We start from the raw sequence: 115343 nt of genomic DNA on the forward strand, positions 1-115343 counted from the left end.
GTTATCGATCTGGTCGAATGCACGAGCAGCACCGCCGTAGGTTTTAGCCAGTACGGTGGTGATTGCAGCGGTCAGAGTAGTTTTACCGTGGTCAACGTGGCCGATAGTACCAACGTTAACGTGCGGTTTTGTACGTTCAAATTTTTCTTTAGACACGGCTATATTCCTTACTATAGTGCTCTCCCCTTCAGGAGAGAGCACGGGACTTTGGTATTAACCCTTAGGCTTATTTACCACGGGCTTCAATTACGGCCTGAGCAACGTTACTCGGCGCTTCATCATACTTCAGGAATTCCATGGTGTATGATGCACGACCTTTGGTCAGAGAACGCAGCTGAGTTGCGTATCCGAACATTTCAGACAGCGGTACTTCAGCGTGGATCTTAACGCCAGTAACTTCAGATTCCTGACCTTTGAGCATACCACGACGACGGCTCAAGTCACCGATAACGTCACCGGTGTTCTCTTCTGGAGTTTCTACTTCAACCTTCATGATCGGCTCAAGCAGAACTGGTTTCGCTTTCTTAAAGCCTTCTTTAAAGGCGATAGAAGCAGCCAGTTTAAACGCCAGTTCAGAGGAGTCAACGTCATGGTAAGAACCGAAGTGCAGACGAACACCCATGTCTACTACCGGGTAGCCTGCCAGCGGACCTGCTTTCAGCTGTTCCTGGATACCTTTATCAACGGCCGGGATGTATTCGCCAGGGATTACACCACCTTTAATGTCGTTGATGAACTCGTAGCCTTTCGGGTTTGAACCCGGCTCCAGCGGGTACATGTCGATAACAACATGACCATACTGACCACGACCACCAGACTGTTTCGCGTGTTTACCTTCAACATCGGTAACTTTCTGGCGGATAGTTTCACGGTAAGCAACCTGCGGTTTACCTACGTTCGCTTCAACGTTGAATTCACGCTTCATACGGTCAACGATGATGTCGAGGTGCAGTTCGCCCATACCCGCGATGATGGTCTGGTTAGATTCTTCGTCAGTCCATACACGGAAAGACGGGTCTTCTTTAGCCAGACGGCCCAGAGCCAGACCCATTTTTTCCTGGTCAGCTTTGGTTTTCGGTTCAACTGCGATGGAGATTACCGGCTCAGGGAATTCCATACGTTCCAGAATGATCGGCGCATCCGGGTCACACAGGGTGTCACCAGTGGTTACGTCTTTCAGACCGATTGCAGCAGCGATGTCGCCCGCGCGAACTTCTTTGATCTCTTCACGTTTGTTAGCGTGCATCTGAACGATACGACCGAAACGCTCACGTGCAGCTTTCACGGAGTTCAGTACGGTATCACCAGAGTTAACCACACCGGAGTAAACACGGAAGAAGGTCAGGTTACCAACAAACGGGTCGGTAGCGATTTTGAACGCCAGTGCAGAGAACGGCTCGTCATCACTTGCGTGACGTTCAGCCGGAGTGTCTTTACCGTCGTCCAGGATACCGTTGATCGCAGGTACGTCAACCGGGGATGGCAGGTAATCAATTACCGCATCCAGCATCGCCTGAACACCTTTGTTCTTGAACGCAGAACCACAGGTTACCAGGATGATTTCGTTGTTCAGAACGCGCTGACGCAGAGCACCTTTGATTTCTGCTTCAGTCAGTTCTTCACCACCCAGGTATTTTTCCATCAGCTCTTCAGAAGCTTCAGCTGCGGATTCGATCAGGTACTGGTGCCATTCGTTAGCCAGTTCAACCATGTCTGCCGGGATATCTTCGTATTCGAAGGTTACGCCCTGGTCAGCGTCGTTCCAGTTGATAGCTTTCATTTTCACCAGGTCAACAACACCGGTGAAATGTTCTTCAGCACCAATCGCCAGCTGCAGCGGAACCGGGTTCGCGCCCAGACGGGTTTTGATCTGGTTAACAACTTTCAGGAAGTTCGCACCCATGCGGTCCATTTTGTTAACGAACGCAATGCGCGGAACTTTATATTTGTTTGCCTGACGCCATACGGTTTCAGACTGCGGCTGAACACCACCAACTGCGCAGTAAACCATTACCGCACCATCGAGAACACGCATGGAACGTTCTACTTCGATTGTGAAGTCAACGTGCCCCGGGGTGTCGATGATGTTGATGCGATGCGGCTCATACTGCTTAGCCATACCGGACCAGAATGCAGTAGTTGCAGCGGAAGTGATGGTAATACCACGTTCCTGCTCCTGCTCCATCCAGTCCATGGTTGCAGCGCCGTCATGAACTTCACCGATTTTATGGTTTACACCGGTGTAGAACAGAATACGTTCGGTAGTAGTGGTTTTACCGGCGTCGATGTGCGCACTGATACCGATGTTACGGTAACGTGCGATGGGTGTTGTACGAGCCATTTGTTTCCTCGTTTATCTTTTAGGCGTTCAATTTAAGTAGCCCAAAGCGGGCTGCTTACTGGAAGCGCCCGCCTGGTGACTAAAACTCCGAAGGGATTACCAACGGTAGTGTGCGAACGCCTTGTTGGCTTCGGCCATACGGTGAACGTCTTCACGTTTCTTAACTGCAGTACCTTTGTTTTCTGCAGCATCGGAAAGTTCGTTCGCCAGGCGCAGAGCCATGGATTTATCACCGCGTTTACGAGCAGCTTCAACGATCCAACGCATTGCCAGAGCATTACGACGAACCGGACGGACTTCAACTGGTACCTGATAAGTAGAACCACCAACGCGGCGAGACTTAACTTCTACAGTCGGGCGCACGTTTTCGAGAGCTACTTCGAATGCTTCCAGTTCAGATTTACCAGAGCGCTGAGCCAGGGTCTCCAGCGCGCTGTATACGATAGATTCAGCAGTAGATTTTTTACCATCTACCATCAGGATATTTACAAATTTAGCCAGCAGTTCTGATCCGAACTTCGGATCCGGCAGAATTTTACGCTGACCAATGACGCGACGACGTGGCATGGAAATACTCCGTTGTTAATTCAGGATTGTCCAAAACTCTACGAGTTTAGTTTGACATTTAAGTTAAAACGTTTGGCCTTACTTAACGGAGAACCATTAAGCCTTAGGACGCTTCACGCCATACTTGGAACGAGCCTGCTTACGGTCTTTAACGCCGGAGCAGTCAAGCGCACCACGTACGGTGTGGTAACGAACACCCGGGAGGTCTTTAACACGACCGCCACGGATCAGGATCACGGAGTGCTCCTGCAGGTTGTGACCTTCACCACCGATGTAGGAAGTCACTTCGAAACCGTTAGTCAGACGAACACGGCATACTTTACGCAGTGCGGAGTTCGGTTTTTTAGGGGTGGTAGTATATACACGGGTACATACGCCACGTTTTTGCGGGCATGCTTCCAGCGCAGGCACGTTGCTTTTCGCAACTTTGCGAGCACGTGGTTTGCGTACCAGCTGGTTAACTGTTGCCATTAAATAGCTCCTGGTTTTAGCTTTTGCTTCGTAAACACGTAATAAAACGTCCTCACACAATATGAGGACGCCGAATTTTAGGGCGGTGTCGAAAAGGTGTCAAGAAATATACAACGATCCCGCCGTCACCAGGCCATCTGGCTGGTGTGCTTAACCGTAAGTCTGACGAAATCAGTATAGTCAATTGGGATGATATCGTTCGAAATTTGAGCACTCAAACCGCGGGCAATGAGGTCTTCGTTCAGGGCATAAACCTTAATGGGGGCATTACGCAGACTTTCAAGGTAGCGGTTGCCGTCAACTGCGGCAGTTACGCCATCCTGCAATAACAGCAGTTCGTCGCCCTCACTGAGCAGACGCAGCAGCGCAGGAAAATCTGTCAGCCAGGGTGAGCGATGTAATGTGTGCAGCATGTACGCCTCAAACTCTCAAAATAACATCGTAGTTGCCGAGTTCGCTGCGTAAGGCTTCTGCTTCAAGCGGCGTGGCTTCGACAACAAATGGTGTCTGCGGATCTAACCCGCGCTCGCGCAGAGAAGCCGCACAAACCCAGCACTGTTCAATGTCGTACAGATCCAACAATTTAAAAGTGGCAATGTAATCACGCGCCAGCACCGCATCGGGCTTTTGTCCTGGCAGAAGCTGAAAAACGCCATCGGCGATAAAGAAGACGGCGAGATCGTCAGTTAAAGCGGAAGTTGCCAGTAAAGCATCTAATCCCTCACGACCAGCCGCGGTGCCATGAGGCGCAGTAGAAAAGACAAACGCTATTCGTTTCATCAGAACTGTACCACCCTGTCACAGGTTAGCGAGGCTTCTGCCAGAGCGCCAAGTCCGCTTAAGGTAAATCCCGGCTGAAGGTTCGACGAGGCCAGCCCCAGTCTTCCTGCTTCAGTTTCATCGACGATACCGCGGCGTAACGCTGCCGCTACGCAGATATTCAGCGCCACACCATGTTGCGCGTTCAACTGTTGCCAGCCGCGCACAAAGTCAAATTCGTCACTTGCCGGAGAAGTTAACTGGTTAGCGTTATAGACCCCTTCCCGGTAGAAAAAGACACTACTCAACTCATGGCCTTCTGCTATCAGCGCCTGTGCAAACTGAAAAGCACTACTCGCCTGTTGCGTTCCATATGCAGGCCCGGTCACCACGATGGCAAAACGCATTACTTATCTTGCCCCTGGAAATCACCGCTCTTGAACTGACGGATATAGAGATAAACAGTATGTTTGGAGATGTTGAGACGATCAGCAACCTGGTTGATCGCATCTTTGATATCGAAAATGCCTTTCTCGTAAAGATTCAACACGATTTGACGATTTTTGGCGTTATTAGAAACATTACGATCGGCGTTCACTTCTTCAATGGTGAACTCCAGTGTTTGGGTAACCAGATCTTCAACCGAAGACGCAAAGTTGACACTTGAACCGACGTCCGGGGTTTCTGGCGGCACAAAAGTGCTCATAATCTGCGAGAAGGGAACATCAAGATTCATATTGATGCACAGCAGACCAATTACACGCTGTTCGCGGTTACGAATCGCGATGGTCAGGGACTTCATTAATACGCCGCTTTTGGCGCGAGTAAAGTAGCATTTAGAAACGCTGCTATCCGCTCCCGTCATGTCGTGCAGCATACGCAGTGCCAGATCGGTAATTGGCGAGCCAATCTTCCGGCCTGTATGTTCGCCGTTGGCAATACGAATGGCTGAACATTTTAAATCCTGCAAAGAGTGCAAAACGATTTCACAGTGGGAACCAATGAGCATCGCTAACCCGTCCACCACCGCTTCGTAGGATTTCAGAATATCAAAATCGGTCTGGTCGAAAGGACGTTGATCCAGTAAATCCAACTCACTGGTTTCGTTGGTTAAAAGCGACCTGGACATGAAAAAAAACACTCCTTTTCAGGAGCCTGTCGTTAACTTTTCAGGGCAGGCTCATTAATGATGCGGGTAATTAAATTAATACAGCGGAGGTTCCGCTTTCCAGCACTAATTATATCCGGCCTGCAATAAAAAAACCGCCGCCTGGTCAGGCGGCGGTTTTTAATGCTTATTTTTTAGCAGAATCTGCTGCTTTAGCATCTGCTTCTGGCTTCGTATCAGCCTTCGGTGCTGGTTTCACGTCCAGCAGTTCTACGTCAAATACCAGAGTAGAGTTCGGTGGGATCCCCGGAACGCCCGCTTTGCCGTAAGCCAGCTCTGGTGGAATAACCAGTTTGATCTTACCGCCTTTCTTGATGTTCTTCAGACCTTCAGTCCAGCCAGGGATCACGCCGTCCAGACGAAACGAGAGCGGTTCACCACGGGTGTATGAGTTATCGAACTCTTTACCGTCGATCAGCGTACCTTTGTAGTTCACCACTACAGTATCGCTGTCTTTCGGTGCTTCGCCTTTACCGGCTTCTACTACCTGATAAACCAGGCCAGTTGAAGAGGTTTTTACACCTTTCTCTTTGGCAAATTTCTCGCGGTACTCTTTACCTTTCGCTTCGTTATCAGCAGCATCTTTTTCCATCTTCGCCTGAGCGGAGGACTTCACGCGTGCTTCAAACGCTTGCAGAGTCTGTTCGATCTCTTGATCGGAGAGTTTGCTTTTATCAGCAAATGCATCCTGAACACCCGCGATTAGCTGATCTTTATCCAGTTTGATGCCCAGCTTTTCTTGTTCTTTCAGAGAATTGTCCATGTAACGACCGAGCGAAGCACCCAGCGCGTAAGCTGATTTCTGATCGTCATTTTTGAACGCTGCTTTGCTGTCAGCAGTTGCAGTTGGTTTCGCCGCTTCGGCAGCAAAAGTGATTGGTGCATGCAGGGCAACGGCCATTGTGGTCGCCAGCAGCGTTACTTTAAACAGTGATTTCATCCATATCTCCAGGATCGGGGCATCTCACCCCTGGGTTAACTATTATCAGAAAGGTACTATAAAACGTTGTCGAACAAATCTACATACAGATACGCCCTATTATCATCTATTTTCAGACTCTTTTTGTTTAAATTAGTTTCGATGACTGCGAAATGAGTGCTGTCTCGGGCAGCAAAGTTAAGTAGAATCCGCGGCGACCATTCGACAAAAGAGGTGAATCATGCAGGATTTAACTTTGGAAGCACGCCTGGCAGAACTGGAGAGCCGGCTGGCTTTTCAGGAAATCACCATTGAAGAACTGAACGTCACGGTGACCGCTCATGAAATGGAGATGGCGAAACTGCGCGATCATCTGCGTCTGCTGACCGAGAAGTTAAAAGCCAGCCAGCCGTCGAACATCGCGTCGCAGGCTGAAGAAACGCCACCGCCGCATTATTGAGGCGTAAAAAAAAGCGGGGATTCCCCGCTTTTTTGTCACTTTTTCGGTATTAGTGGCAACCGCAACCGCCGTTACCTTTACCGCCACAGCAGCCTTCGCCACCGTGTTCATGACCGTGATCGTGGCCATGACCGCCGCAGCAACCGTCGTGGTCGTGATCGTGGTGATGATCGTGCGCACCGTGAACGTGACCATGAGCCAGTTCTTCTTCAGTCGCTTCGCGAATCGCCACAACTTCAACGTTGAATTTCAGATTCTGACCAGCCAGCATGTGGTTACCGTCAACCACAACGTGATCGTCTTCAACCGCAGTGATTTCAACCGGTACTGGACCCTGGTCGGTTTCAGCCAGGAAACGCATACCTACCTGCAGTTCATCAACGCCCATAAATACGTCTTTAGGAACGCGCTGCACCAGGTTTTCGTCGTACTGACCGTAAGCGTCGTTCGCGCCAACAGCGACATCAAATTTGTCGCCAACTTCATGACCTTCCAGCGCTGTTTCCAGGCCAGAGATCAGGGAACCGTGACCATGCAGATAGTCCAGCGGCGCACTCACCGGAGACTCATCAACCAACACACCGTCTTCTGTACGTACCTGATAGGCCAGGCTGACCACCAGGTCTTTTGCTACTTTCATGATATCTCCTGAGCATGGGAAGAATAGTGGCGCAGATTGTAGCGGAATTCTGCAGCCGTGTACTCACTAGCTTAAAAAAACTCGGCGCATATCGCTAGTCCGGATGAAAAATCCCGATCACTTGTTCATCTTTGCGAACGTGATCGCGGGCTTCTTTATCGACTTCACGCATCTGGTGTCCACACTTAACACATTCAACAATATCAATATTATTTTCGCGCCACATCGCCATGGAATCTTGCGCCTGACAGGCCGGGCATTTTGCGCCCGCGATAAAACGTTTTCGGATTGCCATCTTTACCCTCTACTCAAATTCATCCCAGCCGTCCAGCTGGCGTCGTTCTTGTTGCATCTCACGCTGGAAAATCTCTTCCAGTTCGCGTCGGGCTTCCCTGGCGCGAGAAATTTGTACGGTATCAGCATGCATCGGGATTAACTCCCGCAGCATTCGCATATCCAGGCGGCGAAAATGCAGTTGCGCCCGCTGCGCCTGATGCGGATGCATGCCAAGCGTGACCAGAGTTTTGCGCCCCAGCTCTAACGCACTGGAGAATGTCTCACGGGAAAACTGCGTCACCCCTGCCTGTAATAACTCATGCGCTTCCACACGTCCGCGTGCTCGCGCAAGAATATGCAAATGCGGGAAGTGTTGCTGGCAAATCTCCACCAGCTTCATGGTGTCTTCCGGCTCGTTACAGGTAATGACAATAGACTCTGCGGCCTCTGCACCCGCAGAACGTAAAAGATCTACCTGCGTGGCGTCGCCGTAATAAACTTTGTAGCCATATTTACGCATCAGGTTAACAGCGCTGATATCCCGCTCCAGCACAGTAATGCGCATTTTATTTGCCATCAGCAAACGACCAATCACCTGACCAAAACGCCCAAAGCCCACGACAATGACCTGCGGTTTATCATCGTTGACCCACGGTTTTTCGTCTTCTTCTTCCGGTCCGTTAAACTGGCGGGATAGCCATTTATCCACCAGCTTCATCAGCAGCGGCGTGGTCATCATGGAAAGCGTCACCGTCACCAGCAACAGCGCCATCTGGTCGCCCTGGAATAAGCGTTGTGAAGAAGCGGTAGAAAAGAGTACAAAGGCAAACTCACCACCCTGACTCAATACACCAGCAAACTGCATTCGCTCTGAGCTACGCACGCCGTACAGTCGCGCCAGTAGATACAGCACGAGAATTTTCACCGCCACCAGCACAACCACGCTTATCACTACCCACAACAGATGGGTATAAAGCACCCCGAGGTTGAGCGACATCCCGACCGAGATAAAAAATAGCCCGAGCAGCAACCCCTTAAACGGATCGATTGCCGTTTCCAGTTCGTGGCGATATTCGCTTTCTGCCAGCAACACGCCAGCAATAAACGTACCGAGCGCCATCGACAGCCCCAGCGCATCCATAAATAACGCAGACCCCAGCACCAGCAGTAACGTCGCGGCGGTGAACACTTCTCGCACACCAGAAGCCGCAATAAAGCGAAATACCGGACGCAGCAAATAGCGTCCACCAATCAACATGCCGACAAACGCCAGCACCTTCATACCGACTTTCATCCAGTCGAAATGTTCGTCAGCCGATCCCGCCAACAACGGCACTAACGCCAGTGCCGGGATCACCGCCAGATCCTGAAACAGTAACACCGAGAAGCCTAACTGGCCGGATTCGCTGCGATTCATCCCTTTTTCGCGCATCAATTGCAACGCCATTGCAGTTGAAGACATCGCAAGGCCAATGCCACCGACCACTGCCGCCTGCCAGGCGAAATCCGTCAGCATCAATAATCCCGCCAGCAACGCCGCGCTTAACAGCACCTGTGCCGCGCCTACGCCAAAAATCGAACGCCGCAGTTGCCAAAGCTTGGAGGGATTCAACTCCAGGCCGATGATAAACATCAGGAATACCACGCCGAGCTCTGAAAAATGGAGGATCTCATCGACGTCGCTAATAAACCCCAGTCCCCACGGGCCAATTGCAATCCCTGCCAGCAAATATCCCAACACAGCACCAATACCCAGCCGCGATGCCAACGGCACCGCAGCCACCGCCGCGAAGAGAAACAGCACTCCTGCGAGTAAAAAATCGGAACCTTCCATCAGCGGCCTCCTGGAGACAGTGGATTTGCCAGCCAGTCACCGTAGGCTCTGGCGTGGCTCGCCAGCTCCTGTGCGCTTTGCCGTCTCGCCCAGTAAATAATGATGGGGCTTAACCAATGCATCCGGCACATGCCCGCCGCCAGTTCAAAGGGGCGCAGAACATCGCTCATCGGGTAGCGATTCAATGCGTCATAACGGTAAGCACTTTCCGGCTCGCCGGTGGTAATCACGCTACGCCAGTACTTTCCCGCCAGTTGGTTTCCCCCCGGCCCGCTGGCAAAACCACGACTTAATACACGGTCCAGCCACTCTTTCAGTAGCGCCGGGCAGCTATAGGTATAAAGAGGATGCTGAAAGACAATCACCTCGTGCTCGCGCAGTAATGCCTGCTCACGGGGGATATCAATAAAAAAATCGGGATAGTGCGCGTAAAGGTCGTGCACGGTAACATTGCTGAGCTGCGTGGCCGGTTTAAGCAGTACCCGGTTTGCCACCGAGTCCTGAGATTCCGGATGGGCATACAGCAGCAAAACTTTCGCTGGCTGAGACATCATCCCCCTCCCGGTATGGTTTTTGTGTATAGTCGCTGTTTTGGGCTACCATTGCGCCCGGTGCGGCAGCTCGCCCATACATTACATTATCATAATGATAAGTTAACATAGTCTGAACATACGGCGCCTTATGATTGTTTTCTCCTCGTTACAAATTCGTCGCGGCGTGCGCGTCCTGCTGGATAATGCCACCGCCACCATCAACCCCGGGCAGAAAGTCGGCCTGGTGGGTAAAAACGGCTGTGGTAAATCTACCCTGCTGGCATTGCTGAAAAATGAAATCAGCGCCGACGGCGGCAGCTACACCTTTCCGGGAAGCTGGCAACTGGCGTGGGTGAATCAGGAAACACCAGCGCTACCGCAAGCGGCGCTGGAATATGTCATTGACGGCGACCGTGAATATCGTCAACTGGAAGCGCAGCTACACGACGCCAACGAACGTAACGACGGGCACGCCATTGCGACCATTCATGGCAAGCTGGATGCTATTGACGCATGGAGTATTCGTTCCCGTGCCGCCAGCCTGCTGCACGGCCTCGGTTTCAGCAATGAACAACTGGAGCGCCCGGTAAGTGATTTCTCCGGTGGCTGGCGTATGCGTCTTAACCTTGCCCAGGCGCTGATTTGCCGTTCAGACTTGCTGCTGCTCGACGAACCGACTAACCACCTCGATCTCGATGCCGTTATCTGGCTGGAAAAATGGTTGAAGAGCTATCAGGGCACGCTGATCCTGATCTCTCACGACCGCGATTTCCTCGATCCGATCGTTGATAAAATTATTCATATCGAACAACAAAGCATGTTCGAGTACACCGGCAACTACAGTTCGTTTGAAGTACAGCGCGCCACCCGTCTGGCGCAGCAACAAGCGATGTATGAAAGCCAGCAGGAACGCGTAGCGCATCTGCAAAGTTATATCGACCGTTTCCGTGCCAAAGCCACCAAAGCGAAGCAGGCCCAGAGCCGCATTAAGATGCTCGAGCGTATGGAGCTGATTGCCCCCGCGCACGTCGACAACCCGTTCCGCTTTAGCTTCCGCGCGCCGGAAAGTCTGCCAAATCCGTTACTGAAGATGGAAAAAGTCAGTGCGGGCTATGGCGATCGCATTATTCTCGACTCGATTAAACTGAATCTGGTCCCCGGCTCGCGCATTGGTCTGTTAGGCCGCAACGGCGCGGGTAAATCGACATTAATCAAACTGTTAGCCGGTGAACTTGCGCCAGTCAGTGGTGAAATTGGTCTGGCGAAAGGGATCAAGCTCGGTTACTTCGCCCAGCATCAACTGGAATACCTGCGCGCCGACGAATCGCCTATTCAACATCTGGCACGTTTAGCGCCGCAGGAGCTGGAGCAAAAACTGCGTGACTACCTGGGCGGTTTTGGTTTCCAGGGCGATAAAGTGACGGAAGAGACGCGCCGTTTCTCCGGTGGTGAAAAAGCCCGCCTGGTGCTGGCATTAATTGTCTGGCAGCGCCCGAATCTGCTGCTGCTCGACGAACCGACCAACCACCTTGACCTCGACATGCGTCAGGCACTGACTGAAGCGTTGATCGAGTTTGAAGGCGCGCTGGTTGTCGTCTCGCACGACCGTCATTTGCTGCGTTCCACCACTGACGATCTCTATCTGGTTCACGATCGTAAAGTCGAACCGTTCGACGGCGATCTGGAAGATTATCAACAGTGGTTGAGCGACGTACAAAAGCAGGAAAACCAGGCCGACGAAGCGCCAAAAGAGAACGCGAACAGCGCCCAGGCGCGTAAAGATCAGAAGCGTCGGGAAGCGGAGCTGCGTGCGCAAACCCAGCCGCTACGTAAAGAGATCGCCCGTCTGGAAAAAGAGATGGAGAAGCTGAACGCGCAACTGGCGCAGGCGGAAGAAAAATTGGGCGACAGCGAACTGTACGACCAGAACCGTAAAGCGGAACTGACCGCCTGCCTGCAACAACAAGCGAGCGCTAAATCCGGGCTGGAAGAGTGCGAAATGGCATGGCTGGAGGCCCAGGAGCAGCTTGAGCAGATGCTGCAGGAAGGCCAAAGCAACTGATGGCGCAGATAACGACGACCGATGCCAATGAATTCAGCAGCAGTGCTGAATTCATCCCTATGCGCGGTTTCAGCAATTGCCATCTACAAACCATGCTGCCGCGTCTGTTTCGTCGTCAGGTGAAATTCACTCCGCACTGGCAGCGGCTGGAGTTGCCCGACGGCGATTTTGTTGATCTCGCGTGGAGTGAAGATCCCACACAAGCGCAGCATAAACCGCGTCTGGTGGTGTTTCATGGTCTGGAAGGCAGTCTCAATAGCCCTTACGCCCACGGCTTGGTTGATGCGGCGAAAAAGCGCGGCTGGCTGGGTGTGGTGATGCATTTTCGCGGATGCAGCGGTGAACCTAATCGCATGCACCGCATTTACCATTCGGGCGAAACCGAAGACGCCAGTTGGTTTTTACGCTGGCTGCAACGTGAGTTTGGTCATGCGCCAACGGCGGCCGTCGGCTATTCGCTCGGCGGTAATATGCTGGCTTGCCTGCTGGCCAAAGAAGGTAATGATGTCCCGATTGATGCGGCGGTGATTGTCTCCGCGCCGTTTGTGCTGGAAGCCTGTAGTTACCATATGGAAAAGGGCTTTTCCCGCGTTTATCAGCGTTATTTGCTGAACCTGCTAAAAGCCAATGCGGCGCGCAAGCTGGCGGCCTACCCCGGTACGCTACCGATTAATCTCGCGCAGTTAAAATCGGTACGTCGCATCCGTGAATTTGACGATCTGATCACCGCCAGAATTCACGGCTACGCCGACGCTATCGACTATTATCGTCAGTGTAGCGCCATGCCGATGCTGAACCGGATCGCCAAACCGACGCTGATTATTCACGCCAAAGACGATCCGTTTATGGATCACCAGGTGATCCCGAAACCGGAAAATCTTCCTCCGCAAGTAGAGTATCAACTGACCGAACATGGGGGTCATGTTGGTTTTATTGGCGGTACATTACTTCACCCGCAAATGTGGCTGGAGTCACGCATTCCTGACTGGTTAACAACGTATCTGGAGGCGAAATCATGTTGATTCCCTGGCAAGACATCTCCCCTGAAACGCTGGAAAATTTAATTGAAAGCTTTGTGTTACGTGAAGGCACCGATTATGGTGAACAAGAGCGTACGCTTGAACAGAAAGTCGCCGACGTCAAACGCCAGCTACAGTGCGGAGAAGCGGTACTGGTCTGGTCGGAACTGCACGAGACGGTCAATATCATGCCGCGCAGTCAGTTTCGCGAATAACCTGCAACCGTCGGCGGACGAAATAATAATGATAGCCAAGTCATGGAGTTACTATGTCTGCCAAACATCCGGTCATTGCGGTAACAGGATCCAGCGGCGCGGGGACTACCACCACCAGCCTCGCGTTTCGTAAAATATTCGCCCAGTTAAATCTGCAAGCCGCCGAGGTGGAAGGCGACAGTTTTCACCGCTACACCCGCCCGGAAATGGACATGGCGATCCGCAAAGCGCGCGACGCCGGGCGGCATATCAGCTACTTCGGTCCCGAAGCCAACGACTTCGGCCTGCTGGAACAGACCTTTATTGAATACGGCCAGAGCGGCAAAGGGAAATCTCGCAAATATCTACATACCTACGACGAAGCCGTACCGTGGAATCAGGTGCCAGGCACATTCACCCCATGGCAACCTTTACCGGAACCGACCGATGTACTGTTTTATGAAGGTTTACACGGCGGCGTGGTCACACCACAACATAACGTCGCGCAGCATGTGGATTTACTGGTTGGCGTAGTGCCTATCGTTAACCTGGAGTGGATTCAAAAACTCATCCGCGACACCAGCGAGCGCGGGCACTCACGAGAAGCAGTGATGGACTCTGTAGTGCGTTCAATGGAAGACTATATCAACTACATCACGCCGCAGTTTTCCCGCACCCATCTTAACTTCCAGCGCGTTCCTACCGTCGACACTTCAAACCCGTTCGCGGCAAAAGGCATTCCATCGCTGGATGAAAGCTTTGTGGTGATCCATTTTCGTAATCTGGAAGGAATCGATTTCCCCTGGCTGCTGGCGATGCTACAAGGCTCATTCATTTCCCACATCAATACATTAGTGGTGCCGGGTGGCAAAATGGGTCTGGCAATGGAGTTAATTATGCTGCCGCTGGTGCAACGACTGATGGAAGGGAAGAAAATCGAGTAGCGCCGCTAATAAGCCGGATAAAATACTATCCGGCGTCACAACGGGGTAGTTAAATCACGCGGCAACCACTTCATACGAGTGGGTAATATTCACGGCTTTTTCCAGCATCAGCGCCACTGAACAATATTTCTCAGCAGAGAGATCCACCGCACGCGCAACCGCTGCGTCCTTCAGGTCGCGACCGGTGACGATAAAATGCAAATTGATATGGGTAAACAGGCGCGGAGCCTCTTCGCGGCGTTCAGAGGTTAGTTTTACTTCACAATCAACCACATCCTGACGCCCTTTTTGCAGGATAGAAACCACATCAATGGCGCTACAGCCACCCGCCGCCATCAGCACCATTTCCATCGGACTTGGCGCTTTATCGCCAGAGTTGCCATCCATTAAAATCTGGTGACCAGAGGCGGATTCACCCAAAAAAGTTAACCCTTCAACCCACTTCACACGCGCTTGCATAATCGGAACTCCATTGCGTCAATTTTCCTGACAGAGTACGCGTACTGACCAAATCGCGCAACGGAAGGCGACCTGGGTCATGCTGAAGCGAGACACCAGGAGACACAGAGCGAAAGCTATGCTAAAACAGTCAGGATGCTACAGTAATACATTGATGTACTGCATGTATGTAAAGGACGTCACATTACCGTGCAGTTCAGTTGATAGCCCCTTCCCAGGTAGCGGGAAGCACATTTCGGCAACCCAGAGACAGCGGCGTTTTCTGGCTCTGGAGAAAGCTTATAACAGAGGATAACCGCGCATGGTGCTTGGCAAACCGCAAACAGACCCGACTCTCGAATGGTTCTTGTCTCATTGCCACATTCATAAGTATCCATCCAAGAGCACGCTTATTCACCAGGGTGAAAAAGCGGAAACGCTGTACTACATCGTTAAAGGCTCTGTGGCAGTGCTGATCAAAGACGAGGAGGGTAAAGAAATGATCCTCTCCTATCTGAATCAGGGTGATTTTATTGGCGAATTGGGCCTGTTTGAAGAAGGCCAGGAACGTAGCGCATGGGTACGTGCAAAAACCGCCTGTGAAGTAGCTGAAATTTCCTACAAAAAATTTCGTCAATTAATTCAGGTTAACCCGGATATTCTGATGCGCCTCTCCGCGCAGATGGCGCGTCGTCTGCAAGTCACTTCAGAGAAAGTAGGCAACCTCGCTTTCCTCGACGTTACAGGTCGCATCGCGCAGACGCTGCTGAATCTGGCGAAACAACCCGATGCCATGACTCACCCGGACGGTATGCAAATTAAAATTACCCGTCAGGAAATCGGTCAGATTGTCGGCTGTTCTCGTGAAACCGTGGGGCGCATTCTGAAGATGCTGGAAGATCAGAACCTGATCTCCGCACACGGGAAAACCATCGTCGTTTACGGCACCCGTTAACCCCATCGGAGTGGCGCGTTACCTGGTAGCGCGCCATTTTGTTTAAACCGATGTGGCGCAGACTGATTTATCATCCTGATATCAACTATGCACTACGACAAACACTGGTGCTATGTTTGCCCGTGGCCGTTGGTCTGTTGTTTGGCGAATTAAGACTCGGCCTGCTGTTTTCACTCGTCCCTGCCTGTTGCAACATTGCGGGGCTTGATACCCCCCATAAACGTTTTTTCAAACGCTTGATTATTGGCGCGTCGCTGTTTGCTACCTGTAGCTTACTGACACAGCTGCTGTTGGAAAAAGATATCCCCCTACCCTTTCTGCTGACCGGGTTAACGCTGGTACTTGGCGTCACTGCCGAGCTTGGGCCATTACACGCAAAATTGCTTCCTGCATCGCTGCTGGCTGCCATTTTTACCCTCAGTCTGGCGGGATATATGCCGGTATGGGAGCCATTGCTCATTTATGCGTTAGGCACACTCTGGTACGGGCTGTTTAACTGGTTTTGGTTCTGGATCTGGCGCGAACAACCCCTACGCGAATCACTTAGTCTGCTCTACCGTGAACTGGCTGATTACTGTGAAATCAAATACAGTCTGCTCACTCAGCATACCGATCCCGAAAAAGCGCTCCCGCCACTACTGGTACGCCAGCAAAAAGCGGTCGATTTAATTACCCAGTGCTATCAGCAAATGCACATGCTTTCCGCGCAAAATAATACTGACTACAAGCGGATGTTGCGCATTTTCCAGGAAGCTCTGGATTTACAGGAACATATTTCGGTCAGTTTGCATCAACCTGAAGAGGTGCAAAAGTTGGTCGAGCGTAGCCATGCGGAGGAAGTTATCCGCTGGAATGCGCAAACCATCGCTGCTCGCCTGCGCGTGCTGGCTGATGACATTCTTTACCATCGCCTGCCGACGCGTTTTACGATGGAGAAGCAAATTGGTGCACTGGAGAAAATCGCCCGCCAACACCCGGATAACCCCGTGGGGCAATTCTGCTACTGGCACTTCAGCCGCATCGCTCGTGTGCTGCGTACCCAGAAACCACTCTATGCCCGCGATCTGCTGGCGGATAAACAGCGGCGGATGCCATTACTTCCGGCGTTAAAAAGTTATCTTTCATTGAAATCTCCGGCACTGCGCAATGCCGGGCGACTCAGTGTGATGTTGAGCGTCGCCAGTTTGATGGGTACCGCGCTGCATCTGCCGAAGTCGTACTGGATCCTGATGACGGTGTTGCTGGTGACACAAAATGGTTACGGCGCGACCCGTCTGAGGATTGTGAATCGCTCCGTGGGAACCGTGGTCGGGTTAATCATTGCGGGCGTGGCGCTGCACTTTAAAATTCCCGAAGGTTACACCCTGACGCTGATGCTGTTTACCACCCTCGCCAGCTACCTGATATTGCGCAAAAACTACGGCTGGGCAACGGTCGGCTTTACCATTACTGCGGTGTATACCCTGCAACTGTTGTGGCTGAACGGCGAGCAATACATCATTCCGCGTCTTATCGATACCATTATTGGTTGTTTGATAGCCTTCGGTGGCACGGTATGGCTGTGGCCGCAGTGGCAGAGCGGGTTATTGCGTAAGAACGCCCATGATGCTTTAGAAACCTACCAGGAAGCGATTCGTCTGATCCTGAGTAAAGATCCGCAACCAACACCACTGGCCTGGCAGCGAATGCGGGTGAATCAGGCACATAACACTCTGTATAACTCATTGAATCAGGCGATGCAGGAACCCGCGTTTAACAGCCATTATCTGGCTGACATGAAACTGTGGGTAACACATAGTCAGTTTATTGTTGAACATATTAATGCCATGACCACGCTGGCACGAGAACACCGGACATTACCACAGGAGCTGGCGCAAGAGTATTTGCAGTCTTGTGAAATCGCTATTCAACGCTGTCAACAGCGGCTGGAATATGACGAGCCGGGCGGGTCTGGTGACGCCAATATCATAGACGCGCCAGAGATGCTGCCGCACGAAGGCGCGGCTGGTACCCTGGAACAGCATTTACAACGGGTTATTGGCCATCTGAACACCATGCACACCATATCGTCGATGGCATGGCGTCAGCGACCGCATCACGGGATTTGGTTGAGTCGCAAGTTGCGGGATTCGAAGGCGTAATCAATTCATTGCCAGAAGCGACACCCTTTGCCTGATACGACGCTGACGCGTCTTATTTACGCCCCGACCACCTTCGCCACCGCGTGGGCGAAACGTTGCATCCCTTCATCGATATCCGCATCATCCACCACCAGCGATGGCGCAAAACGCATCACATCCGGCCCAGCGTTCAGCACCATTACGCCAGCCTCGGCACCCGCATAAAGAAAATCACGCGCCTGACCTTTGTACTGAGGTTTCAGCTCCGCGCCAATTAACAACCCCATGCCGCGAATATCGCTAAACACATCAAACTGCTGATCGATCTTCTGCAAATGGTCAACAAAACGCTGGCGTTTCGCCTGAATGCCTTCCAGCACTTCAGGGGTATTGATGATATCAAATGCCGCACCCGCGACTGCACAGGCCAGTGGATTACCGCCGTAGGTGGAACCGTGAGAACCAGGATGAAACGCTGAAGCAATCTCCGCCGTGGTCAGCATGGCGCTAATCGGGAAGCCGCCGCCCAGGGCTTTCGCAGAGGTCAAAATATCTGGCGTCACGCCGTAGTGCATATAGGCAAACAAATCGCCAGTCCGCCCCATTCCACACTGCACTTCATCAAACACCAGCAATGCATGATGCTGATCGCACAACTCACGCAAGCCCTGCAAAAACGCTGGCGTCGCCGCCGTCACGCCGCCCTCGCCCTGAATCGGCTCAACCACCACCGCGCAGGTATGGTCATCCATCACCGCTTTCACTGCGTGAAGATCATTAAAAGGCACGTGGATAATATCTGCCGGTTTCGGCCCAAAGCCGTCGGAATATTTTGGCTGCCCGCCCACAGAAACGGTAAACAACGAGCGACCATGAAAGGCGTTATGGAAGGCGATGATTTTGGTTTTGAACGGACTATGACGCACGCAGGCGTAGTGACGCGCCAGTTTAAAAGCGGTTTCGTTGGCTTCCGTACCGGAGTTCATAAACACCACGCGTTCGGCAAACGTCGCCTCAATCAGTTTACGCCCAAGACGCAGCGCCGGTTCATTGGTGAAAACGTTGCTGATATGCCACAGAGTTTCCCCCTGGGTTTTTAACGCTTCCACCAGCGCCGGATGGCAATGGCCTAACGCCGTTACCGCAATCCCGCCCGCGAAATCGACATACTCTTTGCCTTGCTGATCCCAGACTCGGCTGCCCTGACCTTTTACCGGAATAAACTCTGCCGGAGCATAAATCGGCAGAATCACTTCATCGAAAGTCGCGCGTGTAATTGCTATTTGTTCAATTGCCATCTCATGATCACCCTGTTACGCATAAATCAATATGAAATTATAATCACAAAATATGCATAAAAAATCACTTGATAGCAATCAGAAATCAGCGATGCAGGAAATTAGCCAGCAGTTGATGTCCTTGTTCGCTAAGAATACTTTCTGGATGGAACTGCACACCTTCCAGATCCCACTGGCGATGGCGAATCCCCATAATCTCGCGGGTTTCGCTCCAGGCCGTCACGTCAAAGCACGCTGGTAATGAGTCAGGTTCCACCACCAGCGAATGGTAGCGCGTCACAGTGAGTGGATTCGCTAGCCCCTGGAATACGCCCTCACCGTTATGTGTAATCGGTGAGGTTTTACCGTGCATGACCTTTGCGGCGCGCACAACTTTACCACCAAAAGCCTGCGCCATCGCCTGATGACCGAGGCAGACGCCAAGAATCGGCAAGCGCCCGGCATAGTGACGAATAACGTCAAGGGAGATCCCGGCTTCATCTGGCGTACAGGGGCCGGGTGATATGACAATTTTTTGTGGTTTAAGGGCGTCGATATCCACCAGTGTCAACGCATCGTTGCGCTTAACCAGCACATCGGCCCCCAGTTCACAAAAGTACTGGTAGAGGTTCCAGGTGAAAGAATCGTAGTTATCAATAAGCAGGATCATGGCGGCTCCGGTACGAAAGAACCGCGCTATTTTACTCAGATTCCCCGGCTTCGCTTACCACTTTGCTAAATATCATCTGCAGCGCGGTAAGATCACCCATTGCCCCACTCTGATTCGCCTGATTCCAGGCCTCTTCACCAATACCTTGCCAGTTCAGTTGATATCCGGCATGAATCGCCAGTTGTTCGAAGAAGATCCGCTGCGCCAGACCGCTTCCCGCACGGAATGGATGCAGGACGTTGATTTCACAATAGTAGTGCGCCAGCCGCTCGACGAACTTCGCTTTCTCCAGGCCAACCAGATAACCTTCTTCCTCCAGATCCTGCATCAGGGCATTGCCCTCTTTTTCGATATAGGCAAAGTGGCAGAACGGCGTATCGCCCTGATAAATATCGACTTCGCGTAGTTGCCCCGCCCAGTCGAAAATATCCTGATAAAGCTGGCGATGAATAGCGCGCAAATGCGGTAAACCGCGCACCAGCGGACCAAGCTCAATGGCCGCAGCACGCAGCGCCGTCATTTCGTAAGCAGCCTGTTCCAGCCGCTGCTGCTGGCGGATATTCAACCGATTACGCATGATATCAAGGCCAGGATAAAGATACGGATCGCGCCCTTCGCCGAATTTATCGCTCATAGTGCCTCCTCAGCTCTTCAAGGCGTGCTAAAGCCTCTGCGGCAGTAAGAGTGACTAATGGCATCTCGACGCCTTCAAGGCGGCGGCTGGCCTGGAAATTACGATTACGCTGAAGCTCCCAGAGACGGGACTTTTGCTTATCGGTGAGTTTCTTCACTTGATGCCTCCCTGAACGTGTCCGTTTGCCACAAGTATAAGCGGCAAATCCAGGTTACGCCGGGAGAGCAGAGGCGCGGGCAAGATTACCCGCGCGAGAAATCATTACGGCAGGACTTTAGCGGAAAGGATAACTACCGGTTTTGACGGCACATTCTGGTACGGGCCAACATCATGGGTTGGGACCTGGGAAATCTTGTCAGCAACATCCATGCCTTTCACCACTTTGCCAAATACCGCGTAACCGAAATCACGCTGACCGTGGTCGAGGAAGGCGTTATCGGCAACGTTGATAAAGAACTGGCTGGTGGCGCTGTCTTTGTCGGCGGTACGCGCCATCGCGATGGTGCCACGGGTGTTACGCAGACCGTTATCAGCCTCATTTTTGATCGGCGGATTCGGTTTTTTCTGCTGCATCTGCTCGGTAAATCCACCACCCTGAATCATAAAGCCCGGGATCACCCGGTGAAAAGTGGTGTTGTTATAAAAGCCGCTGTTCACATAATCGACGAAATTTTGCACTGATACTGGCGCTTTCTGGCTATCCAGCTCCAGTTCGATATTACCAGCAGAGGTTGTTAACAATACGTGCGGATCCCCTTTCGCTGCCATTGCTTCAGGTGAGAGAGCAGAAAGAGCGAAAACAGCTACAACAGCTGCCAGGGTCGATTTGAACATGAGATTTCCTTAACAGAGCAGAAAAAAAGCAAGTGGAGAGATTCTAAATAGCCTTCAATGACAAGGCCATTCCTTTACCTAATTTTACGCACTTGAAATATATGTAACCTGATGATCACGTATATTTCGTGATGAGAATCACCTTAAATATTGCAAATTAGCAACCGTTTGCAATTAAATATTTAATCAGATCACAAAATCACCTAAAATCGCCCGCTCGCAGCATATCCACTATGCCATTTTATCTTTTAACGCAGGCCAATCATGACTAACAGCAATCGCATCAAGCTCACATGGATTAGCTTTCTCTCCTACGCACTGACCGGTGCGTTGGTTATTGTCACCGGGATGGTGATGGGAAACATCGCCGATTATTTCAATCTGCCTGTTTCCAGTATGAGTAATACCTTCACCTTCCTCAATGCCGGCATTTTAATCTCTATCTTCCTCAACGCCTGGCTGATGGAAATCGTCCCGTTGAAAACGCAGTTACGTTTTGGCTTTCTCCTGATGGTGCTGGCGGTTGCCGGTTTGATGTTCAGCCACAGCCTGGCGCTGTTCTCGGCGGCGATGTTCATTCTCGGGGTGGTTAGCGGCATCACCATGTCGATTGGTACGTTCCTGATAACGCAAATGTATGAAGGGCGTCAGCGCGGTTCCCGCCTGTTATTTACCGACTCCTTCTTCAGCATGGCCGGGATGATTTTCCCGATGATTGCCGCGTATCTGCTGGCACGCAGTATTGAGTGGTACTGGGTTTATGCCTGCATCGGGCTGGTGTACGTCGCTATCTTTATTCTGACCTTCGGCTGTGAGTTCCCGGCACTGGGTAAACATGCGCCAAAAACTGACGCTCCGGTAGCGAAAGAAAAATGGGGGATCGGCGTGCTGTTTCTCTCCATTGCGGCACTGTGCTACATCCTCGGCCAGTTAGGTTTTATCTCCTGGGTGCCGGAATATGCCAAAGGTCTGGGCATGAGCCTGAACGATGCGGGTACGCTGGTAAGCAACTTCTGGATGTCTTACATGGTTGGCATGTGGGCATTCAGCTTTATTCTTCGCTTCTTTGATCTGCAACGCATTCTGACCGTACTGGCTGGTCTGGCTGCGATTCTGATGTATGTCTTTAACACCGGAACACCGGCACATATGGTGTGGTCAATTCTCGCCCTGGGCTTCTTCTCCAGCGCGATCTATACCACCATCATCACCCTGGGTTCACAGCAGACCAAAGTACCATCGCCAAAACTGGTTAACTTTGTCCTGACCTGCGGGACCATCGGCACCATGTTGACCTTTGTGGTTACCGGACCGATTGTTGAACATAGCGGTCCGCAGGCGGCACTGCTTACAGCAAACGGTCTGTACGCTGTCGTCTTTGTGATGTGCTTCCTGTTAGGTTTCGTCAGCCGCCACCGTCAGCACAACACCCTGACCTCTCATTAATTGCTCATGCCGGGCGGCGCTATCGTCGTCCGGCCTTTTCTTCTCTTCCCCCGCAACGTGCCTTCATCTCTATAAAACCTTTCATTTTGTGTGTTTTTTACACAAACATGAAATATCAGACAATTCCGTGACTTAAGAAAATTTATACAAATCAGCAATATACCACTTAAGGAGTATATAAAGGTGAATTTGATTTACATCAATAAGCGGGGTTGCTGAATCGTTAAGGTAGGCGGTAATAAAAAAGAAATCGAGGCAAAAATGAGCAAAGTCAGACTCGCAATTATCGGTAACGGTATGGTCGGCCATCGCTTTATCGAAGATCTTCTTGATAAATCTGATGCGGCCAACTTTGATATTACCGTTTTCTGTGAAGAACCGCGCATCGCTTATGACCGCGTACACCTCTCGTCTTACTTCTCTCACCACACCGCCGAAGAGCTGTCGCTGGTGCGCGAAGGCTTCTACGAGAAACACGGCATCAAAGTTCTGGTCGGCGAACGCGCTATCACCATCAACCGTCAGGAGAAGGTGATCCACTCCAGCGCCGGGCGTACCGTTTTTTATGACAAGCTGATCATGGCGACCGGTTCCTATCCGTGGATCCCGCCAATCAAAGGTTCTGATACTCAGGACTGCTTTGTCTATCGCACCATTGAAGACCTCAACGCCATTGAATCCTGCGCCCGTCGCAGCAAGCGCGGTGCCGTTGTTGGTGGCGGCCTGTTAGGTCTGGAAGCCGCTGGCGCGCTGAAAAACTTAGGTATTGAAACCCACGTTATTGAATTTGCCCCTATGCTGATGGCGGAACAGCTTGATCAGATGGGCGGCGAGCAGCTGCGTCGCAAAATCGAGAGCATGGGTGTACGCGTTCACACCAGCAAAAACACCCTTGAGATTGTGCAGGAAGGTGTTGAAGCGCGTAAAACCATGCGTTTTGCCGACGGCAGTGAGCTGGAAGTTGACTTTATCGTCTTCTCTACCGGTATCCGTCCGCGCGATAAGCTGGCAACCCAGTGTGGTCTGGACGTAGCTCCGCGTGGGGGTATTGTCATTAATGATTCCTGCCAGACTTCCGATCCGGATATCTACGCCATCGGTGAATGCGCAAGCTGGAACAACCGTGTATTTGGTCTGGTAGCACCTGGCTACAAAATGGCGCAGGTCGCCGTTGACCACATTCTTGGCAACGAAAACGCCTTTGAAGGTGCTGACCTTAGCGCCAAGTTGAAACTGCTGGGCGTAGACGTAGGCGGTATTGGTGATGCACACGGTCGCACGCCTGGCGCACGTAGCTACGTTTACCTCGACGAAAGCAAAGAGATCTACAAACGCCTGATTGTCAGCGAAGACAACAAAACCCTGCTCGGCGCGGTACTGGTGGGCGATACCAGCGACTACGGTAATCTGCTGCAACTGGTGCTGAACGCTATCGAGCTGCCGGAAAACCCGGATTCCCTGATCCTGCCAGCGCACTCTGGTAGCGGTAAGCCGTCTATCGGTGTTGATAAACTGCCGGACAGCGCGCAAATCTGCTCCTGCTTCGACGTCACCAAAGGCGATCTGATTGCTGCCATCAACAAAGGCTGCCACACCGTTGCGGCGCTGAAAGCCGAAACCAAAGCGGGTACTGGCTGCGGTGGCTGTATCCCGCTGGTCACTCAGGTACTGAACGCGGAACTGGCGAAACAGGGCATCGAAGTTAACAACAACCTGTGCGAACACTTTGCTTATTCGCGTCAGGAACTGTTCCATTTGATCCGCGTTGAAGGCATTAAAACCTTCGAAGAACTGCTGGCGAAACACGGCAAAGGCTACGGTTGTGAAGTTTGTAAACCGACCGTCGGTTCGCTGCTGGCCTCCTGCTGGAACGAATACATTCTGAAGCCGGAACATACTCCGCTGCAGGATTCTAACGACAACTTCCTCGCTAACATCCAGAAAGACGGCACCTACTCGGTGATCCCGCGTTCTCCGGGCGGTGAAATCACCCCGGAAGGGCTGATGGCAGTGGGTCGTATCGCGCGTGAATTTAATCTCTACACCAAAATCACCGGCTCCCAGCGCCTGGCGATGTTTGGCGCACAAAAAGACGATCTGCCGGAGATCTGGCGTCAGCTGATTGAAGCAGGCTTCGAAACCGGTCATGCCTATGCGAAAGCACTGCGTATGGCGAAAACCTGCGTGGGTAGCACCTGGTGCCGCTACGGCGTTGGCGACAGCGTCGGCCTCGGCGTGGAACTGGAAAACCGCTACAAAGGCATCCGTACTCCGCACAAAATGAAGTTCGGTGTCTCCGGCTGTACCCGTGAATGTTCAGAAGCTCAGGGTAAAGACGTGGGTATTATCGCCACTGAAAAAGGCTGGAATCTATACGTTTGCGGTAACGGCGGCATGAAACCGCGTCATGCGGATCTGCTGGCGGCGGATATCGATCGCGAAACGCTGATCAAATACCTCGACCGCTTCATGATGTTCTACATCCGTACCGCCGACAAACTGACGCGTACCGCACCGTGGTTAGAAAACCTCGAAGGCGGCATTGATTACCTGAAAGCGGTGATCATTGACGACAAACTGGGGCTGAACGCACATCTGGAAGAAGAGATGGCGCGCCTGCGTGAAGCGGTAGTGTGTGAGTGGACTGAAACGGTCAACACGCCGTCTGCGCAGACTCGCTTCAAACACTTCATCAACAGCGACAAGCGTGACCCGAACGTGCAGATGGTGCCAGAGCGCGAACAGCACCGTCCGGCAACGCCGTATGAACGTATCCCGGTAACTCTGGTGGAGGACAACGCATGAGCCAGTGGAAAGACATCTGCAAAATCGATGACATCCTGCCTGAAACCGGCGTCTGCGCGCTGTTAGGTGACGAGCAGGTCGCGATTTTCCGCCCGTATCACAGCGATCAGGTGTTTGCGATCAGCAACATCGATCCGTTCTTCGAATCCAGCGTGCTGTCACGCGGGCTGATTGCGGAACACCAGGGCGAGCTGTGGGTCGCCAGCCCGCTGAAAAAACAGCGTTTTCGCTTAAGCGACGGCTTGTGCATGGAAGACGAGCAGTTTTCCGTCAAGCATTACGAAGCACGAGTGAAAGACGGCGTGGTACAGCTACGCGGTTAATGTTTTAACGGGAGGCGCAATGCCTCCCCTTTTTGCATTGTCCTGTAATGACCTTCGGTATATTGCAGGACATTTTTTAAACTTTTTGTTTTACTTTTTGTTTTTATTTTTTTAAAGGATAATCAAATGTTTACAGACACTATTAATAAGTGTGCGGCTAATGCTGCGCGCATTGCTCGCCTGTCGGCAAATAACCCGCTCGGCTTTTGGGTCAGCTCCGCCATGGCGGGCGCGTATGTGGGTCTTGGGATCATCCTGATTTTCACGCTCGGTAATTTGCTCGATCCGTCCATACGTCCTCTGGTGATGGGCGCGACTTTTGGTATCGCCTTAACGCTGGTGATTATCGCCGGTTCTGAACTGTTCACCGGACACACAATGTTCCTCACCTTTGGGGTGAAAGCGGGCACCATCAGCCACGGGCAAATGTGGGCAATCCTGCCGCAAACCTGGCTGGGTAATCTGGTCGGTTCCGTCTTTGTTGCCATGCTCTATAGCTGGGGCGGTGGTAGCCTGCTGCCGGTAGATACCAGCATCGTTCACTCCGTCGCGCTGGCTAAAACCACCGCACCGGCAATGGTACTGTTCTTCAAAGGTGCATTGTGTAACTGGCTGGTTTGCCTGGCAATCTGGATGGCGTTGCGCACTGAAGGGGCGGCGAAGTTTATCGCTATCTGGTGGTGTCTGCTGGCATTTATCGCGTCCGGCTATGAGCACTCCATCGCTAACATGACGCTGTTCGCGCTCTCCTGGTTCGGCAACCACAGCGAGGCCTACACGCTGGCGGGTATCGGTCATAACCTGCTGTGGGTGACGCTGGGTAATACTTTATCGAGCGCCGTATTCATGGGATTGGGTTATTGGTATGCTACGCCGAAAGCGAATCGTCCGATTGCGGACAAATTTAATCAAACTGAAACGGCTGCTGGTTAATTACTAAGGGGTTTTTACGTGGATCATTTGCCTATATTTTGCCAATTACGCGATCGCGACTGTCTGATTGTCGGCGGTGGTGATGTCGCGGAACGCAAAGCAAGGTTGCTGTTAGACGCAGGCGCTCGCTTAACGGTGAATGCATTAGCGTTTATTCCACAGTTCACCGCATGGGCAGATGCAGGCATGTTAACCCTCGTCGAAGGGCCATTTGATGAAAGCCTTCTCGACACCTGCTGGCTGGCGATTGCAGCGACGGATGATGACGCGCTTAACCAGCGTGTCAGCGAAGCTGCTGAATCTCGTCGTATCTTCTGTAACGTGGTCGATGCGCCGAAAGCCGCCAGCTTTATTATGCCGTCGATTATTGACCGCTCACCGCTAATGGTAGCGGTCTCCTCTGGCGGGACCTCTCCGGTTCTGGCGCGACTGTTGCGCGAAAAACTTGAATCACTGCTGCCGCTGCATCTGGGCCAGGTGGCGAAATATGCCGGGCAGTTACGCGGTCGGGTCAAACAACAGTTCGCCACGATGGGTGAACGTCGCCGTTTCTGGGAAAAATTGTTCGTTAACGACCGCCTGGCGCAGTCGCTGGCAAACAACGATCAGAAAGCCATTACTGAAACCACCGAACAGTTAATCAACGAACCGCTCGATCATCGTGGTGAAGTGGTGCTGGTTGGCGCAGGTCCGGGCGATGCCGGGCTGCTGACTCTGAAAGGTCTGCAACAAATTCAGCAGGCTGATGTGGTGGTCTACGACCGTCTGGTTTCTGACGATATTATGAATCTGGTACGTCGAGATGCGGATCGTGTCTTCGTCGGTAAACGCGCGGGATATCACTGCGTACCGCAGGAAGAGATTAACCAGATCCTGCTGCGGGAAGCGCAAAAAGGCAAACGCGTAGTGCGTCTGAAAGGCGGCGATCCGTTTATTTTCGGCCGTGGTGGCGAAGAGCTGGAAACACTGTGCAACGCGGGTATTCCGTTCTCGGTGGTTCCGGGTATTACCGCAGCTTCTGGTTGCTCTGCCTATTCGGGTATTCCACTTACGCATCGCGATTATGCTCAGAGCGTACGCTTAATTACCGGACACTTAAAAACCGGTGGCGAGCTGGACTGGGAAAATCTGGCGGCAGAAAAACAGACGCTGGTATTCTATATGGGGCTGAATCAGGCCGCGACCATTCAGCAAAAACTGATTGAACACGGAATGCCTGGTGAAATACCAGTGGCGATTGTTGAAAACGGCACGGCAGTCACGCAGCGCGTGATTGACGGTACGCTCGCGCAGCTAGGTGAACTGGCTCAACAAATGAACAGCCCATCATTAATTATTATTGGTCGGGTCGTTGGCCTGCGCAATAAATTAAATTGGTTCTCTAACCATTAATTTAAAAAAAATTAACTAAGGCCGGATATTTCTGGCCTTTTTTTATTTACAAACATACTTATATTAATGTTTATTTTCAGCATACATAAAACAAACTTTTAACTATACTCTAAATAAGTCGAGTTGCAGGAAGGCGACAAGCGAGTGAATCCCCAGGAGCTTACATGAGTAAGTGACTGGGGTGAGCGAACGCAGACGCAGCACATGCAACTTGAAGTATGACGAGTATAATTTATTTTAATAACGCCCTGCAGTTACAGCGGCTTACAAATATAAGCATAATATTCATAGTCCGTTCACTGACGCACAATAGATATTCCTGTATCGTCTTTAGCGAGCTGTTTGCTTATATTCACATAATCAATGAATATTACTCGATATATTTTACATAGGGAATGAAAATGAACAAGTTTATTAAAGTGGCACTGGTTGGTGCAGTCCTGGCAACATTAACTGCATGTACTGGTCATATTGAAAACCGTGAAAAGAACTGCTCTTACGACTACCTGCTGCACCCGGCAATTTCTATTTCTAAAATCATTGGCGGCTGCGGTCCTACTGCACAGTAAGTCTCTGACTGAAATTAGCTAACGCTGATTTAATTACCTGACGCCCTCGGGATTACCTGAGGGCGTATTTGTTTTTGTATTAACTCCGAAAACGTCATTCACAACGATTAAACGCTGGCAATACTCTCACGCAAAATCCGCAGCACCGTCTCTTCACCACTACGATTCGGATTAATGCGAATCGCACAATGTTCTAATTGTGGATTCGCCTGGCGAAACGTTCCGGAAAGGCGGTAAAAGAGCGGCGGGATTTCATATTTCGACTCCGCACCCACCGGGTAAGGCAACGCGCCGCGCTTTTGCGCCTCTTCCAGCACCCTGGCGGCAATCGGCTGATGAAACTCCACAATTAATACTTTCGACTGCGCATTAGCAATGACGGCGTTTTTAACTTCCGGCACCGCACCACCGTTAAGTAAAGCCAGCAACCGTTCAGAAACGCCCGCCTGCACCGCATGCATTACAGGCGCGAACACCAGCCCACGCAACACTTCCAGCGCCTGAGCACCCTGAATCTGGCTGCCGCCGGAGTAAAGCGTGGCGCGAATCCGACTAATAACATCGGCATCACCTACCACCGCGCCAACACCCTCTGGCCCAAACAGCTTGAAGCAGGAGAATGTCGAAACATTCGCCCCGCATTCGCAGCCGATTCGCGCTACCTTCATCACCGCATAGTTGTCATCGGTTAACGCTGGAACGCCAGACGAGCGCAACGTTGCCAGCACATCTGCCAGCATGTAGCTGTCCTGTGGCTGCTGGCGCGTATGCTGTACTAGCGCCGCATCCGGTTGTTGCTCTTCGACGACCTGCTTAAGTGCCGCCAGGTCATTGAAATCAGCAGTGATAAGCGTCAGCCCCATCTGCTCAACAATGACCTGCGTCGTCGGATAAACAGGCGCGTCATGCACCAGAAGACGCTGCCCCGGTTTGAGCAAAGCCGCCAGCCCGGCGCGAATTGCTCCAGTCCCCGCGCCCTGCACCAGCGCCGCGGCCTGTGCGTGAAATGCATCAGCCAGCACCTGCTCCACCCGTTGGGTAATACGCGGTTGATTCAGACCTGGAGTTAACCCTAAATCACCGCCAGTAAGAAACTCGCTGCCGGGGAAATGGCGGCAAATGCTATCCACCAGCGCAAACTGCTTTTGCTGCGCCTCAATAATCGTCAGGCTTTGCAGAGGAAACGTCTTCATCGATGCCTTCCTTAAGCCGGAACGAACAGGCCAAGCCAGTAAAGAACATTCAGCAGGATGCCGGTGATCATTACTGCCACGACTGGTGCCGCCATTTTCTGTACCGGACGGCCCAGGGATTCGTTGAGGAAGTAAATGGCAACCGCGATAGAGAATCCGGTATAACCCGCCATCTTAATTGCTGCGAAAATCGAACCGACCAGCAGCGCCACTTCCATCAGCATATTCATGGCGTTACGGATGTTATCCGACGCATTACGCACCGACGGGTAGCGCCCCAGCCATTTGCCGATCGAACGAAGCAGCAAGACTTCTGCCGAAATAACCACTGCGCCTAATACCGCTGCAACCATCGGATTCGGCGAGAGATAGCCCACCGCATAAACAAAGGTAAAGCCCGCAACTGCATATACGCCGGTGGCTAACGCGGTGGTGGCAATCAACGGCACAAACCCCAGCCCACGCATAAATTCCGCCAGTGCCGCCTGATTGATCAGCGTTTGCGATTGTTCCGGCGTTACGCCTGCGGAATATGCTTTCTCCAGTGTGAAGATCGACACTTCGCTACCAGCAAAAATCTTCATGCTGGCAACGGCAGCAATCAATGCCCCCACGATGGCGATATAGGGTAAATTTTTGATAATCCGCGACGTACGCTCTTCAAAGACGGAAAGTCCGCTTGTATCAAGATCATTTTCATCACGATGACGCAGGTCGTGAGTTATCGCGATCCCCAGCAGCATCACCATGCCAATAAAGATTTCGATGGATTCCGGATTGAGATGCGGGAAATAGCGCACTACCACCACACGGGTCATCAGCACAACCACGGCAGCGATCAGACTTTGCTTCCAGCCAAACTGGTAGAAAATCGCTACCAGCGGGAACAGTGCAAACGCTGAAACCACCGGTGAGCTTAATTCCCCCAGGCTACCTAATACATCCACCGGTAGCGCGGTCAGCAGCTGGTTTACCGGCAACAGGCATGTGAGGATCAATATCCCCCAGATAGCGCCAAGACCAAACGCCATCAGGCTGTTTATCGCCAGTACGCCGAGGATATCGGTAGGAAGAAAGAGTAACCATGCGTTGAGTAGCCCGGTTTTCAGGGTAAAAGAGATCCCCACCGAGGCCACAAAACCAATGCTCAGACCAAAAGCGATACTCCCCGCCTCGCGACGGTTCATATAGCCTTCAATCAGCTGCGGCAGGATCGGGCGGATACCGTCATGAAAAACAGCCGCCGAGCGATGCGCCAGAAGCGATGTCATACCCGTCAGGCACGCCACCACGATAATCTGAATATACAGATCCATAGTCGTGCCTTTTATTTCAGATGGTTAATCAACATCGGAATCGCGTGTTCGACGTGCTCAACGGAAAGCCCAAACGCCACTTTCCCTTCGGCGATCATTTCGGCGATATGCTCGTCTTTCGCTTTAATGCCCGGCTTGGCAATGGTGCAACTTTTGTTATAGCCAATCACCGCGATGGCAATCGACAATGCCGCGCCCGCACCGGTATTACACGCGCCGATGTAGTAATCCAGTTGCCCGGATTTCACCTTCATCGCTGCTTCCATGTCGTTATAAATGAAAACTTCAAAACAGCCTGGAGCCGTCGCTTCAATGGTTTTTTTAATCTGCTCACGCTGTAAGCCTGCAACGCCAATCTTTTTCATTAGTCTGTCCTTATTGGAAAAATTGAGAGGGATTTTCACGTAACATCACATCCACATCGGCCTGACTGAATCCTGACTGGCGCAATTGCGGAATAAAGGTGGTCAATAAATAGTCATAGCCATAACCACCGTTGGCTTTTAAATGAGAGCGGCGCGTAATATCCATCGACAGCATGACGCGGTTCAGCAACCCACGGTCGCGTAGCGCATGAAGCATCGCAATACGCTTTTCGTCCGGGTAGTAACTGTTCTTACCAATGGTGTCGAACTGCACGTACGCGCCGAGATCGATCATCTTCAAAATGTTGTCGAGGTTGTCTTTCAGATCGCAGTGACCAACGGTGACACGCGAAAGATCAACTCCGTGGGCGTGCAGTAGCGCCAGTTGTTCCAGCCCCATGGTGCTAAAAGAGGTATGTGTGGAGATCGGGCGTCCGGTCTGGTTATGTGCCAGCGCGGCGGCAATAAATACCTTCTCTTCCAGCGGCGTAATCTTTCCTTCGCTGGAACCAATCTCCGCGATAATCCCGGCTTTCAGGTCGGTGCCATCGATACCCTGTTCAATTTCATCGACCATCTCCTGCGCCAGTTCCTGCACGCTGCGGGTCGCCACATGTTCCGGGAAAAACGCGTCCTGGTAATAACCGGTACAGGCCACCACGTTGATCCCCGTCTCACGCATTACATCGAGCATAAATTGCGCATTGCGCCCCATGTAACGGTTGGTCATCTCAATCACATTACGCACGCCCTGGGCCATCAGGTCGTTCATCTCCTGGCAAATGAACGCATACTGATCAAGGCGGCAGTCCACGTTGTTTTTAAAGCCGGAGAGATCAATATGCAGATGCTCATGGGCCAGGGTGTAACCCGTCGGATCAAAACTCATAGGGTGTCTCCTGCAAACCGGAGGGAGGAAAGAAAAGAGCGACCATTTTGTGGCGGTGGCGCACGGAAAAATTCACACACGGTAGCCCCCACATCAGAAAGCGTGGTGCGCACACCGAGTTGCGTATGGATCAGCCCTTGCTGATAAACCAGCACAGGCACGACTTCGCGGGTATGGTGGCTGTGACCGATTGTCGGGTCGTTGCCGTGATCCGCCATGACAATCAGGCAGTCATCTGGCTGCATCGCCTCAACCAGGAGAGCAAGATTACGGTCAACGACCTGCAAACGTTCGGCATAACGTGCGACGTCTTCTGCGTGACCAGCGAGGTCGGTTTCCTGAATGTTGGTGCAAATAAACGCTGTCTGATGGGTGATAAATTCGTCGAGGGTGATATCCATAATCCGCTGGCTATCCACCAGGTTTTGCCAGCTCACGCCATAAGGATTGCTGACGATATCTGCCACCTTACCCACCAGCACGGTTGGCACGCCCGCTTCATACAGTTTTTGCGGCACCTGCACTTTTTCATCGACGCCATAGCCCATATGCACGACCTGGAAGCCGTTGTCATAAGCGCCAGAACGCGGCGCGTTGATGCCAATAAAGCGCCCTTCTTTGCTTTCTGCGGCATCGAGAATACGCTGACTGTCGGTTAACAAGCCGCCAAATGTAATGACCCGACCGACCTGTACCTGGTCACGCACGATACGACCAATTTTGATTGCGTCGTCAAAAGAGATCACAGAGAGATTGGCGGTGATGTTATAGACCTGGCCTAAATCCGCCTCGAGATTATCGCCAATCGCAACCGCCTGATTGACCCACAGAAATTGCAGATCATCGCCACGGCGCTCCACCTGCCAGCCAGCGTTAAGTAATGCTTGCTCAACACGGTCAAGCACATCGCGAAAGGGCATCCGTAGCGGCGGTAACGGGCGCGTGCCTAAAATTTCCTGATGCCCCATAAAGGTATCGCCACCTTCATGTTGCAGCTCTGCCACGCCCCAGGTTGCAGAATCTGACGGCTGCATATCTCCAGGCGCATAACCTAATGCGTTGATTAGCCCCATTTTCTCCAGCGTTGGCAGCTGCAAATGCGGCAGCTGGCTCAGAATGTGACCACAGGTATTCGCTCCCGCATCCTGCGGACGCACCAGCGTGACATCTTTCATTGCGCCTACGCCAAAGCTATCAATCACTAACACCACGAATCGCGCCATTACGCCCCCAGAGAGTTTCCAAGACTGTCATAACGACCGACGATCTCCGGTTCGCCACGCTGAATACCCGATACCAGCACGACATCACTGCGGGTAACAAAAATCTGCGTACGAAAACAGAGCACCACCGCGCTGCTCACCGGAAACTCACCTGCTAACGGCAGGGTGTAGTCGATACTGCTGTCATCTACAGTTTTGAGGTTAGTTTCAGTAATCTTTTGATTTTCTTTAGTAAAAACCAGAGCGCGGTGAGCATGACCACGCCGGTAGTAACCGCCGCCGTAGCAGTAGCTGTCGCCACGGAAATGATGGGAGATTTCACTTAACCAGAGCATGGCGATACGTTCAGGCTGATCGCCCTGCTGGTTTGCCGGAATAGTGCCCGTCAGTGCATGACCGGGTTCGGCATGAGTCACACCGTATTCCGCCAATAATGGCAGCGAAGTGCAGCTGGTCGCTGAAGGCGCGTTCAGTTGCTCAATCGCAATACCAGATTTCGCCAGTTGATCCCGTGCTTGTACCAGCGTGTGAAGATTCGGTGTCGGCAAAACTTTCCCGCTTGTTTCATCCCAAAGCAGGCAAGGGAAATGGGTAAGTCCCGCTAAATGTAGTCCCGGCAGTTTCTGGATTTCAGCGACAATGTCATGCAGCGTGTTTTGGGGAAAACCGCTCTCCTGGCCCGGATAAAGAAAATCATCATCGCTATAAACTTTGAGCAGCACAGACTGCACACGTCCAGCATTCACCGCTGCCGCAGAGACTTCCCGCGCTTTATCGAGAGTAAACACGGTGATGACGTCAGTTCCCTGTGCAACGGCGTCAGAAACCTGGTGACAAGGGATTTGCACCAGATGTCCCTGATGCGCCACCGGCAGACCGGCGCGGCGCATGACCCGCGCCTCTTTGTAATCCACCGCCACAATGCCGCTGTAGCCCAGTGCCAGAAGTTTTTCCGCCAGCCATGGATTACGGCCAAACTGCTTGGTCATCAGATACAGCTCAATGCCGTAAAGCCGCGCCGTCTCAATCAGCCTCTTACCGTTTTCCAGTAACTGATCCACGTCGACAACCCAACTGTCCGGGGCGATCTTGCCCTGTTGCCACAAGCTTAGTGCGGCGGAAATCAGCGCTGGGTTCTGGCGTTTCAATGCTTCTACAAACATCTTGTTGCCTCGTTTCTATTCCTTGAATTAAACATTCATTTTTTTGAATATTTAAGTTATGTGACGCGGATTTGCCGTATAACTCAGACACCTTCGTTGGCGGCCATCCATAATCCATAGAGATTGGCCAGCAAATACCCTTCTTCACACGGGTTAATTTCCAGCGCGAATTCCTTCAATAGCACCTGATGCAATTGCACAATCGCTGGCCAGTATGTGGATTGCGCCAGTTCCGCCAGTAATTCGTCATCCAGCGGCAGTATGTGTTCGCCCCGACGACTGCGCATCAGCGCACTCGCCATATGCGTCATCGCCATCGTTCCCTGCTCGCTGCGTATGGGAAGATGGCATTCTGTTTCCAGTACTTTGACGACCTGCATCATGCCTTTGCAGATGTCCTTATCAATGACGCCTGCCTCGCAAAGCAGGTTGAGTCTGTTTTCCATTTAAGACGCCTTTCGCTTAATAACTGGGTTCAAGTTCCCCACTGACGACTCGCTGTTGATGAGCAAGCAGGGCATGTTTATCAACAACCGCACGTAGCAATTGTTGCATCGGGTAATCATCGGCTCGCGTTAGCACCACGGCTTCAGTGGCCTGTAAAAATCGTGGATCGTTCGTCAGCGGCGTCGCTTCTAATCCCAGCATGGCCAGTTCGCTTTCCGCCACCACGTTCCAGATAACCGCATCGACATCGCCTTTTACAATGCGTTGTAAACTCTCGTGATATGAGAGGTCGACGCGCTCCACATCGCTATTGCCAAAAAAGACATCGGTCATGATTTTCTGATCCGCCGAGCGGTTATCCAGCCCCACGCGTTTCACGTTGCCAGACGCCCCTTTACGGCAAATCAGCTGGTGCTCGCCAACATAGGTATGCGGCCCAAGTTCCAGCGCCAGGCATAACCCTTTTTGCGTGAGATAACTTTCTGCCGCCAGGCGGGACACTACCGCCATGTCATAGACGCCGTTAAGTAAACACTCCACGCGAATATCCGCGCCGCGCATATGCGCATAATAAAAAGGAATGCTATCAAACTGAGCTTTCAGCCCGCTTGCCAGTCCTTCGTACAAACGGGTATAGGGCAAGGGCATCGCACATACCACGTTGTTGATATCCACATGAGTCAGCAATGCTTTGTTATTCATCTCGACCAGATAACTGCCATTGCGCCCACGGCGTTCAATTCTAATCGCGCCGCTTGATTCCAGCGTTTTCAGCGCGGCCTGTGTCAGACCAACCGATGAATGGCATTCAGTTGCCAGTTCATCTATGGTTTTCAATCGATTACCGCACTTTTCACCTAACAAATAACGAGCCAGAGTCGTGATGACGACGCCTTCTTTTTTGATAAACGTTCGACGCATAATATATTTTCAATAAAGTGAATATTTATATCTTCATTAAAATGAAGATAAGTGGCAACTAAGAGATGTGGAAACGGCGAGGCACTTCACATTTTTTCGGGTTGTTGCGAAAAGAGGATAAAAAAACCGGGTTTCCCCAGTTTCAGAGTGATGATAAAAGCAAAATTGCCTGATGGCGCTACGCTTATCAGGCCTACATTTCCTTGCAATATGTGCATTACTTTGTAGGCCGGATAAGGCGTTCACGCCGCATCCGGCATGAACAAAGCGCAATTTGCCAGCAATAGTGAATTACGGCTTCGCCACAAAACCAATCGCTTCATACACCGCTTTCAGCGTACGGGAAGCGTGCGCGCTGGCTTTTTCTGCGCCGTCTTTCATCACCTGTTGCAGGAAGGCTTCGTCATTGCGGAAACGGTGATAGCGTTCCTGCAATTCAGTCAGCATACCGGAAACGGCATCAGCCACTTCGCCTTTCAGATGACCATACATCTTGCCTTCGAACTGTTTTTCCAGTTCCGGGATGCTCTTGCCAGTAACTGCAGAAAGGATATCCAGCAGGTTGGAAACGCCCGCTTTGTTCTGCACATCGTAGCGAACTACCGGTGGCTCGTCGGAGTCAGTGACCGCACGTTTGATTTTCTTCACTACCGATTTCGGATCTTCCAGCAGGCCGATAACGTTATTGCGGTTATCGTCAGACTTGGACATCTTCTTGGTCGGCTCCAGCAGCGACATTACGCGCGCGCCAGATTTCGGAATAAACGGCTCCGGTACTTTAAAAATATCGCCATACAGCGCGTTGAAACGCTGGGCGATATCGCGGCTCAGTTCCAGATGCTGTTTCTGATCTTCACCGACCGGCACCAGATTGGTTTGATACAGCAGGATGTCCGCCGCCATCAGCACCGGATAGTCAAACAGACCAGCGTTGATGTTCTCGGCATAACGCGCAGATTTATCTTTGAACTGGGTCATGCGGCTCAGTTCGCCGAAGTAGGTATAGCAGTTCAACGCCCAGCCTAGCTGCGCATGTTCTGGTACATGGGACTGAACAAAAATGGTGCTTTTCTCAGGATCGATGCCACATGCCAGGTACAGGGCCAGCGTATCCAGCGTCGCTTTACGCAGCTTTTGCGCATCCTGGCGCACGGTGATGGCATGTTGGTCAACGATGCAGTAAATGCAATGGTAGTCATCCTGCATGTTTACCCACTGACGCAGCGCACCCATGTAGTTACCAATGGTCAATTCACCTGAGGGCTGTGCGCCACTAAAAACGATGGGCTTAGTCATTTTTCGATTCCTGATTTTCGCTATGCGGAAGCCCTAATGCGGGCAGAAGGTCATTTATAGAGTGATAAATTACATCAGGCTGGCTGAGATCGATAGCCTCGCCGTAGTTATATCCGTAGGTTAAGCCAACTGATGGGCAACCTGCCGCTTTTGCCGCCTGAATATCATTGCGTGAGTCGCCAACAAACAGCATCTGTTGTGGGGCAATTCCCATCCGCGCAGCCACCAGTAACAGCGGGTCCGGATGCGGTTTTTTGTTTTGCACGTCATCACCACCAATCACCACGCTGAAGTATTTGGCGATATCTAAGGCTTCGAGCAGCGGCGCGACGAACGGCGTCGGTTTGTTGGTAACCAGGCCTAGCGGCAGGCCTTTAGCCTGCAACGCGCCCAGAGTATCGGCAACGTGCGGGAACAAAAACGTCCCCTCTTCGGCAACCTCGCCATAGTAGCGATCGAACAGTTTACGCAGAATACGTACCTGTTCTTCTGCCGGAATGTCGTCATCAACGGGCGGTTTACCCATTGTTTTACGCAGGGTCGCACGTTCCTGACGCGCCCAGGCCAATGCCCGCTCCATCAGGACATCTGCGCCGTTGCCAATCCAGGTAATAACGCGTTCTTCGCCTGCAACGGGCAACTCCAGCGCATACAGCGCCATATCTACCGCAGCAGCAAGACCTGGAGCACTGTCCACCAGCGTACCGTCGAGATCAAAAGCGACGCCGCGAATATCTTCAAACTTATTCATGACTTACCTTTGCCAGTTCACTGCGCATTTCATCAATGACTTTTTTGTAGTCTGGCTGGTCGAAGATTGCCGAACCGGCGACGAACATATCCGCTCCCGCCGCAGCAATTTCGCCAATGTTGTTCACCTTCACGCCACCGTCCACTTCCAGACGGATATCAAAGCCCGACTCATCGATGCGGCGGCGCACTTCGCGCAGTTTATCCAGTGTTTGCGGAATGAAAGACTGACCGCCGAAACCAGGGTTGACAGACATCAGCAGGATCACATCCAGCTTGTCCATCACATAATCCAGATAGCTCAATGGTGTCGCCGGGTTAAATACCAGCCCCGCTTTACAGCCATTTTCTTTAATCAGTTGCAGCGTGCGGTCAACATGCTCGGAGGCTTCTGGATGAAAGGTAATGATACTGGCGCCAGCAGCAGCGAAATCCGGCACAATGCGATCGACGGGTTTCACCATCAGATGCACGTCGATAGGGGCGGTAATGCCGTAGTTACGCAAGGATTTCAGCACCATTGGCCCAATTGTCAGGTTGGGAACATAGTGGTTATCCATGACGTCAAAATGCACGACATCAGCGCCAGCTGCCAGGGCCTTTGCGGTATCTTCACCCAGGCGGGCAAAATCAGCCGACAGAATTGAGGGGGCAATCAAATACTGTTTCATCCGCTTCTCCTTGAGAATTATTTTTTCGCGGGTGAAACGACTCCTGGTTTGTACAAAGCCAGCAGTTCGTCCACCTTTTTACGTGTGCCGCCGTTGCTGCTTATACTGCGTCGAACTTTGACGACATGCAATTTTGCGCGCTGATACCACTCACGCGTTAACATCGTATCGTGATTGGAGATCAGCACAGGAATATGGCGATCAACCAGACCTTCTGCGATCTCCGCCAGATGGGCTTGTTGTTCAAGCGTAAAACTGTTTGTGTGATACGCCGTGAAGTTAGCGGTCGCAGAAAGCGGCGCATAAGGCGGATCGCAATAGACGACGGATGCATCATCTGCGCGCGCCATGCTGTCGGCGTAAGACTCACAATAGAAAAAGGCATTCTGCGCTTTTTCGGCAAAATGATACAACTCAGCTTCCGGGAAATAGGGCTTTTTATAACGGCCAAACGGCACATTAAATTCACCGCGCAGATTGTAACGGCACAAACCGTTGTAACCGTAGCGGTTCAAATATAAAAACAGTACTGCCCGACGCAAGGGATCCTGGCTTTTGTTGAACTCTTCGCGGAACTGATAGTAGACCTCGGCGCAATTTGTTTCGGGAACAAACAGCTCGCGGGCAGCCTGCACATACTCTTCAGTACGCGTCTTTACAATGTTGTAGAGACTAATCAGATCGCTGTTGATATCAGCAAGGATATAACGAGAAAAGTCGGTGTTAAGAAACACCGACCCGGCACCAACAAAAGGCTCAACCAGACATTCGCCCTTAGGCAAATGCCGTTTAATATCATCAAGCAAGGGATATTTGCCCCCTGCCCACTTCAAAAAAGCGCGATTTTTCTTCATGCTGACTAACTAATTACACCTTCTCCGGCTGTGGAGAAAGCTCCGACAGCATCCAGCGCTTCAGGCAGTTCCCGCAACGGTTATCCATTGCGGGAAATAGCCTTGATTACTTCAGATCGGCCTGTACCTGACGCAGCGGTTTCGCCCAAGGATTTTTGGCCTGGACATCGGCTGGCAATGTAGATACCGCTTTTTTCGCTTCTTCTTTCGAAGCGTACACGCCAGAAACCAGGACATACCACGGCTGACCATTACGCGTCGTTTCATAGACAACGTAGTTTTTCAGGTTCTCTTTCTTCGCCCAACCGTTCAGGTTGTCGTAGTTAGAGGAACTGCTCAACTGCAGAGTGTAATGGCTTGACGGTGCCGATTTCAACGAACCAACATTACCCGCGCTCTTCGCCCCAGCAGCTGGTGTTGTCGTGGTTTGCGCCGGAGATGCCGTTTGTGCCGGCTCCGTGCTGGCAGTCGCATTCGGCGCTGGCGTTGCCGCTGGCGTAGAAGTCGCAGCCGGTGCCTTCGAGCTCGCCACTGGCGCTGCTGGTTCGGTACGCTTCGGTTGCTGTGCTACCGGCTTCGGTTCGGTTTTCACAGTTGCTTGCGGTTTTTTCGGTTCAATCACTGCCTGCTGACGCGGCGGACGTGTGGTGGTCGGACGTTCAGCGGTTTGCGTTTTTGCCGTGTCGCGCGATGCATTGCCATTGCGTACTGGCGCAACCGTTGCGGGTTCGGTCGGCAATGTCGAATTTACCGCCACATTGTTCAGCTGTTGCTGATTTTGTGGCTGGGTCAGGGCATTGTTCAGATCACCCTGTACTTCAACACGCTGTTGACCATCCGTTGCCGCCGGGGTCTGCCCCTGGGTCGGCGTAGAAGAAATCGGCGGCAGAGAAACATCCTGCTGAGTATTTTCCGCAGACGTGGTTCCCGGTGCTGGCTGCACGCCATTCGCCTGATCGGTCGCATTGCCAGCAAGATCAATACTCTTCTCGCCAGACGCAGTTTGATCGCTGGAAGAGGTCGAGGGGGCTTTTAACGCAGAACCGATACCGATGATCAACAGCAACAGAACCAGAATACCGACGCCCATCATCATATACTGACGAGAAGCAGGTTTGCTGGCTGCTTTTTTGCGCTTACGCGGACGCCGCTCTACACGCTCTTCATCCACCGTTTCATCTTCGGATTCGTCATATTCTTGTTCGATTTCCGGTTCCTCATCGCGCTCTTTTTGCGCGCGGGTCGGACGGCGATCATCCGTATCATCAAGTTCAATATCATCAAAATTGATCTGCGGTTCGCCACGTTCAGTACGTTCAGAAGATTGACGAGAACGACCAGTACGACGATCGCTGGGATCGGGTTTCAGCTCGTCTTCTGGTTTGAATTCATCCATTTAACACCCCACTAAAAGGTTAATGCTTACCACGTTGCAATTAACCTGAAGCTAATAAACCGCCGGATAAGCGGCCTGACCTTTCTTGTTGTTACGCTAACTGACAATCAGCAATGGCGTTAAGAACGATATCGTGCGAAACACCGCCGCGAACTTCGCTCTTACCAATTGCCAGCGGAAGAATTAAGCGCATTTCTCCCGCAAGAACTTTCTTGTCACGCAGCATATGCGGTAAATATGCCTGCGCGGACATTTCGCGCGGCCCATTGACCGGTAACCCAGCCCGCGTGAGCAGGGTAATAATACGCTGCGTTTCGGCAGAACTGAACTGCCCGAGACGTTCCGATGTGCGCGCCGCCATTACCATACCCGCAGCAACCGCTTCACCGTGTAGCCAATTACCATAGCCCATTTCAGCTTCAATGGCATGACCAAAGGTATGTCCAAGATTGAGTAAAGCACGTAAGCCAGCTTCACGCTCGTCGGCGGCGACAACTTCTGCTTTCAGCTCACAGCAGCGGCGAATACAGTACGCCATTGCAGGGCCATCCAGACGAAGCAGCGCGTCGAGATTCTCTTCCAGCCAGTGGAAAAACTCGCCGTCAAGAATAATGCCGTATTTGATGACTTCCGCTAGCCCCGAAGCTAACTCACGCTGAGGAAGCGTTTTCAGACAATCGAGATCTACCACCACCGATGCAGGTTGGTAAAACGCGCCAATCATGTTTTTACCGAGGGGATGGTTTACCGCGGTTTTGCCGCCAACGGAGGAGTCAACCTGCGACAATAACGTCGTTGGGACTTGAATGAAGCGAACGCCGCGCTGATAGCTCGCCGCCGCGAAACCGGTAAGATCGCCCACCACGCCGCCGCCAAGTGCAACCAGTGTAGTATCGCGGCCATGCGGCTTTTGCAACAACGCTGTAAAGACGGTGTCGAGTACTGCCAGGCTTTTATACTGCTCGCCGTCAGGGAGGATAACGCTATCGACGTTAACACCCGCCTGTTCAAGTACGCCGCGGACCTTATCGAGATACAGAGGAGCAAGGGTTTCGTTGGTGACCAACATCACCTGCTCGCCCGATTTCAGCGGTAAGAATGAAGCTGGTTCGTTAAACAAACCAGATGCGATGGTAATTGGGTAACTACGTTCCCCGAGAGTGACGACTATCCTCTCCATAACGCGACATCCACCTTAATTACTGTACCCGCAGACGAGTGTATTTAAAGCCAGAATTAGTTGCTTTCCAGCATGTTAATAATCTGGTTTGCGACCACTTTAGCGCTTTGGTCATCAGTACGAATGGTCACGTCGGCAATCTCTTCATACAGCGGATTGCGTTCATTGGCCAACGCTTCCAGAACTTCACGTGGCGGTGTTTCAACGTGCAGCAACGGGCGTTTTTTATCACGCTGCGTGCGTGCAAGTTGCTTTTCGATAGTCGTTTCAAGATAAACGACAACGCCACGAGCGGAAAGACGGTTACGCGTTTCGCGGGATTTCACAGAGCCGCCGCCAGTAGCCAGCACAATACCCTGCTTCTCGGTCAATTCATTGATGACCTTTTCTTCGCGATCGCGGAAGCCTTCTTCGCCTTCTAAATCGAAAACCCAGCCCACATCAGCTCCGGTTCGTTTCTCAATCTCTTGATCGGAATCGTAAAATTCCATATTGAGTTGTTGAGCTAACTGGCGCCCAATAGTGCTTTTTCCGGCACCCATAGGCCCAACCAGAAAGATATTGCGTTTCTCTGCCATTTTTTCGGTACTACTAAGACTATTCGTTAATGATAAACCCGCTTCGCTCAGAGAGCGCAGCAGGACATGAACTGAAACCTCATAAGATATTGCGAGAGTCAGACTGAAAATTATCTCAATACTCCAGCAGGTTTGGCAACTGAATAAATCGCCCATCCCTCTGCATATCTGGTCGCTGCAGGCATGCTGCCTTGCTATCACCGCTTTGGCGATAAATCACCGGGTAAGATTAGCGTAAAAAAGACAGCAAAATGCCGCCTGAATGATAAATCATCATCATAAAACGCAGGCAGCTAAGAGCACCAACTCTCAAATCGGTACTCCTTGTATGCTAAATACCTGCGCGCGTCAAATAGATGAAACACGTTCAACGTAAAAACATCACCGCTTTTGCGGCGGTTTACTCACTGGAAACCAGTCGTGGCGTGATAAACACCACTAACTCACGTCGTTCATCTTCTTTTCCGTCATGACGAAATAATTGCCCGAACCAGGGAATGTCACCCAACAGCGGTACGCTATCCTGACCCGATTTATTTTTACGGGTAAAAATGCCGCCCAGCGCCAACGTTTCTCCGCTTTTGACCTCGACTTGCGTTTCGATCTCCTGCTTGTCAATTGCCAGCACTTCGCCATCGGCTTGTTGAAGGACCTGCCCCGGAACGTTCTGGCTGATGTGTAATTTCAGCCGGATGCGACCTTTTTGTAACACCGTGGGCGTGACCTCCATTCCCAGTACCGCCTCTTTAAACTCCACCGATGTTGCACCACTTTCACCACTGGAAACCTGATACGGAATTTCGCTTCCCTGTTTAATGCTGGCAGGCTGGAGATGCGAAGCCAGTAAACGTGGACTGGCGATGATATCCAGTTGCTGTTTCTGTTCTAGTGCGGAAAGCTCCAGATCCAGCAAACGTCCGTTGATCCGCCCAATGTTAAAACCGATATGCGTCGTCGCCGTCGCCACCGCGAGATCGCTACCGAGCGTAGTCACTTGCCCAACGCCGCCAGCTTGTTGCGCATCGGCCAGCGTCCATTTCACGCCTAACTCGCGCAGACTTTTTTCATTAATGGTGACAATGTGTGCCGACAGTTCAACCTGGCCTACCGGCAAATCCATTTGCATGACCCACTGTTCCAGTGCAGTTAACGCCGCCTGGTTATCGCGCAACAAAAGGCGATTGGTACGTTTATCAACGGTCATGCTGCCTTTGGTGCTAAGTAGCTTCTCCCCCGCTTTCGCCAACTCTCCGGCATCGGCGTATTGCAGGGTAATGCTGCGATTTTCCAGCGGCAGGTTTGCCTGCGCCCGTGCTTTCTCTGCCTCCTGGCGGGCGATATTTTCATTTTGCCAGGCAACGGAATGCACTGAAAGAATATTGCCTTCCTGACGCGTTATCAGCCCGGCGCTTTTCACTACGGTTTGTAGCGCCTGCTTCCAGGGAACATCCGTTAAATGTAGCGATACCGTACCGCTGACGTCTGGCGACACCACCAGGTTTAGCTTCTCCTGTTCGGCCAGCGCCTGCAAAACCTGAGCAACCGGAACGTCATCCACCATCAGCGTGACTTTTTGCGGCTTTGCCGCCTGCACGATGGGCATCATCATCAACAGTAGTGCGGCTATCCATTGCTTCATTTGTATCTCCTTGCCGTTGCCACAACCACTGTGGCGGTTCGCAGTTTGTCCCGGTTCCCAGCGTTAGTGTGTCTGGCGTCAGCTGTAAGATCGTCCAGCCGTTTTCCAGCACATCGTTTTGCTGCACCCGTCGCCATTTCTTTTGCCCATCTTTTATTACGCCAATAACGCGCTCGCCTCTTCCTACCATCCCCTGATAGCGCCACTGGGTAAGTTCGCTAATCCGGCATAGATCTTCCGGTGGTTTAAACGGGTCGCGCATGCCGGTTAATAGCCATAATGCAACACCAGCCAGCAGCCAACGTTTAGCCATCATTCGCCCCCTCCAGTTGGAGCGTGAACAAGAGTTCATCACCTTCCACGCTTAACGAAAAACGACTTACGCTGACGTTGCGCTCTGCCAGTCGTGTAAATGCCGACGGCACCGCTTCCCAGAGCGTTTTCAACGCCAACTCCCCTCCCTGGGCGGACGGATGCCAGTAAACCAGTTGCGCGCCAGGCAACTGAAAATCCAGCGGCGAAAAGGGCAACGTCTTTTCTTCGCGGATGGGTGTGGTGTCTACCAGGCGATGCAGTGCAGCCCACTGCTGGTGATTACTTGCCCGCAGTCGAATTAATGCGTCGCCCTCTTCCTGATGGGCCAATGAAAGAACGATGATTGTGAATAACACCAGCAACCAGACTGCCCAGCCAAACTGACGGGTACGAGGAGATGTGGTAAACCACCAGTCAAAGAGCGAGTTCATCGCTAACCTTCCTTGTTAACTGGTACGCAAATTGCCAGCGCCCTTGTGCATCCTGCTGCGTGGCCCCTCGCTGGTTGAGCTGAAAAGAGGCATCCTCACGGAGTGACTTCTCCAACACATTTAGTGCTGTGATGTTCGACGTAAGTCCTTTGACTTCCAGCGTTCCCTGCTGCCAGCTCAGCGTGGTCAGCCAGGCTTTTTCTGGTAAAAGCGTCGCCAGCGCTTCCAGCGCTGGTTGCCAGTCGCGGGTAAATTGTCGCTGTCGCTGACGTCGCAAATGCTGTTCGCGTAACTGTTGGCGTTCCAACAAACGTGGCTTAGTGACCTGTAAGCTACGGGCGAGTTGTTGTTCTCCCTCGAGCAAAATGGCGTCTACGCGTGCTTCGGCGTTATATGCCAGACACTGCATTAGCGTTATCCCTACGGTCAGCAGCAGAGGGGCAACAAACATCTGCAACCAGAAGCGAAAAAAGGCCGCACGGCGTTGCTGTCGCCAGGGCAAAAAATTGATTGGTGGGTTCATTAGCGACTCTCCCCAAGCGCCAGCCCCAGCGCAATGGCGAAGTCTCCACCTGGTGGCGGTAGCGGCGGCTGACGAACAGAAACCGCCTCCCAGGGGTCAAATCCGCCTTCGCCGCATATTGCGATACTGTCGGGATCCACGGATAACATCGCTGCAAGGTCATTCGCGCTTGTCATCCCCACCACCAGCTTGCGCCCCCAGCTATAACGCGTCGCCCACAACCACTGTTCGTGATCACACCAGGCCAGACATTGCTTGTGAGGGGGTAAAAAAGGCAGAAACCGTTGTAAAGCGCAGGCATCTGGGGTAATTGCGCTAACGTGAACACGCAATCTTTCTGCCAGGGTAAGTAACGTTGCCAACTCTTTGCTTTGCGCGGCGGTCACGTTATAGGCCGGGCTTAGTGAATCTTCGCTATAATCGAAGCGCAGGGAGTCCGGTTCCATATCCAGCTCGCGTGCCATTGTGCCTGCTAGCCATGCCGTTTGCTCTCGCTCACCGAGAGACATCGCCGGGCGTGGAAATGCCCTCTGTAACGTTCGACCAGCAGGAAATGCCAGCATAATGTGATGTCGATGCGGCAGTTCACGACTCCACGGTAACAACGTTTTTGCCAGCCGCTCTGTATCGAGAATGCGTCCATCTTTGATAATGTCTGTCGCCAGCGGCAAACGCCACCAACGTTGCAAAAAACATTCTTTTGCACCACGCACGATAGCAACCGCCACCGCTTCTTGCTGTTGTAAATGCAAACCAATTTGCCAGTTCTTAAATGCCATTGTGATGATCTCCTTATCACCCGTCACTCTGACGGGTATATCAATGCGTCTGGCTTGCCTTTATACTACCGCGCGTTTGTTTATAAACTGCCCAAATGAAACCAAATCGGAAATTTCCAGTGAAGTTCGTAAAGTATTTATTGATCCTTGCAGTCTGTTGCATTCTGCTGGGAGCAGGCTCGATTTATGGCCTCTACCGCTACATCGAGCCACAACTGCCGGATGTGGCGACATTAAAAGATGTTCGCCTGCAAATTCCGATGCAGATTTACAGCGCCGATGGCGAGCTAATTGCGCAATATGGTGAAAAACGTCGTATTCCGGTTACGTTGGATCAAATCCCGCCGGAAATGGTGAAAGCCTTTATCGCGACGGAGGACAGCCGCTTTTATGAGCATCACGGCGTTGACCCGGTGGGGATCTTCCGTGCGGCAAGTGTGGCGTTGTTCTCTGGTCACGCGTCACAAGGGGCGAGTACCATTACCCAGCAACTGGCGAGAAACTTCTTCCTCAGTCCGGAACGCACGCTGATGCGTAAGATTAAGGAAGTCTTCCTCGCGATTCGTATTGAACAGTTGCTGACTAAAGACGAGATCCTCGAGCTTTATCTGAACAAGATTTACCTCGGTTACCGCGCCTATGGTGTCGGTGCTGCGGCACAAGTCTATTTCGGTAAAACGGTCGACCAACTGACGCTGAACGAAATGGCGGTGATTGCCGGGCTGCCAAAAGCCCCATCCACTTTCAACCCGCTCTACTCAATGGATCGCGCCGTCGCGCGGCGTAACGTTGTGCTGTCGCGTATGTTGAGCGAAGGGTATATCACCCAGCAGCAATATGATCAGACGCGTAGTGAGCCGATTAACGCCAATTATCACGCGCCGGAAATTGCCTTCTCGGCGCCGTATCTCACCGAAATGGTGCGTCAGGAGATGTATAGCCGTTACGGCGAAAGCGCTTATGAAGACGGTTATCGCATTTACACCACCATTACCCGCAAAGTTCAGCAGGCCGCGCAGCAAGCGGTGCGTAACAACGTGCTGGACTACGACATGCGTCACGGTTATCGCGGCCCGGCTAATGTGCTGTGGAAAGTGGGTGAGACGGCGTGGGACACCAAAAAGATAACCAATACTCTGAAAGCGTTGCCGACTTACGGTCCGCTGCTGCCTGCCGCAGTTACCAGCACCAATCCGCAGGAAGCGACAGCGATGCTGGCTGACGGAACGTCCGTAACGTTGCGTATGGAAGGCGTTCGCTGGGCGCGTCCTTACCGTTCAGACACTCAACAGGGACCAACGCCGCGTAAAGTGACTGATGTGGTGCAAACGGGTCAGCAAATCTGGGTTCGCCAGGTTGGCGATGCCTGGTGGCTGGCGCAGGTGCCAGAGGTGAACTCGGCGCTTGTGTCGATCAATCCGCAAAACGGTGCCGTCATGGCGCTGGTTGGTGGCTTTGACTTCAACCAGAGCAAGTTTAACCGCGCAACTCAGGCGCTGCGTCAGGTAGGTTCGAATATCAAACCGTTCCTCTACACCGCAGCAATGGATAAAGGTCTGACGCTGGCAAGTATGCTGAACGATGTGCCGATTTCTCGCTGGGACGCCGGTGCTGGTTCTGACTGGGAGCCGAAAAACTCACCGCCGCAATATGCCGGTCCAATCCGTTTACGTCAGGGACTGGGTCAGTCGAAGAACGTAGTGATGGTGCGTGCAATGCGGGCTATGGGCGTCGACTACGCTGCAGAGTATCTGCAACGCTTCGGCTTCCCGGCGCAAAACATTGTTCATACCGAATCGCTGGCGCTGGGTTCCGCGTCCTTCACGCCGCTGCAGGTGGCGCGCGGCTATGCAGTAATGGCGAACGGTGGCTTCCTGGTGGATCCGTGGTTTATCAGCAAAATTGAAAACGACCAGGGCGGCGTGATTTTCGAAGCGAAACCGAAAGTAGCTTGCCCGGAATGCGATATCCCGGTGATTTATGGCGATACGCAAAAATCGAACGTGCTGGAAAATAACGACGTTGAAGACGTGGCTATCTCCCGCGAGCAGCAAAATGTTTCGGTGCCGATGCCGCAACTGGAGCAAGCTAATCAGACATTAGTCGCGAAGACCGGCGCGCAGGAGTATGCACCGCACGTTATCAGCACTCCGCTGGCATTCCTGATTAAGAGCGCACTGAACACCAATATCTTTGGTGAACCAGGCTGGCAAGGTACTGGCTGGCGCGCAGGTCGTGATTTGCAACGTCATGATATCGGCGGGAAAACCGGGACCACCAACAGCTCGAAGGATGCATGGTTCTCGGGTTACGGACCAGGCGTAGTAACCTCAGTATGGATTGGCTTTGACGACCACCGTCGTAATCTCGGTCATACCACGGCTTCCGGGGCAATTAAAGATCAGATCTCTGGTTATGAAGGTGGTGCTAAAAGCGCGCAGCCTGCATGGGACGCTTATATGAAAGCCGTTCTGGAAGGCGTACCGGAACAACCGCTGACGCCGCCGCCGGGTATTGTGACGGTGAATATCGATCGCAGCACTGGGCAACTGGCCAGCGGCGGCAACAGCCGCGAAGAGTACTTCATTGAAGGTACACAGCCTACACAGCAAGCGGTGCGCGAGGTGGGAACGACCATTATCGATAATGGTGAGGCACAGGAATTGTTCTGATTAAAAAGGCGCTTCGGCGCCTTTTCAGTTTGCTGGCAAAGTGCGCGTTGTTCATGCCGGATGCGGCATGAACGCCTTAGCCGGCATGCAAAATCTTGAAAACTCAATACATTGCAGGAACCCCGTAGGCCTGATATGCATGACGCATCAGGCAAGATCTACGTATTTACAACCGTCCCTGCCCCTTCAACCACTCACGTACCAGGAACAGCGCGCTGACATTGCGCGCTTCATTGAAGTCAGGCTCTTCGAGCAAATCCATCATATGCGCCAGCGGCCAGCGAACCTGCGGTAGCGGCTCCGGCTCATCGCCTTCCAGCGATTCCGGGTAGAGATCTTGCGCCACCACAATATTCATTTTGCTGGAAAAGTAAGACGGCGCCATGCTGAGTTTCTTCAAAAAAGTCAGATCGTTCGCACCAAATCCCACTTCTTCTTTTAGCTCGCGGTTAGCTGCTTCGTAGACGCTTTCACCGGGATCAATCAGCCCTTTCGAAAACCCTAACTCGTAGGATTCAGTTCCCACCGCGTACTCACGAATCAGGATCAGATGGTCGTCCACAATAGGCACAATCATCACCGCTTCCCTGTTGGTTGGACGCATTCGTTCATAAACACGCCGCACGCCATTGCTGAACTCCAGATCCACGCTTTCGACGGTAAACAGTCGGGAACGGGCTACAGTTTCAACATTCAGAATGGTGGGTTTTTGTAATGATTTTCTCATTGTGGAATCTTTGCAGTGAAATCAGTATTTATTGTGCGATATCGGACACCGTTTCGGCAATGTGAATTGCATGTTATTTACATTTATGCAACCTGATAAATAATCGTTCTCAAATCAAATTAAAAGTCAATAGGTTGAAATAACTCCAGGAATTTGCTGATATTCCGCCCTCAGAGGGTTTGCTATGATCAGCGGTTACTGGGATGCGCTTAATGATGCTCAAGTTCAACTCCACGCTTGCCGATAGCCAACCGCAGAATCCTATATTGTGTCCAGGGTGCGAATAATCACGCCTGACAAATTAAGTAAGATGGGGAAAGCATGAGCACCATTGTGATTTTTTTAGCTGCTTTGCTGGCCTGCTCACTACTTGCGGGATGGCTGATAAAAACCCGCACCAGGCGGCGACAATTGCCCTGGGCTAACGCCTTCGCTGATGCGCAAACGCGCAAACTCACTTCTGAAGAACGTAGCGCCGTTGAAAATTATCTCGAAAGCCTGACGCAGATTTTGCAGGTTCCCGGCCCGACGGGGGCCAGCACGGCGCCTGTCTCTCTGACGCTGAACGCCGAAAGCAATAATGTGATGATGCTGACGCACGCTATCACACGTTATGGCATCTCTACCGACGATCCCAATAAATGGCGCTACTACCTTGACTCGGTAGAAGTCCACCTGCCGCCTTTCTGGGAGCAGTACATCAACGACGAAAACACCGTTGAACTGATTTATACCGACTCACTCCCATTAGTCATTTCACTCAACGGCCATACGCTGCAAGAGTATATGCAGGAGACTCGCGGTTACACGTTACAACCTATTCCATCAACGCAGGCATCGATTCGCGGTGAAGAGAGCGAACAAATTGAGTTGCTCAACATTCGCCAGGAAACGCACGAAGAGTATGCACTTAGCCGCCCACGAGGATTGCGGGAAGCGCTGCTGATTGTCGCCTCATTCCTGATGTTCTATTTCTGCCTGGTGACCCCGGATGTATTTGTCCCGTGGTTGGTTGGCGGCGCGCTGCTGCTGCTGGGCGCGGGCCTGTGGGGATTATATGCGCCACCTGCCAAATCCTCCCTAAGGGAAATCCACTGCCTGCGCGGGACACCGCGTCGCTGGGGGCTGTTTGGTGAAAACTCTCAGGAACAGATTAACAATATTTCGCTTGGTATTATCGATCTGGTCTACCCCGCGCACTGGCAACCTTACATTGCCCAGGATCTCGGACAACAAACCGATATCGATATCTACCTCGACCGTCACGTCGTGCGCCAGGGGCGCTATCTTTCGCTGCATGACGAAGTAAAAAACTTCCCGTTGCAGCACTGGCTACGCAGCACGGTTATCGCAGCCGGTTCGCTGATAGTCTTGTTTATGCTGCTGTTCTGGATCCCACTGGATATGCCGCTGAAATTCACTCTCTCGTGGATGAAAGGCGCGCAGACTATTGAGGCCACCAGTGTTAAACAACTCGCGGACGCTGGCGTACGCGTAGGCGATACCTTACGTCTAAGTGGTACAGGCATGTGTAATATCCGCACTTCCGGCACCTGGAGCGCGAAAACCAATTCACCGTTTTTGCCGTTTGACTGCTCGCAAATCATCTGGAATGACGCCCGTTCATTGCCATTACCGGAATCGGAACTGGTTAACAAAGCTACGGCACTGACCGAAGCAGTAAACCGTCAACTGCACCCTAAACCAGAAGATGAATCACGCGTCAGTGCCTCATTACGTTCTGCGATTCAGAAATCCGGCATGGTTTTGCTTGATGACTTTGGCGACATCGTACTGAAGACAGCAGATCTCTGTGCAGCCAAAGATGATTGTGTGCGCTTAAAAAACGCCCTGGTGAATCTTGGCAACAGTAAGGACTGGGACGCACTGGTGAAACGCGCCAACGCAGGAAAACTTGATGGTGTGAATGTATTACTCCGCCCGGTGAGCGCAGAATCGCTGGATAATCTGGTGGCGACTTCCACCGCACCGTTTATCACTCATGAAACGGCGCGAGCGGCACAATCACTGAATAGCCCAGCGCCTGGCGGCTTCCTGATTGTCAGCGACGAAGGCAGCGATTTTGTCGATCAACCGTGGCCAGCAGCCTCACTTTATGACTACCCGGCGCAAGAACAATGGAACGCTTTCCAGAAGCTGGCGCAAATGTTGATGCATACACCGTTTAACGCCGAGGGGATCGTCACCAATATTTTCACCGATGCCAACGGCACGCAGCATATCAGCTTGCACCCTATTCCGGACCGTTCTGGCCTGTGGCGCTATCTCGGCACCACATTACTGCTACTGACGATGTTCGGCTGTGCCATCTATAATGGCGTGCAGGCCTGGCGTCGTTACCAGCGTCATCGCACCCGCATGATGGAGATTAAGGAATATTACGAAAGCTGCCTGAATCCGACGCTGCTCACGTCTTCAGAAAGCCTCATCGAATAACACGTTTGCGCGGCAGGTTATGCTACCCTGTCGCGCAAATTGCTTCACTCTGGAGATTTCCCCCATGCATATCAACATTGCCTGGCAGGACGTAGACACCGTTCTGCTGGATATGGACGGCACGTTGCTCGACCTCGCCTTCGATAACTATTTTTGGCAAAAGCTGGTGCCTGAAACATGGGGCGCGAAAAACGGTGTTACGCCACAGGAAGCAATGGAATATATGCGCCGACAATATCACGACGTGCAGCATACGCTAAACTGGTACTGTCTTGATTACTGGAGCGAGCAACTGGGTCTGGATATCTGTGCGATGACCACCGAGATGGGGCCGCGTGCTGTGTTGCGTGAAGATACTATTCCGTTTCTCGAAGCGCTGAAAGCCAGCGGCAAGCAGCGAATTTTGCTCACTAACGCCCATCCACATAACCTGGCCGTTAAACTTGAGCATACGGGTCTGGACGCACACCTTGATTTATTACTTTCCACCCACACATTTGGTTATCCGAAAGAGGATCAGCGGTTATGGCATGCGGTGGCCGAAGCTACGGGTCTGAAAGCTGAAAGAACGCTGTTTATTGATGACAGCGAAGCCATTCTCGATGCTGCCGCGCAATTTGGTATTCGTTACTGTCTCGGCGTCACCAACCCTGACTCTGGAATAGCCGAAAAACAGTATGAACGCCATCCGTCACTGAATGACTACCGCCGCCTGATCCCCTCGCTAATGTGAAGGAGACGCCATGAAAGAAAAACCGGCTGTTGAGGTTCGACTGGATAAATGGCTATGGGCCGCCCGTTTTTATAAAACCCGCGCGCTGGCCCGCGAAATGATTGAAGGCGGTAAGGTGCATTACAACGGGCAACGCAGCAAGCCGAGTAAAGTCGTCGAGCTGAATGCCACGCTCACGCTGCGCCAGGGAAATGACGAACGAACGGTGATTGTAAAGGCGATTACTGAACAGCGTCGCCCCGCCAGCGAGGCGGTCTTGTTGTATGAAGAGACTGCGGAAAGCGTAGAGAAACGCGAAAAAATGGCGCTGGCACGTAAACTTAATGCCTTAACCATGCCGCACCCGGACCGGCGCCCGGACAAAAAAGAGCGCCGTGACCTGTTACGATTTAAACACGGCGACAGTGAATAACTGTCACCTGCAAGAGAGATGATTATGCCGCAACATGACCAATTACATCGCTATCTGTTTGAAAACTTTGCCGTTCGCGGCGAACTGGTAACCGTTTCGGAAACCCTGCAACAGATCCTTGAGAATCACGATTATCCGCAGCCGGTGAAAAACGTGCTGGCAGAACTGCTGGTCGCGACCAGCCTGTTGACCGCTACGCTGAAGTTTGATGGTGATATCACCGTACAGCTGCAAGGCGACGGTCCGATGAATCTAGCGGTTATTAACGGTAACAACAAACAGCAGATGCGTGGTGTGGCGCGCGTGCAGGGCGAAATTCCAGAAAATGCCGACCTGAAAACGCTGGTCGGCAATGGTTACGTGGTGATCACCATTACCCCGAGCGAAGGCGAACGCTATCAGGGCGTGGTTGGTCTGGAAGGTGATACCCTGGCGGCTTGCCTGGAAGATTACTTTATGCGTTCTGAACAGCTGCCGACGCGCCTGTTTATTCGCACCGGTGACGTAGACGGCAAACCGGCTGCGGGCGGTATGTTGTTGCAGGTAATGCCTGCGCAAAATGCCCAGCAAGACGACTTCGACCACCTGGCGACGCTGACCGAAACCATCAAAACTGAAGAGCTGCTGACGTTACCGGCAAACGAAGTTTTGTGGCGCTTATACCACGAAGAAGAGGTGACGGTTTACGATCCGCAGGATGTTGAATTCAAATGCACCTGCTCGCGTGAACGTTGCGCAGGCGCGCTGAAAACGCTGCCGGATGAAGAAGTTGATAGCATCCTCGCGGAAGAAGGCGAAATTGACATGCATTGTGATTACTGTGGTAACCACTATCTGTTCAATGCAATGGATATTGCCGAGATCCGCAACAATGCGTCTCCGGCAGACCCGCAGGTTCATTAATCGCCATATCCGGCAGAGATGACTCTGCCGGATATCATAACTAAATTGCCTGATGCGCTGCGCTTATCTGGCCTACGGATTAAATGCAATTTATCGCAGGCAAGATAAGGCGCCGCATCCAAACGCGCTGTCACTCATTCAGATTCAAATCCAGCGTTTCACCATCCACCGTAAGATCGCGCCACACTTTAGGCTTTGTCCCCAGTTTTCCATCCTTCGCCGCTGTGAGTAATTTCTCTTTCGTTATTACACGCGGAAGTGAACTCATCGTAATCTCTTTCCATTCTTTCCCGGCAGGATCAACACCATAGACAATGACTCTTTCATCATTAAAGGCAAACAGGATCCGCTCAGCCCTACCATCACTATTCAGATCTTGCTCTACCAGCACGCAGGCATCTTTTTCAATACATATCATTGCGTTATAGCGATTTTTCATCACTACCGACCAGAATGTCGTATCAGGTTTGCCAGAACCTGGGGCAATAAATACATTATCAGCTAATGCTTTTTCCGATATCTGCTGCTGAAGACGTTGCACTCCATCAAACGCCATCAGCAGACCCCGCCTGCGTTTCGGGTCTTTCATATACTCGACATCGCTTTTCAGCGACTCAAGCGCTGCACGCCCATAGCGACCGCTATGTTCGAGCATGTAGATACTTACCTGGTCTGGCGTGTTCTCGCCACTCTGATAACGCGCCATATGGCTGTTCACGCTAATGCGCATACTGTCCAGCACCGGTGAATTAAGAAGCACCAGTATCACCAGCACCAATAACGAAACCGTAAGGTTCACTTTGCCCTGAAGAACAAGGGGATTTTGCCCTTTACGCCAGGCAATACTGACGAAATACCCCAGCGACCAGACCAGTAACACCACCACCGCCAGTGCGCCGTGCAAGCGTTCGGTAGTCCAGCCGTATTGAGCGACCCGCATCCATATAGCCCAGGCGGCGATCAGCACATAGAGCGGCGCCACCAGCAGAGACGTTTTTATCAGGCAACGCAACGGGCCAGTCCAGGGAAGCGATGCTTTTTGCGGATCGCGGACAATGGCCATTAAGAGCAACTGCAAAAAGGCCAGAGTTAAAAGCAGCCCAGCGGCGGAGATGTGGCGGGAAATCGCATTCAAACCAGCAAAGGGCAAAGTGATAATAAACAGCAGCGTCAGCAGTGAAACCAGTGGTAGCAAACCTGTAGCGATTAACGTGAAGAGCTTTTGAATAGAGGCGATTAACCGCGATTGAGTCCGCGCAAGAATGACTGCCAGAGCGGTAACCAGGCCCAGCGTAAGATAAATAAACCAGTCGGTTGAAAAAAAGAGGGTACTGAAAAACGTGATGCCAACAAGTTTAAATAACTCACTCCACAGTAAAAGTACCAGCCATGTCAGACCATTAGTGATCAAAATCACCATCAATATTAGAGCGTTATGCCACGCTGACTGGTAAAAAAAGCTATAGTTCGTTCGCTCTTTTCTGTCGTGCAAATTCAGTTGTATCCAGGGCAATAACAACATCGCCATTAACAGCAGATAACAACCAAATTCCCAGAGTTCCTGGTCCGCTCGCCAGGGACTCATGCCATCAATTTGCCACTTCAGCCAGCCGCTCATCGCCAGGGTGGCAATAAATACCAGCGCCAGCCACCCCCACAAACGCTTCTGTTTGAAAGATTCCACGGTGAATAACAAAACGGATGAAAGCGCCACGGTCGCAGGAATGCCGTAAACAAGCCAGTTGTTATTGTCCACAGCCAGCCAGGTTATCAGAAAATAGCAAACCAGCCCCTGGATTAATCCAGTGGCGACCATTCCCCACCGTGTTGCAGGTGAAATTTCAACGTTATCCATGTTCATGATCCGGAGTCAAAAGGAAGGTTAATTATTGCATTCAGGCAGTACTAATAATTATTTTAAGAAAAATTTACAAAAAATTTTGCGGTGGTGAATCGATACTTTACTGATTGATTTTACATAAATTTCAATCAAGAATGAGATTTAACTCACATTATAATGGCCAATTAAACTAACATTTAACCTTTTAGGAACATTTTCCACACCTGGAATGCTATTTCTGCGATAATAGCAACCGTTTCGTGACAGGAATCACGGAGTTTTTTGTCAAATATGAATTTCTCCAGATGCGTAAATCTATGAGCCTTGTCGCGGTTAACCCCCCCAAAAAGACTTTACTATTCAGGCAATACATATTGGCTAAGGAGCAGTGAAATGCGCGTTAACAATGGTTTGACCCCGCAAGAACTCGAGGCTTATGGTATCAGTGACGTACATGATATCGTTTACAACCCAAGCTACGACCTGCTGTATCAGGAAGAGCTCGATCCGAGCCTGACAGGTTATGAGCGCGGGGTGTTAACTAATCTGGGTGCCGTTGCCGTGGATACCGGGATCTTCACCGGGCGTTCACCAAAAGATAAGTATATCGTCCGTGACGATACGACTCGCGATACCTTCTGGTGGGCAGACAAAGGCAAAGGTAAGAACGACAACAAACCTCTCTCTCCGGAAACCTGGCAACATCTGAAAGGCCTGGTGACCAAACAGCTTTCCGGCAAACGCCTGTTCGTGGTTGATGCTTTCTGTGGCGCTAACCCGGATACTCGCCTTTCCGTACGTTTCATCACCGAAGTGGCCTGGCAAGCGCATTTCGTCAAGAACATGTTTATTCGCCCGAGTGATGAAGAGCTGGAAGGTTTCAAACCTGACTTTATCGTCATGAACGGCGCGAAGTGCACCAACCCGCAGTGGAAAGAACAGGGTCTGAACTCTGAAAACTTCGTGGCGTTTAACCTCACCGAGCGCATGCAGCTGATTGGTGGCACCTGGTACGGCGGCGAAATGAAGAAAGGGATGTTCTCAATGATGAACTACCTGCTGCCGCTGAAAGGTATCGCTTCTATGCACTGCTCCGCCAACGTTGGCGAGAAAGGCGATGTTGCGGTGTTCTTCGGCCTTTCCGGCACCGGTAAAACCACCCTTTCCACCGACCCGAAACGTCGCCTGATTGGCGATGACGAGCACGGCTGGGACGATGACGGTGTGTTTAACTTCGAAGGCGGCTGCTACGCGAAAACCATTAAACTGTCGAAAGAAGCAGAGCCAGAAATCTATGGCGCTATCCGTCGCGATGCACTGCTGGAAAACGTCACTGTACGTGAAGATGGCACCATCGACTTTGATGATGGTTCAAAAACCGAGAACACCCGCGTTTCTTATCCGATCTATCACATCGATAACATCGTTAAGCCAGTTTCCAAAGCGGGCCACGCGACTAAAGTTATCTTCCTGACCGCAGATGCTTTTGGCGTACTGCCGCCGGTTTCTCGCCTGACTGCCGATCAAACTCAGTACCACTTCCTCTCAGGCTTCACCGCCAAACTGGCTGGTACAGAGCGTGGCATCACCGAACCGACACCAACCTTCTCTGCCTGCTTCGGCGCGGCATTCCTGTCGCTGCACCCAACTCAGTACGCAGAAGTGCTGGTAAAACGTATGCAGGCAGCGGGCGCGCAGGCATATCTGGTTAACACTGGCTGGAACGGCACTGGCAAACGTATCTCCATTAAAGATACCCGCGCCATTATCGACGCCATCCTCAACGGTTCGCTGGATAACGCAGAAACCTTCACTCTGCCGATGTTTAACTTGGCGATCCCGACCGAACTGCCGGGCGTAGACACGAAGATCCTCGATCCGCGTAACACCTACGCTTCTCCGGAACAGTGGCAGGAAAAAGCTGAAACGCTGGCGAAACTGTTTATCGACAACTTCGATAAATACACCGACACCCCAGCGGGTGCCGCGCTGGTAGCGGCTGGTCCGAAGCTGTAATCAGCAGATATCTCACTGGCCCCTTATCCAAACGGATAAGGGGTTTTTTTATATCTAATTAGCTACCAATATGTACATGGTACACTTATAATTATCAATAGACCGCAGGATGCATTATGTTCACGTTTATTGAACTACAAGGATTTAGCAAACGCCGCCAGTTATTGTTGCCTGATGACGAGTTCCGGGCTTTTCAGGAACTACTCATTCAAGATCCATCTGCCGGTGACATTATCGCGGGCACAGGCAGTTTCAGAAAAATTCGCTGGAACCGTTCTGGAATGGGGAAACGGGGTGGCATTCGGATAATTTATTACAACGTGACACGCAATGGCCGAATTTATCTGGCGTTAATTTATCCTAAAAATGAACAGGATGATTTAACAGAAGAACAAAGAAAGGCATTGAAACTATTGTCCGAGAAGCTGCTTTAATGTTGAAGCTCCACAAATTCCACCATGGCCGAAATGCCAACGGAGACATTGAAAACAGATGAAAGATGAATTATTTGCTGATCTTCTTGCCAGCGCAGAAGAAATGGTACGCATCGAAAAGGGTGAAAAAACGCCTGAACCAGAGCACGTCCATACTTTTAGCGAAATCGATGTAAAAGCGATCCGTGAAGCAACTGGCTTACGCCAGCAAGATTTTGCTGTCGCCGTAGGGGTAAGTTATGACCTGGTAAAAAGCTGGGAAACCAAACGCCGTCAACCTACCGGAGCACCTCGAAAATTGCTCCTGCTTTTGCAAGCGAATCCTTTCATTATCAATCAATTGAAAACAATCTAAAAACGGGAGGTACTTTCGCCTCCCGTTTATTTACCCTTCTTTTGTCGTGCCCTGCGCCCGCGTTACCGGTAATGGCAGCCAGGCGCGAATGGAAAGCCCGCCCCGCTCGCTGGTGCCAAGCTCCAGCATCCCGTTATGGTTATCCACGATACGCTGCACAATCGCCAAGCCTAGTCCCGTGCCGCTAATGGTGCGCGCACTGTCGCCGCGGACAAAAGGCTGGAACAGATGCTTACGCTGTTCAGGCTCGATACCCGGACCGTCGTCTTCCACCTGGAACCAGGCGCGATTTGGCTCCGTTCCGCTGCTGACTTTAATCCAGCCATTGCCGTAACGGGCAGCGTTCACCACCATATTCGCCACCGCACGTTTGATTGACAGCGGATGCATTTTCACTTCTATGCAGTCAGGATAAAGCGCGGTATCAATTTCACGCTCATAGCCACTTTCCGCGGCAATCACCTCACCAAGCACCGCATTAAGATCCGCCAGTTCCATTGGCATCTCCTGCCCGGTGCGCAGGTAGTCGATAAACTGCTCAATGATGGCGTTGCACTCTTCGATATCTTTGTTGATCGATTCCGCCAGGTAGCCATCCTGCTCGCTCATCATCTCGGTCGCCAGGCGAATACGCGTGAGTGGCGTGCGCAGGTCATGACTTACCCCTGCCATCAGCAGCGTGCGGTCATCCGCCAGTTGCTTAACACCAGCCGCCATATGGTTGAAGGCTCGGGTAACCGAACGCACCTCCGAAGCGCCATATTCACGCAGTGGCGGCGGAATAATCCCCTTACCCACCTGCAAAGCAGCGTGTTCGAGATCAACAAGGGGTCGATTCTGGATACGAATAAACAGCCATGCCCCACCTATCGCCAACAGCATAATCGCCAGCGTATAGCGGAACAGCGGAGAAAAATCGCCCTGATGAATTTCGGTCAGCGGCACACGTACCCAGATATTGGGCGACAGCCAGGTTTTCAGCCAGACGACAGGCGAGCTTTTGTTAACCTCGACGCGAACTTCCGTCGGACCGCCCAGCTGCTGCGCCATCTGATGGCTTAAGAATTCATAGTGTTGCGCCCAACGCAGCCCGGCCTCTTCGGCAGCTTCGTTGGAATAGAGAGAGATCCCCAGCTCACGGTAGATCTCCCGACGGAAAGCGGGAGGCACAACCAGCTGCGTGCCGTCCTCCAGTTGCAGTTTGTCGGTCATCAACATACGCACTTCGTACGCGAGGACTTTATTAAACTGCTGGAGGCTCGGCAAAATCGCGAAGTTCAGCACCACCAGATAAGTCGTCACCAGGCTGACGAACAGCAAGGTGACGATGAGCAATAACGTGCGGGCAAATGAACTTCGTGGCGAGAAGCGCAATCGCCTCATGCTTTAGAACCGTCCGGCACGAAAACGTAGCCCAGACCCCAAACGGTCTGAATGTAACGCGGATGCGCCGGATCTTCTTCCACCATGCGGCGCAGACGAGAGATCTGCACGTCGATGGAACGTTCCATTGCGGAATATTCACGGCCACGGGCAAGATTCATCAGCTTATCGCGGGAGAGCGGCTCACGCGGGTGGCTGACCAGCGCCTTCAGAACCGCAAATTCACCGCTGGTCAGCGGCATCGGTTCATCTTCGCGGAACATTTCACGCGTACCCAGGTTAAGTTTGAACTTACCGAAAGCAATCACAGCTTCTTCCTGTGACGGCGCGCCCGGCAGTTCATTCGCCTGACGACGCAGCACCGCACGGATGCGGGCCAGCAATTCACGCGGGTTAAATGGTTTTGGAATGTAATCGTCAGCACCAATTTCCAGGCCAACGATACGGTCAACTTCTTCCCCTTTCGCCGTTACCATAATGATCGGCATCGGGTTACTCTGGCTACGAAGACGTCGGCAAATCGACAAACCATCTTCACCAGGTAACATCAAATCCAGTACCATAAGATGGAAAGATTCACGAGTCAGCAGGCGATCCATCTGTTCTGCATTAGCGACGCTTCGAACCTGGAAGCCTTGTTCGGTGAGATAACGCTCCAGCAGCGCACGCAAGCGCATGTCGTCATCGACCACCAGAATCTTGTAGTTCTCTTGCATTGTTTGTACTCCCAAAGGTTCGCAACAATTTGTAAGCGTGTATTCTTAAAAAAGCTCACGTTCGTCACCAGCTAAATCTGGTATGAATTTCAGCCTAAATTGTTACAAAGCATATTAAACAGCGGCTTAAGTATACAATTTATTCAGCGAAACATTATTGATTCTGTTGATATGATCACGTTATACCCAATGTGCGCATTATCAAACAGACAAAGGGAATCAACGAGATGAAAACGCCCCTGGTTACCCGGGAAGGGTATGAAAAACTCAAACAAGAGCTAAATTATCTCTGGCGTGAAGAGCGCCCGGAAGTCACAAAGAAGGTGACCTGGGCCGCAAGTCTGGGCGACCGCAGCGAAAACGCTGACTATCAGTATAATAAAAAGCGCCTGCGTGAAATCGACCGTCGTGTGCGCTATCTCACTAAATGCATGGAAAATCTCAAAATCGTCGATTACTCGCCCCAGCAGGAAGGCAAAGTTTTCTTTGGCGCGTGGGTAGAGATTGAAAACGATGATGGCGTGACTCACCGTTTCCGTATCGTCGGCTACGATGAAATCTTTGGCCGTAAAGATTACATCTCTATCGATTCCCCGATGGCCCGCGCATTGCTGAAAAAAGAGGTGGGCGATCTGGCGGTGGTGAATACCCCTGCCGGGGAAGCGAGCTGGTATGTTAATGCTATCGAGTACGTGAAACCGTAAGGAAGAGTCTTAACCTCCTGCCGATGGCTGGCATTTTTGCCAGCCAGTCCGTATAACTATCCCCTGATTTTTGATCCGAAAAGATGAACTCAAACCATGATGAATGATTCGTTCTGCCGCATTATTGCGGGTGAAATCCAGGCGCGCCCGGAACAGGTTGACGCTGCCGTTCGCCTGCTTGACGAAGGGAATACCGTGCCGTTTATCGCACGTTATCGTAAGGAAATCACCGGCGGTCTGGATGACACGCAGCTGCGTAATCTGGAAACGCGTCTGAGCTATCTGCGCGAGCTGGAAGAGAGACGTCAGGCTATTATCAAGTCCATTTCTGAGCAAGGTAAACTCACCGACGAGCTGGCGAATGCCATCAACGCTACCTTGAGCAAAACCGAACTCGAAGACCTTTACCTGCCCTACAAACCGAAACGTCGTACCCGCGGGCAAATCGCCATTGAAGCAGGGCTTGAGCCGTTGGCTGACCTACTGTGGAGCGATCCATCACACACGCCAGAAGTCGCCGCTGCACAATATGTTGATGCCGATAAAGGCGTGGCAGATACCAAAGCCGCGCTGGACGGCGCGCGCTATATCCTGATGGAACGCTTTGCCGAAGATGCCGCGCTGCTGGCGAAAGTGCGTGATTATCTGTGGAAGAACGCGCATCTGGTGTCGACCGTAGTGAACGGTAAAGAAGAGGAAGGGGCAAAATTCCGCGACTATTTCGATCATCACGAACCGCTGTCAACGGTGCCTTCTCACCGCGCTCTGGCGATGTTCCGTGGGCGTAACGAAGGTGTACTCCAGCTTTCGCTGAATGCCGATCCGCAGTTCGACGAGCCGCCGAAAGAGAGCTATTGCGAGCAAATCATCATGGATCATCTCGGCCTGCGCCTGAACAATGCCCCGGCGGATAGCTGGCGCAAAGGCGTGGTGAGCTGGACGTGGCGCATCAAGGTGCTGATGCACCTGGAAACAGAACTGATGGGAACCGTGCGCGAACGTGCGGAAGATGAAGCGATTAATGTCTTTGCCCGTAACCTGCACGATCTGCTGATGGCGGCCCCTGCCGGACTGCGTGCGACGATGGGCCTCGATCCGGGTCTGCGTACCGGGGTAAAAGTAGCGGTGGTCGACGCAACGGGCAAACTGGTAGCAACCGATACCATTTATCCGCACACCGGACAGGCCGCAAAGGCGGCGATGACCGTTGCCGCCCTGTGTGAAAAACATAATGTTGAACTGGTAGCGATCGGTAACGGTACGGCTTCCCGCGAAACCGAGCGTTTCTATCTTGATGTCCAGAAGCAGTTCCCGAAGGTTACCGCGCAGAAAGTGATCGTCAGCGAAGCTGGCGCGTCGGTTTACTCGGCTTCCGAGCTGGCAGCGCAGGAGTTCCCGGATCTCGACGTTTCTCTGCGTGGCGCAGTATCTATCGCCCGCCGTTTGCAGGATCCGCTGGCGGAGCTGGTGAAAATCGATCCGAAATCTATCGGCGTTGGTCAGTATCAGCATGACGTCAGCCAGACGCAGCTGGCCCGCAAGCTGGATGCAGTAGTAGAAGACTGCGTAAACGCCGTTGGCGTTGATCTGAATACTGCTTCTGTTCCGCTGTTAACTCGCGTGGCGGGCCTGACGCGCATGATGGCGCAAAACATCGTGGCCTGGCGCGATGAAAATGGTCAGTTCCAGAACCGTCAGCAACTGTTAAAAGTGAGCCGTCTGGGGCCGAAAGCCTTCGAACAGTGCGCGGGCTTCTTGCGCATTAACCACGGCGATAACCCGCTGGACGCGTCTACCGTTCACCCGGAAGCCTATCCGGTGGTGGAACGCATTCTGGCAGCAACACAGCAGGCGCTGAAAGATCTGATGGGTAACAGCAGTGAACTGCGTAATCTGAAAGCGTCTGATTTCACCGATGAGAAATTCGGTGTGCCGACAGTAACCGACATCATCAAAGAGCTGGAAAAACCGGGTCGCGATCCGCGTCCGGAATTTAAAACCGCTCAGTTTGCTGATGGCGTCGAAACGATGAACGACCTGCAACCGGGTATGATCCTCGAAGGTGCTGTCACCAACGTCACCAATTTTGGTGCTTTTGTTGATATCGGCGTACATCAGGACGGCCTGGTTCACATCTCTTCTTTGTCGAACAAGTTTGTGGAAGATCCGCATACCGTGGTGAAAGCAGGCGACATTGTGAAGGTGAAAGTGCTGGAAGTGGATCTTCAGCGTAAACGTATCGCCCTGACCATGCGTCTGGACGAGCAGCCTGGCGAAACCAACGCTCGTCGCGGCGGCGGTAACGATCGCCCGCAAAACAACCGCCCGGCAGCCAAACCGCGTGGGCGTGAAGCGCAGCCTGCCGGTAATAGCGCGATGATGGATGCGCTGGCAGCGGCAATGGGCAAAAAGCGTTAAACGCTCCGACTGGCCTACGGTTCGAATTTGCACGAAATCGTAGGCCAGATAAGGCTTTCACGCCGCATCTGGCAACGAACGCCTTGCCTGACATAAAAATGCCGGAGAATATCTCCGGCATTTTTATTCCACAACGAAACTCACACTATATTTCGTCAATATTTATCACAACATTAACAATTGAAACCTTAATAAAACATTAAGCAGCCATAATAATTCGTCCTCCGAATTATATTTTTGCTCCGATATAACCTTGAGCCACATCAACATTCACGCAGATTATTATCTAAACCAACATTCGCACACATTTTAAGTATTGCTGATAGAAACCATTCTCATTATCATTGTACTGTTGATTATTTAATCTCTCCTTCGTTGGCAAATCATCTGGTCCCATGTCGCTGTCAAACGCCCCATGAGGTAGTTATCCAGTTAATGAGAAACAAGTAGGCACCTATGCAATACACTCCAGATACTGCGTGGAAAATCACTGGCTTTTCCCGTGAAATCAGCCCGGCATATCGTCAGAAGCTGCTTTCTCTTGGCATGTTACCTGGCTCCTCTTTTAATGTGGTGCGCGTCGCTCCACTCGGCGATCCCATTCATATCGAAACCCGTCGTGTAAGCCTGGTATTACGCAAAAAAGATCTGGCCTTATTAGAAGTGGAAGCGGTTTCCTGTTAATACGGTGATAACAACAATGAAAAAATTAACCATTGGCTTAATTGGTAATCCAAATTCTGGCAAGACAACCTTATTTAACCAGCTCACCGGAGCACGTCAGCGTGTAGGAAACTGGGCTGGCGTTACCGTCGAACGTAAAGAGGGTCAGTTTTCCACCACCGATCATCAGGTCACGCTGGTGGACCTGCCCGGTACTTATTCTCTGACTACTATTTCATCGCAGACGTCGTTGGACGAGCAAATCGCCTGCCACTACATTTTGAGTGGCGACGCTGATCTGCTGATTAACGTGGTGGATGCGTCTAACCTTGAGCGTAACCTTTACCTGACGCTGCAGCTGCTGGAACTCGGTATTCCCTGCATCGTGGCGCTGAACATGCTCGACATTGCCGAGAAGCAAAATATTCGCATTGAAATTGATGCGCTGTCGGCGCGTCTTGGCTGCCCGGTGATCCCGCTGGTTTCCACGCGTGGTCGCGGTATCGAAGCTCTGAAACTGGCGATTGACCGCTACAAAGCCAACGACAATGTAGAACTGGTGCATTACGCACAGCCGCTGCTCAACGAAGCAGATTCACTGGCAAAAGTGATGCCGTCCGACATTCCGCTCAAACAGCGTCGCTGGCTGGGTCTGCAAATGCTGGAAGGCGATATCTACAGCCGCGCCTACGCCGGTGAAGCGTCGCAGCATCTGGATGCCGCCCTCGCCCGTCTGCGTAATGAGATGGACGATCCGGCGCTGCATATTGCCGATGCGCGTTACCAGTGTATTGCTGCTATCTGCGATGTGGTAAGCAACACGCTGACGGCAGAACCCAGTCGCTTCACCACGGCAGTGGATAAAATCGTGCTCAACCGTTTCCTCGGGCTGCCGATTTTCCTCTTTGTGATGTACCTGATGTTCCTGCTCGCTATCAACATCGGCGGGGCGTTACAGCCGCTGTTTGACGTCGGCTCCGTGGCGCTATTTGTGCATGGTATTCAGTGGATTGGCTACACGCTCCACTTCCCGGACTGGCTGACTATCTTCCTCGCCCAGGGCCTGGGCGGCGGTATTAACACCGTGCTGCCGCTGGTGCCGCAGATCGGCATGATGTATCTGTTCCTCTCCTTCCTCGAGGACTCCGGTTATATGGCGCGTGCGGCGTTTGTGATGGACCGCCTGATGCAGGCGCTGGGCTTGCCGGGGAAATCCTTTGTGCCGCTGATCGTCGGCTTCGGTTGTAACGTGCCGTCTGTGATGGGTGCGCGAACTCTTGATGCGCCGCGTGAACGCCTGATGACCATTATGATGGCACCGTTTATGTCCTGCGGCGCGCGTCTGGCTATCTTCGCAGTATTTGCGGCTGCCTTCTTCGGGCAGAACGGCGCGCTGGCGGTCTTCTCGCTGTATATGCTGGGTATCGTGATGGCGGTGCTGACTGGCCTGATGCTCAAGTACACCATCATGCGCGGTGAAGCGACGCCGTTTGTCATGGAGCTGCCGGTCTACCACGTACCACACGTTAAGAGTCTGATTATCCAGACCTGGCAGCGTCTGAAAGGCTTCGTGATGCGCGCAGGTAAAGTGATCATCATCGTCAGCATTTTCCTGAGCGCCTTCAACAGCTTCTCGTTGAGCGGGAAAATCGTCGATAACATCAACGACTCGGCACTGGCTTCCGTTAGCCGTGTGATCACCCCGGTCTTCAAACCGATTGGCGTACATGAAGATAACTGGCAGGCAACGGTTGGCCTGTTTACAGGTGCCATGGCGAAAGAAGTGGTGGTGGGTACGCTCAACACTCTCTACACCGCAGAAAATATTCAGGACGAAGAGTTCAATCCAGCAGAATTTAACCTCGGTGAAGAGCTGTTCAGCGCGGTAGATGAAACCTGGCAGAGCCTGAAAGACACCTTCAGTCTTAGCGTACTGATGAACCCCATTGAAGCAAGCAAAGGCGACGGCGAAATGGGTACCGGGGCGATGGGCGTGATGGATCAGAAATTCGGTAGCGCAGCTGCCGCTTACAGCTACCTGATTTTCGTCTTGCTGTATGTACCGTGCATCTCGGTGATGGGAGCCATCGCCCGTGAATCAAGCCGTGGCTGGATGGGCTTCTCCATCCTGTGGGGGCTGAATATCGCTTACTCGCTGGCAACATTGTTCTATCAGGTTGCCAGCTACAGCCAGCATCCAACCTACAGCCTGGTGTGCATTCTGGCGGTTATCCTGTTTAACATCGTGGTTATCGGTTTGCTGCGCCGCGCGCGTAGCCGGGTGGATATCGAACTGCTGGCAACGCGCAAATCGGTAAGCAGTTGCTGTGCAGCCAGCACCACTGGCGATTGCCACTAAGGATACAGCAATGGCTTCGCTCATTCAGGTGCGTGATTTGCTGGCGTTACGGGGCCGTATGGAAGCGGCCCAGATAAGCCAGACATTGAACACTCCACAGCCAATGATTAACGCCATGCTGCAACAACTGGAAAGTATGGGCAAAGCAGTGCGGATTCAGGAAGAACCTGACGGCTGCCTCTCCGGCAGTTGTAAAAGCTGCCCGGAAGGAAAAGCCTGTCTGCGCGAGTGGTGGGCGCTGCGTTAACCATACTCCATCGCCTGTTTTGAAAAGCCCGGTATGCGTTTGCTACCGGGCTTTTTTTGCGTGCGGCTTTCCATAAAAATGCAATTCTTGCAGCACAGCGTAAGTTCCTCTGAAAGCGTCTCGCAGGGATGAAAACTGGCTAATGCACAGGTGTGGAGTGGCGCGTAGAGTCGCGGCATTCAAACAACAGGTGAAGGAACGCCATGAGCAAAAAGCAGAGTTCCACCCCACACGATGCACTGTTCAAACTCTTTTTACGCCAACCGGACACGGCACGCGATTTTCTTGCGTTCCATTTACCGGCCCCCATTCACGCGCTCTGTGATATGAAAACCCTCAAGCTGGAGTCGAGCAGTTATATTGATGACGATCTGCGTGAAAGCTACTCCGACGTGCTGTGGTCGGTGAAAACCGAGCAAGGACCAGGATACATCTATTGCCTGATTGAACATCAAAGCACCTCAAACAAACTGATCGCATTTCGCATGATGCGTTACGCCATTGCCGCAATGCAAAACCACCTTGATGCCGGATACAAAACGTTGCCGATGGTGGTGCCGTTGTTGTTTTACCATGGTATTGAAAGCCCCTATCCCTATTCGCTGTGTTGGCTGGATTGTTTTGCCGATCCCAAACTGGCAAGGCAGCTTTACGCCTCTGCATTTCCGCTGATTGATGTCACCGTCATGCCTGATGATGAAATCATGCAGCACCGACGTATGGCGCTTTTGGAGTTAATTCAAAAACATATACGCCAACGCGATCTGTTAGGGCTGGTAGAGCAAATGGCCTGCTTATTAAGTAGTGGATACGCTAATGACAGACAAATCAAAGGGCTGTTTAATTACATATTGCAAACCGGCGACGCGGTACGTTTTAACGATTTTATCGACGGCGTTGCCGAACGTTCACCGAAACACAAGGAGAGTTTTATGACTATTGCGGAAAGATTGCGGCAGGAGGGAGAACAATCCAAAGCCCTGCATATAGCCAAAATAATGCTTGAGTCGGGAGTCCCTCTTGCAGACATCATACGCTTTACCGGGCTGTCAGAAGAAGAGTTGGCTGCGGCGAGTCAGTAGACACTATCCCCTGCTTAAGTGCTACTTTGTGCTATCTTGTATGTAACACAAAGTAGCACTTAAGGAACTAATATGCAGACAGTGAAATTACGGCAACAAGGAGGAGCCATGATCGTTACTATCCCACGAGATCTTGCTACCGATCTTGGATGGTCACCAGGGACGGAACTTACCGTGGAGAAAAAAGGCGATAGTGTTAATTTGCGCCCCACAGAGCACAAACCGCGTGGGCGTCTTACCGTCGCGCAGTTGTTGAGCCAGATCGATGAAAACGAAATTACGGAGTTAAATCAGTCCACAGAAGGATGGGCTGAAGGAAAAAAAGGTAATGAAGCATGGTAAAGGCAAGGACGCCACATCGTGGAGAGATATGGTATTTTAACCCTGATCCGGTTGCCGGACATGAACTTCGCGGACCACATTATTGCATTGTGGTAACGGACAAAGAACTCAACAATGTTTTAAAAGTTGCTATGTGCTGTCCAATTTCAACAGGCGCAAATGCAGCGCGTTCCACAGGGGTGACAGTGAGCGTCCTCCCCCATGATACGCAAACCGGTAGCCTGCATGGCGTTGTACTTTGTCACCAGCTAAAAGCCGTCGATCTTATTGCCCGTGGCGCTAAATTTCATACCGTTGCCGATGAAGCATTGATTAGTGAAGTTATCAGTAAACTGGTGAATTTAATCGACCCACAATAATTAGCTCTCACTTACCACCTACACCCTCTGCTTCAACGCCACCAGCAGGTGACAAAACTCGACCGGATGCGAAATAAACGGCGCATGGGCCGCTTTGGCGAAGATGTATGACTCGCTGTGCGGCCAGAGTTTATCCAGCATCGGCACCACTTTGCGCGGCACCAGACCGTCGAGATAGCCATACAATCGCAAAAACGGCATGGGTACGTTTTGCAACGGCTGACGGAGATCGACCGTTTTCAGAATTTCCAGTCCGCCATTAAGCACGTCAACCTCCGGCATCGGTAACGCCAGAACGGTTTTCTTCAGCGCTCGCGCATCCTGGCGCGCCGTTTCTGTACCCATGGTTTGTAACGCAAGGAACCGTTCTACTGTGCGCTGAAAATCTTCACTCAGTTGCTGCTGGAAACTTGCCAGCACGTCCGGTTTTATCCCCGGCCACTCGTCACGAGCACTAAAACACGGCGACGATGCCACGGTAACCAACGACTGAACACGCTCGGGATGGGTTAACGCAATCTGGCTTGCCACCAGCCCGCCGAGACTCCAGCCTAGCCAGATAGCTTTGTCCGGCGCCTGTCGCAGCACCACTTCAGCCATATCAGCAAGCGACATCGCACCAAATCCCTGGCTGCGCCCGAAGCCTGGAAGATCAACAAGATGCAACGTAAAATGCGAGCTAAGTTCCTCGTCAATGCAACGCCACACTTCGGCATTCAGTCCCCATCCGTGCAGCAGCACAAGATGAACATTCCCCTGACCTTTGGTCTGCCACCAGATGTTATTCATCCGCTATTGTTCTCTTTTTACTTACAAGGATGAACATATGCTAACAGTACCGGGATTATGCTGGCTATGCCGAATGCCGCTGGCGTTAGGTCACTGGGGGATTTGTTCGGTATGCTCTCGTGCCGCCCGTACAGATAAAACGCTATGCCCACAATGTGGATTACCTGCCACACACTCACATCTTCCTTGCGGTCGCTGCCTGCAAAAACCGCCGCCCTGGCAAAGACTAGTCACGGTCGCCGACTATGCGCCCCCCTTAAGTCCGCTTATCCACCAGCTTAAGTTTTCGCTACGCAGCGAAATCGCCAGCGCCCTGTCACGTCTGTTACTATTAGAAGTCTTACACGCCCGTCGGACTACCGGATTACAACTGCCGGATCGCATCGTCAGCGTCCCGTTATGGCAGCGCCGTCACTGGCGTCGGGGGTTTAATCAGAGCGACTTGCTGTGTCAGCCGTTATCACGCTGGTTGAATTGCCAATGGGATAGCGAAGCCGTCATGCGTACACGAGCCACTGCGACCCAGCATTTCCTCAGCGCCCGACTACGCAGACGCAATCTGAAGAATGCTTTTCGCCTTGAATTGCCCGTGCAAGGTCGCCATATGGTGATTGTGGATGATGTCGTTACCACCGGAAGTACCGTCGCAGAGATTGCGCAGCTGCTTTTACGCAATGGTGCGGCGACAGTCCAGGTCTGGTGCCTTTGTCGAACCTTGTAGAGCCTCGATGATGGGCGTATTATAACCAACTAAAATAGTCAACTATTAGGCCATTACTATGATCCGTATTTCCGATGCTGCACAAGCGCACTTTGCCAAACTGCTGGCAAACCAGGAAGAAGGGACACAAATCCGCGTATTTGTGATTAACCCTGGCACGCCTAACGCTGAATGTGGTGTTTCTTATTGTCCGCCGGACGCTGTGGAAGCCACCGATACCGCCCTGAAATTTGACCTGCTGACCGCGTATGTTGATGAGTTAAGCGCACCTTACCTGGAAGATGCAGAGATTGATTTTGTTACCGACCAGTTGGGTTCTCAGCTGACGCTGAAAGCACCAAACGCCAAAATGCGTAAAGTGGCTGACGATGCGCCGCTGATGGAGCGTGTGGAGTACATGCTGCAATCGCAGATCAACCCGCAACTTGCCGGTCACGGTGGTCGCGTTTCGCTGATGGAAATCACCGAAGACGGCTACGCCATTCTGCAATTCGGCGGCGGCTGTAACGGTTGTTCTATGGTCGATGTGACGCTGAAGGAAGGGATCGAGAAGCAGCTGCTGAACGAATTCCCGGAGCTGAAAGGTGTACGCGATCTCACCGAACACCAGCGCGGCGAACACTCCTACTACTAAGTTACCCTCTCTTTTGTAGATTGCCCGATGCGACGCTAAAGCGTCTTTTCGGGCCATCTGCCAGGCATTGACTCGGCAAATCCATCCCTTCGTTTCCCCGCGATAATATGACCAACCTCTCATAATTTAAATTTACCCCGCTCTGGTGATTCTCAAGCACGCAATGTTACCCGTATCATTCTTGTGGGCACCAAACACACTCATAACATTTGACTACACTAATTCGTTTTAGGAGTCATCAGCCGTGGTGCCGTTGTATCTCTGTTCCCAGTTGGGACAACCAGGATTTGTCGTCAGAAACCTGACGTTACCCATAACAAATTAAAGGCCAGGTAAATCATGCCATTAGTCATTGTTGCTATCGGTGTAATCTTGTTATTACTCCTGATGATCCGCTTCAAAATGAACGGCTTCATCGCCCTCGTCCTGGTGGCGCTTGCTGTTGGATTAATGCAAGGGATGCCGCTGGATAAAGTTATTGGCTCTATCAAAGCCGGTGTCGGCGGGACGCTCGGCAGCCTTGCCCTGATCATGGGTTTTGGCGCGATGCTGGGCAAAATGCTGGCAGACTGTGGCGGTGCACAACGTATCGCCACCACGCTGATTGCCAAATTTGGTAAAAAACATATCCAGTGGGCCGTGGTACTAACCGGTTTTACCGTTGGTTTTGCCCTGTTCTATGAAGTGGGTTTCGTACTGATGCTGCCGCTGGTGTTCACTATCGCTGCAGCGGCGAATATTCCACTGTTGTACGTTGGTGTACCGATGGCCGCTGCGCTGTCTGTCACCCACGGCTTCCTGCCGCCGCATCCGGGCCCGACTGCGATTGCTACCATTTTCAACGCCGATATGGGTAAAACCCTGCTGTACGGTACCATTCTGGCAATCCCGACCGTGATTCTCGCGGGTCCGGTTTACGCTCGCGTGCTGAAAGGTATCGATAAGCCAATCCCGGAAGGTCTGTACAGCGCGAAAACCTTCAGCGAAGAAGAGATGCCGAGCTTTGGCGTCAGCGTCTGGACTTCTCTGGTGCCAGTTGTGCTGATGGCGATGCGTGCGATTGCCGAAATGATCCTGCCGAAAGGTCACGCTTTCCTGCCGGTGGCGGAGTTCCTCGGTGACCCGGTAATGGCTACGCTGATTGCCGTGCTGATTGCGATGTTCACCTTTGGTCTGAACCGTGGCCGTTCAATGGATCAGATTAACGACACGCTGGTTTCTTCCATCAAAATCATTGCGATGATGCTGTTGATCATCGGCGGTGGCGGTGCGTTCAAGCAGGTGCTGGTAGACAGCGGCGTGGACAAATACATTGCTTCCATGATGCACGAAACCAACATTTCTCCGCTGCTGATGGCCTGGTCGATTGCTGCCGTACTGCGTATCGCGCTGGGTTCCGCAACCGTTGCAGCAATCACTGCGGGTGGTATCGCTGCGCCGCTGATTGCAACGACGGGTGTTAGCCCAGAGCTGATGGTTATTGCGGTTGGTTCCGGTAGTGTGATTTTCTCGCACGTGAACGATCCGGGCTTCTGGCTGTTCAAAGAGTACTTTAACCTGACTATCGGCGAGACCATCAAATCCTGGTCGATGCTGGAAACCATTATCTCAGTGTGCGGTCTGGTTGGCTGTCTGCTGCTGAATATGGTGATTTGATAATACTGATGGCCGGATGCGGCGTGACCGCCTTATCCGGCCTACGATTCGGTATCAATTAGTAGGCCGGATAAGACGCGTCAAGCGTCGCATCCGGCATCAACCGCACTCTACTTCTTCTTCGCTACCGCCCTGCGCCGCTTGTCCAGATCCTTGATCAACTTGTTCACCCCATCATCGGCAAACATCGTCTCAAGCGTTGCGGAAAGCTTGCGTCGCCAGTTTTTGTACTGGTAACTGGTTCCAGGAATATTTACCGGTTCCGCCATATCCAGCCAGTCTTCCGGCTGTAGCCCTAACAGGGCGCTGTTGCTGTCGGCAATGTAGCGTTGCAAACCACGATTAAGCGTCGGCGTCATCGCCATCAGCGACGCCTTATGCCCGGTGCGTTTAGGCAGGCAGCCATATTTGTGCAGTGCATCCAGCAGCCCCTGCTTCGCCTGCTCACGATCCTGATACAAACCGCGTAGCACCTCTTCATCCGGATACAGCCCCAGCGTTTTGCCCAGCGTTAAATCACCGCTCTCCCAGTAACCGCGAAGCGTTGGCAGGTCGTGTGTCGCCGCAACTGCCATCGACTGCTCCGGGTACGCTTTCGGCGCGCGGAATGTCTTCTCGTGGTCGCTTTCGAAATAGAGCACTTTATAGGAGTAAACACCGCTACTGCGCAGTTTACCGACAATCTCTACTGGTACAGTGCCGAGATCTTCCCCAATCACCATGCAGCGATGACGCTGACTTTCGAGTGCCAGAATCGAGAGCAGATCATCCACCGGATAGTGAACATATGCCCCCTGATCCGCCGTCTCGCCATACGGTATCCACCACAAACGCAGCATCGACATCACATGGTCAATTCGTAATGCGCCGCAGTTTTGCATATTGGCACGCAGCAGCTCGATAAACGGTTCATAGGCACGCGCGGTGATGATATGCGGGTCCATCGGCGGCAAGCCCCAGTTCTGCCCCAACGGGCCGAGGATATCCGGCGGCGCGCCAACCGACGCTTTCAGGCAATACAATTCACGGTCGCACCAGGTTTCTGCCCCACCTTCTGCTACACCAACCGCCAGGTCACGATACAAGCCAATCGGCATTTCATAGCCCTGGCTTATCTCCCAGCAAGCGGCAAACTGGCTGTAAGCCAGCCACTGCAACCAGAGATAAAAATCGACGTCATCGCGATGTTCTTCGCAGAACTGACGCACTTCTGGCGAATCCACGTTCTGATACATCTCAGGCCATGCTGGCCAGCCCCAGCGCATTTCGTCTTCTTTCACTTGCTGGGCATGTAGCGCATCAAAGGCTGCCTGCCAAAACAGGCTGTCGCCTTGCTCTGCAACAAACTGGCGAAACGCGGTCATCTGCTCATCATCACGTTGCGCGAAACCTTTCCACGCCATGCGCAATGCTGTCATTTTCAGGGCGGTAACCGTGGAATAATCGACCCAGTCGGCATCCCGCGCCTGTTGCAGCGTCTGCTGCGTCGTCGGCATCTGCCACCAGGTTTGCGCCTCTTCGCTAAGCTGAAAATCTTCAACGGCGTTGACGTCGATATAAATCACGTTCAGCCAGCGGCGAGAAGACGGGCTATATGGGCTGGCGCTTTCCGGGTTTGCCGGATAGAGCGCATGAATCGGATTCAGGCCGATAAACGCTCCACCACGTTTCGCCACATCCACCAGCATCGCTTTGAGATCGCCAAAATCCCCAATACCCCAGTTTTTTTCCGATCGCAGCGTATAAAGCTGAACGCAGGCCCCCCACAGCTTTTGCTTGTTGAGCAATGCCTGCGGTTCGTAGCAGCGTTTCGGGGCGACAATCACCCGACAATGAGCACGCTGTTCATCCTGAGTAAGCGTCAGCGTGTGATAACCTTCCGGCAGCTTCGTCGGTAGATTGAACGCGTTACCACCGCTCACGTGGCCTTTGTACTGCGTACCTTCTTCGGTGGTCAGCAACCAGCTAAATTCGCCGCTGCCCTCTACCGCCATTGGCATTTTTTTCCCGGAGGTATACACCATGACATTTGGCACTGGTGTTACCGCCACTTTCGTGGCGGTACTTTGATGCATCGCATCAAGCAAACGCCGTTTGGTTTCGGCGCTAATCGACTGCGGTTTTCCGTGGGCATTGATGTAATTGGGGCTGATCCCCGCCGCCAACGCGGCTTTGTCCAGACGTTTGCTTTCCATCGCGCTTCCTTAGCGTTTTGCCTGCCAGATACGGGCCTGATAATCACGGATTGAGCGATCCGAGCTAAACATACCGCAGCGGGCGGTATTGAGGATCGCCGCGCGAGTCCAGGCCTCCTGGTCGCGGTACAGCACATCCACGCGTTTTTGCGCTTCGACATAAGCCGCAAAGTCCGCCATCACCAGATACGGATCGCCGCCCTGCTTACCGAGGCTATGCAGCATCTGGTCAAACGCGTGTTTATCGCCATCGCTATATTTACCGCTTTCCAGCTCTTTTAATACCGCATCAAGCACCTTATCTTTCTTCCGCCATTTCACCGGATCATAGCCCTTAGCTTTCAGCGCCTTAACCTGCTCCACGGTATGACCAAAGATAAAGATATTCTCTTCACCGACTTTCTCGGCGATCTCCACGTTTGCACCATCCAGCGTGCCGACAGTGAGCGCACCGTTAAGCGCCAGTTTCATATTGCCAGTACCAGAAGCTTCTTTACCTGCGGTGGAGATCTGCTCGGAGATATCCGCCGCCGGGATCAGCATTTCCGCAGCAGATACACAATAATCTGGCAGGAATACAACCCTCAGCTTGTCGCCCACCTGCGGATCGTTGTTGATCACCTCAGCCACTTTGTTGATCGCAAAGATAATATTCTTCGCCAGGTAGTAGCCCGGTGCCGCTTTCGCGCCGAAGAGGAAGACGCGCGGTACGCGGTCAGCCTGCGGGTTTTCACGAATTTCTTTGTACAACGCCAGAATATGCAGCAGATTCAGGTGCTGGCGTTTGTACTCGTGCAGGCGTTTGATCTGAATATCGAAAATCGCCTGAGGATTGATTTCAATACCGGTACGGACTTTCACAAACTCCGCCAGACGAACTTTATTCGCCTGTTTGATCTCGCGATATTGCTGACGGAATTTCGCGTCATCAGCGAATTTTTCCAGATTAATCAGTTGATCGAGATCGTTAGCCCACTCTTTTTTCAGTGACTTATCCAACAATGCCGCCAGTGCCGGGTTGCACTGTTTGATCCAGCGACGCGGGGTAATGCCGTTGGTGACGTTATGGAATTTGTTCGGCCATAGCTGGTGATATTCCGGGAACAGATCTTTCACCACCAGATCCGAGTGCAACGCCGCCACACCGTTTACCGCAAAGCCGCTTACCACGCACATATTGGCCATGCGAACTTGTTTGTCATGCACCACCGCCAGCTTCGCCCATACCGCTTTATCGCCCGGCCAGGTTTTTTCCACCAGCTTCTTAAAGCGGTTGTTGATTTCGTTGATTACCTGCATATGGCGTGGCAGCAGGGCTTTTACCAGCTTCTCATCCCAGCACTCAAGTGCTTCTGGCATCAGGGTATGGTTGGTATAAGCAAAGGTATTGCTGGTGATTGCCCATGCGTCATCCCAGCTCATCTGGTGCTCATCGATTAGCACGCGCAGCAGTTCTGGAATAGCGATAGTCGGGTGGGTATCGTTGAGCTGAATGACTTCGTAATCTGCCAGCTCGTGCAGTTTACGCCCCGCCAGATGGTGACGACGCAGAATGTCGGCAACCGAACAAGCACACTGGAAATATTGCTGCATCAGACGCAGTTTTTTACCGGCAGTATGGTTGTCGTTTGGATAGAGCACTTTAGTCAGTTTTTCAGCGTCAATGCCCTGTTGTTCAGCACGCAGGAAATCGCCGTCGTTGAATTTGGTGAGGTTAAACGGATGCGCATGTGTCGCTTGCCATAAACGCAGCGGCTGCGCCACACCATTTCGGTAGCCCAGCACAGGTAAATCCCACGCCTGGCCGGTAATGGTAAATGCGGGCTCCCAACGACCGTCTTTCGTGACCTTGCCACCAATCCCAACCTGCACGTCAAGCGCTTCATTATGGCTGAACCACGGATAGTTACTGCGATGCCAGTCATCTGGCGCTTCCATTTGTTGACCGTCAACAAATGACTGACGGAACAGACCATATTGATAGTTCAGACCATAGCCTGTTGCGGATTGTCCGACGGTCGCCATTGAATCGAGGAAACATGCCGCCAGACGGCCCAGACCGCCGTTGCCCAGCGCCGGGTCAGTCTCTTCTTCCAGCAGATCTGTCAGGTTGATGTCATAGGATTTCAGCGAATCCTGAACAGCCTGATACCAACCGAGATTTAACAGGTTGTTGCCCGTCAGACGACCAATCAAAAACTCCATTGAGATGTAGTTAACATGGCGCTGATTCGCCGTCGGTTTGGCAAAAGGCTGGGCACGCAACATTTCCGCCAGCGCTTCACTCACGGCCTGCCACCACTGACGAGGGGTCATCTCAGCTGCAGAAGTTAAGCCATAACGCTGCCATTGACGTGACAGGGCTTCCTGAAATTGCTTTTCATTAAAAATGGGTTGTGACATAGGAGTTCCAGTTTTCTTAGACATTAAACACAACGTTATCGTTAGTTTGCCAGGCTCCATGTTGACCTTCCTCATCCTACGGGGGATTAGGCGGGGAGGAGTGACGGGGATGAGCAAGAAAATGTGATCGCGAACACTTAAAGGTAGTGCAATCAACTGCAAAAGCATCGGCCCAGTGCCAAAGAGCGCAAAAAAACCGACGATTAACAGTAAGAAAGGGCGTCGCGTATTATCAAAAAGCGGAAAGCCACTCTATAAATTAAGTAAAGCAGCGAAATAGTTTCAGCAATGAAATACCAATCGTGATTCATCTCATTCTTAATAGATTTATTAAGATCATCTTTTTAGATAGACCTTTCATCATGAATTAAGGAAGCATCATTGCTTTAATAACACTATTGAACCATGAGAAAACACCATAAGATCCAGTATCTACGCTGGATCAGCGTAGTTTTAAGATGAAACATTAATAAAGGTTTTGAATTGTGACAGAGTGCAAATTCAGACACATAAAAAACCGTCATCGCTTGCATTGCACAGATTTCTAGCCGACCTTATAACCATTAATTACGAAGCGCAAAAAAAATAATATTTCCTCAATTTCCACAGTGAAGTGATTAACTATGCTGATTCCGTCAAAATTAAGTCGTCCGGTTCGACTCGACCATACCGTGGTTCGTGAGCGCCTGCTGGCTAAACTTTCCGGCGCGAACAACTTCAGGCTGGTGCTGATCACAAGTCCTGCGGGCTACGGAAAGACCACACTCATATCCCAATGGGCGGCAGGCAAAAACGATTTGGGCTGGTACTCGCTGGATGACGGCGATAACCAGCAAGAACGTTTCGCCAGCTACCTGATTGCCGCAATTCAACAGGCCACCAACGGGCATTGCCCCGCCAGTGAAGTGATGGCGCAAAAGCGGCAATATGCCAGTCTATCCTCACTTTTTGCCCAACTGTTTATCGAACTGGCAGAGTGGCACCAGCCGCTCTACTTGGTTATTGACGATTATCATCTGATCACTAACCCAGTGATTCACGAGTCAATGCGCTTCTTTATTCGTCATCAACCGGAAAATCTGACCCTGGTAGTTTTGTCGCGCAATCTTCCGCAACTGGGTATTGCCAATTTGCGTGTACGTGACCAACTGCTGGAAATTGGCAGCCAGCAACTGGCGTTTACCCACCAGGAAGCCAAGCAGTTTTTTGATTGCCGTCTGTCTTCACCCATCGAAGCCGCTGAAAGTAGCCGGATTTGCGATGACGTTTCTGGTTGGGCAACGGCTTTACAATTAATCGCCCTCTCCGTCCGACAGAATACCCACTCTGCGCACAAATCCGCACGTCGCCTGGCGGGCATTAATGCCAGCCATCTTTCTGATTATCTGGTCGATGAAGTGTTAGATAACGTTGATCTGGCAACACGTCATTTCCTGCTGAAAAGTGCCATTTTGCGATCGATGAACGATACGCTAATCACCCGCGTGACAGGTGAAGACAACGGGCAAATGCGCCTCGAAGAAATTGAGCGTCAGGGACTGTTTTTGCAACGGATGGATGATACCGGCGAGTGGTTCTGCTATCACCCATTGTTTGGCAACTTCCTGCGCCAGCGCTGCCAGTGGGAACTGGCGGCGGAACTGCCCGAAATTCATCGTGCCGCTGCAGAAAGCTGGATGGCGCAAGGTTTTCCCAGCGAAGCTATTCATCATGCGCTGGCCGCGGGCGACGCGCTGATGCTGCGCGATATTCTGCTTAATCACGCCTGGAGTTTGTTCAACCATAGCGAACTGTCACTGCTGGAAGAGTCGCTCAACGCCCTGCCGTGGGACAGCCTGCTGGAAAACCCACAGCTGGTGTTGTTGCAGGCGTGGCTGATGCAAAGCCAACATCGCTATGGCGAAGTGAACACCCTGCTTGCACGTGCCGAGCATGAGATCAAGGACATCAGAGAAGGCACCATGCACGCAGAATTTAACGCTTTGCGCGCCCAGGTGGCGATTAACGACGGCAATCCGGATGAAGCTGAACGGCTGGCAAAACTGGCACTGGAAGAACTGCCTCCGGGCTGGTTCTACAGCCGCATTGTGGCAACCTCCGTGCTTGGCGAAGTGTTGCACTGCAAAGGTGAATTGACCCGTTCACTGGCGTTAATGCAGCAAACCGAACAAATGGCACGTCAGCACGATGTTTGGCACTACGCCTTGTGGAGTTTAATCCAGCAAAGTGAAATTCTGTTTGCCCAAGGGTTCCTGCAAACTGCATGGGAAACACAGGAAAAAGCGTTCCAGTTGATAAACGAGCAGCATCTGGAACAGTTGCCGATGCATGAGTTTCTGGTGCGCATCCGTGCACAGCTGCTATGGGCCTGGGCGCGGCTGGATGAAGCCGAAGCCTCGGCACGAAGCGGGATTGAAGTCTTGTCGTCTTATCAGCCGCAGCAACAGCTTCAGTGCCTGGCAATGTTGATCCAATGCTCGCTGGCCCGTGGCGATTTAGATAACGCCCGTAGCCAGCTAAACCGTCTGGAAAACCTGCTGGGGAATGGCAAATATCACAGCGACTGGATCTCTAACGCCAACAAAGTCCGGGTGATTTACTGGCAAATGACCGGAGATAAAGCGGCTGCCGCCAACTGGCTGAGCCATACTGCGAAACCAGAGTTTGCGAACAATCACTTCCTGCAAGGTCAATGGCGCAACATTGCCCGCGCACAAATCTTGCTGGGAGAGTTTGAACCGGCGGAAATAGTCCTCGAAGAACTGAACGAAAACGCCCGCAGTCTGCGGTTGATGAGCGACCTCAACCGTAACCTGCTTCTACTCAATCAGTTGTACTGGCAAGCCGGGCGTAAAAGCGACGCCCAGCGTGTGTTGCTGGATGCATTAAAACTGGCAAACCGCACTGGATTTATCAGTCATTTTGTTATTGAAGGCGAAGCAATGGCGCAACAACTGCGCCAGCTGATTCAGCTTAATACGCTGCCGGAACTGGAACAGCACCGCGCGCAGCGTATTCTGCGGGAAATCAATCAACATCATCGACATAAATTCGCTCATTTCGATGAGAGTTTCGTTGAACGTCTGCTAAATCATCCGGAAGTGCCAGAACTAATCCGCACCAGCCCGCTGACGCAACGTGAATGGCAGGTACTGGGGCTGATTTACTCCGGCTACAGCAACGAGCAAATTGCGGGCGAGCTGGAAGTCGCGGCGACCACTATCAAGACGCATATCCGCAATCTGTACCAAAAACTCGGCGTCGCCCACCGCCAGGCTGCGGTACAACACGCGCAGAAACTGCTGAAGATGATGGGGTATGGAGTGTGAATTTAGCCGGATAACGCGCCAGATCCGGCTGACATCTCTGCATCATTCAACGCTCACTCGCGTTACGCCGTCTGTTTCTATCAGACTGAACCGCACGGGCAAGAAACGCTCCACCACCGCAATATTGGTCAGCAGATGGCATGAGGGATGGGCGACCGTAAATTGTCCCGCGCCCGCCAGCGCCATTGGCAACACTAGCTGGTCAGCAAGATATTCCCCCACCGCCGCCGTGCTTGCCAGGTAGCGCTTCACCTCTTTTATCAGTTGTGCCGCGACCACTTCGGCGCTGACGCGCTTTTCACCGACGACGAAAAAGCGTTCGGTAATATTTTCACTTTCGACTTCAAGCGAGACGGTATTACCCGGCCCCTGGTCGCGCGGCAGGTTATGAATATTCTGCTCATGCAGGGAAAAACTCCCCGCCAGCGTAGCGATTTCACGTTCAGCGACATGCCTCGGCACGCCAGCCAGTAACACCTCACCACGCATCCGCGTAATGTTTCCGCGCTCGCCAAGTAGCAAGGTGTTAAACGATGTCACGGGCGCGACTTCCGTTGCCACCACGCCGCCTCCGGCAGGATAAAAACCGTGGCGTAATAGTGTGGTTTGCTGATGAATTCCTATTTTCGCCAGCAGCGGCTCCAGCACCCGGCGCATAAAATCCGCAGGCGGGGCCGACGGGTTATCGGTGCCGCCGCTCACTTCAACACGCGAAGGCCCATCGGCAAACCACAGCGCGGGCAGCACCGTTTGCAGCACCAGCGTACAACTTCCGGCGCTACCGATAGCAAAGCGATAATCGCCGCCACGCACGTTACCGGGCCGGAAGACCAGGCGCTGCGACCCCAGTTCCGCGCCTTCCACCGTTGCTCTGCAAATTTCCGTCGCCGCCTTTACCGCCATCAGATGCTGGCGCAACAGCCCCGGTTTCGCCCGTCCGGCACGAATGCCGGTGATGGTAAATGGCTGGCCGGTTATCATCGACAGGCTCAGCGCCGAGCGCAGGATCTGCCCGCCGCCTTCGCCCTGTGCGCCATCCAGCGCAATCATCCTTTTCATCATTTATCCTTTTACGCACACCACCTGACGCAGGGTATAGATAACTTCCACCAGATCGCTTTGTGCCGCCATCACCGCATCAATATCTTTATACGCCATCGGGATTTCGTCGATCACTTCGGCATCTTTACGGCATTCCACATGCGCGGTGGCTCGAATTTGGTCTTCCACGCTGAACAGTTTTTTCGCTTTAGTACGGCTCATTACCCGTCCGGCACCGTGGCTGCACGAACAGAACGACTCTTCATTTCCCAGCCCACGGACGATAAAGCTTTTCGCCCCCATCGAACCGGGAATAATTCCATATTGACCAGCACGCGCAGACACCGCCCCTTTACGCGTCACATAGATCTCTTCGCCAAAGTGCTGTTCTTTTTGCACATAGTTGTGGTGACAGTTGATCTTTTCCATCGCCAGCGTTTGCGGCTGTCTTACCTTTTTCTGCGTAATGCTCTGCAACGCCGTTACCACGTTTTCCATCATCGCATCGCGGTTAAGGCTGGCAAAAAGTTGCGCCCAGGCCACGGCTTTCAGGTAATCATCAAAGTATTCCGTACCTTCCATAAAGTACGCCAGGTCACGCGATGGCAGCGTTTCAAGCTGGTCCTGCATCTCTTTTTGCGCCAGATCGATAAAGTAAGTCCCGATGGCGTTACCAATTCCGCGTGAACCGGAGTGCAGCATAATCCACACCTGGTCCGACTCATCAAGGCAGATTTCAATAAAGTGGTTACCCGTTCCCAGCGTTCCCAGGTGTTTATAATTATTGGTATTGAGGAAACGCGGATATTTTTGTGTTAACCACTGATAACCGGCTTCAAGCTCAGCCCATTTAGCATCGACGTTAACAGGCGGATTTTCCCATGCGCCTTTATCACGACGGCTACGATTATTGGAACGCCCGTGCGGTACGGCAGTTTCAATCGCCTGACGCAGCTCCGCCAGGTTTTCAGGCAGGTCTGCCGCCGTTAACGCGGTACGCAGTGCGTTCATTCCACAGCCAATATCCACGCCCACCGCCGCCGGAATAATCGCCCCTTTGGTCGGGATAACGCTACCAATGGTGGAACCTTTACCCAGGTGTACATCAGGCATTACCGCAATATGTTTGAAAATAAACGGCATCTTCGCCGTATTAATAAGTTGCTGACGCGCATCGGCTTCTACCGGCACGCCTTTGGTCCACATTTTTACCGGGGCATTTTCAGTGGTTAGTAATTCGTAATTCATTTTGCTTTTCTCTTTTCGTTGGTATGTCCTGATAATTGCAACCGTCGTGCCAGAAAATTAAATAAGCAGCTTAATTTTTTAATTCATTGTTTTTAAATAGATTATATCTTTACGTCCGTAAACGGAGATTTTCCGCAAAGCCAATTTACCGATAATGAAATATCGTCTTTTATAAGGATATCTAAGATGCGTAAAACAGTGGCTTTTGGTTTTGTCGGCACCGTCCTGGATTATGCCGGACGCGGCAGTCAGCGCTGGTCAAAATGGCGTCCGACGCTCTGTTTATGCCAGCAAGAATCGTTGGTCATCGATCGGCTGGAATTGTTGCACGATGCCCGCTCGCGCTCGCTGTTTGAAACGCTTAAACGCGATATCACCAGCATTTCGCCAGAAACAGAAGTAATGGGCGTTGAGATTGAACTGCATAACCCGTGGGATTTCGAAGAGGTTTACGCCTGCCTGCATGATTTTGCCCGTGGCTACGCGTTTCGCCCTGATAAAGAAGAGTATTTAATTCACATCACCACCGGCACCCACGTGGCGCAGATTTGCTGGTTTCTGCTGGCGGAAGCGCGTTACCTGCCCGCCCGGCTGATACAATCTTCACCACCGCGCAAAAAAGAACAACCGCGCGGCGCAGGTGAAGTGACGATCATCGATCTCGATTTAAGCCGTTATAACGCCATCGCCAGCCGCTTTGCTGAAGAACGCCAGCAAACCCTCGATTTCCTCAAATCCGGCATTGCCACGCGTAACCCCCAATTCAACCGCATGATTGAGCAGATCGAAAAAGTGGCGATTAAATCCCGCGCGCCAATTCTGCTTAACGGCCCGACTGGCGCAGGTAAGTCATTTCTGGCGCGACGCATCTTTGAATTAAAACAGGCGCGGCATCAGTTTAGCGGCGCGTTTGTTGAGGTGAACTGCGCCACCCTGCGCGGCGATACCGCCATGTCGACGCTGTTTGGTCATGTGAAAGGCGCGTTTACCGGGGCGCGGGAATCGCGGGAAGGGCTGCTACGTAGCGCCAACGGCGGGATGTTGTTTCTCGATGAGATTGGCGAACTGGGCGCAGACGAACAGGCAATGCTGCTGAAAGCCATTGAAGAGAAAACCTTTTACCCGTTTGGCAGCGATCGCCAGGTGAGCAGTGATTTTCAGCTTATCGCCGGAACGGTGCGCGATTTGCGCCAGCTGGTTGCCGAAGGCAAATTTCGCGAAGATCTGTACGCGCGGATCAATCTGTGGACCTTCACCCTGCCGGGTCTACGCCAGCGCCAGGAAGATATTGAACCGAACCTGGATTATGAAGTGGAGCGCCACGCCGCGCTCACCGGCGACAGCGTGCGTTTTAACACCGAAGCGCGGCGTGCCTGGCTGGCCTTTGCGACATCTCCCCAGGCAACATGGCGCGGTAACTTTCGCGAGCTTTCTGCCAGCGTCACGCGGATGGCAACCTTTGCCACTAGCGGACGCATCACTCTGGAAGTGGTTGAAGATGAGATAAACCGCCTGCGCTATAACAGGCAGGAGAGCCGCCCTTCGGCACTTACGACGTTGTTAGGCGCAGAGGTGGAGAACATCGATCTCTTCGACCGCCTGCAACTGGAAAACGTTATCGCCGTTTGTCGCCAGGCAAAATCGCTTTCCGCTGCCGGACGACAGCTTTTTGATGTTTCGCGCCAGGGCAAAGCCAGCGTCAATGACGCGGATCGGCTACGCAAATACCTGGCGCGTTTTGGTCTGACGTGGGAAGCCGTGCAGGATCAGCACAGCTCCAGTTGAATATGATGGTCCGTCAGCACCTGCATCACGCCCGCTGGCGGCGGGGCGTCGGTGTAGACGGCATCAACCATGTTGATGCTGCCCATATTGACCATCGCGTTACGGCCAAATTTCGAGTGATCGACAACCAGCATAACGTGACGCGAGTTCTCAATAATGGCGCGTTTGGTGCGAACTTCGTGGTAATCGAACTCCAGCAGCGAGCCGTCGCTATCGATGCCGCTGATCCCCAGAATGCCAAAGTCCAGACGGAACTGAGAGATAAAATCGAGCGTCGCTTCGCCAATGATCCCGCCATCGCGGCTGCGTAATTCGCCTCCGGCGAGAATGATGCGAAAATCTTCTTTTACCATCAACGTGTTAGCAACGTTGAGATTGTTGGTGACAATGCGCAAATTGCTGTGATTGAGCAGCGCGTGCGCCACCGCTTCCGGCGTGGTGCCGATATCGATAAACAGCGTCGAGCCGTTGGGGATTTGCTCCGCCACTTTACGGGCGATGCGCTCTTTTTCTTCGGTCTGGGTGGCCTTGCGATCGTGCCACGGCGTGTTAACCGAACTGGAAGGCAGCGCCGCACCGCCATGATGGCGCAGGATCAGGTTTTGCTCTGCCAGCTCGTTGAGGTCGCGGCGAATAGTCTGCGGGCTGACGGAGAAATGTTCTACCAGCTCTTCGGTGCTGACATAACCCTGCTGTTTAACCAGTTCGATAATACCGTTGTGACGTTGTGTTTGTTTCATTTATAAATCCCTGGAATTATTTTCGTTTTCGCGCATTGAGCGAATCAACAAAAGCCATCGCTAAACCCACGGCTAACCCGGCGATGTGTGCTCCGTTCGCCATCGACATCCCAAACAAATCAAACCATCCGGCGACAATCCAGATCAGCGCGAAGATGATTAACCCACGTTGCAGGTAAATGCCACTTTGCGGATCGCGTTCGCCACGTAGCCAGACGTAGCCCATCAGCGCATACACCACGCCAGAAAGCCCGCCAAACCACGGCCCGCTGAATTTTTGCTGCACATAGCCACTTAACAGGGCGCTAATGAGAGTAATGACAATTAGCTTACCGCTGCCGAGGCGTTTTTCCACCGCACCGCCGAGATACCACCACCAGAGCAAGTTAAAGAGGATATGCATTAGTGAGAAATGCATTAACGCATGGGTGAAGTAGCGCCAGAACTCAAATTTCAGCGTCGGATCGAATGGCCAGGCCAACCATAGCATCACGTCCTGATCGCCAAGGATTTGCATGGCGATAAACACCAGCACGCAGGCGATCATCATCACCCAGGTTACCGGACCTGCACGTTCACGCAAGGCAGCAAAGAAAGGATAACGGCGATAATGCAGGCCACTGCCAGTATGGCCCGCCTGCCAGCTGGCAGCGAGATAACGCGGATCAGCCGGGTTTTCGAGAAAACGCGCCAGCTCCGCCCGCACACGTTCAGCCTGGGATTCATCCGCCAGCCAGACATCGCTTTGATTATGTTGTTGAATCGTGAGGATAACACCCTGCGTCGCCATGTAATCGACAAACGCCTGCGCCACGCGGGGGTTAGCAAAAGAGGTAATCATCAACATTGTTGCTGTCGCTTATTCCACACAAAAGGGGACAGTATAAAGCCTTACGCGCCGTACGCCACCTCTGTGGGAAACTGACGTTGCCAGGCTTCAAAACCGCCATCAATGCTATAGACCACATCGTAGCCCTGTTGCAGCAGATACTGCGCCGCGCCTTTGCTGCTATTACCGTGGTAACACATCACCATCACCGGCGTATCGAAGTCGTTATCACGCATAAACGCGCCCAGTGTGTCGTTAGTCAAATGGAAAGCCTGCGCCGCATGCCCCATTGCGAAACTCTGTGGATCGCGAATATCGACCAGCACCGCCTCTTTTTCCTGCAACTTCTGGTGCGCGTCGGCAACGTTAATACATTCGAACTGATCCATGCGTCTCTCTTTCTTTACAAACAAGTGGGCAAATTTACCGCACAGTTTACGTCGAAGCGGCAGATAAACGCCATAATGTTATACATATCACTCTAAAATGTTTTTTCAATGTTACCTAAAGCGCGATTCTTTGCTAATATGTTCGATAACGAACATTTATGAGCTTTAACGAAAGTGAATGAGGGCAGCATGGAAACCAAAGATCTGATTGTGATAGGGGGCGGCATCAATGGTGCTGGTATCGCGGCAGACGCCGCTGGACGCGGTTTATCCGTGCTGATGCTGGAGGCGCAGGATCTCGCTTGCGCGACCTCCTCCGCCAGTTCAAAACTCATTCACGGTGGCCTGCGCTACCTTGAGCACTATGAATTCCGCCTGGTCAGCGAGGCGCTGGCCGAACGTGAAGTGCTACTGAAAATGGCACCGCATATCGCCTTCCCGATGCGTTTTCGCCTGCCGCATCGCCCACATCTGCGCCCGGCGTGGATGATTCGTATTGGTCTGTTCATGTACGATCATCTGGGCAAACGCACCAGCCTGCCAGGATCAACCGGTTTGCGTTTTGGCGCAAATTCAGTGTTAAAACCGGAAATTAAGCGCGGATTCGAATATTCCGACTGTTGGGTTGACGACGCCCGTCTGGTACTCGCCAACGCCCAGATGGTTGTGCGTAAAGGCGGTGAAGTGCTTACTCGTACTCGTGCCACTTCTGCTCGCCGCGAAAACGGCCTGTGGATTGTGGAAGCGGAAGATATTGATACTGGCAAAAAATATACATGGCAGGCGCGCGGCCTAGTTAACGCCACTGGCCCGTGGGTGAAACAGTTCTTCGACGACGGCATGCATTTGCCCTCGCCTTATGGCATTCGCCTGATCAAAGGCAGCCATATTGTGGTGCCGCGCGTGCATACCCAAAAACAAGCCTACATTCTGCAAAACGAAGATAAACGTATTGTCTTTGTGATCCCGTGGATGGACGAGTTTTCCATCATCGGCACTACCGATGTAGAGTACAAAGGCGATCCAAAAGCAGTGAAGATTGAAGAGAGTGAAATCAATTACCTGCTGAAAGTGTATAACACGCACTTTAAAAAGCAGTTAAGCCGGAACGATATCGTCTGGACCTACTCCGGCGTGCGCCCACTGTGTGATGACGAGTCCGATTCGCCGCAGGCTATTACCCGTGATTACACCCTTGATATTCATGATGAAAACGGCAAAGCACCGCTGCTGTCGGTATTTGGCGGTAAGCTGACCACCTACCGCAAACTGGCGGAACATGCGCTGGAAAAACTGACGCCGTATTATCAGGGTATTGGCCCGGCGTGGACGAAAGAGAGCGTGCTGCCGGGTGGTGCCATTGAAGGCGACCGCGATGACTACGCCGCCCGCTTGCGCCGCCGCTATCCATTCATTACGGAATCGCTGGCACGTCATTACGCGCGCACTTACGGCAGCAACAGCGAGCTGCTGCTCGGCAATGCGGGGGCGATAAGCGACCTCGGGGAAGATTTCGGTCATGAGTTTTACGAAGCGGAGCTGAAATACTTGGTGGATCACGAATGGGTCCGTCGCGCCGACGATGCCCTGTGGCGTCGCACGAAACAAGGTATGTGGCTGAATGCGGAACAACAGTCTCGTGTGAGTCAGTGGCTGGTGGAGTATACGCAGCAGAAGTTGTCGCTGGCGTCGTAAACTAACGTAAGGTGGCCAGGTCAGATTTCAATCTGACCTACTTTTTGATTCAGGGAATTACCGCAAAGCCCACGCCATCATACCCAACGTAACAAAACTAAGGCACGTTCCCCACTCGCTCCACATCCGCCCCTGGCTTCTATTTTTGCTACGCCACTGGCAGTAATATCCCAACGCAAAACCAAGCTGGGCGCTTGTCGGACCGATAAAGCCAGTCCACGGTTGGGGCCAAAATGGCGAAAAATTCAGTGGGGGCCAGACAACTGTCAGAAAGAAACTGCGCATATTTTCCAGCAACGCAATTTTCGCTGGTGCGACGTAAAAAATGATATTCCACAGGAGCAGCCAGAAATAAACTGGTGCAAATACCAGCCAACAATGCAGTTTGCTTTTTAATTTAGGTGGCGTTCTGCGAGCAAATTGCCAACCGACGCAGCACATTACACAGAAGAAAAGCGCATATTCGACCGATAACCAAAGTTGTAATTCCAGAAATGAAATACGCCTGATCATGAGCGGGATAGAGAACAGTATCTCCCCCAGAAAACTCAGCGTTATAACAGAAGCAGCCAGCGCAACTACCGTCGGCCATATCAACAACGGTACAATAATAAAGCCGAGAATTAGCGGGGGAATATAAAGTCTGATTTTATTCATCTTTATTGTCCTGATGATTCGGATGATGCGTCATACATCGCGCATAAACACTCATCAACCATCCAGTCATCTTCCCAGACCTGATATCGTGTGCCCTGTTCAGGCTGTTTAAGCGGGTTTTCAATCGCTTGCCGCGCGCGTTCTTTCAGGATGGATTGCTTGTTGTCAGCCCAGGTATTGATTTGGGCGGTAATAGTTTTATCGTCATCATCCTGCTCAAAGCTGCTATTTGTTCCTGCTGACTCAGGCAATATTCACAACAAACCACACATTGCTTCGGCACTGGATAACGGTGAAAGGTGTGATATATCTGCTCAATTAATGCCTGCATGGCGGGGCTGGGTTGCATAATTATCCCCTCGCCCGCTGGTCGCGTGTAAACGGTTGATAGATAAAACGAACATTTGCTGCGTTCAGGCGAATAATAGTAGTATCCATATTATTTCTCCTGCTTTAAGGTTGCGTTTTATACAGCGGCACATATCCCACATCCTCTACCAATTGCTGCCCCTGCGGGCTTAAAAACCAGTCGACGAATTTCTGCGTCTCCGGCGTGGGGTTTTCACGCGTCACCATATAAGCATCAATTATGTACGGATAAGTGCCGTTACGGATATTTTCCTCTGTAGGCGCAACACCGTTTATAGCCAGCAGTTTGATCTGTTTGCGCATTTTGAGCATATTGTCATTCATACGTGTGACGTAATAGTGGAAGGTGTATCCAATGGAAGATGGTGTGTTTTGATAGTCGGCGACTTCGGTAATTAAACCGCCCATAAGATCAATAACAGTGGATTTTTTGGCTGGCAGCATTGGAGTGTCTTGCATAACCAGTCCCTTCATAACCGTTTGGCTTCCAGAATCTTCTGGCCGCTGCCAGACTTTTATGCGGTCGTCACCACCACCCACTTTATTCCAGCGACTCACTTTACCGCTAAAAATGTCTTTGACCTGCTGTTCGCTAAGTGAATTAACCGGGTTTTTGATATCAACGATAAAGACAAAGGCTTCGCGGGCAAACGCGGTATATTTCAGCTTAACTCCCGCTTCTTCTGCACGTTTTTTCTGCCCTTCAGACGGTTGCGCGACAAAAATAACCGTCGCAGTACATTTAATCAGACTATCGTAGGCTTCCGCTGTTCGGGTTTGCTGTAAACCATACGCCTGCCAGGCCAGCGAAGTTTGATCCGCATCTTTCGGCTCCGGCACTAATTCATAATATGCAGAAGCATACAGCGGGTATAAAGCTGTTGCACCGTACACTCTCGGCCATCTTGTCCAATCTTCGCTGTAGCGTAATTCAGGTTCTCCCCGCAGAGACGTCAGGCCATGGCTCTCTTCTTCCCTGACGCTGTTATAGTACCCTTCCCGGTCGGCGCATCCCGCCAGTAATACTGCACCTAACAGTAAAACGCCTGTGAATTTATTCATCGCGCTGATTCCTTTGCATCGAATTTTATTTCATTGTTGGATACATCGGCACATATCCCACATCTTCCACCAGGCTCTGCCCTACCGATGGCTAAAAGCGGGCTAATCCGTTTCTGCACTGACTCACATATCACTGATATTCCACCCGTAAAACAGCCAGGGCGTTATAACGCCCCGCGGCAGGTAGTCGCCCTGTGGTACTGACGGGGAGAGACAGAAAAGTCACGTCTGCCGTCTGAGCGGATGCTGCCCGGTTTTCTATTAACTTAAATGGTACTCCAACATGAGTAGCAAGAGCGTTCAAATCTACGGACTCCTGTTGGCTATCCATAATCATAATGCCAACGTCTGGGTTATCCTCCGCCTGAAGAATACTTTGCCGACCGTTAACATCTCTCGTTGATGAAATATTGCCATCAAAAACCAACGTCATTACGGCATCAATATCTTTGTTCGTGCAATTGATCGGAATAGTGGTTGCAACTGGAGAAATACCTGTTGGCTTCACTCCAGCGCCAGCCCGACTTAACTCACTAGCCCAGACATCAGGCATATTAACGGTAAAACTGGTGCCCTCATTAATTGTGCAGCCTTGTGGAACCTCAATATTTAAGTTGCCAATATAAGCATTAAATACAGGAACGGGGCCATGTTCAGTTGGGAACTGGCTAACGTACAAAGAAACTAGTAGCACACTATTTATTGAGACATCGGATATTATTTTTTTATCCAGTCTGATTTTTATATATCCCTCTGTTCCTGAGGTCCAATCAGATGGTTTACTTCTGTCTGCTGGATAATTGGTGCTATAGTTATCAAAAGGTACTGTTTTATCTGTCATTGTGCCATTTTTATTATAGAGTTTTATATGTGTCGAGACAGATATTTCATGAGTCAAAGGAATAAATATATCGCTCCCCTGATGATCACCAGATGCTCCCGACGGGTCAATTCCAGACACACCGGAAAAATAAACTTCATAATCATCAAGAGAATTGCAATATGCCTTATAACGCCCTATTTTCCAGTTCTGCGTTGGTAATACCGTTCCAGGAGAGTTATTATTGACATCTGAGACAGTAATAGTACCAAAATTATAAGAAAATACTGCTGGCGTACTGTTATTACCAGGAGAACCAGGATAACAAAAAGCGCGATCACGTCCCATATCTTCAGCATACACAATGTTATAGAAATTACTGATTAAAAGAATAGAAAATATAAAGATTGCTTTTATATTTCCCCAAAAACAAGTAAACATCATGCCTCTCCAGTTATCCATGTATCGCTGCTGCACCCATAGCATTATTTTGCAAAACATTTAATTTCACACTCCATACAGGTAAAGCATTATTGTAAAGATCCAACGTCTGCCAGTTAATCTCGCAATATCCTTGCCCCTGACACCAATTCTGTTGACGATGGCTAAATGGTGCGACCATGCCACCATTTATGTTTTTACCATCAATAGATAAATTATAGAGTGTCACATACCAGGGAGTAGGATTAAAAACAGTGACAGCCTCATTGCTTCGCGACCAGCGTAACTGCTGATAAGCGTTAAGTGGATTACCTGATAACGCCTCCGGGCGATAAAATATTTTCATCCGGTTGCGTACAGCTACCTGGAGTTGATTTTCGTGCTTAAGCTGTGAGTCTTGTTCCTGAGCAGGTAACGCAGCAACATTCAGTATAAATAAACTCTCACGATCTGTAGGTAACTGACCACCTACGCGATTAATTCTTATTTTGGTATTTTTATCTTGTTTAAGAACCAATAATGGTGGCGTAGCAATAAATGCCTTATCTGGAAGTAAAGGCTGAGATTCTACTGTCCCATTTAACTGACGTCCATCATCAGGTGTCACGGAAATTTTAACCAGCATATCTTTACTGGCAGTATTTTTAAGCTCGACCGAAATTGATGACTGCTTTTCTGGGTAAACAAAACGGGTACCGCCAACGACAACCCCTGCTTGCGCATTTACGCAACATATTAAAAAGCATATCAGCACATTAATCATAAGTGACGATAAAGGAAACTGATGCATTCGCATCTCCTGGTTGTACATCATTTTTTATCGCTTTATAAGCAGCAAAGAAATGCAATGTATTATCTACCAATGGCGTAAGGGCATAACTGGTACTTTTTATACCATTACTAATACTTTGTTTGTTGTTATCATAAATAGCCAGTGCTAACCCCTCAACAGATCCCTCTTCCAGTTTATACAGAGTGGTATCTTCACTCACTGATGCTCCATCAAATTTGATATTGGCATTACTGACATCACTGCCACATCGGGTTAATTTTATAGAGAAGTCAATTTTTTCAGTGATATCCCCTGAATTTTTAACCCTATAACTGGGAACATCAGGCATGTTAACCGTGAAATTTTTAGACTCATCGGCAACAATACAAGTCTTTGCCGTTATTATTCCTTCTATACGTACAATACCTGCATGCGTTGTATCATCAGCAATGGATGGTATTGATATCACGGAGAATAACAGAGCAATTAAATTCCAATAGCGCGTCATATTATCCTCACTGATAGTCTATATCAAAGTACAACAGTGCATTCGCCTGCCCCGCATGTACGTTTTGCTGAGTTGACTTATAGCGGAGTTTAAAGGCCAAACTGGCATCGCCATTATTATCTAAAACTAATTCCCGGAAGCCTGACTCACCATTAATTGCTATAATTTTATCATTGCTATCTAAAATTTCGACGCCCACTCCAGTTGCACTATCTGCACTGGAAGTAAGGCGTAATAAGGTGGTATTGATAGCATCTGTATCCCCGCTAAACCGCACATTAGCACTAACTCCTGAACTATAAACAGTACTGGTTGTCGTTGGACACCCTTCCAGATTTATTGTAAATGTACGGCTACCAGAAACATCTCCCACATTTAAAAAATCATTGACGTCATAAGTTCCCATGTTTACTGGCTGGTCTTTACTTCCAGCTGTAATATCACACGTTTTTGCTAATAACTGGCCTGTAAATGTGACCACTACGGTATCGTTAGCCAGTGCATTATATGAAACCACCATCATGGATAATGAAGTGAAAATTAATAAAATAAATTTCTGTAATATATTCATCAGCGGCACTCCAGATTTGCATAGCTAATAGCATTATCTAGCTCACTTTCCGGTAATTGATAGCTTGCCTGACATTGCTGATAAGAACTTTCTCCCCACTGTATATTTATTATGCCTTGCAAAGGCAAACCGGAGAGATAAACCTGCCCACTGTCACCCACTATTCCTGTAATCTGAGTGGTTCCCTCAGTGGGTACACTGGCCGTCGCACCAAATGGAACTGGTTTATTACGATAGCTCAAATTAAATAAAGCACGAATACCGACATGGGCATTAAACTCAGCGCGAACTAAAGCGCCTTTACTGGGTATCACTTCCATGCTAGTGGCATCTAATTCTGTATGCATGTTCATAGACATAGGGTCTAAAGAGATATTATTACGCCGATACTCCGTGGCATAAGGTACGACAGCATAGCCACGCCAGTCTGTCTTAACCCCCGTTCCGCGTTCCACATTTACATTGTTTGCCCCAGGTGCTTTTATCAGTATATTTGTTTCACCTAACGGCTGACTTAGCGTTAAACCATTTTCGTGAACAACCATGGCACCACTTAAACCATAGTTAAATTGCTGGTTACCATTATTATCGTAGCTGTATCCGGAATTTAGTGAACCATAAGTACCACGGTAATTTAAACCTACCGAGCCATTTCCGGTATTATTCTGATTGGCAAAATTTTGTTGAATATTATAGTTGAGATTATGTTGTTCCAGCAGTGAGCCAGATACTCCAGCATACTGATTCACATGACCGCTATTATCCTGACTGTAACCATAGGTCGCTGTCATAGAATTTGTCGCAGTGCGCCCATCGACTGCTGGTGATAACCAATTGCTGATCGGCAATGATATATTGACGGATAAGATTCTGTCCGCATCTGAACCTGGTGATTTGCTGTAATTATAAGCAATGTTTAAATAAACCCCATGCACACTCGTATTATAGCCAGCCTGGTATAAGGTATCTTTATTATTCGTATTCCAGTAAGTTTGTTGACTCGCTGCCAAATACATAGAGCCATATTCGCCCAATGGTTGCGATATATTTGCCTGAAATTTTCCTTTTTTGTTATAACGTAAATTATAAAAATCATTCCAGTTATAAACATAGTCTTTTTCATTAAGGGTATCAGGATCGATAACCGTACCTGACATTTGTTTGTATGTGGTATCACTCAACGAATAAAATCCCTCCGTCGAGTAGCGATAACCAATAATCTGAAAAGCTGTACCTGTTTGCACTAACGATTTTGAGTATAGAAAACGGTACGATTGCCCTTGATGTTTACTGCCATCAGCAAGTGTGCTATTGGCTTGCGTCAAATCAAATGAGGTCGCACCAAACATACCAAGGTTGAACCCAAGCCCGAGTGCTATTGCCCGATAATTATTAGAGTATTGTATCCCTCCATAGGCGGTAATATCCCAGGGTAACCCCCAAATCACATCGCCTTGAAAGATATTCGGATTATTTTGATTATAGCTATTACTACGATATTTACCGGCCGTCGCAGAATATTTTATATGTCCTTCGCGTTGAAGGATGGGTACAGCGGCGTAAGGAATAGTATAGATAGTTTCGGAATTATCAGACTCTTTGATCGTAACTTCCAAATCCCCTGCGGAAGACGTAGGGTTCAGATCGTTGATTTCAAAAGGCCCAGGGGGAGTATAGGTCTGATAAATAACATAACCATTTTGTTTAATCGTTACCTGAGCATTACTTTTAGCAATGCCGCGCACAGTAGGGGCAAAGCCACTTTGGCTATCCGGCAGCATGTTTTCGTCGGACTCAAGTTTAGCACCGCGAATACTCACGCTGTCGAAAACATCTGATGAAGACCAGGTATCACCCAGTGTTAATTCACTTTTGAACGGAATAATTACCCGTTGTAACGTACTACTCACATGTGCAATTTTACCCGGAGAATTACCTGAACGACTCCATGTAGAATAATCACGAAAACGCCACGCACCTAAATTTAAACCTGAACGAAGATTTAAATAATAACTATCAGACGCATAGTCTCCACGATCGCTGTTACCAGAAAAGTCATAATTAATAAGAACAGCCGGGATACCATTATCCCATTCCTCAGGTGGGATATAACCACGTGCTTCATGCTTTAATATTGCCTGCGGGAAGGTCAGTTTGAGTCGTTGCGCATCCAGTTCAGGAGTATATTGAACTTCAGCAAACCATATACGTAAATCGAGACAATGATTTCCCTCTGCTTGCGCCTGCTCCGGCAATGCACTTTTGTTAATTCCTAAAGTAACTAACTCATCGAGCGAAAAACAGGGAATCAACTGATTCTGCTCATCAGCTTTGAAAGTAACCTTACGTGATGTCAAAGGCGAATCATTGACCCATATTTCAACCTCATAGCTACCTGGCAGATACGTCATCCCTTTCTCAAAACGAGATAAATCAGCAACAGCTTCTGTATCACCCGACAAAAAGGCAGGATTAAAGCGCATACCCGCCACTGAACACGTAGGCAAAAGTGTCAGGAGAAGCGGTATACACAGCCTCATCTGCTTTTTCCTTGCCATCCAGTGTTCGAGTTTTCTGAGCTTTAGGTTCATATCCCTGACCTGAGTTGCTTTAACGTTTTAATCTTCCAGGTTTATTGCATCGTTCCCTTTTGCCTGGCCGTTGTGGCACCGTAATCATTGATAGTTTGATAAGTAATTTCGCCCGCTAACGTCACCGGAGAAGAAACTGTGATGTCACTTTTCGGGGGAACAAACGCATTGGGTAATTTTGCCCCTTGCATCCTGATTCCTGTCACCGTCAGGTAATAGGGAGAAGGATTAATGATTCTCAGCTGTTTACCTTCGTATTTAAATCGCAGCATATCCCGTGCTTTACCAGCCTGAATGGGTAAATTAGTCGGACGGTAAAATAATTTAATTCTGTTTTGTAACGCCAGTTGCAACGTGTTTTTCTGAGTATTCTTCTCATCCGTCGGCGGAATCGCTTTCACATTCATCCAGAATAATGTTTCACGATCAGTCGGTAACTGTGTTTTACCAATAAACATTATCCTCAATGATGCCTCTTTTCGCGTTGGCAACATAAATAAAGGAGGCGTAACCACAAAATCCTGACTTTTTTTACTGCTTTGATTGTCATCAATCCATGACTGGATTAAATAGCTGGTGTTAGCCCCACCATTCTGTACACTTAGCGTAATTTGCTGACTGTCCGATGGATAAACCAGACGCGTAGAACCAAGACCGAAACCACCCGCAGCCATAGCGTTGACAGATATGGCGGACAGCAAAAATAGAGCCGCTGCCCTTATGGCATATTGAGTCTTCAGCAAAGAATTTATATTTCTATTGGCTAAACATTTATTTTTTGAAATCCATCTCATACTGCATCCTTGTAGATGAAATTAATTGTAATTGCTGATACGTGTCTATTTATTATAAATAAACACGTAATATTAATTTCAGGCTACAATTAACTGTAACCTGAAATTATCTTGCTGTAATTATTCGTACAGCACAACGAAACTTGCCGTAGCTTTCACCAGACCTGGTGCAACGGTACTACCGTTCTGCGCATAGCCCGCGGTAAATGCGGCAGTATAATCATGTTTGGCTGCATCGCCAGGAATCACGTAAGCTGCCGAAGAACTACTCCCCTGAGGAGTTTGTGTATTCAGTTTAATCAGACCATCAGCTGTCGTGTTTTTAGAATAAATACGAATCCCTACACCTGTTGCACCTGCTTCGCCAGTACTATCAGCATCAGCGGCCCCTTCAACTTCATTGGCAAGCGTCTGGTTGGCACTGTCTGCTACGCCAGTAAAACGAAATTCAATGTTTTGACTGTCTGTATTGCTGCAGTCGGTCAGTTTAATGTTGAAGTCAGTCTGGTTACTGGCACCCGTTGCTTCGGTATCAATGCCCGTGAAAGCGTTAGAAGGTACGACTGGCAGTACCACTTCAATCTGTTTCGATTCTGTAGCAACCTTACACGTCGCTTTAACCACACGACCAGTAAAGCGGATGTTTCCGCCCATCGCATCGGTGTTGCTATCCATATCGGTGAGTTTTGGATAATCAACGGTGCTCCAGTCTGTATCCGCACCACCAAATTGTGATGCATCGCCTGGCGCAGCAGTTACCGCAGTTGACATCAGCATACCTGATGCGAGTAAAACTACGGATAAATTAGATAGATTGAATTTCATTTATACCTTTCCTTTTGTTAAAAAATCCAAGCAATATTGGCGATTATTTTTACATTCAGCTTTAACAAATCACATTATTTAAATGAATAAAGCTGGTGTGGTTAATCCCAGAAAAATTAAGAGATAGAATGGCTGGAAAATATTATATGAGCTGCTTGGTAATGTAACTAAAAGAATCAATGCTCGCAATAATTGACTTTATATAAAAATACAGTCATTTGAAAACAAAGGAGTTTATTTTAGAAAGAAGAACTGAGGAGTGAGTAAATATATAAACACGACAAATGATTTATTATTTATTTATAATGTTCGTTATATGGAACATTCCCTGATGAGGTACCTTATTAATAAATAACAAATATTAATTATATATTGATAGCATATGTAAATTTTCATGATATTTTGTTTATCTGATATAAAAATGCCGTGTGCCCATTAACGGTAGCTTTAAGGGAACACACGGCAGTTATCACTTTACGAACTTACAATCTCACTGGATCAATATGCCAGATATGATCGGCGTACTCTTTTATCGTACGGTCTGAAGAGAAGTAGCCCATATTGGCGATGTTCAGCATCGCTTTTGCAGTCCACTCTTCCTGACGCTCGTAGAGTTCGTCGACTTTATCCTGACAATCGACATAGCTGCGATAATCCGCCAGCACCTGATAGTGGTCGCCAAAGTTGATCAGCGAATCAACCAGATCGCGGTAACGGCCTGGGTCTTCAGGGCTGAACACGCCGCTGCCGATTTGCGTCAGCACCTGATGCAGCTCTTCATCTTTCTCGTAGTATTCACGCGGTTTGTAACCCTGACGACGCAGTTCTTCCACCTCTTCCGCAGTGTTACCAAAGATAAAGATATTGTCATCACCGACATGATCCAGCATCTCGACGTTCGCGCCGTCCAGCGTACCGATAGTCAGCGCGCCGTTAAGAGCAAACTTCATGTTACTGGTGCCGGAGGCTTCCGTCCCCGCCAGTGAAATCTGTTCAGACAGATCGGCCGCCGGAATGATCAACTGCGCCAGACTAACGCTGTAGTTCGGAATAAACACCACTTTCAGCTTGTCGCCAATCTGCGGATCGTTGTTGATCACTTTAGCAACATCGTTGATCAAATGGATAATGTGCTTCGCCATGTAATAAGCCGAAGCGGCCTTGCCGCCAAAAATATTCACGCGCGGCACCCAATTAGCATCCGGATCGGCCTTGATACGGTTATAACGAGTGATAACGTGCAACACATTCATCAATTGACGTTTGTATTCGTGAATACGTTTGATCTGCACATCAAACAGCGCCTTCGGATTCACCACCACATTCAACTGCTGGGCGATGTACTCGGCCAGACGTTTTTTGTTATCCAGCTTCGCCTGATGCACCGCATGGTTGACCATCGGGAAATCACAGTGCTGTTGCAGCTCGCTCAGCTGGCTAAGGTCGGTGCGCCAGTTACGGCCCAGGTGTTCGTCCAGCACGGCTGAAAGCGATGGGTTTGCTACCGCCAGCCAGCGACGCGGCGTCACACCGTTGGTAACGTTGGTGAAACGACCCGGGAAGATTTTCGCAAAATCAGCAAACAGTGACTGCACCATCAGGTTAGAGTGCAACTCCGAAACACCGTTGACTTTATGACTCACGACAACCGCCAGCCAGGCCATCCGCACACGACGCCCGTTGGATTCATCAATGATTGACGCCCGTCCCAGCAGGTCAGTGTCGTTCGGATACTGCTCTTGCAAGGTTTTCAGGAAATAGTCATTAATTTCAAAGATTATCTGCAAGTGACGCGGCAGAATTTTACCCAGCATATCGACCGGCCAGGTTTCCAGCGCCTCGCTCATCAGCGTGTGGTTGGTGTAAGAGAAGACCTCGCAACACACTTCAAAAGCGTCATCCCAGCTGAATTTATGCTCGTCAATCAGCAGACGCATCAATTCAGGAATCGACAGCACCGGATGGGTGTCATTGAGATGAATCGCGATTTTATCTGCCAGATTATCGTAGGTTTTATGCAGCTGATAATGGCGGCTTAAAATGTCCTGAATGGTCGAGGAAACCAGGAAGTATTCCTGACGCAGACGCAGTTCACGCCCGGAATAAGTGGAGTCGTCCGGGTACAGTACGCGAGATACGTTCTCGGAGTGGTTTTTGTCTTCCACCGCCGCGAAGTAGTCACCCTGATTGAATTTACCCAGGTTAATTTCGCTACTGGCTTGTGCGCTCCATAAACGCAGGGTATTAGTTGCGTCAGTGTCATAGCCGGGGATTATCTGGTCATAAGCAACGGCCAGAATTTCTTCAGTTTCAATCCAGCGTGTTTTCTTGCCTTCTTGCTGAATACGTCCGCCAAAACGCACTTTGTAGCGCGTATTGTGTCGTTTAAATTCCCACGGGTTGCCGTACTCCAGCCAGTAGTCCGGTGACTCTTTCTGGCTGCCGTTAACGATGTTCTGCTTGAACATGCCGTAGTCGTAACGAATACCGTAGCCGCGACCTGGTAACCCTAAAGTCGCCAGAGAATCCAGGAAGCAGGCCGCCAGACGCCCCAGACCGCCGTTACCGAGGCCAGGGTCATTTTCCTCATCAATCAACTCTTCGAGATTTAACCCCATCGACTCCAGCGCCCCCTGGACATCGTCATAAATACCTAACGACAGCATGGCGTTGGAGAGAGTACGACCGATCAAAAACTCCATCGACAGATAGTAAACCTGACGAGTTTCTTGCGACAGCTGGGCACGATTCGAGCGTAACCAGCGCTCCACGAGACGATCGCGCACAGCAAATAACGTTGCGTTCAGCCATTCATGTTTATTGGCAACGACAGGATCCTTGCCAATCGTAAACATCAGCTTATAAGCGATAGAGTGCTTAAGAGCTTCTACGCTAAGCGTGGGCGATGAATATGTAAACGGAGCATTCATATAGGCGTTTCCTGAAAACTATTTCAAGCGATAGTAAAGCTCACGGTACGACTTCGCCGCGACCTGCCAGCTAAAATCCATTGCCATAGCCTGACGTTGCACAAACCGCCACAATGAAGGGCGGGACCACAGAACAAAAGCGCGTCGAATAGCCCGTAACAACGACCAGGCATTACTATCTTCAAAGACAAACCCACTGGCGACGCCATCTGCAAGGTTCTCAAGAGAACAGTCAGAAACCGTATCAGCAAGCCCACCGGTACGCCGCACTAACGGCAGCGTGCCGTACTTCAATCCATAAAGTTGCGTTAAGCCGCACGGTTCAAAACGACTGGGCACCAGAATGACGTCCGCGCCGCCCATAATGCGATGCGAAAATGCTTCGTGATAACCAATCTGTACACCAACCTGACCGGGGTGTTCCGCTGCTGCAGCAAGGAAACCTTCCTGCAATACCGGATCGCCCGCGCCGAGCAGCGCCAGTTGTCCGCCCTGTTCCAGAAGGCCCGGTAAGGCTTCTAACACCAGATCCAGGCCTTTCTGGCTGGTCAGACGGCTCACCACTGCAAAAAGCGGCACTTTATCGTCAACCTTAAGCCCCATTGCGATTTGCAACTGGCGCTTATTCTCCGCTTTATCCTCCAATGAATCGCGGGTGTAACGCGAGGCTAAAAGTAAGTCCGTCTCTGGACTCCAGATTTTCTCGTCCACGCCGTTCAGTACGCCGGAAAGTCGCCCTTCACGATGACGCTGCTGAAGTAAACCTTCCATACCGTAGGCAAACTGTGGTTCAGTAATCTCGCGAGCGTAGGTCGGACTAACCGCTGTAATATGGTCAGCGTAATACAGTCCGGCTTTCAGGAAAGAGATTTGCCCGTTGAACTCCAGCCCGTGAACATTAAAGAATGACCATGGCAATTGGATGTCATTCATGTGATGTGCATAAAACATGCCTTGATAGGCCAGATTGTGCACAGTAAACACCGACTTCGCCGGACGCCCGCGTGCCGCCAGATACGCAGGCGCAAGGCCGGCATGCCAGTCGTGCGCGTGCACCACATCAGGGCGCCAGAATGGGTCCAGCCCACTGGCCATTTCTGCCCCGACCCACCCCAACAGCGCAAAACGCAACACGTTGTCAGTGTAGGCAAATAAGTTGGTATCGTGATACGGGCTTCCGGGACGATTGTAGAGATGCGGCGCGTCAATCAGGTAAATACCAACCCCGTTGTAATGTCCGAACAGCAGCGTGATATGCCCGGCAAAGGTATCACGACGAGATACCACCTGCGCATCGGTCACGCCACGGCGAATATCGGGAAATGCAGGCAACAGTACGCGAGCGTCAACGCCGTCTGCGATTTGTGCTGCGGGTAATGCCCCAATAACATCAGCCAGACCGCCGGTTTTAAGCAGCGGGAACATCTCTGAACATACATGTAAAACCTGCATTATCGCTCCTGTTTATACCCTAACTTCCGTAGCATTTCGCGCGTAACCAGCACGATGCCTTCTTCTGAACGATAGAAACGACGTGCATCTTCCTCTGCATCCTCACCAATCACCATGCCTTCCGGAATGACACACGCGCGGTCAATGACACAGCGGCGCAGACGGCACGAGCGACCTACCCATACTTCCGGTAACAATACGGCGGAATCAATGTTGCAGAATGAATTAACACGAACGCGCGAGAACAGAACGGACTGCACCACCACTGAACCAGAGATTACACAACCGCCGGAAACCAGTGAGTTAAGGGTCATCCCATGGCTACCAGAGCGATCCTGAACGAATTTCGCTGGTGGCAATGATTCATTGTAGGTGCGAATTGGCCAGTTGCGATCGTACATATCCAGTTCCGGCACCACAGAGGCCAGATCAAGGTTCGCTTTCCAGTAAGCTTCCAGCGTTCCCACATCGCGCCAGTACGGCTCGGCGTCTGGGTCAGACTGTACGCAAGAGAGAGGGAATGGATGCGCATAAGCCAGGCCTTCTTCGGTGATTTTTGGAATCAAATCTTTACCAAAGTCGTGGCTGGAATTTTCATCACGATCGTCTTCTTCCAGCAATTCATATAGATAGTCGGCGTCAAAGACGTAGATACCCATACTCGCCAGAGATTTGCTCGGATCGTTTGGCATTGATGGCGGGTTAGCAGGTTTTTCAACAAATTCGATAATTTTATCGTTTTCATCGACTGCCATAACGCCAAATGCAGAGGCTTCTTCAATCGGTACTGGCATACAAGCAACAGTACAACGCGCACCTTTTTCGACGTGGTCGATAAGCATTCGCGAGTAGTCTTGCTTGTAGATGTGGTCACCAGCCAGGATCACCACATACTCCGCTTTATAGCGGCGGATAATATCGAGGTTTTGAGTGACCGCGTCTGCGGTACCGCGATACCAGTTTTCCCCTTTCATTCTCTGCTGCGCGGGCAGCAGGTCGACAAACTCGTTCATTTCTTCATTGAAGAACGACCAGCCACGCTGAATATGCTGCACCAGGGTGTGAGACTGGTACTGGGTGATCACGCCCATACGACGGATCCCAGAGTTGATGCAGTTGGACAGCGCAAAGTCGATAATGCGGAACTTACCGCCGAAGTGTACGGCAGGCTTTGCTCTCTTATTGGTTAAATCCTTCAGGCGGGTACCACGTCCTCCCGCCAGTATCAGGGCAACAGATTTCAATGGCAGCTGGCGCGCCAACATTAAGTGATCGTTCTTCTCTAAACTAACCATGACTAACTCCTTTTTTATCATCTCTGGAACACACACAATCCGTGTGCAGGTCCCGGCCAGACAGCCGTAATCACTGGGTTATCCTCTCCAGCGAATGGGGGAATGGCGTGCCACTCCCCAGCAGGTAAAACAATCTCTGTTACCTCAAGCGTGGCGTTTATTGCGATCAAAAAACGATCCGAAAGCAAAATTTGCAGCTGCTTTGGCCCGTTTTGCCACTCATCCGAGCTTAAAGGTTGAGCATATCGATTCAGCCAACGGACATTGCCATCGCCTTCTTCCCACCAGCGATCCTCTACCAAAGCAGGAATGCGCTTGCGCAAATGGATTAACGCGGTGGTAAACCCCGTTAACCCACTGTTTGCCTGCGACCAGTCCAACCACGTTAGTTGGTTATCCTGACAGTAGGCATTGTTATTGCCATGCTGGCTGTGACCATGTTCATCACCTGCCAGTAACATCGGCGTACCCTGGGAGAGCAACAACGTCGTTAACAGGGCGTGAATGCTGTCGCGCCGCCGTTCAATCAAATCAAGAGTACCGCCTAACCCTTCTTTACCATGATTGTTACTGTAATTGTTGTTGGTCCCGTCGCGATTTTCCTCTCCATTTGCTTCATTGTGTTTATGGTTGAAACAAACGCAGTCGCGAAGCGTAAAACCGTCATGCGCAGTAACGAGATTAATCGCAGCGCTCGGCAGACGGCCATTACGTTTAAAAACATCGCTGGAGGCGGCAAAACGCCCGGCAAACTCACCCAGCGACAAGTTATAGTGCAGCCAGAAACGGCGTGCGGCGTCGCGGAAATGATCATTCCACTCGGCAAACAGCGGTGGGAAATTGCCCACCTGATAACCACCTAGCGCGATATCCCACGGTTCGGCAATCAACTTCACTTGCGAAAGCACTGGGCAATTCTGGATAGCCGTAAACAGCGGCGCATCCTGACGAAACTCCGGTGTTCGTCCCATGACTGCTGCGAGATCGAAGCGAAAGCCATCAACGTGGCAGATTTCTACCCAGTAGCGTAGACAGGCGCTGGCGTACTCCACTACCGCCGGATGGCTCAGATTGAGCGTATTACCACAGCCGGTCCAGTTGTGATAATCGCCGTCTTCTCTTATCCAATAATAGCTACGGTTGTCGATCCCGCGCAGTGAGAATACCGGGCCGTCCAGGTCCAGTTCCGCACTGTGGTTGAGTACGATGTCGAGAATAACTTCAATACCCGCCTTGTGCAGGGCTTTCACTGCGTCGCGGAATTCGTCCAACGCCGTTTCGGGCGAGCTGGCATATGCCGGATGCAGCGCAAACAGCGCCACCGGATTGTAGCCCCAGTAGTTACTTAGCCCCATACGTTGCAGGCGCGGTTCACTGGCAAACTGCGCCACTGGCAACAGTTCCAGTGCGGTAATACCCAACCGTTTTAAATAGTTGATCATCACCGGATGGCCGAGCGCTTTATAGGTGCCGCGGATCTCAACCGGGATCTCCGGATGCAGATAGGTTAATCCTTTGACATGGGCTTCATAAATGATGGTGCTGCCCCACGGCGTGCGCGGCGGGGCATCATCCTCCCAGTCATAGTGATCGACCACCACCACGCATTTCGGCGCAATGGCGGCGTTGTCACGATAATCAGGTTCATTATGGCCTGCATGCAGCAGCGGGTTATCTTTAAACTCACCCTCAATTTGCCGCGCGCAAGGATCAATCAACAACTTCGCCGGGTTAAAGCGATGCCCCACGGCAGGTTGCCAGGGGCCATGTACGCGATACCCATAGTGCAAACCCGGGCGAGCATCCGGCAAGTAACCGTGCCAGACATCGCCGCTGCGTCCTGGCAAGTCATACCGGTGTTCTATGCCCTGAGCGTCAAACACACACAGCTCTACCCGCTCGGCATGAGCGGAAAAGAGCGTGAAGTTGACGCCCTGGCCATCATAGTGCGCGCCAAGGGGAGCAGGTTTGCCAATGGCGAGTTGTGTCATTCTCCCTCCCGCACCAGCCAGATAGTGGCCAGCGGTGGTAGAGTAAGGCTCAATGAATGCTGACGACCGTGGCTGGCGATCTCATCGCTATGTACCGCGCCGCCATTGCCAGCATTGCTGCCGTGGTAGTGCATGGAATCGGTGTTGAGAATCTCACGCCACTTACCTGGCTGATTAATGCCAAAGCGATAATCATGGCGCGGCACCGGCGTAAAGTTGCTGGCAACGATAATTTCGTTACCCTCTTTATCGCGACGCACAAAGATCAGCACCGAGCGCTCATGGTCATCCACCACCAGCCATTCAAAGCCGTAGGCGTCGAAATCCAGCTCGTGCAGAGCTTTGTGGTGACGATAAGTATGGTTCAGATCGCGTACCAGTCGCTGGACACCGTGATGCCAGTTGTCGCCACCTTCCAGCAGATGCCAGTCGAGGCTGGCATCGTGGTTCCACTCACGCCCTTGGGCAAATTCGTTACCCATGAACAACAGTTTCTTGCCCGGGAACGCCCACATCCAGGCATAGTAGGCTCGCAGATTGGCAAACTTCTGCCATGCATCGCCAGGCATCCTGTCGAGAATCGATTTTTTGCCGTGCACCACTTCGTCGTGCGACAGCGGCAGGACGAAGTTTTCAGTGTAGTTGTAGAGCATCCCGAAGGTGAGTTTATTGTGGTGGTATTGACGATAAACCGGGTCGAGCTTCATGTAATCCAGAGTGTCGTGCATCCAGCCGAGGTTCCACTTGTACCAGAAGCCCAGACCACCAATATCCTGCGGGCGGGAAACGTTCGGGAAGTCGGTAGACTCCTCCGCCATCGTTACTGCACCAGGAACTTGTTCACCGATAATACGGTTGGTATTGCGAAGGAATTCAATCGCTTCCAGATTCTCGCGTCCACCATACTCGTTCGGGATCCACTCGCCTTCTTTACGGCTGTAATCACGATAAATCATCGAAGCAACCGCATCGACGCGCAGCGCATCGATACCAAAACGCTCGATCCAGTACAGCGCATTACCAACAAGGAAATTGCTGACCTCACGGCGGCCATAGTTGTAAATCAGGGTGTTCCAGTCCTGATGGTAGCCTTCACGCGGATCGCTGTGTTCATACAGATTTGTGCCGTCAAATTCGGCAAGTGCAAAGTCATCTGTCGGGAAGTGACCCGGCACCCAGTCGAGAATCACGTTCAAACCTGCTGCGTGGGCGGCATCAATGAAATAGCGGAAATCATCGCGAGTGCCAAAACGGCGAGTTGGCGCATACAAACCTGTCGGCTGATAGCCCCAACTGCCATCGAATGGATGTTCGTTAATTGGCAGCAGTTCGAGGTGGGTAAAGCCCATCCATTTAGCGTAAGGCACCAACTGATCGGCAAGTTCGCGGTAGCTTAACCAGAAGTTGTTGTCGGCGTGACGACGCCATGACCCCAGGTGAACTTCATAGATAGAAATTGGCGCATCAAACTGATTCGCTTTTTTGCGCTCTTCGGTCTGCACGACCTTTTCAGGCAGTCCGCAAATAAGGGAAGCGGTTTCCGGGCGCATCTGCGCTTCGAAGGCATAAGGATCAGACTTCAAACGCAGATTGCCATTGGCATCAATCATTTCGTATTTATAGAGCTGACCGTTATGCGCGCCAGGGATAAACAGTTCCCAAATGCCGCTCTCTTTACGCAGGCGCATCGGGTGACGACGACCATCCCAGTAGTTGAATTGCCCAACAACCGAGACACGGCGGGCATTTGGCGCCCAGACAGAAAAACGCGTGCCGGTAACGCCATCCATAGTATCTGCGTGCGCACCTAAGGTTTCATATGGGCGCAGGTGGGTACCTTCAGATAACAACCAGGCGTCCATTTCCTGGATTAAAGGGCCAAAACGGTAAGGATCATCAATCAGATTCTGCTGGCCATGCCAGACAACCGCCAACTGATAGCGGAAAAAATTTTTACGCCGAGGAACGACGCCGCTGAAGAATCCACGAGAGTCGAGACACTCCAGTTTAGCGACTTTGCGTCCAGTTTTTGGTTCAATTACCCACACATCGGTGGCGTCAGGTAAAAGGGCACGGACTTCCAGTCCCGCTGTGGTTTTATGCATTCCAAGTACGGAAAAAGGATCCGCAAAATGACCTGCAATTAGCGCGTTAATCACGTCTCTATCGATACGATCGGACATGCTTGTCTTCCTGTTTTATTGTGTCACCCCATCCAACTAATTTTTGACATCTGGTTGTGACATTTTTTTGACCTGAACGGCGCAGCACTCTGTGCATCCTCTCTACGCCGTCCTCACTTCAGGTAAGGCATTGAATACGTATGTATCCCGCCACCCTTAAAGAATAGCCAATGCTCTACTTAACTCCCGGTAAATCATGAAACATCTGCGCTTACTCCTGTACTACGCACTAAAAGGGGCAGCATTACGCCCCAAATTTAATGAATAAACATTACGCCAGTTGACGAAGCATCCGGCGTAGCGGCTCCGCGGCCCCCCACAGCAGCTGGTCGCCCACGGTAAAGGCTGACAGGAACTCAGGTCCCATATTCAGCTTACGCAAACGGCCTACCGGCGTGGTCAGCGTACCGGTGACGGCAGCTGGGGTTAGCTCACGCATAGTGATTTCGCGATCGTTTGGAACCACTTTTGCCCACGGGTTATGGGCCGCCAACAGTTCTTCCACGGTCGGAATAGACACATCTTTTTTCAATTTGATGGTGAATGCCTGGCTGTGGCAGCGCAACGCCCCGACACGCACACACAAACCATCTACCGGAATAACGGAAGATGTGTTGAGAATCTTGTTGGTTTCTGCCTGCCCTTTCCATTCTTCGCGGCTCTGACCGTTATCAAGCTGTTTGTCGATCCACGGAATCAGGCTACCCGCCAGCGGCACGCCAAAGTTATCCACTGACAACTCGCCGCTGCGGGTTAAAGTCGTGACTTTGCGTTCAATATCGAGAATAGCAGAGGACGGTGTCGCGAGTTCATCCGCCACATGGCCATACAGTTGGCCCATCTGGGTTAACAACTCACGCATATGTCGCGCACCACCGCCGGAAGCCGCCTGGTAGGTTGCAACGGAAACCCAATCTACAAGATCATTGGCGAATAAACCGCCCAACGACATCAACATCAGGCTTACGGTACAGTTACCGCCAACAAAAGTCCTGATGCCTTTATTTAATCCATCAGTAATGACGTCCTGATTGACTGGGTCAAGAATGATGATGGCGTCATCTTTCATGCGCAGAGACGATGCTGCGTCAATCCAGTAACCTTGCCATCCGCTCTCACGGAGCTTTGGATAGATTTCGTTGGTATAATCGCCGCCCTGACAGGTTACGATGATATCGAGAGCCTTCAGCGCCTCCAGATCAAAGGCATCCTGAAGTGTGCCAGAAGCACCGCCGAAGGAAGGCGCAGCCTGACCAGACTGTGAAGTCGAAAAGAAGACAGGGCGAATGGCGTCGAAGTCGCGCTCTTCAACCATGCGTTGCATGAGAACGGAGCCGACCATACCGCGCCAGCCGATAAAACCAACATTTTTCATAAGCGTTTTTTCCTGCAAAGATGTGTGCTGTATATATGTGCCGGTGTCCTCATGGCACATCTTTCACCATACAAAAAGCAGCCAAAGTCGCAAGTGAAATTAATCAATGATAGCGAAGCCATCAGTAATGCGACTTATCCTGCTTTCGTAGCACGCAGAAAGTCCACGGCAATTATCAGGGAACTTGAGTTATGAATGAAATCATTTCTGCAGCAGTTTTATTGATCTTGATTATGGATCCGCTCGGAAACCTACCTATTTTTATGTCCGTACTGAAACATACAGAACCGAAAAGACGTCGGGCAATCATGGTGCGAGAGTTGCTTATTGCTCTCATGGTGATGCTGGTGTTCCTGTTTGCGGGTGAGAAAATTCTGGCATTTCTTAGCCTGCGGGCAGAAACCGTCTCCATTTCTGGCGGCATCATTCTCTTTCTGATCGCCATTAAGATGATTTTCCCCAGTGCTTCAGGCAATAGCAGTGGGCTTCCGGCAGGTGAAGAGCCGTTTATTGTGCCGCTGGCAATCCCATTAGTAGCAGGGCCGACTATCCTCGCCACATTAATGTTGCTGTCTCACCAATACCCGAATCAGATGGGGCATCTGGTAATTGCGCTGCTGCTGGCCTGGGGCGGCACCTTTGTTATCCTGCTACAGTCATCGCTATTTTTACGTCTGCTGGGCGAGAAAGGAGTGAATGCGCTGGAACGCCTGATGGGATTGATTCTGGTGATGATGGCAACCCAGATGTTCCTCGACGGCATTCGGATGTGGATGAAGGGGTGACGAGAGGCATTACCAGGAAGGAGCCCGGTAGTGTAAGACCTACCGGGCAAACAGACTTAACTCAACAACTGGAACGCAATCATCCCGACGATGGCACCAACAGTGCCGAGGATGGTTTCCATCATGGTCCAGGTTTTCAGCGTTTCGGCTTCGGTCGCACCGGTAAATTTACCGAACAACCAGAAACCAGCGTCGTTAACGTGGCTGACAACAATCGAACCACCGGCGATACAAATCGACAGTGCCGCCATTTGCGCACCGGAGTAATTCAATTGTTCAATGACCGGCATCACCAGCCCCACCGCCGTTAAACAGGCAACGGTGGCAGACCCCTGAATGATGCGCACTGCAGCTGCCAGCACGAAGCAGGTGATGGCAATCGGCAGGCCCATGCCGGTTAACGCTTCGCCCAGCGCCGGACCTACGCCAGAGTCAACCAGCACCTGTTTGAACACGCCGCCCGCACCAATCACCAGCAGAATGATCCCCGCCGGTTGCAGCGCGTGACCGCAAATCTCCATCACTTTGTCTTTTGGCATGCCCTGACGCATTGCCAGGCCATAAATTGCTACCAGACAAGCAACCAGAATCGCAGTAAACGGATGACCGATAAACTCAAACCATTCGTAAGCAGTTGATCCTTCTGGTACAAAACGCGCAGCAATGGTTTTAAGACCTACCAGCACCAGCGGCAGCAGGATCAGCGACAGGCTAAATCCAAAAGACGGCATTTTGCCTTCGCCGAGATGCGGTTCGCTAATGTCGTCAGGAATATGCAGCTCAACGTAACGGCTGATGAAATTGCCCCACAGCGGCCCGGCAATAATCATTCCCGGAATTGCCGCACACAGGCCAATCAGGATCATCCAGCCAAAATCGGCATTCATCTGCGATGCCAGCAGCATCGGCGCTGGTCCAGGCACCAGAAATGCCGCCGCTGCCGCCACGCCTGCGAATAATGGGATTACCAGTTTCACCAGATTCGTACCGGTGTGGCGCGCCATCGAGAAGGCAACGCTAATCAGCAGAACAATCGCCACTTCAAAGAACAGCGGTAGCGCGCAGACCAGCCCCGCAAGGCCGATGGCATAATGCGCGCGGCTGTGACCGAAGGATTTGAGCATTTTGACGGCAATCTGATCGACTGCGCCGGTTTCATGTAAGATCTTGCCAAACATGGCTCCCAGGGCGACAACCACCGCCAGGAAGCCGAGGGTGCCTCCCATCCCTTTTTCCATCGTCGCTGCGATTTTATCGAGCGGCATACCGGAAAAAAGGCCAGCCCCCATAGACACCACCATCAAAGCCAGGAAAGCGTGCATACGCGCCTTCATGACTAAAAACAGCAGCAGTAAAACAGACCCTACTGCTGTTAAAACAAGCGTTAATGTAGTCACTACTTATTTGCCTTTTTTAATAACCTCAATGGTGCTTGCCACAACACCTTCCAGCGGTTGATCGATATCCACCACCAGTACATCGGTTTCGTCCGCACCCGGCTCCTGCAGCGTTTCAAACTGCGTCACCAGCATTTGGGTTTTAAAGAAATGGCCTTTGCGCGCTTTCAGGCGGCTTTCAATCACATCAAAATCGCCTTTCAGGTAGATGAAAGAGAGATTCGGATTACCTTCACGCAGCAAGTCGCGATAGTGTTTTTTCAGTGCAGAGCAGACGATCAGCGACACTTTATTGGTACGCTGCATGGCAAACGCGGCGTCGTTCAGCGCCTGCAACCACGGTTTGCGATCGTCGTCGTTCAGCGGTTCACCAGACGCCATTTTTTCGATATTGCAGCGCGGATGGAGGAAATCGCCATCAAGAAACGCGGCATGAAGTTGATGCGCCACTTCACTGGCGACCGCAGATTTGCCGCTGCCTGAGACGCCCATCAGAACGTAAATGTGGTGATCATGGTTAGTCGTGCTCAAAGTGGTGCCCCCACAGTACAAGAATTAAAAATGTTACGGGTAACTGTTATCGGTAACATTGTCCGGCCGGACAAAATCAGAAGCAATATCCATCCGTGCCTTAAGTGTATAAGTGTGAGCTACTTCAAATTTGTAGGCTTAAATAGATCCACCTGGTGACAAGGTGAAACCTAAATCTAACATTTTCGGCGTCACCGCTTCGCCACGAATACGCGCCAGCAGGCGTTCAGCGCCAATGCTGCCCATCCGCTCACGCGGCGTCAGCACACTTGCCAGCCGTGGCTCCATCACCTGGCCAATGTCATGACCGTGGAAACCGGCAATCGCCATATCGTCAGGAACTTTCAACCCCAGACGCTGACATTCAAACGCCGCGCCGACCGCCAGGTCATCGTTGGTACAGAACACGCCATCCAACTGCGGATATTCCCGCCGCGCCTGACGAATCAGTTCAATACCGGAAGAGTAAGAAGAAGATTGTTCAACCATCACGCTATATGGCACCAGGCCTGCATCCAGCATCGCCTGCTCATATCCCTTCTGTTTGATGATAGTACGTTCGTCGAGACGTGCGCCGAGATAAGCAATGTGTCGATGCCCGCGAGCAATAATGGCAGCAGTCATCTGGCGTGCCGCTTCAAAGTTATTAAAACCGACAGCAATATCGAGGCACGGCGACTGGCTGTCCATCAGCTCCACCACCGGAATACCCGCCACTTCAATCATCTTTAAGGTGCGTGGCGTGTGGGTGCGTTCGGTAAGGATCAAGCCATCGATATTCCAGGAGAGCATGGATTCGAGGCGTTCTTGCTCCATTTCCGGCTTATAACCGTAGTGCGCCAGCATCGTCTGATAACCGTGCGCGTCGGTGACGCTTTCGATTCCGCGTAATACTTCCGCAAAAACCTGGTTGGTGAGAGAAGGTAACAGGACGCCAATCGCCCGGCTGGTGGCGTTTGAGAGGATATCGGGCGCACGATTGGGAATATAACCCAGTTCATCAAGAGCGGCGGCAATCTTGCCACGTAGAGCGACGGAAACCTGCTCCGGGTTACGCAAAAAGCGGCTGACCGTCATTTTGGTCACGCCTACACGGTCAGCCACATCCTGAAGTACGGGTCTTTTCTTTTTCATCGTCCTGAAAGGTACAAAAGGGATAGATTCCTTTAGTTTACCACGGACGCATCACAACCTTCCTGATTCCTCAGGAAGGTTGTGAGATAAATTTAGACTGGCGGTAAATCGAACAGCAGGATTTCACTGTCGCTATCAGCGTGGACGGAAATCGCCTGCTCATCCCAAATCGCCAGACCATCGCTGGTCGAGGCTTTTACGCCGTTAATAGTGACATTACCTTTCACCACCTGGATCCAGACGCGGCGTTCAGCGGCAATCTGATGTATCGACTGCTCATCTTTTACCAGCGCCCAGCGGTACAGTTCCATATCCTGATACACTTTCAGCGAACCGTCACGCGCATCCGGCGAGAGCACCAGCTGTTTGCCCTGCACGGCATCGAAGCGACGCTGTTCATAACGCGGCGTAATACCGTTTTCTTCTGGCATGATCCAGATCTGATACAGGTGCAGACGCTCGGTGCTGCTTGGGTTGTACTCTGAGTGACGAATACCCGTACCCGCACTCATAATCTGGAACTCGCCCGCCGGAACCTGTTCTTTATTGCCCATGCTGTCCTGATGCTCAACAGTACCTTCCAGCACGTAGGTCAAAATTTCCATATCTTTATGCGGGTGAGTGCCGAAGCCCTGCCCTGCTTCAATCACGTCGTCGTTAATCACGCGCAGCGCGGAGAAGCCCATAAAGTTCGGATCGTAATAATTGGCAAAAGAGAAAGTATGCCAGGAGTCCAGCCAGCCATGATTAGCATGACCGCGTTCATTTGCTTTGCGTAAGTAGATCATTTGTATTCGCCCCCTGAATGATTTCGATGGGCTTAGTGTGGACCCGATCTGCCTGGGATGATAGAGGGTGAAAATTGACCCCTCTGTTCAAAAAAATTGAACTATTCGAGGGGCCATCAAACTTACTTCACGAGAGTCACTGTGGAGGGAGAGGCTTGTTCAAAACCGCGTTCAAGGATTTCCAGATTGGTAAGAACTTCAGATTCCTTGACGTAATTTGGCGCACCGTTGGTGATGGTTTGGTACAACGCATCATACACACGTCCATAGTCGCCCATCTCTGGCTTCATCTCTTCTCTGACCGTCACGCCCTCGTCATTGACATACTCCAGCACACCGACCGAATCATCCGCCGCAAATCCAGGTTCGCCCGGCATAATATTAGCCTTCAGGCTGGTTTCCTGCTGGTCGATGCCGTATTTAATAAATGTACCTTTCTTACCGTGAACGATAAATTTCGGATAATCGATTTTCACCAGATGACTGGTTTTAACGATCGCTTTCAGGTCGCCATAAAACAGCTGCGCTTCAAAGGTGTCGTCAGGATTGGCTTTATTACGCAGGCTGCGGATGTCATAAGCGACGTGATCCGGGCGACCAAACAGCGAGATAACCTGGTCCAGGGTATGCACACCAAGCCCATAGAACGCGCCATCCTGCGGCAGTCCAGGTTTGGTTTCTGCCACCGGGCGGTAATAGTCAAAATGGCTTTCCACTTCGACAATCTCTCCCAGCTTGCCGCTTTCAATCGCTTTTTTCGCCGTCAGGAAGCAGGAATCAAAGCGACGATTCTGATACGGCGTGACGGTTAACCCTTTACTTTTCGCCAGCGCAAACAGCTCTTTCGCCTGCGCAAGCGTCGGGGTGAACGGTTTTTCGACCAGTACATTTTTCCCGGCTTCCAACGCGCGCTTCGCGTACTCGAAGTGGCTGTCCGCGTGGGTGCAGACGACAACCAGCTTAACATCGGGATCGTTTAATACTTCGTCGAGATCGCTGGTGAAATGAATATGGGAATAAATGGGGGCCTGTTCTTCCGGCTTCGCATGGCGGCGAAAAATATGCGCGACATGCCAGCTATCCTTGCGGTTAAGTACATACGGAAGATGGTAACGGGTGGTGCTTTTGCCGAAGCCAATAAAGGCACAGTTGATGACCATGATTTCGTCCTTTTTAAGGTGGTTATTTACACCTTAGCGCAAAGCGGACGCGGTTCCTATGCCTGGGCTTCAGTACGTCAGATTGTTGGCAAAGTGCACTTTGATCATGCCGGATGCGGCGTGA

The 115343-nt window shown here is 51.3% G+C and carries 107 protein-coding genes and 1 pseudogene; 36 read left to right on the top strand and 72 right to left on the bottom strand.

Annotation, left to right across the window (positions count from 1 at the left end; genetic code table 11):
* From FEK50_RS13785 to fkpA, 9 genes are all read right to left on the bottom strand, one after another.
* A partial coding sequence (locus FEK50_RS13785) for a GTP-binding protein (RefSeq protein WP_072103173.1) occupies window positions 1–156 on the bottom strand: 156 nt, incomplete at its 3' end.
* A 70-nt stretch (window positions 157–226) separates the two neighbouring features.
* The gene (gene fusA / locus FEK50_RS13790) at window positions 227–2341 is read right to left on the bottom strand and encodes an elongation factor G (protein ID WP_130208915.1); all 2115 of its coding nucleotides are present in this window, start codon (window positions 2339–2341) and stop codon (window positions 227–229) included.
* Window positions 2342–2437: 96 nt separating this feature from the next.
* Complete coding sequence (rpsG, locus tag FEK50_RS13795) at window positions 2438–2908, bottom strand: 30S ribosomal protein S7 (RefSeq protein WP_001138043.1); 471 nt, start codon at window positions 2906–2908, stop codon at window positions 2438–2440.
* A 96-nt stretch (window positions 2909–3004) separates the two neighbouring features.
* Window positions 3005–3379, bottom strand: coding sequence for a 30S ribosomal protein S12 (gene rpsL / locus FEK50_RS13800; protein ID WP_000246815.1), 375 nt, complete (start codon window positions 3377–3379; stop codon window positions 3005–3007).
* 125 nt (window positions 3380–3504) lie between these two features.
* Window positions 3505–3792 carry a sulfurtransferase complex subunit TusB gene (tusB, locus tag FEK50_RS13805; protein ID WP_130261004.1) on the bottom strand — a complete coding sequence of 96 codons (288 nt, stop codon included), beginning with the start codon at window positions 3790–3792 and terminating at the stop codon, window positions 3505–3507.
* Window positions 3793–3799: 7 nt separating this feature from the next.
* Window positions 3800–4159, bottom strand: a complete 360-nt coding sequence (gene tusC / locus FEK50_RS13810; RefSeq protein WP_131161821.1) for a sulfurtransferase complex subunit TusC — start codon at window positions 4157–4159, stop codon at window positions 3800–3802.
* Window positions 4159–4545 (bottom strand): sulfurtransferase complex subunit TusD, encoded by a 387-nt coding sequence (tusD, locus tag FEK50_RS13815; protein WP_131161822.1) that lies wholly within the window; start codon window positions 4543–4545, stop codon window positions 4159–4161. Before tusD ends, tusC begins: the two co-directional genes overlap by 1 nt.
* Window positions 4545–5267 (bottom strand): transcriptional regulator, encoded by a 723-nt coding sequence (locus FEK50_RS13820; protein WP_000091466.1) that lies wholly within the window; start codon window positions 5265–5267, stop codon window positions 4545–4547. The genes tusD and FEK50_RS13820 overlap by 1 nt, the downstream gene beginning before the upstream one ends.
* 166 nt (window positions 5268–5433) lie before the next feature.
* Window positions 5434–6246, bottom strand: coding sequence for an FKBP-type peptidyl-prolyl cis-trans isomerase (gene fkpA, locus FEK50_RS13825; protein ID WP_130208921.1), 813 nt, complete (start codon window positions 6244–6246; stop codon window positions 5434–5436).
* Window positions 6247–6466: 220 nt separating this feature from the next.
* Between fkpA and FEK50_RS13830 the strand changes: the two genes are divergently transcribed.
* A complete protein-coding gene (locus FEK50_RS13830; RefSeq protein ID WP_064527535.1) occupies window positions 6467–6685 on the top strand; it encodes a protein SlyX in 219 nt (72 codons plus the stop codon).
* 49 nt (window positions 6686–6734) lie between these two features.
* On the opposite strand, the gene slyD is transcribed toward FEK50_RS13830, so the two are convergent.
* The 4 genes from slyD to kefG all read right to left on the bottom strand — a co-directional run bounded on the left by slyD (window position 6735) and on the right by kefG (window position 9986).
* The gene (gene slyD, locus FEK50_RS13835) at window positions 6735–7325 is read right to left on the bottom strand and encodes a peptidylprolyl isomerase (RefSeq protein WP_000861334.1); all 591 of its coding nucleotides are present in this window, start codon (window positions 7323–7325) and stop codon (window positions 6735–6737) included.
* Window positions 7326–7419: 94 nt separating this feature from the next.
* On the bottom strand, window positions 7420–7620 hold the full coding sequence (locus FEK50_RS13840; RefSeq protein ID WP_001007734.1) for a YheV family putative zinc ribbon protein: 201 nt from the start codon (window positions 7618–7620) through the stop codon (window positions 7420–7422).
* 9 nt (window positions 7621–7629) lie between these two features.
* Window positions 7630–9435, bottom strand: a complete 1806-nt coding sequence (gene kefB / locus FEK50_RS13845) for a glutathione-regulated potassium-efflux system protein KefB (protein ID WP_000399147.1) — start codon at window positions 9433–9435, stop codon at window positions 7630–7632.
* Window positions 9435–9986 (bottom strand): glutathione-regulated potassium-efflux system ancillary protein KefG, encoded by a 552-nt coding sequence (gene kefG, locus FEK50_RS13850; protein WP_001297514.1) that lies wholly within the window; start codon window positions 9984–9986, stop codon window positions 9435–9437. Before kefG ends, kefB begins: the two co-directional genes overlap by 1 nt.
* A gap of 130 nt (window positions 9987–10116) precedes the next feature.
* Here kefG and FEK50_RS13855 point away from each other — a divergent pair, with 130 nt between their 5' ends.
* From FEK50_RS13855 to FEK50_RS13870, 4 genes are read left to right on the top strand one after another with little or no spacing between them, the layout of a single operon-like run.
* Window positions 10117–12030: an ABC transporter ATP-binding protein gene (locus tag FEK50_RS13855; protein ID WP_131161823.1), complete on the top strand. Its 1914-nt coding sequence runs from the start codon at window positions 10117–10119 to the stop codon at window positions 12028–12030.
* Window positions 12030–13052: a hydrolase gene (locus FEK50_RS13860; protein ID WP_131161824.1), complete on the top strand. Its 1023-nt coding sequence runs from the start codon at window positions 12030–12032 to the stop codon at window positions 13050–13052. The genes FEK50_RS13855 and FEK50_RS13860 overlap by 1 nt, the downstream gene beginning before the upstream one ends.
* Window positions 13046–13264, top strand: a complete 219-nt coding sequence (locus tag FEK50_RS13865) for a YheU family protein (RefSeq protein ID WP_064527543.1) — start codon at window positions 13046–13048, stop codon at window positions 13262–13264. The genes FEK50_RS13860 and FEK50_RS13865 overlap by 7 nt, the downstream gene beginning before the upstream one ends.
* A 53-nt stretch (window positions 13265–13317) precedes the next feature.
* A complete protein-coding gene (locus FEK50_RS13870; RefSeq protein WP_130208927.1) occupies window positions 13318–14187 on the top strand; it encodes a phosphoribulokinase in 870 nt (289 codons plus the stop codon).
* Between the two features lie 54 nt (window positions 14188–14241).
* Here FEK50_RS13870 and FEK50_RS13875 read toward each other — a convergent pair whose 3' ends face one another.
* Window positions 14242–14646: an OsmC family protein gene (locus tag FEK50_RS13875; protein ID WP_001148908.1), complete on the bottom strand. Its 405-nt coding sequence runs from the start codon at window positions 14644–14646 to the stop codon at window positions 14242–14244.
* 301 nt (window positions 14647–14947) lie between these two features.
* On the opposite strand from FEK50_RS13875, the gene crp reads away from it, so the two are divergent.
* On the top strand, window positions 14948–15580 hold the full coding sequence (gene crp / locus FEK50_RS13880) for a cAMP-activated global transcriptional regulator CRP (RefSeq protein WP_000242755.1): 633 nt from the start codon (window positions 14948–14950) through the stop codon (window positions 15578–15580).
* Between the two features lie 50 nt (window positions 15581–15630).
* Complete coding sequence (locus FEK50_RS13885; protein WP_130209200.1) at window positions 15631–17721, top strand: YccS/YhfK family putative transporter; 2091 nt, start codon at window positions 15631–15633, stop codon at window positions 17719–17721.
* A 56-nt stretch (window positions 17722–17777) separates the two neighbouring features.
* Here the strand turns inward: FEK50_RS13885 and argD are convergent, their stop codons facing one another.
* The 5 genes from argD to ppiA form a co-directional block, all read right to left on the bottom strand.
* Window positions 17778–18998 (bottom strand): bifunctional acetylornithine/succinyldiaminopimelate transaminase, encoded by a 1221-nt coding sequence (argD, locus tag FEK50_RS13890; protein WP_131161825.1) that lies wholly within the window; start codon window positions 18996–18998, stop codon window positions 17778–17780.
* 85 nt (window positions 18999–19083) lie between these two features.
* Window positions 19084–19647 carry an aminodeoxychorismate synthase component 2 gene (gene pabA, locus FEK50_RS13895; RefSeq protein ID WP_131161826.1) on the bottom strand — a complete coding sequence of 188 codons (564 nt, stop codon included), beginning with the start codon at window positions 19645–19647 and terminating at the stop codon, window positions 19084–19086.
* A gap of 31 nt (window positions 19648–19678) precedes the next feature.
* Window positions 19679–20281, bottom strand: a complete 603-nt coding sequence (locus FEK50_RS13900; RefSeq protein WP_131161827.1) for a putative adenosine monophosphate-protein transferase Fic — start codon at window positions 20279–20281, stop codon at window positions 19679–19681.
* Window positions 20271–20438, bottom strand: coding sequence for a YhfG family protein (locus FEK50_RS13905; protein ID WP_000736860.1), 168 nt, complete (start codon window positions 20436–20438; stop codon window positions 20271–20273). The genes FEK50_RS13900 and FEK50_RS13905 overlap by 11 nt, the downstream gene beginning before the upstream one ends.
* 104 nt (window positions 20439–20542) lie before the next feature.
* Window positions 20543–21115 (bottom strand): peptidylprolyl isomerase A, encoded by a 573-nt coding sequence (ppiA, locus tag FEK50_RS13910; RefSeq protein WP_064527557.1) that lies wholly within the window; start codon window positions 21113–21115, stop codon window positions 20543–20545.
* 264 nt (window positions 21116–21379) lie between these two features.
* Between ppiA and tsgA the strand changes: the two genes are divergently transcribed.
* From tsgA to FEK50_RS13940, 6 genes are all read left to right on the top strand, one after another.
* Window positions 21380–22561 carry an MFS transporter TsgA gene (tsgA, locus tag FEK50_RS13915; RefSeq protein ID WP_131161828.1) on the top strand — a complete coding sequence of 394 codons (1182 nt, stop codon included), beginning with the start codon at window positions 21380–21382 and terminating at the stop codon, window positions 22559–22561.
* Window positions 22562–22822: 261 nt separating this feature from the next.
* The gene (gene nirB, locus FEK50_RS13920; RefSeq protein ID WP_000049201.1) at window positions 22823–25366 is read left to right on the top strand and encodes an NADPH-nitrite reductase large subunit; all 2544 of its coding nucleotides are present in this window, start codon (window positions 22823–22825) and stop codon (window positions 25364–25366) included.
* A complete protein-coding gene (gene nirD / locus FEK50_RS13925; RefSeq protein ID WP_000084764.1) occupies window positions 25363–25689 on the top strand; it encodes a nitrite reductase small subunit NirD in 327 nt (108 codons plus the stop codon). Before nirB ends, nirD begins: the two co-directional genes overlap by 4 nt.
* 126 nt (window positions 25690–25815) lie before the next feature.
* Window positions 25816–26622 (top strand): nitrite transporter NirC, encoded by an 807-nt coding sequence (nirC, locus tag FEK50_RS13930; RefSeq protein ID WP_135524410.1) that lies wholly within the window; start codon window positions 25816–25818, stop codon window positions 26620–26622.
* A gap of 18 nt (window positions 26623–26640) precedes the next feature.
* Window positions 26641–28014: a siroheme synthase CysG gene (gene cysG / locus FEK50_RS13935; protein WP_130261013.1), complete on the top strand. Its 1374-nt coding sequence runs from the start codon at window positions 26641–26643 to the stop codon at window positions 28012–28014.
* Between the two features lie 401 nt (window positions 28015–28415).
* Window positions 28416–28583 carry a YhfL family protein gene (locus FEK50_RS13940; protein ID WP_064527562.1) on the top strand — a complete coding sequence of 56 codons (168 nt, stop codon included), beginning with the start codon at window positions 28416–28418 and terminating at the stop codon, window positions 28581–28583.
* Between the two features lie 107 nt (window positions 28584–28690).
* Here the strand turns inward: FEK50_RS13940 and FEK50_RS13945 are convergent, their stop codons facing one another.
* From FEK50_RS13945 to hofM, 20 genes are all read right to left on the bottom strand, one after another.
* Window positions 28691–29776, bottom strand: a complete 1086-nt coding sequence (locus FEK50_RS13945; protein ID WP_131161829.1) for an aminotransferase class I/II-fold pyridoxal phosphate-dependent enzyme — start codon at window positions 29774–29776, stop codon at window positions 28691–28693.
* 11 nt (window positions 29777–29787) lie between these two features.
* The gene (locus tag FEK50_RS13950) at window positions 29788–31092 is read right to left on the bottom strand and encodes a YhfT family protein (RefSeq protein ID WP_130208943.1); all 1305 of its coding nucleotides are present in this window, start codon (window positions 31090–31092) and stop codon (window positions 29788–29790) included.
* Window positions 31093–31103: 11 nt separating this feature from the next.
* Window positions 31104–31457, bottom strand: coding sequence for a DUF2620 domain-containing protein (locus FEK50_RS13955; protein ID WP_131161830.1), 354 nt, complete (start codon window positions 31455–31457; stop codon window positions 31104–31106).
* 10 nt (window positions 31458–31467) lie between these two features.
* Window positions 31468–32346, bottom strand: coding sequence for a phosphotriesterase-related protein (locus FEK50_RS13960; RefSeq protein ID WP_131161831.1), 879 nt, complete (start codon window positions 32344–32346; stop codon window positions 31468–31470).
* On the bottom strand, window positions 32343–33569 hold the full coding sequence (locus tag FEK50_RS13965) for a phosphopentomutase (RefSeq protein WP_131161832.1): 1227 nt from the start codon (window positions 33567–33569) through the stop codon (window positions 32343–32345). The genes FEK50_RS13960 and FEK50_RS13965 overlap by 4 nt, the downstream gene beginning before the upstream one ends.
* Entirely contained in the window at window positions 33569–34732 is a 1164-nt protein-coding gene (locus tag FEK50_RS13970; RefSeq protein ID WP_131161833.1) for a YhfX family PLP-dependent enzyme, read from the bottom strand. Before FEK50_RS13970 ends, FEK50_RS13965 begins: the two co-directional genes overlap by 1 nt.
* 83 nt (window positions 34733–34815) lie before the next feature.
* On the bottom strand, window positions 34816–35178 hold the full coding sequence (locus FEK50_RS13975) for a PRD domain-containing protein (RefSeq protein ID WP_130208951.1): 363 nt from the start codon (window positions 35176–35178) through the stop codon (window positions 34816–34818).
* A gap of 16 nt (window positions 35179–35194) precedes the next feature.
* Window positions 35195–36100 (bottom strand): GntR family transcriptional regulator YhfZ, encoded by a 906-nt coding sequence (gene yhfZ / locus FEK50_RS13980; protein WP_130208953.1) that lies wholly within the window; start codon window positions 36098–36100, stop codon window positions 35195–35197.
* 291 nt (window positions 36101–36391) lie between these two features.
* Window positions 36392–37396 (bottom strand): tryptophan--tRNA ligase, encoded by a 1005-nt coding sequence (gene trpS, locus FEK50_RS13985; RefSeq protein WP_130208955.1) that lies wholly within the window; start codon window positions 37394–37396, stop codon window positions 36392–36394.
* Complete coding sequence (gene gph, locus FEK50_RS13990; RefSeq protein ID WP_130208957.1) at window positions 37389–38147, bottom strand: phosphoglycolate phosphatase; 759 nt, start codon at window positions 38145–38147, stop codon at window positions 37389–37391. The genes trpS and gph overlap by 8 nt, the downstream gene beginning before the upstream one ends.
* Window positions 38140–38817, bottom strand: a complete 678-nt coding sequence (gene rpe / locus FEK50_RS13995) for a ribulose-phosphate 3-epimerase (RefSeq protein ID WP_000816280.1) — start codon at window positions 38815–38817, stop codon at window positions 38140–38142. The genes gph and rpe overlap by 8 nt, the downstream gene beginning before the upstream one ends.
* A 17-nt stretch (window positions 38818–38834) precedes the next feature.
* A complete protein-coding gene (dam, locus tag FEK50_RS14000; protein ID WP_130217642.1) occupies window positions 38835–39671 on the bottom strand; it encodes an adenine-specific DNA-methyltransferase in 837 nt (278 codons plus the stop codon).
* 106 nt (window positions 39672–39777) lie between these two features.
* Window positions 39778–41067 (bottom strand): cell division protein DamX, encoded by a 1290-nt coding sequence (damX, locus tag FEK50_RS14005; RefSeq protein ID WP_131161834.1) that lies wholly within the window; start codon window positions 41065–41067, stop codon window positions 39778–39780.
* Window positions 41068–41158: 91 nt separating this feature from the next.
* On the bottom strand, window positions 41159–42247 hold the full coding sequence (gene aroB, locus FEK50_RS14010; protein WP_130208963.1) for a 3-dehydroquinate synthase: 1089 nt from the start codon (window positions 42245–42247) through the stop codon (window positions 41159–41161).
* Between the two features lie 56 nt (window positions 42248–42303).
* On the bottom strand, window positions 42304–42825 hold the full coding sequence (gene aroK, locus FEK50_RS14015) for a shikimate kinase AroK (protein ID WP_001507994.1): 522 nt from the start codon (window positions 42823–42825) through the stop codon (window positions 42304–42306).
* A gap of 400 nt (window positions 42826–43225) precedes the next feature.
* The gene (gene hofQ / locus FEK50_RS14020; RefSeq protein ID WP_131161835.1) at window positions 43226–44464 is read right to left on the bottom strand and encodes a DNA uptake porin HofQ; all 1239 of its coding nucleotides are present in this window, start codon (window positions 44462–44464) and stop codon (window positions 43226–43228) included.
* A complete protein-coding gene (locus FEK50_RS14025) occupies window positions 44376–44780 on the bottom strand; it encodes a DUF2531 family protein (RefSeq protein WP_130221396.1) in 405 nt (134 codons plus the stop codon). Before FEK50_RS14025 ends, hofQ begins: the two co-directional genes overlap by 89 nt.
* Window positions 44770–45210 (bottom strand): DNA utilization protein HofO, encoded by a 441-nt coding sequence (locus FEK50_RS14030; protein WP_131161836.1) that lies wholly within the window; start codon window positions 45208–45210, stop codon window positions 44770–44772. The genes FEK50_RS14025 and FEK50_RS14030 overlap by 11 nt, the downstream gene beginning before the upstream one ends.
* Window positions 45194–45733, bottom strand: coding sequence for a PilN domain-containing protein (locus tag FEK50_RS14035; RefSeq protein WP_131161837.1), 540 nt, complete (start codon window positions 45731–45733; stop codon window positions 45194–45196). Before FEK50_RS14035 ends, FEK50_RS14030 begins: the two co-directional genes overlap by 17 nt.
* Entirely contained in the window at window positions 45733–46512 is a 780-nt protein-coding gene (hofM, locus tag FEK50_RS14040) for a DNA utilization protein HofM (RefSeq protein ID WP_130261024.1), read from the bottom strand. The genes FEK50_RS14035 and hofM overlap by 1 nt, the downstream gene beginning before the upstream one ends.
* A gap of 119 nt (window positions 46513–46631) precedes the next feature.
* On the opposite strand from hofM, the gene mrcA reads away from it, so the two are divergent.
* The gene (mrcA, locus tag FEK50_RS14045; protein WP_130208973.1) at window positions 46632–49184 is read left to right on the top strand and encodes a peptidoglycan glycosyltransferase/peptidoglycan DD-transpeptidase MrcA; all 2553 of its coding nucleotides are present in this window, start codon (window positions 46632–46634) and stop codon (window positions 49182–49184) included.
* Window positions 49185–49350: 166 nt separating this feature from the next.
* Here the strand turns inward: mrcA and nudE are convergent, their stop codons facing one another.
* A complete protein-coding gene (gene nudE / locus FEK50_RS14050; protein ID WP_105268146.1) occupies window positions 49351–49911 on the bottom strand; it encodes an ADP compounds hydrolase NudE in 561 nt (186 codons plus the stop codon).
* Between the two features lie 321 nt (window positions 49912–50232).
* On the opposite strand from nudE, the gene igaA reads away from it, so the two are divergent.
* From igaA to hslO, 4 genes are all read left to right on the top strand, one after another.
* On the top strand, window positions 50233–52368 hold the full coding sequence (gene igaA / locus FEK50_RS14055; protein WP_130261026.1) for an intracellular growth attenuator protein IgaA: 2136 nt from the start codon (window positions 50233–50235) through the stop codon (window positions 52366–52368).
* Between the two features lie 64 nt (window positions 52369–52432).
* The gene (yrfG, locus tag FEK50_RS14060; protein ID WP_130208977.1) at window positions 52433–53101 is read left to right on the top strand and encodes a GMP/IMP nucleotidase; all 669 of its coding nucleotides are present in this window, start codon (window positions 52433–52435) and stop codon (window positions 53099–53101) included.
* A gap of 10 nt (window positions 53102–53111) precedes the next feature.
* Entirely contained in the window at window positions 53112–53513 is a 402-nt protein-coding gene (gene hslR / locus FEK50_RS14065) for a ribosome-associated heat shock protein Hsp15 (protein ID WP_000660493.1), read from the top strand.
* A 24-nt stretch (window positions 53514–53537) separates the two neighbouring features.
* Entirely contained in the window at window positions 53538–54416 is an 879-nt protein-coding gene (hslO, locus tag FEK50_RS14070; protein ID WP_130208979.1) for an Hsp33 family molecular chaperone HslO, read from the top strand.
* Between the two features lie 130 nt (window positions 54417–54546).
* On the opposite strand, the gene FEK50_RS14075 is transcribed toward hslO, so the two are convergent.
* A complete protein-coding gene (locus tag FEK50_RS14075) occupies window positions 54547–56271 on the bottom strand; it encodes a DUF4153 domain-containing protein (RefSeq protein ID WP_131161838.1) in 1725 nt (574 codons plus the stop codon).
* A gap of 378 nt (window positions 56272–56649) precedes the next feature.
* Between FEK50_RS14075 and pckA the strand changes: the two genes are divergently transcribed.
* The 3 genes from pckA to nadS all read left to right on the top strand — a co-directional run bounded on the left by pckA (window position 56650) and on the right by nadS (window position 59061).
* Window positions 56650–58272: a phosphoenolpyruvate carboxykinase (ATP) gene (pckA, locus tag FEK50_RS14080; protein ID WP_130208983.1), complete on the top strand. Its 1623-nt coding sequence runs from the start codon at window positions 56650–56652 to the stop codon at window positions 58270–58272.
* A gap of 116 nt (window positions 58273–58388) precedes the next feature.
* Window positions 58389–58706 (top strand): type II toxin-antitoxin system RelE/ParE family toxin, encoded by a 318-nt coding sequence (locus FEK50_RS14085; RefSeq protein WP_130208985.1) that lies wholly within the window; start codon window positions 58389–58391, stop codon window positions 58704–58706.
* Between the two features lie 58 nt (window positions 58707–58764).
* On the top strand, window positions 58765–59061 hold the full coding sequence (gene nadS, locus FEK50_RS14090; RefSeq protein WP_130208987.1) for a NadS family protein: 297 nt from the start codon (window positions 58765–58767) through the stop codon (window positions 59059–59061).
* Window positions 59062–59091: 30 nt separating this feature from the next.
* Here the strand turns inward: nadS and envZ are convergent, their stop codons facing one another.
* Together envZ and ompR are read right to left on the bottom strand one after the other, a co-directional pair.
* The gene (gene envZ / locus FEK50_RS14095; RefSeq protein WP_130261028.1) at window positions 59092–60444 is read right to left on the bottom strand and encodes a two-component system sensor histidine kinase EnvZ; all 1353 of its coding nucleotides are present in this window, start codon (window positions 60442–60444) and stop codon (window positions 59092–59094) included.
* Window positions 60441–61160 carry a two-component system response regulator OmpR gene (gene ompR, locus FEK50_RS14100; RefSeq protein ID WP_001157751.1) on the bottom strand — a complete coding sequence of 240 codons (720 nt, stop codon included), beginning with the start codon at window positions 61158–61160 and terminating at the stop codon, window positions 60441–60443. The genes envZ and ompR overlap by 4 nt, the downstream gene beginning before the upstream one ends.
* A 227-nt stretch (window positions 61161–61387) precedes the next feature.
* On the opposite strand from ompR, the gene greB reads away from it, so the two are divergent.
* The 8 genes from greB to FEK50_RS14140 all read left to right on the top strand — a co-directional run bounded on the left by greB (window position 61388) and on the right by FEK50_RS14140 (window position 69334).
* Entirely contained in the window at window positions 61388–61864 is a 477-nt protein-coding gene (gene greB, locus FEK50_RS14105; protein ID WP_000856744.1) for a transcription elongation factor GreB, read from the top strand.
* A 96-nt stretch (window positions 61865–61960) separates the two neighbouring features.
* Window positions 61961–64282, top strand: a complete 2322-nt coding sequence (locus FEK50_RS14110; RefSeq protein ID WP_131161839.1) for a Tex family protein — start codon at window positions 61961–61963, stop codon at window positions 64280–64282.
* Between the two features lie 456 nt (window positions 64283–64738).
* Entirely contained in the window at window positions 64739–64966 is a 228-nt protein-coding gene (gene feoA / locus FEK50_RS14115) for a ferrous iron transporter A (protein ID WP_001200455.1), read from the top strand.
* Between the two features lie 16 nt (window positions 64967–64982).
* A complete protein-coding gene (feoB, locus tag FEK50_RS14120) occupies window positions 64983–67304 on the top strand; it encodes a Fe(2+) transporter permease subunit FeoB (protein ID WP_130261029.1) in 2322 nt (773 codons plus the stop codon).
* A gap of 10 nt (window positions 67305–67314) precedes the next feature.
* Window positions 67315–67551, top strand: a complete 237-nt coding sequence (gene feoC / locus FEK50_RS14125) for a [Fe-S]-dependent transcriptional repressor FeoC (protein WP_000157586.1) — start codon at window positions 67315–67317, stop codon at window positions 67549–67551.
* Between the two features lie 203 nt (window positions 67552–67754).
* On the top strand, window positions 67755–68633 hold the full coding sequence (gene rpnA / locus FEK50_RS14130; RefSeq protein WP_131161840.1) for a recombination-promoting nuclease RpnA: 879 nt from the start codon (window positions 67755–67757) through the stop codon (window positions 68631–68633).
* A gap of 72 nt (window positions 68634–68705) precedes the next feature.
* Window positions 68706–68975 carry an AbrB/MazE/SpoVT family DNA-binding domain-containing protein gene (locus FEK50_RS14135; RefSeq protein WP_130261031.1) on the top strand — a complete coding sequence of 90 codons (270 nt, stop codon included), beginning with the start codon at window positions 68706–68708 and terminating at the stop codon, window positions 68973–68975.
* On the top strand, window positions 68969–69334 hold the full coding sequence (locus FEK50_RS14140) for a type II toxin-antitoxin system PemK/MazF family toxin (RefSeq protein WP_130208999.1): 366 nt from the start codon (window positions 68969–68971) through the stop codon (window positions 69332–69334). Before FEK50_RS14135 ends, FEK50_RS14140 begins: the two co-directional genes overlap by 7 nt.
* A gap of 18 nt (window positions 69335–69352) precedes the next feature.
* Here the strand turns inward: FEK50_RS14140 and bioH are convergent, their stop codons facing one another.
* Window positions 69353–70123, bottom strand: a complete 771-nt coding sequence (gene bioH, locus FEK50_RS14145) for a pimeloyl-ACP methyl ester esterase BioH (protein WP_131161841.1) — start codon at window positions 70121–70123, stop codon at window positions 69353–69355.
* Between the two features lie 37 nt (window positions 70124–70160).
* Between bioH and gntX the strand changes: the two genes are divergently transcribed.
* The 3 genes from gntX to gntT all read left to right on the top strand — a co-directional run bounded on the left by gntX (window position 70161) and on the right by gntT (window position 73134).
* Window positions 70161–70844, top strand: coding sequence for a DNA utilization protein GntX (gntX, locus tag FEK50_RS14150; RefSeq protein ID WP_130209003.1), 684 nt, complete (start codon window positions 70161–70163; stop codon window positions 70842–70844).
* A gap of 58 nt (window positions 70845–70902) precedes the next feature.
* On the top strand, window positions 70903–71478 hold the full coding sequence (nfuA, locus tag FEK50_RS14155; RefSeq protein WP_000619389.1) for a Fe-S biogenesis protein NfuA: 576 nt from the start codon (window positions 70903–70905) through the stop codon (window positions 71476–71478).
* A gap of 339 nt (window positions 71479–71817) precedes the next feature.
* Entirely contained in the window at window positions 71818–73134 is a 1317-nt protein-coding gene (gntT, locus tag FEK50_RS14160) for a gluconate transporter (RefSeq protein WP_001131743.1), read from the top strand.
* A gap of 110 nt (window positions 73135–73244) precedes the next feature.
* On the opposite strand, the gene malQ is transcribed toward gntT, so the two are convergent.
* The gene (gene malQ, locus FEK50_RS14165; RefSeq protein ID WP_131161842.1) at window positions 73245–75329 is read right to left on the bottom strand and encodes a 4-alpha-glucanotransferase; all 2085 of its coding nucleotides are present in this window, start codon (window positions 75327–75329) and stop codon (window positions 73245–73247) included.
* 9 nt (window positions 75330–75338) lie between these two features.
* Window positions 75339–77732, bottom strand: coding sequence for a maltodextrin phosphorylase (gene malP / locus FEK50_RS14170; RefSeq protein WP_131161843.1), 2394 nt, complete (start codon window positions 77730–77732; stop codon window positions 75339–75341).
* A 623-nt stretch (window positions 77733–78355) separates the two neighbouring features.
* Between malP and malT the strand changes: the two genes are divergently transcribed.
* On the top strand, window positions 78356–81061 hold the full coding sequence (malT, locus tag FEK50_RS14175) for an HTH-type transcriptional regulator MalT (protein WP_130261037.1): 2706 nt from the start codon (window positions 78356–78358) through the stop codon (window positions 81059–81061).
* A 42-nt stretch (window positions 81062–81103) separates the two neighbouring features.
* On the opposite strand, the gene rtcA is transcribed toward malT, so the two are convergent.
* Together rtcA and rtcB are read right to left on the bottom strand one after the other, a co-directional pair.
* The gene (gene rtcA / locus FEK50_RS14180; RefSeq protein ID WP_131161891.1) at window positions 81104–82120 is read right to left on the bottom strand and encodes an RNA 3'-terminal phosphate cyclase; all 1017 of its coding nucleotides are present in this window, start codon (window positions 82118–82120) and stop codon (window positions 81104–81106) included.
* 3 nt (window positions 82121–82123) lie between these two features.
* Window positions 82124–83350 (bottom strand): RNA-splicing ligase RtcB, encoded by a 1227-nt coding sequence (gene rtcB / locus FEK50_RS14185; protein WP_131161844.1) that lies wholly within the window; start codon window positions 83348–83350, stop codon window positions 82124–82126.
* A gap of 186 nt (window positions 83351–83536) precedes the next feature.
* On the opposite strand from rtcB, the gene rtcR reads away from it, so the two are divergent.
* Window positions 83537–85135 (top strand): DNA-binding transcriptional regulator RtcR, encoded by a 1599-nt coding sequence (rtcR, locus tag FEK50_RS14190; protein ID WP_131161845.1) that lies wholly within the window; start codon window positions 83537–83539, stop codon window positions 85133–85135.
* Here the strand turns inward: rtcR and FEK50_RS14195 are convergent.
* The 3 genes from FEK50_RS14195 to glpE are packed head-to-tail and all read right to left on the bottom strand — an operon-like array spanning window position 85117 to window position 87093.
* Window positions 85117–85875 carry a DeoR/GlpR family transcriptional regulator gene (locus FEK50_RS14195; RefSeq protein WP_130209015.1) on the bottom strand — a complete coding sequence of 253 codons (759 nt, stop codon included), beginning with the start codon at window positions 85873–85875 and terminating at the stop codon, window positions 85117–85119. The two genes, rtcR and FEK50_RS14195, sit on opposite strands and share 19 nt — an antisense overlap.
* Window positions 85876–85891: 16 nt before the next feature.
* A complete protein-coding gene (glpG, locus tag FEK50_RS14200) occupies window positions 85892–86722 on the bottom strand; it encodes a rhomboid family intramembrane serine protease GlpG (RefSeq protein ID WP_130221379.1) in 831 nt (276 codons plus the stop codon).
* Window positions 86723–86766: 44 nt separating this feature from the next.
* The gene (glpE, locus tag FEK50_RS14205) at window positions 86767–87093 is read right to left on the bottom strand and encodes a thiosulfate sulfurtransferase GlpE (RefSeq protein WP_130221378.1); all 327 of its coding nucleotides are present in this window, start codon (window positions 87091–87093) and stop codon (window positions 86767–86769) included.
* A gap of 189 nt (window positions 87094–87282) precedes the next feature.
* Here glpE and glpD point away from each other — a divergent pair, with 189 nt between their 5' ends.
* Window positions 87283–88788, top strand: a complete 1506-nt coding sequence (gene glpD / locus FEK50_RS14210) for a glycerol-3-phosphate dehydrogenase (RefSeq protein ID WP_131161846.1) — start codon at window positions 87283–87285, stop codon at window positions 88786–88788.
* Window positions 88789–88845: 57 nt separating this feature from the next.
* Here the strand turns inward: glpD and FEK50_RS14215 are convergent, their stop codons facing one another.
* From FEK50_RS14215 to asd, 16 genes and pseudogenes are all read right to left on the bottom strand, one after another.
* A complete protein-coding gene (locus FEK50_RS14215; RefSeq protein ID WP_131161847.1) occupies window positions 88846–89445 on the bottom strand; it encodes a hypothetical protein in 600 nt (199 codons plus the stop codon).
* 2 nt (window positions 89446–89447) lie between these two features.
* Window positions 89448–89794: pseudogene (locus tag FEK50_RS14220) on the bottom strand (hypothetical protein).
* Between the two features lie 104 nt (window positions 89795–89898).
* Window positions 89899–90876, bottom strand: coding sequence for a PstS family phosphate ABC transporter substrate-binding protein (locus FEK50_RS14225; RefSeq protein ID WP_131161848.1), 978 nt, complete (start codon window positions 90874–90876; stop codon window positions 89899–89901).
* Window positions 90877–91006: 130 nt separating this feature from the next.
* The gene (locus FEK50_RS14230; RefSeq protein ID WP_171025404.1) at window positions 91007–92137 is read right to left on the bottom strand and encodes a fimbrial protein; all 1131 of its coding nucleotides are present in this window, start codon (window positions 92135–92137) and stop codon (window positions 91007–91009) included.
* A 13-nt stretch (window positions 92138–92150) separates the two neighbouring features.
* The gene (locus tag FEK50_RS14235; RefSeq protein ID WP_131161849.1) at window positions 92151–92927 is read right to left on the bottom strand and encodes a molecular chaperone; all 777 of its coding nucleotides are present in this window, start codon (window positions 92925–92927) and stop codon (window positions 92151–92153) included.
* Entirely contained in the window at window positions 92893–93417 is a 525-nt protein-coding gene (locus FEK50_RS14240; protein ID WP_130209027.1) for a fimbrial protein, read from the bottom strand. Before FEK50_RS14240 ends, FEK50_RS14235 begins: the two co-directional genes overlap by 35 nt.
* A 7-nt stretch (window positions 93418–93424) precedes the next feature.
* Window positions 93425–93988 (bottom strand): fimbrial protein, encoded by a 564-nt coding sequence (locus tag FEK50_RS14245; RefSeq protein ID WP_130209029.1) that lies wholly within the window; start codon window positions 93986–93988, stop codon window positions 93425–93427.
* Window positions 93988–96579: a fimbrial biogenesis usher protein gene (locus tag FEK50_RS14250; protein ID WP_165488998.1), complete on the bottom strand. Its 2592-nt coding sequence runs from the start codon at window positions 96577–96579 to the stop codon at window positions 93988–93990. The genes FEK50_RS14245 and FEK50_RS14250 overlap by 1 nt, the downstream gene beginning before the upstream one ends.
* A gap of 41 nt (window positions 96580–96620) precedes the next feature.
* Window positions 96621–97373, bottom strand: coding sequence for a fimbria/pilus periplasmic chaperone (locus FEK50_RS14255; RefSeq protein ID WP_130260952.1), 753 nt, complete (start codon window positions 97371–97373; stop codon window positions 96621–96623).
* A gap of 120 nt (window positions 97374–97493) precedes the next feature.
* Window positions 97494–98198 carry a fimbrial protein gene (locus FEK50_RS14260; protein ID WP_130209033.1) on the bottom strand — a complete coding sequence of 235 codons (705 nt, stop codon included), beginning with the start codon at window positions 98196–98198 and terminating at the stop codon, window positions 97494–97496.
* A gap of 482 nt (window positions 98199–98680) precedes the next feature.
* Window positions 98681–101128, bottom strand: coding sequence for a glycogen phosphorylase (gene glgP / locus FEK50_RS14265; RefSeq protein ID WP_130209035.1), 2448 nt, complete (start codon window positions 101126–101128; stop codon window positions 98681–98683).
* 18 nt (window positions 101129–101146) lie between these two features.
* Complete coding sequence (gene glgA, locus FEK50_RS14270) at window positions 101147–102580, bottom strand: glycogen synthase GlgA (RefSeq protein WP_130209037.1); 1434 nt, start codon at window positions 102578–102580, stop codon at window positions 101147–101149.
* Complete coding sequence (glgC, locus tag FEK50_RS14275; protein WP_130209039.1) at window positions 102580–103875, bottom strand: glucose-1-phosphate adenylyltransferase; 1296 nt, start codon at window positions 103873–103875, stop codon at window positions 102580–102582. Before glgC ends, glgA begins: the two co-directional genes overlap by 1 nt.
* A 17-nt stretch (window positions 103876–103892) precedes the next feature.
* Entirely contained in the window at window positions 103893–105866 is a 1974-nt protein-coding gene (glgX, locus tag FEK50_RS14280) for a glycogen debranching protein GlgX (RefSeq protein WP_131161850.1), read from the bottom strand.
* Window positions 105863–108049: a 1,4-alpha-glucan branching enzyme gene (gene glgB / locus FEK50_RS14285; RefSeq protein ID WP_130209043.1), complete on the bottom strand. Its 2187-nt coding sequence runs from the start codon at window positions 108047–108049 to the stop codon at window positions 105863–105865. Before glgB ends, glgX begins: the two co-directional genes overlap by 4 nt.
* 271 nt (window positions 108050–108320) lie before the next feature.
* On the bottom strand, window positions 108321–109424 hold the full coding sequence (gene asd / locus FEK50_RS14290; protein WP_064527660.1) for an aspartate-semialdehyde dehydrogenase: 1104 nt from the start codon (window positions 109422–109424) through the stop codon (window positions 108321–108323).
* A 191-nt stretch (window positions 109425–109615) separates the two neighbouring features.
* Between asd and yhgN the strand changes: the two genes are divergently transcribed.
* The gene (gene yhgN, locus FEK50_RS14295) at window positions 109616–110209 is read left to right on the top strand and encodes an NAAT family transporter YhgN (RefSeq protein WP_130217718.1); all 594 of its coding nucleotides are present in this window, start codon (window positions 109616–109618) and stop codon (window positions 110207–110209) included.
* A 56-nt stretch (window positions 110210–110265) separates the two neighbouring features.
* On the opposite strand, the gene gntU is transcribed toward yhgN, so the two are convergent.
* The 5 genes from gntU to FEK50_RS14320 form a co-directional block, all read right to left on the bottom strand.
* Window positions 110266–111606: a gluconate transporter gene (gntU, locus tag FEK50_RS14300; RefSeq protein WP_000210111.1), complete on the bottom strand. Its 1341-nt coding sequence runs from the start codon at window positions 111604–111606 to the stop codon at window positions 110266–110268.
* 3 nt (window positions 111607–111609) lie between these two features.
* Window positions 111610–112137 (bottom strand): gluconokinase, encoded by a 528-nt coding sequence (gene gntK / locus FEK50_RS14305; RefSeq protein WP_000108320.1) that lies wholly within the window; start codon window positions 112135–112137, stop codon window positions 111610–111612.
* A gap of 138 nt (window positions 112138–112275) precedes the next feature.
* The gene (gene gntR, locus FEK50_RS14310; protein WP_130209047.1) at window positions 112276–113271 is read right to left on the bottom strand and encodes a gluconate operon transcriptional repressor GntR; all 996 of its coding nucleotides are present in this window, start codon (window positions 113269–113271) and stop codon (window positions 112276–112278) included.
* 92 nt (window positions 113272–113363) lie between these two features.
* Window positions 113364–114059 (bottom strand): quercetin 2,3-dioxygenase, encoded by a 696-nt coding sequence (gene yhhW, locus FEK50_RS14315; protein ID WP_130209049.1) that lies wholly within the window; start codon window positions 114057–114059, stop codon window positions 113364–113366.
* Between the two features lie 122 nt (window positions 114060–114181).
* Window positions 114182–115219: an oxidoreductase gene (locus FEK50_RS14320; protein ID WP_130260956.1), complete on the bottom strand. Its 1038-nt coding sequence runs from the start codon at window positions 115217–115219 to the stop codon at window positions 114182–114184.
* Window positions 115220–115343 lie beyond the last annotated feature (124 nt).

The sequence above is a fragment of the Escherichia sp. E2586 genome, from assembly GCF_005781105.1.
Taxonomy (GTDB): domain Bacteria; phylum Pseudomonadota; class Gammaproteobacteria; order Enterobacterales; family Enterobacteriaceae; genus Escherichia.

What these genes read in the sequence shown, in the direction of transcription:
- fusA (WP_130208915.1), bottom strand. Translation starts at nt 2,341, where the DNA reads ATGGCTCGTACAACACCCATCGCACGTTACCGTAACATCGGTATCAGT.
- rpsG (WP_001138043.1), bottom strand. Translation starts at nt 2,908, where the DNA reads ATGCCACGTCGTCGCGTCATTGGTCAGCGTAAAATTCTGCCGGATCCG.
- rpsL (WP_000246815.1), bottom strand. Translation starts at nt 3,379, where the DNA reads ATGGCAACAGTTAACCAGCTGGTACGCAAACCACGTGCTCGCAAAGTT.
- tusB (WP_130261004.1), bottom strand. Translation starts at nt 3,792, where the DNA reads ATGCTGCACACATTACATCGCTCACCCTGGCTGACAGATTTTCCTGCG.
- tusC (WP_131161821.1), bottom strand. Translation starts at nt 4,159, where the DNA reads ATGAAACGAATAGCGTTTGTCTTTTCTACTGCGCCTCATGGCACCGCG.
- tusD (WP_131161822.1), bottom strand. Translation starts at nt 4,545, where the DNA reads ATGCGTTTTGCCATCGTGGTGACCGGGCCTGCATATGGAACGCAACAG.
- FEK50_RS13820 (WP_000091466.1), bottom strand. Translation starts at nt 5,267, where the DNA reads ATGTCCAGGTCGCTTTTAACCAACGAAACCAGTGAGTTGGATTTACTG.
- fkpA (WP_130208921.1), bottom strand. Translation starts at nt 6,246, where the DNA reads ATGAAATCACTGTTTAAAGTAACGCTGCTGGCGACCACAATGGCCGTT.
- FEK50_RS13830 (WP_064527535.1), top strand. Translation starts at nt 6,467, where the DNA reads ATGCAGGATTTAACTTTGGAAGCACGCCTGGCAGAACTGGAGAGCCGG.
- slyD (WP_000861334.1), bottom strand. Translation starts at nt 7,325, where the DNA reads ATGAAAGTAGCAAAAGACCTGGTGGTCAGCCTGGCCTATCAGGTACGT.
- FEK50_RS13840 (WP_001007734.1), bottom strand. Translation starts at nt 7,620, where the DNA reads ATGGCAATCCGAAAACGTTTTATCGCGGGCGCAAAATGCCCGGCCTGT.
- kefB (WP_000399147.1), bottom strand. Translation starts at nt 9,435, where the DNA reads ATGGAAGGTTCCGATTTTTTACTCGCAGGAGTGCTGTTTCTCTTCGCG.
- kefG (WP_001297514.1), bottom strand. Translation starts at nt 9,986, where the DNA reads ATGTCTCAGCCAGCGAAAGTTTTGCTGCTGTATGCCCATCCGGAATCT.
- FEK50_RS13855 (WP_131161823.1), top strand. Translation starts at nt 10,117, where the DNA reads ATGATTGTTTTCTCCTCGTTACAAATTCGTCGCGGCGTGCGCGTCCTG.
- FEK50_RS13860 (WP_131161824.1), top strand. Translation starts at nt 12,030, where the DNA reads ATGGCGCAGATAACGACGACCGATGCCAATGAATTCAGCAGCAGTGCT.
- FEK50_RS13865 (WP_064527543.1), top strand. Translation starts at nt 13,046, where the DNA reads ATGTTGATTCCCTGGCAAGACATCTCCCCTGAAACGCTGGAAAATTTA.
- FEK50_RS13870 (WP_130208927.1), top strand. Translation starts at nt 13,318, where the DNA reads ATGTCTGCCAAACATCCGGTCATTGCGGTAACAGGATCCAGCGGCGCG.
- FEK50_RS13875 (WP_001148908.1), bottom strand. Translation starts at nt 14,646, where the DNA reads ATGCAAGCGCGTGTGAAGTGGGTTGAAGGGTTAACTTTTTTGGGTGAA.
- crp (WP_000242755.1), top strand. Translation starts at nt 14,948, where the DNA reads ATGGTGCTTGGCAAACCGCAAACAGACCCGACTCTCGAATGGTTCTTG.
- FEK50_RS13885 (WP_130209200.1), top strand. Translation starts at nt 15,631, where the DNA reads ATGTGGCGCAGACTGATTTATCATCCTGATATCAACTATGCACTACGA.
- argD (WP_131161825.1), bottom strand. Translation starts at nt 18,998, where the DNA reads ATGGCAATTGAACAAATAGCAATTACACGCGCGACTTTCGATGAAGTG.
- pabA (WP_131161826.1), bottom strand. Translation starts at nt 19,647, where the DNA reads ATGATCCTGCTTATTGATAACTACGATTCTTTCACCTGGAACCTCTAC.
- FEK50_RS13900 (WP_131161827.1), bottom strand. Translation starts at nt 20,281, where the DNA reads ATGAGCGATAAATTCGGCGAAGGGCGCGATCCGTATCTTTATCCTGGC.
- ppiA (WP_064527557.1), bottom strand. Translation starts at nt 21,115, where the DNA reads ATGTTCAAATCGACCCTGGCAGCTGTTGTAGCTGTTTTCGCTCTTTCT.
- tsgA (WP_131161828.1), top strand. Translation starts at nt 21,380, where the DNA reads ATGACTAACAGCAATCGCATCAAGCTCACATGGATTAGCTTTCTCTCC.
- nirB (WP_000049201.1), top strand. Translation starts at nt 22,823, where the DNA reads ATGAGCAAAGTCAGACTCGCAATTATCGGTAACGGTATGGTCGGCCAT.
- nirD (WP_000084764.1), top strand. Translation starts at nt 25,363, where the DNA reads ATGAGCCAGTGGAAAGACATCTGCAAAATCGATGACATCCTGCCTGAA.
- nirC (WP_135524410.1), top strand. Translation starts at nt 25,816, where the DNA reads ATGTTTACAGACACTATTAATAAGTGTGCGGCTAATGCTGCGCGCATT.
- FEK50_RS13940 (WP_064527562.1), top strand. Translation starts at nt 28,416, where the DNA reads ATGAACAAGTTTATTAAAGTGGCACTGGTTGGTGCAGTCCTGGCAACA.
- FEK50_RS13945 (WP_131161829.1), bottom strand. Translation starts at nt 29,776, where the DNA reads ATGAAGACGTTTCCTCTGCAAAGCCTGACGATTATTGAGGCGCAGCAA.
- FEK50_RS13950 (WP_130208943.1), bottom strand. Translation starts at nt 31,092, where the DNA reads ATGGATCTGTATATTCAGATTATCGTGGTGGCGTGCCTGACGGGTATG.
- FEK50_RS13955 (WP_131161830.1), bottom strand. Translation starts at nt 31,457, where the DNA reads ATGAAAAAGATTGGCGTTGCAGGCTTACAGCGTGAGCAGATTAAAAAA.
- FEK50_RS13960 (WP_131161831.1), bottom strand. Translation starts at nt 32,346, where the DNA reads ATGAGTTTTGATCCGACGGGTTACACCCTGGCCCATGAGCATCTGCAT.
- FEK50_RS13965 (WP_131161832.1), bottom strand. Translation starts at nt 33,569, where the DNA reads ATGGCGCGATTCGTGGTGTTAGTGATTGATAGCTTTGGCGTAGGCGCA.
- FEK50_RS13970 (WP_131161833.1), bottom strand. Translation starts at nt 34,732, where the DNA reads ATGTTTGTAGAAGCATTGAAACGCCAGAACCCAGCGCTGATTTCCGCC.
- FEK50_RS13975 (WP_130208951.1), bottom strand. Translation starts at nt 35,178, where the DNA reads ATGGAAAACAGACTCAACCTGCTTTGCGAGGCAGGCGTCATTGATAAG.
- yhfZ (WP_130208953.1), bottom strand. Translation starts at nt 36,100, where the DNA reads ATGCGTCGAACGTTTATCAAAAAAGAAGGCGTCGTCATCACGACTCTG.
- trpS (WP_130208955.1), bottom strand. Translation starts at nt 37,396, where the DNA reads ATGACTAAGCCCATCGTTTTTAGTGGCGCACAGCCCTCAGGTGAATTG.
- gph (WP_130208957.1), bottom strand. Translation starts at nt 38,147, where the DNA reads ATGAATAAGTTTGAAGATATTCGCGGCGTCGCTTTTGATCTCGACGGT.
- rpe (WP_000816280.1), bottom strand. Translation starts at nt 38,817, where the DNA reads ATGAAACAGTATTTGATTGCCCCCTCAATTCTGTCGGCTGATTTTGCC.
- dam (WP_130217642.1), bottom strand. Translation starts at nt 39,671, where the DNA reads ATGAAGAAAAATCGCGCTTTTTTGAAGTGGGCAGGGGGCAAATATCCC.
- damX (WP_131161834.1), bottom strand. Translation starts at nt 41,067, where the DNA reads ATGGATGAATTCAAACCAGAAGACGAGCTGAAACCCGATCCCAGCGAT.
- aroB (WP_130208963.1), bottom strand. Translation starts at nt 42,247, where the DNA reads ATGGAGAGGATAGTCGTCACTCTCGGGGAACGTAGTTACCCAATTACC.
- aroK (WP_001507994.1), bottom strand. Translation starts at nt 42,825, where the DNA reads ATGGCAGAGAAACGCAATATCTTTCTGGTTGGGCCTATGGGTGCCGGA.
- hofQ (WP_131161835.1), bottom strand. Translation starts at nt 44,464, where the DNA reads ATGAAGCAATGGATAGCCGCACTACTGTTGATGATGATGCCCATCGTG.
- FEK50_RS14025 (WP_130221396.1), bottom strand. Translation starts at nt 44,780, where the DNA reads ATGATGGCTAAACGTTGGCTGCTGGCTGGTGTTGCATTATGGCTATTA.
- FEK50_RS14030 (WP_131161836.1), bottom strand. Translation starts at nt 45,210, where the DNA reads ATGAACTCGCTCTTTGACTGGTGGTTTACCACATCTCCTCGTACCCGT.
- FEK50_RS14035 (WP_131161837.1), bottom strand. Translation starts at nt 45,733, where the DNA reads ATGAACCCACCAATCAATTTTTTGCCCTGGCGACAGCAACGCCGTGCG.
- hofM (WP_130261024.1), bottom strand. Translation starts at nt 46,512, where the DNA reads ATGGCATTTAAGAACTGGCAAATTGGTTTGCATTTACAACAGCAAGAA.
- nudE (WP_105268146.1), bottom strand. Translation starts at nt 49,911, where the DNA reads ATGAGAAAATCATTACAAAAACCCACCATTCTGAATGTTGAAACTGTA.
- igaA (WP_130261026.1), top strand. Translation starts at nt 50,233, where the DNA reads ATGAGCACCATTGTGATTTTTTTAGCTGCTTTGCTGGCCTGCTCACTA.
- yrfG (WP_130208977.1), top strand. Translation starts at nt 52,433, where the DNA reads ATGCATATCAACATTGCCTGGCAGGACGTAGACACCGTTCTGCTGGAT.
- hslR (WP_000660493.1), top strand. Translation starts at nt 53,112, where the DNA reads ATGAAAGAAAAACCGGCTGTTGAGGTTCGACTGGATAAATGGCTATGG.
- hslO (WP_130208979.1), top strand. Translation starts at nt 53,538, where the DNA reads ATGCCGCAACATGACCAATTACATCGCTATCTGTTTGAAAACTTTGCC.
- FEK50_RS14075 (WP_131161838.1), bottom strand. Translation starts at nt 56,271, where the DNA reads ATGGATAACGTTGAAATTTCACCTGCAACACGGTGGGGAATGGTCGCC.
- pckA (WP_130208983.1), top strand. Translation starts at nt 56,650, where the DNA reads ATGCGCGTTAACAATGGTTTGACCCCGCAAGAACTCGAGGCTTATGGT.
- FEK50_RS14085 (WP_130208985.1), top strand. Translation starts at nt 58,389, where the DNA reads ATGTTCACGTTTATTGAACTACAAGGATTTAGCAAACGCCGCCAGTTA.
- nadS (WP_130208987.1), top strand. Translation starts at nt 58,765, where the DNA reads ATGAAAGATGAATTATTTGCTGATCTTCTTGCCAGCGCAGAAGAAATG.
- envZ (WP_130261028.1), bottom strand. Translation starts at nt 60,444, where the DNA reads ATGAGGCGATTGCGCTTCTCGCCACGAAGTTCATTTGCCCGCACGTTA.
- ompR (WP_001157751.1), bottom strand. Translation starts at nt 61,160, where the DNA reads ATGCAAGAGAACTACAAGATTCTGGTGGTCGATGACGACATGCGCTTG.
- greB (WP_000856744.1), top strand. Translation starts at nt 61,388, where the DNA reads ATGAAAACGCCCCTGGTTACCCGGGAAGGGTATGAAAAACTCAAACAA.
- FEK50_RS14110 (WP_131161839.1), top strand. Translation starts at nt 61,961, where the DNA reads ATGATGAATGATTCGTTCTGCCGCATTATTGCGGGTGAAATCCAGGCG.
- feoA (WP_001200455.1), top strand. Translation starts at nt 64,739, where the DNA reads ATGCAATACACTCCAGATACTGCGTGGAAAATCACTGGCTTTTCCCGT.
- feoB (WP_130261029.1), top strand. Translation starts at nt 64,983, where the DNA reads ATGAAAAAATTAACCATTGGCTTAATTGGTAATCCAAATTCTGGCAAG.
- feoC (WP_000157586.1), top strand. Translation starts at nt 67,315, where the DNA reads ATGGCTTCGCTCATTCAGGTGCGTGATTTGCTGGCGTTACGGGGCCGT.
- rpnA (WP_131161840.1), top strand. Translation starts at nt 67,755, where the DNA reads ATGAGCAAAAAGCAGAGTTCCACCCCACACGATGCACTGTTCAAACTC.
- FEK50_RS14135 (WP_130261031.1), top strand. Translation starts at nt 68,706, where the DNA reads ATGCAGACAGTGAAATTACGGCAACAAGGAGGAGCCATGATCGTTACT.
- FEK50_RS14140 (WP_130208999.1), top strand. Translation starts at nt 68,969, where the DNA reads ATGGTAAAGGCAAGGACGCCACATCGTGGAGAGATATGGTATTTTAAC.
- bioH (WP_131161841.1), bottom strand. Translation starts at nt 70,123, where the DNA reads ATGAATAACATCTGGTGGCAGACCAAAGGTCAGGGGAATGTTCATCTT.
- gntX (WP_130209003.1), top strand. Translation starts at nt 70,161, where the DNA reads ATGCTAACAGTACCGGGATTATGCTGGCTATGCCGAATGCCGCTGGCG.
- nfuA (WP_000619389.1), top strand. Translation starts at nt 70,903, where the DNA reads ATGATCCGTATTTCCGATGCTGCACAAGCGCACTTTGCCAAACTGCTG.
- gntT (WP_001131743.1), top strand. Translation starts at nt 71,818, where the DNA reads ATGCCATTAGTCATTGTTGCTATCGGTGTAATCTTGTTATTACTCCTG.
- malQ (WP_131161842.1), bottom strand. Translation starts at nt 75,329, where the DNA reads ATGGAAAGCAAACGTCTGGACAAAGCCGCGTTGGCGGCGGGGATCAGC.
- malP (WP_131161843.1), bottom strand. Translation starts at nt 77,732, where the DNA reads ATGTCACAACCCATTTTTAATGAAAAGCAATTTCAGGAAGCCCTGTCA.
- malT (WP_130261037.1), top strand. Translation starts at nt 78,356, where the DNA reads ATGCTGATTCCGTCAAAATTAAGTCGTCCGGTTCGACTCGACCATACC.
- rtcA (WP_131161891.1), bottom strand. Translation starts at nt 82,120, where the DNA reads ATGAAAAGGATGATTGCGCTGGATGGCGCACAGGGCGAAGGCGGCGGG.
- rtcB (WP_131161844.1), bottom strand. Translation starts at nt 83,350, where the DNA reads ATGAATTACGAATTACTAACCACTGAAAATGCCCCGGTAAAAATGTGG.
- rtcR (WP_131161845.1), top strand. Translation starts at nt 83,537, where the DNA reads ATGCGTAAAACAGTGGCTTTTGGTTTTGTCGGCACCGTCCTGGATTAT.
- FEK50_RS14195 (WP_130209015.1), bottom strand. Translation starts at nt 85,875, where the DNA reads ATGAAACAAACACAACGTCACAACGGTATTATCGAACTGGTTAAACAG.
- glpG (WP_130221379.1), bottom strand. Translation starts at nt 86,722, where the DNA reads ATGTTGATGATTACCTCTTTTGCTAACCCCCGCGTGGCGCAGGCGTTT.
- glpE (WP_130221378.1), bottom strand. Translation starts at nt 87,093, where the DNA reads ATGGATCAGTTCGAATGTATTAACGTTGCCGACGCGCACCAGAAGTTG.
- glpD (WP_131161846.1), top strand. Translation starts at nt 87,283, where the DNA reads ATGGAAACCAAAGATCTGATTGTGATAGGGGGCGGCATCAATGGTGCT.
- FEK50_RS14215 (WP_131161847.1), bottom strand. Translation starts at nt 89,445, where the DNA reads ATGAATAAAATCAGACTTTATATTCCCCCGCTAATTCTCGGCTTTATT.
- FEK50_RS14225 (WP_131161848.1), bottom strand. Translation starts at nt 90,876, where the DNA reads ATGAATAAATTCACAGGCGTTTTACTGTTAGGTGCAGTATTACTGGCG.
- FEK50_RS14230 (WP_171025404.1), bottom strand. Translation starts at nt 92,137, where the DNA reads ATGTTTACTTGTTTTTGGGGAAATATAAAAGCAATCTTTATATTTTCT.
- FEK50_RS14235 (WP_131161849.1), bottom strand. Translation starts at nt 92,927, where the DNA reads ATGCATCAGTTTCCTTTATCGTCACTTATGATTAATGTGCTGATATGC.
- FEK50_RS14240 (WP_130209027.1), bottom strand. Translation starts at nt 93,417, where the DNA reads ATGACGCGCTATTGGAATTTAATTGCTCTGTTATTCTCCGTGATATCA.
- FEK50_RS14245 (WP_130209029.1), bottom strand. Translation starts at nt 93,988, where the DNA reads ATGAATATATTACAGAAATTTATTTTATTAATTTTCACTTCATTATCC.
- FEK50_RS14250 (WP_165488998.1), bottom strand. Translation starts at nt 96,579, where the DNA reads ATGAACCTAAAGCTCAGAAAACTCGAACACTGGATGGCAAGGAAAAAG.
- FEK50_RS14255 (WP_130260952.1), bottom strand. Translation starts at nt 97,373, where the DNA reads ATGAGATGGATTTCAAAAAATAAATGTTTAGCCAATAGAAATATAAAT.
- FEK50_RS14260 (WP_130209033.1), bottom strand. Translation starts at nt 98,198, where the DNA reads ATGAAATTCAATCTATCTAATTTATCCGTAGTTTTACTCGCATCAGGT.
- glgP (WP_130209035.1), bottom strand. Translation starts at nt 101,128, where the DNA reads ATGAATGCTCCGTTTACATATTCATCGCCCACGCTTAGCGTAGAAGCT.
- glgA (WP_130209037.1), bottom strand. Translation starts at nt 102,580, where the DNA reads ATGCAGGTTTTACATGTATGTTCAGAGATGTTCCCGCTGCTTAAAACC.
- glgC (WP_130209039.1), bottom strand. Translation starts at nt 103,875, where the DNA reads ATGGTTAGTTTAGAGAAGAACGATCACTTAATGTTGGCGCGCCAGCTG.
- glgX (WP_131161850.1), bottom strand. Translation starts at nt 105,866, where the DNA reads ATGACACAACTCGCCATTGGCAAACCTGCTCCCCTTGGCGCGCACTAT.
- glgB (WP_130209043.1), bottom strand. Translation starts at nt 108,049, where the DNA reads ATGTCCGATCGTATCGATAGAGACGTGATTAACGCGCTAATTGCAGGT.
- asd (WP_064527660.1), bottom strand. Translation starts at nt 109,424, where the DNA reads ATGAAAAATGTTGGTTTTATCGGCTGGCGCGGTATGGTCGGCTCCGTT.
- yhgN (WP_130217718.1), top strand. Translation starts at nt 109,616, where the DNA reads ATGAATGAAATCATTTCTGCAGCAGTTTTATTGATCTTGATTATGGAT.
- gntR (WP_130209047.1), bottom strand. Translation starts at nt 113,271, where the DNA reads ATGAAAAAGAAAAGACCCGTACTTCAGGATGTGGCTGACCGTGTAGGC.
- yhhW (WP_130209049.1), bottom strand. Translation starts at nt 114,059, where the DNA reads ATGATCTACTTACGCAAAGCAAATGAACGCGGTCATGCTAATCATGGC.
- FEK50_RS14320 (WP_130260956.1), bottom strand. Translation starts at nt 115,219, where the DNA reads ATGGTCATCAACTGTGCCTTTATTGGCTTCGGCAAAAGCACCACCCGT.